Genomic DNA, 87,639 nt, shown 5'->3' with positions numbered 1-87,639 from the left:
GATCGTAAAAAAATAGATTTAGGTGTAATGGTATTTATACGTGTATCTATTGATAGCCATAGTGAAAAAGAAGCTAAAAAATTTGAGGAAGAAGTGACAGCTTTAGATTATGTCGTTGCATGTTACAGCATTGGAGGTGATGCAGACTTCTTACTTCAAGTTGTATCCCCAAATCTTGATACTTATGCTGAGTTCTCTATGTCAACAATTAGAAGATTGCCTGGAATAAAAGAAATGCAGAGTATGTTTGTTCTAAAAGAAATAAAACCATTCATAGGTTTTCCAGTTAAAACTTCGCAATAATATTTTTAGGTCAAGATTTCCTAAAATTAACATAATACAGCTTATACGAAACTCGATTGTAATAATCATTGAATATCAATTTTTTATATTAAAATAGAACCCAAGAAACAGCAAAAAACCGGCTTGGAAACAAGTCGGCTTTTTTTAAACAATTTTGATATATTCCGCCAATATAATTGATCGTTTTTTAATCAAATTGAAACTTTTCTCAATGTTACCGGTCTTCCCAGGGCAGAAAATATCCCCAATTTCTGCGGATAAAAAGAGGACAATTTTTAGCCATATGTAAGCATATACTTACGTCAATTTAGCGATTTTCCGAATAGAAGACTCCATTGTTTTTTCATATGATCAAGGCATAAGAACAGGATGTTCCGGAACAAAAAACAATAATGATAAGTTCTCATTAATTGGATGTTGGATATCGCACAAGTTGAACAGTATGGTCTAAATAAAAAACCCCGACAGGATGTCGGGGTTTTTTATTGCCTATATCTTTTAGATCAGGCTTGGAATTACACCTAGAGTACGAATTAAAGTCATTCACCAATTACAACAAATCACACGCCATAAATTATTTAATGATATGATATACATCAATGGTATCTATCTTATTAGGAGATAAAAAATGGAAGTTGCTAAAGTTTTTCAAACAGGTCGAAGTCAAGCGGTTAGGTTGCCTAAAGCATTTCGTTTTAATGGTACTGAAGTAGCGATTAAAAGTTTTGGTCGTGGTGTGCTGTTAATGCCTATCGAAAACCCTTGGGACATCATGTTAGAAGCAATTAACGAGTTTGAAGTAGGTTTTCAAATGGAACGAGCTGATCAAGGTGAGCAATTGCGTGAGGACCTAAAATGATTTACCTCTTAGACACAAATATTTGTATCTACGTGATCAATCATAAACCACAACAAGTCTTTGAACGTTTCAAGCAATATCAGCTTGGGCAGCTCGCGATTTCAAGCATAACTGCATCAGAGTTAGCTTTTGGTATCGAAAAGTCTGGATCTGAGCGTAATAAGCAGACATTGAATAAGTTTTTATCACCCTTAGATATTTTACCTTACGATGAGAAAGCGATCTGGTATTACGCCAAACTACGTCAAGATCTACAGTCAAAAGGTACAATCATTGGTAGTTTGGATATGTTAATTGCAGCGCATGCCCTTGCTTTAGATATTGTATTAGTCACGAACAACACAAAAGAATTTGAACAGATTGATGGTCTAAAGCTAGAGAATTGGGTCTAATCACTATGTCTAGCCCTATGTAGGGCTAGTGTAAGCCCTAAATAGAAGTGTCCGGTTTCTCCAAAGTAAAAATGTTCCCTTTTAGAATATGCACTTTTGCAATTTCCTTAGCGGACGGTTTGATATGTTGGTGTCTATGTCTGATAAAGAAATTCAACGTCTTACTGTGTTGCAAGACGTTCGAGATCATCGTATTACCCAGGTCCGTGCTGCTGAAATCCTGAATCTTTCCACCCGTCAAATTACCCGGTTATTACAGAAGCTCAATCAAGACGGTGTTTCAAGTATGGCACATGCCAGTCGTGGTAAACCTGGCCATCGTCGCCATGATGAGTTATTAAAATCAAAATGTCTTTCCATTATTTCTGAACATCTGCTGGGCTTTGGACCCACCTTAGCGCATGAGAAGCTCAGCAGCATATTTGACCTGAATATCCCGGTAGAAACACTTCGGCGCTGGATAACGGCCAATGAGCTGTGGATTCCGTGATCCAAACGCCTAAAACGCCCATATCAGCCTCGATATAACCGTGATTGCTTTTGTGAGGCTGAAACGACCTTTGACTATATGCCTTTCAACCCGAGCCTACATTGAGCAATATGGCAAGCCTTTGGCCTTTTATAGCGATAAACACTCGGTATTCCGAGTGAATCAGAAATCGAGCCAAGACAGCAAGATCACACAATTTGGGCGGATTATGAATGAGTTAAACATTGATATTATCTTCGCCAACCCCCCATAGGCCAAGGGTCGCGTAGAACCCTTCAGGATCGTCTGAGCGTCTGAAAGGCATCTGTTCGATTGCAGAAGCAAATGCCTGGTTGCCCCTGCTTTATTGAGCAGTTCAATCAGAAGTTCGCCAAATGTGCGAGGAACTCAAAGAACTTGCATCGGCCGCTAACTGAGTCTGATGCTGAACTGGATGATATTTTTACCTGGCAGGAACCGCGTAAGGTCACCAAGAATCTGACCCTGACGTATGACAAATGTATTTATCTGCTTGAACCTACTGAATTGAACCAGAAATTAGTTGGACAATACATTTCATTTCTGGAGTATCCGGATGGGACTGTGGACCTGATGTATGAGGGACGAAAGCTGAGCTAACGAATAGATAAATATTGCACGCCTCTTGCGGAGCAGTGCTCCTCATGTGATGAATCACACTTTCAGGCATATCACGACTATAAATCGCTTGTTTAAGCACATCCAGAACCATATTCGTATTCATCCGTGTCTATACTTTCCCGCCTACAATCGCTCGTGAAAATACAGCGATAACAAATGCAGTATAGACCCAGCCAAAATGGCACTGTTGCAAATAGAGATTTGAGTCGATGATGTTCCCTTTAAAATTGCTTAGAGACCGAAAACCCTGTTGATTAGACACACTTCACCCTGAGGTTGACCATAATAAAATGACGAAGCTTGTCCTTTATGTAGTGCACACATGACTTCAATACCTTTAATTGTGGCATAAGCCGTCTTCATAGATTTGAATCCTAACGTGGCCCTGATGATCCGCTTTAGCTTGCCATGATCACATTCAATTAAATTGTTCTTATATTTAATTTGTCGATGTTCAAGGTCGATTGGGCATTTTCCTTCTCGCTTTAAACGTGATAAAGCGTNGGCACTGTTGCAAATAGAGATTTGAGTCGATGATGTTCCCTTTAAAATTGCTTAGAGACCGAAAACCCTGTTGATTAGACACACTTCACCCTGAGGTTGACCATAATAAAATGACGAAGCTTGTCCTTTATGTAGTGCACACATGACTTCAATACCTTTAATTGTGGCATAAGCCGTCTTCATAGATTTGAATCCTAACGTGGCCCTGATGATCCGCTTTAGCTTGCCATGATCACATTCAATTAAATTGTTCTTATATTTAATTTGTCGATGTTCAAGGTCGATTGGGCATTTTCCTTCTCGCTTTAAACGTGATAAAGCGTGGCCAGAGGTCGCTGTTTTATCTGTATTGATAACACATGGAATCTGCCATTTTTTCACCGTATTGAAAATCTTTCCTAGAAAACAATAGGCTGATTGGGTATTACCTCTAGAAGAAAGGTAAAAATCAAGGGTATGACCACGTTGATCAACTGCACGATACAGGTAAGACCATCGCCCATTTACTTTGATATAAGTTTAATCCATATGCCATGAATGTAAATCTGTAGGATTACGCCAATACCAGCGTGACCGTTTTTCCATTTCTGGAGCATAATGCTGAACCCAACGATAAATTGTGGTGTGATCAACATTCACACCTCGTTCAGCAAGCATTTCTTGAAGTTCACGATAACTAATACCGTATTTACAGTACCAACGTACAGCCCAAAGAATGATTTAGCCACGAAAATGCCGACCATGAAATGGATTCATCAACTGTATCTCTGACAAACAAGATATTTAGCTTAGCATGTCAGGCTATTTGCAACAGTGCCCAGGAGAGTAATCATTTTATTTATGACAGCTTTTATGGGGTATGTTTGATCAAGTGCTTATTTAGCCCAATTGCTTAAAAAGAAACCAACAACTATATTTGCTGAACACCCAATTGAGGGAAAAATTTTCATGCAGAAAACTTTTCAATTTACTCCAAGAAGGCTATAAAAAAACGTGGAGACTAAATCCGCGCTTTTATGAGGCTAATAGAACAAATTTTAGGATAATTTTTATTTTTCAAGGCAGTGTAAAAAAGCACTCTTTCTTATATTAAAGGCATTTTTATGAGTCCACTTTCCCAACATATAGATAAATCTAAAATTTTAGTCAAAGCTTCATGGAAAGCTGCTGAACATCTTGGACTGAAGCCAGAGCAATTTATAAAAATTCTGCATCTTGAATCGGTTGATGTGAATTTATCTGAAGCTACCCTAATGCTAGATCCTAATTCTAAACAAGAAGAAATAGCATTAATCCTCATTCGAATTTACAAGGCTATATACACTCTGAATGGTGGTGATATCGAGTGGATACACCATTTTCTCAACTCGCCTAATCTATTGACCGGAGGAATTCCTATGGAACAACTGAAAAGTATGGATGGGCTACTTTCTGTACTGAATACAGTAGAATCTCTTCAGCAAAATGTTTTGATATCTCAATTTCTATAAAGCTAGCGGTTCATAATAATATATCGAGGAGTTACTTTTGAACAAAAAAAATTATAGCTATAAAGTGATGTGGTCCGAAGACACCCTCAAATATGTGGGTTATTGCCTTGAGTACCCCTCCCTTTCATATGTCGACTCAGATCCAGTGGAGACATTAAAAGGAATTATAAAAGTCGTGAACAGCTATGAGCCTAAAACCTCAAAGTTTCTTTCAGAAACGGCTTTATTACAGGATTTGAATCTTTCTAATGCACATTCAGAGCTACTTAGTTTTCAGCTAACTGACAAAGAATTAGGTCAATAAATTTATAAATCTCCCAGAATTTATACTTTTATTCATGATTTTTCCTCAGTTATAGACACCTTTTTAGGTGTCTATAACCTCGATGGCTATTCAACTCACGGTTCAGACTTTATTCTTTAGAGCGTGACTACAATCTTTTAACATATCATTTTTCGATTCAATTACTTGAGTTTTAATATCCAGTAGGCTTAATAAACTCGGAAAAAGATTGTCATGACTCAAGATTTGCTTTGATTGAGTATTTAAACAGGCGACTTGTTCTGCATTCTTTAACTGCCATGTCTCTGAAAACCACATCAGCATAGGGATATGGGTTTGTTGAGTCGGTGCCATAGAATAAGGTGCGCCATGTAAATATAAACCATGTTCTCCAGTCGATTCACCATGATCAGATAAATACCAGAAGCCAGTTTGGTAGTCAGTATTCTGTTTTAAGGTCTGAATGATTTGACTCAATACATGGTCTGTATAAACAATCGAGTTGTCATAACTATTGTGTAATTCAGTGGTGCTGCATCCCTGAATGGCATTGCTATTACACATAGGTTGAAACGGTTGATAAGGGGCTTTGGAACGTTTGAAGTATGCCGGCCCATGGCTACCCATTTGGTGCAAAACAATTAAATGAGATGCGGTATCATTTTTTTGCAGATTTTTTAAATAGTCTCGCAGACTATCCACTAAAATTTCGTCCAGACATTCACCGCTGGCATCGCACCATTTTTGTTTTAATGCTTGGGGAATTTGATATTGTTCAACTCGATCACACGTACCTTTACAGCCAGAATTATTATCAATCCATGTGACTTTATAGCCTGCACGTTGTGCAATATCCAGTAAACCTTCACGATGGTTGGCTAATTTTTCATCATAGTCTTTACGTATCATTCCTGAAAACATACACGGAAGGGATACTGCCGTTGCAGTACCGCAAGAACTTACTTGACTAAAGTTGATGATATTTAGTTTTGATAATTCTGGATTAGTATTTTTTGCATAGCCATTCAAGGAAAAACTTTCAGCCCGGGCTGTTTCCCCTACCACTAAAACCATCAATTTAGGCTGCTTAGACGGTTGGGCAGGTTGTACTACATGAGCATCTTCACCATAGGAAATAAGAGGTAATTTTTCTTTAGGACTTTTTTTCTTATAATAAGACAGAGTAGAGGCGATTGTATTTTGGGGTGAGATCATGCTTTTTAGATCACGATGTTCACGGAATATCGCTGCATAATCAACGTAAAAGCAAAATAATAAAGTCACTATGAAGAGGATAGAAACTGAACTCATAACAGCTTTTTTTAATATTTGTTTCTGTAGGGACTCTTTCTCAATTTTTAATGTGGCCATAACAGCCAGGGGGGAAATAACAAAAATGAGCGTCCAAATGATTAGACGTATAGACCATAAATCTTTCGCTTCCCTGACATCTGTTTGGAGTAAATTTTGTATTTGATCGGGGGTAATGATGACGCCCAAACTATTCACAAAATAGGCACTCAATCCACCAGTAATAACCAATAGACTTGCAAAAAATTTAGCACCCCATTTCCAACTGATTAATTGTAATAGCAGGTTATAGGTTGCAACTATGACAATTACTGTTGCCCCCAAAAATAACATCGATTTTATGCCTTGATAGGGCGTAAGTTGATTAATTTTTTCAAAAAAAGCAAAATTTAAAACCAGACCCAACCAAATCGCCAGAATCAAATTAAACTGCATGAGAGTAATGGTTTTTTGTAATTTTTTGAGTTTTAAGAACGAAGTAGGCATCAGTAACCAATTATTAATTATTAAAATTATATTCTAGATACTAAACTTTAAAATTAAGTTAGACAATATAATAGTTATCTATAATTTAAAAATAAAATCAATTGTTTAGGTGAATTAAATAATAAGGACTTGCTCTTTTTGGGTAAGTTTATAGGACTAAAATTTTAGGATTTGGAGGTAGGCTTGATAAGTGAATTAAGTTAATACCTACTTTATTTACTTCGAGCCATAAGAATAAAAAACATTATTTAATCTTAAGATTAGATTAATGAGTTTGTTTTAAATTATCAGAAAAGACTTTGAAGGAGTCAGGCTGATGAATCAACAAGAACCAAGCATTACGACTCACCTTTCTAAAGTTCCTCAAATAACTGCAATTTTCTGGATCACTAAAGTTTTTGCCACAACTTTTGGTGAAACTGGGGGAGATGCACTGTCTATGTCGCTCAATTTAGGCTACTTGGTAAGTACCTTTATTTTTGCTGCATTTTTTATAGTATTACTGGTTTTTCAAATCAGGGCTAAATCTTACCGCCCTTATTTGTATTGGTTTACCATTATTGCCAGTACGACCGTGGGTACGACATTAGCAGATTTTGTCGATCGCTCATTGGGTATTGGATATGTCGGCGGAAGTAGTCTGTTATTTGGCTTGGTCTGCTTATCTTTATTCAGCTGGTATAAAGTTGAAGGCAGTATTTCACCCCATACGGTAAATTATCCACGGGCAGAAATTTTCTATTGGATCACCATTACCTTTTCCCAAACACTAGGTACAGCTTTAGGCGATTGGTCAGCTGATACGATGGGACTGGGTTATAGCGGTGGAATTGTACTTTTTGTCGGTCTTATTCTCATGATTTTGATCTTGTACAAATTTACTCGTATTTCACGGACTTTATTATTCTGGAGTGCATTTGTTTTAACTCGTCCATTAGGTGCAGTGGTGGGTGATTTTCTGGATAAACCGATCGCTTCGGGTGGTCTGGACTTAAGCCGCTTCACCGCTTCAGCTGTCATATTGATTGCTATTTTATTATGTATTCATTTTAGTCATAAATCTGGTGTAAGAGAAGCTTAGATATAGATCGTATTAGGCATTAGTATTATTGCTGTCTTAAGTAATGAAACTCACAAAAAATTGCTCCAAAAGGATAATAATTTACGCATGACTCCCTCGAATCAACAATTATTCCTCTTAAGTATCATAACTTTATTAGTAGTTATTCTTTTATGGGTTCTGCAGTATTTAATTACTCATTATGGCAGACAAACGTTTGCTGGATTTATGCAATATGGGATGAGACTTAAAGCGTTTTTTTTGAAAAACAAACTGTTCATTCTATTAAAAAATACTTATCCAGGTTTTTTTTATTTTTTGTCGAGAAGATTTCAACAACAAAATTTTTATGGTTTATCTCTCACTCTTTTAATTTTAGTCATCGGCTATATTTTAGCTTTGTTTAGCGGACTGGTTGAAGATGTAGTTACTTCAGATTCAATCGTGACAGTTGATCATTTTGTTTCACAGCAGATGAATCTGCTGCGTGAACCCGGTGTGGTGAATTTTTTTATTCTGATCACCAGTTTTGGTTCTACAGCAATTTCTTGTTTGGTGGTGATTTTAGTCGCTGCCCTATGCTGGGTCATTCGCCAACCCTATATATTAATTGGGTTGCTTGTATCCACTCTAGGAAGTTCTATATTTACCCAAATAAGTAAACTATTATTTCATCGCATGCGACCAGAAGATGTTTTACTGTTTGAGTCCTCATACTCCTTCCCTAGTGGCCATGCCACTATTGCCATTGCCTTATATGGGTTTATGGCTTACCTGGCTATTCGTTTTAGCCAAAACTTTATCCGGCAAGTTCATATATTTTTGACTACCCTCTTCTTTGCTGGACTGTTGGGATTAAGCAGAATTGTATTGAATGAGCATTATTTAAGTGATGTGCTGGGGGGCTTTCTAGTAGGAACATTATGGCTCATTGTAGCGATTAGTCTGACAGAAAGGTTAACTGCCCATGGAAAGATTTCATGGCGAATCCGTTGGTCAGCTCTGCAGATTTATATGGTGTGGTTGAGTGTTATTTTCGTCCTGATCGCCACGCTGATATATGCTGAAGTCTATCAATTTCCGTTCTTATTAAAGTGGAATCAAATTTTAAGACCGTCTTAATTCATTTACTGCTGCAGATGTGAATATTATTTTTGTGTCGTAATAAGCTTGTTTCACTGCGAAAAAGAAATTTATATAAAAGCTGGCTATATATTTATAAGTTTAGTGGCTGTTAAACGCTTATATTGTTAAATTATTTTATCTATAGAATTAAGTAGTTATATAAAATAAAGGTGGATATTTTTAAAAATAGTTACAGTATTAATAGACTCAATTCTAGCGATAATCTCAAACAGAGCATAGACAAAAAATCAGGCATTGAATAGCCCGCGATTTTGTAGAGATCTTTTAGCGAAGGTAAAAGAGTTACTGCGATAAGTCACATTATTAGCTCAATGACAAAATCTAAAACTTTGCATGAAATAGCTTTTTGAAACAGAGGAAATAGCCATTTTTTTCTATTTCCTTTTTCTCTTACCCATGAGAAGAAAAAATCCATGATGATAGGATTGCTCTCAAGACGAAAACTAGCCTGAATGATGGAGATATTATTGTATTACAGGCATTTTTATCAGTAGAGTTTCATATTTTTCCAGTTGATCGGGTGTGGAGTACAAAACAGCTCATCAAAGAAAAATAGCCTGAAGGTTTAGTCCCTATTTTCTCATCGCTATCATGTTGTAATTAAGGACTGAGATCCAACCATGTTTACTGCATTTATTTTCGATCAACAGCGTTTCATCTTCACATTCTGTTCACGACACCCTGTCTAAAGTAGCAAAATAAGATTTAAAATGGACAGAATCATGAAACATGCTAAAAAAATTATAGCAGCCGCCCTTACGCTGCCATTGCTGTATATATCAGGCTGCAAAAGTATTCCCAGCTATTCCTCAGATTACAGTCAGGCTCGCAACAGTATTCAAGGTGTAAAACTCGATAATGCTCAAGCATTAGAGATTGGGACTCGATTTACTTCAACCTTTAACACTCTGGGTACACCCGAATTTGTAGAAAAAGCCAGTTCCTTATATGCAGACCAGCTGTATATTAATGATACTTTGTCACAATTTTCATCGCGTAGTGACTTGGTTGAGCACTTCAAAGGTATGAATAAACGTGTTAGCAATGTCACCGTGAAACTATTAAATACCTCTTACTATAATGATTCTGCCTATGTGCATTGGCATATGGCCTATGATTTTAAAATGTTTGGTAGCACACGCTCTATGGCCTCTTATGGCATTAGTGAAATAAAGGTAGATGACAGCAATAAGATTATCTTCCAGCAAGATTTCTGGGATCCGGCAAATGGCCTGTATCGTGCATTACCTTATGTGGGAGGTGTCTATTCATGGGTACTGCCATTCAAAAAATCACCTTAAGTTTTAGCGTATTAATGGCATGTGCTATCAGTCCACCGGCATCTGCCAATAAACTGCTGAAATGTAGTACAGGCGAATTACTGGTCGGACAAAAGCAGGTCGGCACAGCCAACTATTATGCGGAAAACTGTGCCCAAACATGGCAAGGCCAAAGCATGCAAATGGATTTTGCCTATAGTCACAATATTCCGGAATGGGCCTTTAAACGTGCAGCAACACATTTTCTAAAAAAGAACATCAATGGCTACACTGAAAGCTCGGCTTTGCACCAGGTGACGGCATTATATCGCCCAGTCAAAAAAGGTGATTTTTATCGTCTCAATTATGTGCATTCCAGCAAAACACTGGTCCTTTCCCTGAATCAGCGAGTGCTTGGACAGGTTCAAGATGCTCAAGCCCAGCAATATTTTAATATTTGGCTCGGCAAAGTCCCATTTAGTGCTAAATTGAAGCAACAACTGTTAAATTAATTTCAGAACCCAAGGTTATGTCTAAACATTTTGTTCTCATGGTTGAAGATCACTATGAACTTGCCTCTACCTTGTGCGAGTTCCTGGAAGAGCATGACTTCGTAGTCGATCATGCCCGGAATTTAGATGCTGCGCGTCATTTACTTAAGCAGCGTCCCTATCATGTACTACTTCTGGACATTAATCTGCCAGATGGCTCGGGTTACGAGCTGTGCGAGTGGCTACGTAACCAGCAAGGTATGGACATTCCCGTCCTGATGCTGACCGCACGCGATACGCTGGATGATAAACTCAAAGGCTTTAAATCAGGCACAGATGATTATCTGGTCAAGCCTTTTGACTTTAATGAATTGGTGATGCGCGTCCAGGCCTTGATTAAACGCTCACTTGGCGAAGTATCAAATAGTCAGATCAAAATTCATGATTTGGTTTTAGATCCGGCCCGTCAGCATTTAAGCCGTTCCGGTCAGACCATTGAATTGCCGCCCATCCAGTTTAAATTACTCAAACTTCTCATGCGCAACTCTCCGAAGGTCATGACCAAACAGGAAATCATGATGGAGCTTTGGGGCGATGAAGAGCCTGAAAGTGATGCGCTGCGCAGTCATATTTATAACTTGCGCAAAACAGTCGACAAACCGTTTGCACAAAAACTCATTCATACAGTTTCGGGGGTCGGCCTCAAAGTTTCATTAGAGCCTTAGTCGACCTAGTTCAAATAGACGACCACAATTAAGCCTGTGGTCGAACTTAAATTCACATCCTGATGTGTGCTGATATAGTACTGACGGTCAAATAACTCCACACGCCAGCCCAATTGCATACAGAGCTTTTGCACCAATTGCAGGCCAATACCATGCCCCTTCACCTGCAGTTGTAACTGACGATTTGAGAGCTCTTGCACTTTGGCATCGTTGGGTAAATGAATCCCGATACCATTGTCCGCAATGAGGACCTTATTTTTTTGTAAAACCACATCAATTTCTGAACCCTGAGAATAGTTCAACGCATTACGTAAAATATTACTAAATACCATTTTGGTCATGGATGGATAGATTTTACGGGTTTGCTCATCCAGGTCTTTTTGCAAATCAATCTGTATCCCTTTGGCATGGCTGACAGGATTTAAATCTTGCACCAGTTCATCCAGCAAATCCGACAACATGGTATTTTCAGCGGTTAAGGTATTGGTGGTGTTACGTGCGATCGCCAATAAAGTATCGACCAAAAGCTGCATGTCTTCGATGGTGTTTTGCAAGCGGGTAAAGGATTTATTGTCACCATAACGGGTCTGACACAGCTGTACATTGCCTTTTAAGATGGTTAATGGCGTTCTGAGCTCATGGCTGACATCACCGGTAAACTCACGTTCACGGTTAATAAATCCACTCAACACCTGATGATATTTTTCCAACGCCTGTTTGAGATACTCCGCTTCCATATTGGCCTCGGTACTAATGTCCTGAAATGGCGAAGCTTCTTTGTTTTGATGTTCCCAGTCAATATTTTCCAGTGCATTGGCCAGACGGGTAATGGGAGAAAAATAGCGCCGCGCACGACGGTTCCACCACCACAGCAGGCTATATAAGACAAATAGACTCACCATTAAGGGGGCAAGTCCAAACAGCCAGATCAGTTTATTGACATTACTCTCACCAAAAACCAGAAACACATGCTGTCCATTGCGTTCACCATAGACCGTCATACGTTCTTTGCCATCTATAAAATGACGACTGACACCTTGGTGCAGTTGCATATTTTGCAATTTAGCCGGTACTTCGGTGTTCCAGCGATAGCCATACAGGTTCTTGGTATCTGGCAGGTCTGCATTGGGATTTCGCTCTAAACGCTCCCAATAATGTGACATTTCCTGTTCGAGTGCAGTTTTCAGTAAAGTGCCCTTGATCACCCAGGCACTGCAGCCAATGCCGATGACCACTGACATGGCGATTAGGCCGATTTGCAACCAATAATAACGATTAAATACCTCACCTAAGGGATGAGCACGTTTGTCTCGAAACAGCTTAAACATAAACTCATCTCTTTTACTTGATCTTTAATTTAAACGCGATGAAAGTATCATAGGACTTTCTTGTTAAACAAGAAATGTCCAATTACCCACTCTTGGCCTTTTTCATGGCCAAATAATTCAGCACACGCCATAAAGAAAATGCGCCAACGTTGCCACCAGGCAGCCGCATCTTTGCCATAGGTTTTTTCAAATACAGGTTTCAGTATAGTGGCGCTACGGTCCATATTTTCAAGCCATGCATTTGCGGTACGCTCATAAGCGGTGCCCGGCCATTGCCAATGCTGGATCACTTGTAAATGATCTTGAAAATGCAAGAATGTCGATACGGCCGGCATTAATCCGCCACTGAAGAAATACTTCGACATCCAGTCAAACTCATTTTTGACTTCGAATGGATAATGCAGGAAACGATGACAGAAAATATGACACCAGAGTAAGCCATCGGGCTTGAGCCAAGTGCTAATTTTCTCAAACAGCTTCTGATAGTTACGCACATGCTCGAACATTTCAACAGAAACCACACGGTCAAAAGATTCTGCAGCCAATTCAAGGACATTCACATCACAGGTGATCACACTCAGATGATCAAAGTGTTTTAACCGTGCCTGTTCCTGAATGTATAAGCGTTGTGTGGCCGAATTAGACACCACAGTAATCTTTGCGTTTGGATAGTGCTCTGCCATCCACAGACTCAAGGAGCCCCAGCCACAACCAATTTCAAGAATATCCTGCCCATCTTGTAATTGGGCCCGTTCACAATAGCTTGCCAGCGCCAATTCTTCAGCTTGATCAAGCGTGGTTTTATGAGTGTTGAATAAACTGGCGCTATATTTTAACCGCTGACCGAGTACCGCCTGAAAGAATTCGGTCGGCAGCTCGTAGTGCTGCTCATTGGCTTTGTCCGTTTCAATGGCAATGTCACTGTGTTGAAGCATCTGCAACACATCCATATAGCGCTGTGCCGCCAGAGCTGGATCAAACCGCCCTTCTTGTGCCAAACGTTTTTTACTTAAATGACGGATTGCTGCACGAATTGCCTGATCTGGCACTTTGCCACTTTCAATCAGTTTTAGGGTATTTTTAATCATAAAATCCATGTGTTTAGCTACTCTTTGGGTTGCCACGGAATAAACAATGAAGTTCGTCTTTGATAATCTTTGTAATTGTCGCCACGGTGTGCCAGGGCTTGTTTTTCGCTAAAGGGGATACCGGTGATGTAGTACAAAAATAGCCACATCAAAATCGGATAAAGCCAAAGTCCATACACGCCTGCAGCCAAGCCTAATAGCGGATAGGCAAACCAGTGCAGCCATTCAAAAAAATAATTGGGATGGCGTGAATACTTCCATAAGCCTTGATCCATGGTTTTGCCTTGATTATCTGGATTAAGCTTAAAGCGATACAACTGCTGATCAGCAACAGTCTCACCGATCAGTGCTACCAGCATGATCACTGCAGCCAGAATAACGGCAGCGACTGTCCATCCATTCCACTGCTGTGCTGGAATGCTCAGCAGTTCCAGCATTGGATAGGAAAACAGCAGCACTAAACCTGCCTGAAAGATGAAAAATGCCAAAAACCCCAAATGTTGATAATCTCCCATCGCTCGGCGCATATTGGCATAACGGGTATCTTCTTTGGTTTCATTGGCATAACGACGCAGCAGATGCCAGCTCAATCTTAAAAACCATATCCCACTGGCCAGTCCCAGAAACATGCGTACCAGCACAGGGGCATCTTCTACTACCCAAGCCGCTACAATCACATTCAGGGCAATACTAAAGCTCCAGCTAATGTCGACCAGTCCCGCACGCTTGTTATAGGTGACCAGTATCCAGCTGCAGAACATAATAAAAATATTGACTAAAAATAAATGAAGCAACATCTCAGTCTCCCCTCTTGTATTGCTACTCAGTAAGCACTGGCTTCAAACAGCAGGTGTACATCACTGATGACACCTTCTCTAAAGCCACCTTCGCAATAACACAGGTAAAAATCCCACATGCGCATAAACTTTTCATCGAAGCCAAGTTGCAATACTTGATCGCGCTGTGCCAGAAAACGCTGACGCCAACAGTTCAGGGTTTCTGCATAGCTTTGCCCAATATCGTCAAGCTGCTTTAGACGCAGTTTTTGTGCTGATGCCACTTGAGTCATCACACTGACACACGGAATAAAGCTTCCCGGGAAAATATAACGCTTAATATAATCGATGGTATTTAGGGCTTTTTCATAACGTGCATCTTCAATAGTGATGGCCTGAATCAGTGCCAAACCATTCGGCTTCAACAGCTGACGGCATTTATTAAAATAGGTCGGTAAATACTGTTCACCCACGGCTTCAATCATTTCAATCGACACCAGTTTGTCGTATTTACCTTCCAGCAAGCGATAATCTTTCAGCTGCACATCGACCCGATGCGCCAGTCCCGCTGCTCTCACTCGGTCCACAGCCTCTTCATACTGGGCCTTGGATATGGTAATGGTGGTGACTTTACAGCCATAATGCTGGGCGGCATAAATGGCAAAACCACCCCAGCCACTGCCGATTTCAACCAGATGATCCATCGGCTTAAGCTGCAGTTTCTGGCAGATCAGCTCTTTTTTATAGTCTGAGGCTTGTTCCAGGCTCATGCTCGGCTCTTTAAACACCGCACTTGAATACATCATGCTGGAATCGAGGAACAGTTTAAAAAATTCATTGCTCAGGTCATAATGCTCGGCAATATTTTTACGGCTGCCATCAATCGAGTTTTTACGTGATTTATACCAAGTCTTTAAAAAGAACTGGCTGGCCTTAACCACAGCATTCTGATTCATCCGGTCCAGCACATCACGGTTGCGGGCCAAAATTTGAATCACCTTGACCAGATCCTCACTGCTCCAGTAACCCAGAATAAAGCCTTCCGCTGCACCCAGAACCCCATTTTTGAACAGTAAATCCATGAGACGTGTGTCGTGTACCTGAATCACTGCATGCAAGTCACTGTTTTCCCCAACAATTCCGTTCCAGACCCCTTTGAAGATCAGCTGACCATGCTGCAATTTCAGTAAATGGCGCAGTACCACAGGTAATGTGCTGAGTTCTCCCATTAACAATGTTTTCATAGCAATGTATTTCCTTTGTCTTTTTTAGGATTCGGGTAAAACGGAATTTTTTTCTTCCATAAACGAAAGGCGTTTAGGTAGATCCCCATGACCATCTTGAAGGGTTCGAATACCTTAGAGACAGCATAACGATGCTGCTGTGAAGGATTTGTGATGCTCTGCAGGCTAAAATTCATGGTGGCATCAAATTGCAGGACATTGTGTTCAAACAACTGCATATGGATCACATTCTGCTGATCGGAAAAGCTGAAGCGCCAGCGGTAATCCAATGCCATTGGCATAAACGGTGACACATGAAAGGCTTTTTGAAAGTCGAACTGATGCGACTGATACGGTGCATGTTCAACTGCATTTTTTCTGCAATCATGGATATAGACTTTACGTTCATTCCACGGCGTATTGGTAATTTCACTGAGCACAAACACGGGTTGCTCGGTCGCATCAAAGACCAGGTAAAACACCACCGAATTAAAACGAAAACCGAGTGTGCGCGGTAAAGCCAATACCCTGATGGCATCGGTATGGGTTAATCGATAGTTTTCTTGTTTGATCAGCAGGCGGGAAATTTTCTGCCGAATCGAGCCATATTCCATGTTCAGAAAATCACGCTCATCCAGCGTCAGAAAATTCCAGCGGCGAGAAGACCAGAGCCATGATTTTTGGCTAAAGGTTTCAATTTGATCGGGATCAAAGCATAAGTAAGTGAGTTGTGCGCTAAATGCATGCGATTTGGGCAAATAACGGCGATGGCGAATCTGTGCAGAGGCAACAGCCAGTGGATACATGCGCATATGACTCTCCTAAGCGGCCTGCCCAGTCTGGGTTAGCAACTGATCCACAACCCATGAGGCACTGCGAGCCCCATCTTCATGAAAGCCCCAGCCCCAGTAAGCGCCGCAGTAGAAAGTACGATTTTGACCATTCACCTCAGCCCAGCGTCTTTGTGCATCAATGGCTTTAGCATCAAATACCGGATGACGGTAATGTCGTTCTACCCATATCTTTTTAGGATCAATGGCAAAATTTGGATTGAGGGTGGCCAAGATTTGAGTGTTGCAGTTGAGGTTTTGCAGTTTGTTCATCCAGTAACTAAAGCCATAGTGAACATCACTGTTCTGGAACGGTGTTTGCTCTGATGCCCGACTCGGGGTGACGTGGACATGCCAGCTCGCCCACTGATGCATGGATTTCGGCATAATACTGATATCCGAGTGCACCACCATACGGTTGGCCTGATAACGAAAATTACCTAATACAGCCTGTTCCCGTTCGGAAGGATCCTTAAGTAACTTCAGGCTGTCATCGGCATGGCTGGCAAATACCACCCAGTCAAAGCGTTCCGTGCCCTGCTGGGTTTTAATCAAGACCTCATTTTCAGTACGTGATACCTGTTCAGCCCCGACCTTGCGGAAGTGAATGTTCTGTCCCTGCGCCTGAATCGCACGGACATAGCGTGCTGAACCCCCTTTCACGGTTTGCCATAATGGCCGGTCTTTGAGTTGCAGCATGCGGTGATGCTGAAAAAAACTCACCACAAATTTATACGGAATCTGCCCTGCCTGCTCGACCGGACAAGACCACAGCGCGCCGCACATCGGGTATAGATGCTCCTGACGAAAGGCCTGCGAATAAGCATGTTGATTTAAATACTCATCAATACTGAGCCCTGCGTCGATATCTTCAACATTCAGATCTTTATTGGCTGCATAGAACCTGAACAGATCGGATAGCATCGCGCGAAAATCAGATTTCAAGAAGTTTTGTGGTCGACGCAATAAAGAGAATTTTTTCGAAGGATTGTATTGCAGTCCTGTGACCTGATTGTTGACGGAAAAGCCCATGTCACTGCTTTGTGAGGCTATGCCGAGCTCTTCCAGCATGGCACAAAACAATGGATAGTTATGTTGATTAAAGACAATAAAACCACTGTCTACCGCAACGTGTTCCCCGTCTATATTGAGCTGATGGGTATCGGTATGCCCACCAAAATAATTGTTCTTTTCAAATACGGTCACTTCATGTACTTTGCCCAGTTTCCACGCGGCATACAGCCCGGAAATACCTGAGCCAATAATGGCAATTTTCATCATGATTCCCCAGATTGAATATTTTGAGCGCCTTTCTTTGCAGCTTTTTTCAGTTTTCTGGCTTGCGCAATTTTGCTGAACTCATACACACGTGCTGGAATCGGTTTCAAACCCCAGACCAGTCCGAACCAAGACATGATTTTTAAAATATAATAGGTCACATCAATTTGCCACCAGTAAAACCCTTGGCGGGTACTGCCGGCATAATAGTGATGATTGTTGTGCCAACCTTCACCTAAGGTAATGATCGACAAAAATAAATTATTGCGGCTTTGATCGTCTGTATCGAAGTCACGGCTGCCAGAGTGATGTGCCAGTGAATTAATACATAAGGTGGCATGGGTCAGTAAAACCGTAGAGATCACAAATCCCCATACCAGCAGCTGTAAACCCGACGTGCCCAATTGAGGATAGCTCAGGGCCAGCCATTCTCCCAGCGCATAAATTCCACTGGCAGTGAGCAGCACCACAATCAGACTAAAACGGTCCAGCCAGATCAGTTCAGGGTATTTGAGCCAATCTTTAATCACTTCTTTACGTGGAGCAAAGTTATATTCATTCAGAAACCAGCCCACATGACTGTACCAAAACCCATGTGTGGATGAATGTGGGTCTTGCAGGGTGTCGGTATAACGGTGATGATAACGGTGATGTGCTGACCACCACAGCGGACCACGCTGTGCACTCATGGTGCCAAGTAATACAAAAATAAATTGCATCACACGTGAAGTCTGAAAGGTCTTATGCGACAAGTAGCGATGAAAAAATGCAGTAATTGAAAACATGCGAATCAGGTAAAAGACCAGCATAAAAGCAATTGCAAACCAGGATACCTCGACCCAAAACGCCGCAAGGCAAGCGAGGTGCAACAGAATAAAGGGCAAGATGCGAAGCCACTGGATTTGAGTATTTTCAGCCGTAATCGTTTCTGCCTGTGCAGGCATGGACCAACTATCAACCCATCGCATCAGACTTTTCAACATGGACTTATCCTAATGGCAAAATATTCTATTTTCTTTCAAGCAGTTTAATCGTATTGATATCAATTTTATGTGAAGCAGAATAAAAAAAGCCGAACTGGGAAGGGAGATGTTGGCAGCTCGGCAAAGGGCTTGAAGATTAATGCGGCATTTTGACCAGCTTGCTGACGTCATAGCCATACTGTTGTGCTGTTTGCAAATAAGATTGATAAGTCGCCTCTTCTATCTGAGGCTCACGAGACAAGATCCATAAGTATTTATCGCTTGGCCCACCCACCAGTGCAACCTTATAGTCAGGGTCGATGCGTAATACCCAATAATGACCTTTAGTCAATGGCAACCATCTTAAGCCCTTAGGCAAAAAGCTCACCTTAAGTTTGCTATTCCCTTCATTCTGCGGATAGGCAACCCCTTCGGAACTGATCATTTCACCGCTTGCAATACGGCAGCTATTTAATACGCCCATCGTTTTATCAGCGTTTACACTGTATTTGGCTGTAATATCGGCAACACACTTACGTTGAAAATACATCGGTAGATGGGCAATTTCATACCACTTACCGGCATACTGTTGAATGTCGACTTTGTCCACCGCTTGGGGTACAGTCGTTTCCGCTTGAGCGTTAACAGATAAGTTTAAACCGATAATCGCCAGTGCCGTACCCGCAATTGACTTTAATAGAGTATTCATTTTCCAGCCTTATTTAATCCTGTAGTTAAGATAACGCAAGGAGATGTGAACAAAGCGTGAAGAGAAGCCCATGAAATTCAGTATCTAGAATTAAAACAGCTTAAGGTTTTGGCACATGTTATAGATATAGATACTTTGCAAAAAAGACTAATACAAATTTCCCTAATTCGAAGCCATGCTTTGCTATCATTTGCCCTAGGTGCTTCATTCAGCAGATGCATGAATATGGTACAAGCGAGGCTGCCCTGGAATGGAATCTTTGCTCACTGAGCAAACTTGAAAACTGAGCATCATTCATTTCATTTTCATCGATTTGAATGCCATTGGCATAGTATTCAGCCTTAAATGCCATCATCGCTTACAATATAGGTTGAAAATTGTTCTGCTCGGTTAACTCAGAATTTATGACGCTGGATGCGCTGTTTTTACAGACATGTAAAGGGGTTGAGTCAATCTATAAATATAGATTGTGCAGACCTTTCATCAAAGGGCACTGTTGCAAATAGAGATTTGATTCGAGGGTGCTTCCTTTAAAAAGGACTTAGAGACCGAAAACTCTATTTACTAAATACACTTCACCCTGAGACTGACCCTAAGAAAATGACCAAGCTTAGTCTTTACGTGGTGCACGCATGACTTCAATACCTTTAATTGCGGCATAAGTTGTCTTCATGGATTTAAATCCTAAGGCGGCTCTGATGATCCGCTTTAGCTTGCCATGATCACATTCCATCACGTTATTTTTGTATTTAATCTGCCGGTGCTTCAGGTCTGCTGGACATTTTTCTTCCCAGTTTATCCGTATTGATCACTTGGGGAATTTGCCACTTCTTCACATGATTTAAAGTTTTTCCAAGAAGATACTATGCTGAATTCCCACCACGTTCAGCAAGCATTGCCTCAAGTTCACGATAGCTAATGCCATAGTGACAATACCAGCGCACAGCCCAAGTACTTACACAAAATTTAGATCAGTCCGCATCCTCGAATCAGATCCCTATTTGCAACAGTGCTTTACTGCTCAAGTGCGCGATCTGCGACATTATATGATCCAAACACTTCTTGGATCGAACGCGTATCGGGTAACACATAGACGATTCCATTTGTTCCAGTGAATGCTGGACTTACCACTTGGTCATAAAACTTGACGGGAACGTTAATACAGCCATACGAAATTCGACGTTCTAAAGGGTTTTGGGATTCTAAGCGCTGCAAGCGACGTTCTTTAGGAGACGAGGTAACAACGCGATGTAATGAGATTGCCGCATCATAATCTACCCATAAAATTTCTTTATTCTGTATGTTCTTACCCAAGGCTGCGACGAATCGACCAGCAGGCGTAGTACGTTGTTCTGGTTTAATATTCACTAAGGCCATGTTACCAATATTAGGGATTGAATTATCGCCTAATGCTAAGCCAAGAAGTGCGGGAGCTGTACCCGTTAATTGCCCCAATGCATCAAACACATAAACCTTGGCTGCCTTTTTATCCACAATCACAAAAGGCATCTGCTGATTATCGCCTGAATCAAGCACCCAATCTGCTAAATATACAGAAGCTAGGGTGCCAGTTTCCTGTTTAAAGTTAGCGCGTTTGGGGCTGAGCTTGGCTATTGGTGAGCCAACAGGCACTGCATGAATTGGAGATTGACTAGAGTGATTGGCCACCACTGGAATGACCGGTATTCCCGCTTCCTGAGTCCCGGCAGCATATCCTGGACTCGTCATACAGCCCAACATCACACCTAGGCTCAGCCGCAGACTTTTCATAATTGCTGCCGATTGTATGATTCTGCTAAATATAATTCCTGACAACAATTTTTTAGCACCTACTAGCCTTATTTTTATAAAATTTTTCATTGAATTACCTTATTACTCAAAAGTAATTCCTGCCGATTAGATTTTATCGACAGGCTTTGCACGGTGTTTCGCTACCCTCTAACTTCATACGGTCCATGACCGATCTAAAATCAGACTTAAAAAAGCCTTAGTTGCGATCCTGCTTAGGTAGATAAACGGGCGGCACGTAGATTACAGGCGGTTGCTTGATGACTACGGTTTTGGGTGGAACAGCCACAGGAGGTACTGATACTTCTACAGATGGCAATTCGGCTGGTGGTAACACTGTAAGCAATGGAGGTAGCACGATGACGGGTGGCAATTTCCCTGGTGGAGTCGGTTGAATGACCGGCGCAATAACAACTGGCGGGACACCCCCGGGTGGATTTACCGGAGGAGTGACAACTGGCGGTACGACCACAGGCGGAGTTACTGGAGGAGTGACAACTGGTGGTACGACTACAGGCGGAGTTACTGGAGGAACGACTACTGGTGGTACACCGCCAGCTGATATCGTTCCAGTGGTTGTGCGTACACCAGTACAACAATCAGCAGCCAAGGCAAAATCACCCGCATTTGAACCACTCAGGCTATAGCCATCAAAGGTAATGGTTTTATCTGTTCCTACAGCAGCATCACTAAATGTAGCTGTGCTATTTGGACCTGCAACTAAACTTAGGCCTGAAGGGTTACCGATAAGACCCGAAAGTGTGGTTTTATTTGAACCATCAAATGCTTTGTCACCACCGGTTGCATAGACCAACATATGTTGTGTCAGTTTAGCGTCAGTGAGTACGAAGTTCGTAGAGTAATCGGTAGGTGCTGTATAAGAGACTGGATTATAGTTAATGGTAACGGGTGCATTTGGACCAGTCACGGTGATCGGTGGCGCAAGTGGCGCAAAAATCACTGTGCCGCCATCAATACCCGGTTTGTTCGCCCCATAACCCGCACTAAGCACTAAGCCCAAAGGAAGGCCAAGGCTTTGATCTGGGATGGTTGTACCTCGGGTCAAGGTAATTTTTTCATTTATATTAATATCTTCTTCTGCACAGAAGGTAATGTTGCCATCAGTCGTCGTGGTTGCGGCATTCATGTTTATATTACGGCCAGCAGCCAGTAAAACACTGCCATTGACTGTGGTAATCGGTGCATTGACGTTGATGTCGCGTCCACAGCACACTTCAAAATTACCATTGGTTGCAGTAACAGCTTGGTTAATGTTGACATCGCGCTCAGCACGTAAGGTCAGGGTTGTGGGACTGGAACTGGCTGACCAACTGACTGCCTCTTTGATGTTGATGTCACCATTAACCACTATTGCGGTATTCTGATTTGTCAGTGGAGGTGTACCAGCCTGAGTAGTATTAAGTCCTGTTAAGGTACTAATAATGACACTATTGGTCACTAACAAAGCTGACAGGGTAGCCCCTGAAATATTATCTGTTGAGTCACCACCGACATTGAAGTCTTGCGGGTCAATTAACCAGGTTCCTGTCTGGCCTAAAGGTGCCGAGGTGGTAATCTTGGCAGTATCGCTAATGCGCACTTTTGCCGCTGAGGTTTCGATGAAACCACCCGAACCACCTGTCAGCGCACTCGCGTCAATTGTTCCTGCAACGAGCGTGCTACCATTTTGCATGCCGGCTAGCAGTTTAATCGTGCCTTTAACATTTTGAATGGTTTGTGCTTGAATCACCCCAGTATTGTTGACTGCATTGCCAAGTAGACTTCCTGCAGTTTGAGTGGTCATGAGCACTTGACCACCATTGGCTTGAATCAGCCCACCATTTTCAACCAGTGCATTGACCACGTCTTGGTTGACCACGATATTCAGTAACTTGTCGCCCGCAACATCCAGCGTCATGGCTTTACCTGCTGCCAGAGCAACTGTGCCAAGTTTGGCTGCAATCACGCCTTGATTACTGACATTGGCACCTAATAATGCGACAAAGCCACCATCGGTAGTATTAATGCTACCCTGATTCAGCACCATACCAGTTTCCGTGCCAGAAAATTTATAGTTATTTGCCATAAAATCAGCATCGCTGATATTAAGCGTAGACGCCACAAGTCCGCCCACATTGACGGATGCAGTCTTGCCAAATAACACACCATTGGGATTGATCAGGAATACTTTACCGTTCGCTGACAGGTTGCCCATAATGCTGGATGCATCTGAACCCAGAACGCGGTTCAATGCGATAGAATTGCTATTGGGTTGCACAAAATTAACTGACTCGCCGCGATTGATGTTGAAACTTTGCCAGTTAATCGCCACATTCTGTGAGGTTTGCTGGATCGTCATATTGCCCGGCAAAGTGCTAATGTTAGCGTTTCCTGCCGATACCACACCACCTACGGGTTGTGCATACGCCAGACTGGTACCGCATATCACCAATAGTGATACGGCTAAGGTTTTTAAGGCGAAATCTACACTGCTATTGCTCATCGTATTACATAACGATGACTTTTTGCCTGCGCTACGCGCGTTCTCGGACACGGCTATAAATGTGCCAGTCCTTAGGTTGCAAATCGATCTATATATGCGATTCATGCTGTCGTTCCTTTATTCTTTAATTTATGAATTCAATGCCGTTTTCTTTTTTATGAGCAAGAACTTAGAAGTATTTGACCAGCTGAACCCAGAAACGACCGCTTTTGTCAGGCGCAGATATTGCCTTTTCACTGCCCAACTTGTGCGCGTAAGCAAATTTCATCACAAAATTATTGTAATCCATCCAGTTTATGCCAACGCCTGCCCCACTCAGCGTTCTAGTGTTATCGCCAGTTGTCCAAGTGGTTTCATCAATATTGATGCGGCCAGTATCAACAAAGCCTACCAATTGCATTTGACCGGGTATTTGCTCAGAAAATTGGGGTAAATCTTTTCTGACTTCCACTGTCAGTACATAGCCCTGATCACCATAGGCTTCGCCTTCAGGATAAGCCCGCACCGCATTCATGCCGCCCAATCCCATTTTTTCTGAGTTATCAAGATTCTTTGATGCCAACTGACCATTCAACCCAGCATAGAGCGAGACAGTATTGGTCACGCGTTGCAGACGATTGACGCTGAGTGCCAATTTATTATAATGACCATCACTACGTGCAGTAGATTCGTCAACTGCGTAGGCAGCCGGGGTTTGGATATTAAGATCACCAAAAGTCGCAGCTATTGAATAGCTATTTAATCCACCACCACCCAAATTATCTATATGGTTACCACGTAAAGCAGCAGTCAGTGCATTGACCTTTTTATCGGTCACCATAGAGATAGCATCGATTCGATCCTGTAGGATTTTATTTTCATACAGAATATCGGCATACAGATTAGTATTGCGTGAACGCATTAATGGGTAGCTGCCATAGATGCTGGCAATTTTTGCATTCCCATGGGCATCTAAAGTTTTAAACTCTTTGCCAAGTTCGTACTCTAACCAGCTATAAGCTACACCCGCGGTGGCTTTAGCGAACTGCATTTGATAGGCGGCTCTGGCATAATTTAAGCCTTTGCCCGAGGTGAGTACACGTAATGAGGCAATGTCACCCTGTCCGGCTAAATTGTTCACATTTACTGTCGCGCCAATCCGATTTTCACCGGTGTAACGATTGCCTGCGTTATCTGCATCAATACTGCCATTGATCCGTGGTGCCGGGCTTACATCTACAATTAAATCTGACGTTCCTGCCGTTGCACCCGGTGCCAAGGTTGAACTGACATTTACACCGGCAATATCAGAAAGCAAGAGCAGGCGACTTTCAAGTGGGGCATGGGTAATCGTATCCCCACTATTAATGCCTTTAAGCTGACTCGCCACTAAGCCATTTGATAGATTGGTCTGATTACGCACAATAACTTTGCCGTATTCACCTTCGATCACGGCTAGAGTGACGATGCCATTTTCAATATCTTGGGCGGGTAAATAAGCTTGTGCTACAAAATACCCATTATTATGGTAGTAGTTCGCAATGCTGGCTGCCATTGCGCGCAGATCCGACAGGCTGAGTTCGCTATTGGGTTTAAAGTGGGTGAGTTTCAGTAATTCAGCTTCAGAGTAAGCCTGCATTCCAGTAATTTGAAGGCTTTTAACATTAATTTTGACATTGTCAGTTTGGGGCGTTGCTGCTGTTTCACTCGGTACAAGGCTAATTATGGGTTGTTGTTTTTGTGGAATAGGTGAAGCTGGAATTTGTTGCAACTGGCTGCCAGCACTGGGTGGCTGGGCAGCTAATACACTTTGGCTCAATGCCAGTATTGCGAGCGGCCATACTTTTTGATTTAACATAATTTCCCTGGGCGAATAACCCAAATGGCTAAATTTTTTAAAAAAATCTTAAGCTTAAAAGAATTTTAAGCTTAACTAATGAATTCTATCTTGAGTGCTTGGATAGCATCTATGTATGCGTTACAGCACCTAGCAGCTGCATGGCAAGTGACTGATTCAAGAAGAGTATTATCTGGAGTGAAAAGTTATGGGTAGAAGTGATAAGAAGCTTGAGAAAAGTTTTATGATCTGCCTTGGTATAATCAGTATTAGGAGACAGGGGCTTAAGCAGAATTTGGCTTATTTAGATAATTTTAAAAATTTTTCCACTTAAGGTACTTTGAAAATACATTTCAAAACTCGGACGAATATCTTCACCCTCAACTGTAATATGTTTCACATTAGAATAAGATTGCGTATTCGCAAAATGGTGATCCACTGTCGCTTGAATAGAGTGTTTAATCCCAAACTGATCTTTTACGCTGATACTTTGTTTAAGCATGAATATACCTTGAATAATATTATGATTATGATGAAGCGATGATGTTAAATTAAATGTTTCATATCTATCTAATTTTATTCAAATAACTTTATGATTTAACTTAAAAAGCTGATGTAAAGAAGTATAAAATGAACGACCATCTAAATTTAAATCAACCTCAACCCCAGACTGAAGCAGAACCTTTTTCCCTACTTCAATTTTTTTAAAACCCTGACGTGTATTTTGCATTTTATTTAAGGGAATTAAAGACACTATAATTTCGGTACCATTTTTAGATTTAGCAATTAAATCATTTATTTTTAACAATTTATATCCTGTTTTTAATACTTTTTCCAATACGGAAAACAACTTTAAAATTAAATTTTGAACCATAAAAAAGCACATCTAAGTGCTTTTTTAATCTTTATTCTTACTTATACAGCAACAATATTTACAGCATTTGGGCCTTTTTGACCTTGAGTAACACTGAATTCAACTTGCTGACCTTCCATTAAGGTTTTGAAGCCTGAACTGGCGATTTCGCTAAAGTGAGCGAAAACATCTGGACCTGATTCTGGCTGGATAAAACCGAAACCTTTAGTTTCGTTGAACCACTTTACAGTACCTTTAACAACATTTGAATTAGACATAATAAACCCTACTGATTTTTAATAATTTTTAGCCATTTTATTGACTGAATATAACTTTGAAAATAATAAAGAATGAAACTTAAAATCTGAAAAAACGAAGGATTATGACTAAAACTGCGATACTTAAAGAAGATTTACCGAAACAAGACTTTTTTCTAGTTAAATTAACTATACACTAAAAACATAAAATATCAAGTTTTCTTATATATATATTTATTTTATTTATAAAAAGATGTGGTTTAGTAAAAATTTAGTTATTTCAATAAGATTAGCTATATATTGTAAATGTAACAAGATAAGGTTACCCTGGTGATCTAGTAAATATGATAAGTAATGAATGCGTTTATATAGCTCTGTAATAACAATATTGGCTTTTTTAATTTCGGGAATGATGGTTTTTTCCCATATGCAAAGAATCAATCCACCTCCAAATTTAACCACTTTATTTATTGCTCAATAGTTAAGTCGAATAGAAAAAAACCGCATAACAGGCGGTTTTTTTCTATTGAGTTATATTGATAAAATAATAAACAATATTTCTTTTCATCTAATATAAAGTCTCTTGTACCAAGTAAAAAATGGAGGCTATCATCCCCTATTTCTATTAAAAATTTCAACTATCTAAGCACTTCTCTGACAAAAGAATGAATAGCCACCAAAATTCTAGACACATCTAACCATCATATTCAAGATATCTAATCTTGCTTCAGCTCTTGATGTATATATTTTCTTCTTAATCCTCTCTCGCTTTATTTAGTATCTGAAAAGAAGCTCTCAGATACAACATTATCATGACATGAGCAGTGTACTGCGTAAGTGACGACTCATACTACTTTCAAGATTATGATGTTTGAGAAATGTCTACCATTCATAACTAGTGTATTGGCTGCCCTGGTCAGGGTGGATCAGAACTTTATTCTGTGGTTTTCTCTGCTATATGACCATTAATAGTGTTTCTAGAACTAGATCTGTTGTGATTCTTGACTTCATAGACCAACCCACAACTAGACGTGAAAACAGGTCAATCACAACTGCAAGATACAACCATCCTTCATGAGTACGAATATAGGTAATATGGCACTGTGAGTGCGGAGAGTCCACATTGCAAACTATCCATTGCGGTACGGCTGGCTGCAGCAATTACAATTTTTTTCATGTTGTATCTCATTATTTCATCAGTATAAATACAATCAAAGCAGCCGAAGCTGCTTTGATCCATGCATGAGTTCTACATTTATGCAGCATCTCGTGGATTGGTAATCAGCTCGACGCCTGTAGCAGCTTTGATCTGCGCTAAAGTGACATTTTTAGCAAGTTCGACCAGTTTGACGCCTTCAACGCTAATATCGAGCACACCCAAGTCACTGATAATACGATGTACAACACCTTTACCGGTCAAAGGCAGTGCACACTGATTCACGATTTTCGGGCTGCCATCTTTGGCATTGTGTTCCATCAGCACCACGACTTTTTGTACCCCAGCAACCAGGTCCATGGCACCGCCCATGCCTTTGACTTTTTTACCTGGAATCATCCAGTTGGCCAGATCACCCGTTTCAGATACTTCCATGGCACCTAAAATCGCAATATTGACATGACCGCCACGGATCATGGCAAAGGATTCTGAACTGGAAAAAAATGCAGCACCGGGACGAGCCGTGACCGTTTGCTTGCCGGCATTAATCAGGTCGGCATCGACTGTATCTTGAGTTGGAAATTCACCAATACCGAGTAGGCCATTTTCTGACTGTAACCAGACATTGATGCCTTCAGGAATATAGTTGGCAACCAAAGTGGGCAAGCCAATGCCTAAATTCACGTAGAAGCCATCTTCAAGCTCGAGCGCAGCGCGCTGTGCCATTTCGTTGCGTGTCCAAGCCATGATTTAAGCCTCCCCCTTTAAGGTCATTTGTTCAATGCGCTTTTCAGGCGTTGCATTGATAACGATACGGTTGACGTAAATACCGGGCAGATGGATATCATCCGGATCGATCTCGCCAATTTCCACCAGCTGTTCAACTTCAACCACAGTGAACTTGCCCGCAACCGCACATTCAGGGTTAAAGTTGCGTGCTGTTTTACGGAACACCAAATTGCCGGCTTTATCTGCTTTATAAGCTTTCACCAAAGCCACATCGGCAGTCAGGGTGTTTTCCAAAATATATTCTTTGCCATCAAAAAAACGGCTTTCTTTTCCTTCGGCAATCAGGGTTCCGACCCCCGTTTGCGTATAGAAAGCCGGGATGCCTGCACCGCCAGAACGTAATTTTTCAGCCAGGGTACCTTGAGGCGTCAATTCCACTTCAAGTTCACCATTTAAATACTGACGTTCAAACTCCTTGTTTTCACCGACATAGGATGAAATCATTTTTTTGATTTGCTTGCTTTGCAGCAATTTACCCAAACCAAAATCATCCACACCGGCATTGTTGGAAATGCAGGTTAAACCTGTCACCCCCGTTTCTTTTAATGCATCAATCAATGCTTCAGGAATGCCACATAAGCCAAAACCGCCTACGGCTAAAGTTTGATTATCAGCAACAATCCCCTCTAAAGCTTGTGCTGCACTCACAACCAATTTATTCACATTTTAATCCTTTAACTCAGTGATCAAGTTTTGCGGTAGCTGAATTGTTTTCTAATTCTTCGGCATGCAAGAAATGGGTGTGGTGTGGGGCACGTTTATTCTTACTCCACTGTTCCAGCATGTCGTATTTCATTTCTTCGGTAATCATGGCGATTTTTGCCGGTGCTTTTTCATCGTCATAAGCCAATTCCAAACGGTGACCATTTGGATCGAAAAAGTAGATAGAATGGAAAATACCGTGATTGGTGATGCCCAATACATTATTGCCATTGGCTTCCAGATGTTCTTTCGCTTCAAGCAGCGCTGCACGGTCTTTTACTTTTAATGCAATGTGCTGTACCCATTTTGGCGTGTTTTCATCACGGCCCATTTCCGGTTGGGTCGGCAATTCAAAGAAGGCCAAAACGTTGCCATTACCGGCATCTAAAAATAAATGCATGTAGGGGTCAAAAGCTTTGGTTGAAGGAACATAGTCTTCAGCAAAGGCCAAAATAAAATCCATATTGAGATTTTTTTTGTACCACTGCACGGTTTCCTTGGCATCTTTACAGCGGTAAGCCACGTGGTGAATTTTTTCAATTTGAATCGCCATATCAATATCCTTATTTAAAATTTAAGCTGCATCGGCTTGCGCTTCAGGCGCGGCGTTCTGGAATGCAGGGAGCGTATTGCAGTGCTGGTAAATCGCGGCAATTTTTGGGTAAGCTGCTAAATAAATATTGAAACGTAATGCGTTATACACTTGTGGCACCAAGCAACAATCTGCAAAAGTGGCTGTTTCGCCAAAGCAGAATTTGCCATTTGAATTTTTAAGCTGGGCTTCTAATCCGGAAAAACAGGTTTCAACCCAATGCCTGTACCAAGCTGATTTTTGCTCATCCGATACTGCTAAAGTGCCGGATAAATATTGCAAGACCCGTAAGTTATTCAGTGGATGAATATCGCAGGCAATACTTTGGCTAAAGGCACGAATCAAGGCGCGTTGTTCAATGTCCTGAGGCAATAAGGCTGTTTCTGGGTGCTTTTCTTCTAAGTATTCCAAGATGCTTAAAGATTGGGTCAGGGTGAAACCACCTTCATTTGCATCTTCAACCCAAGCAGGGACAAGTTCACTTTGATTAATCAGACGGTATTCAGCGCTGTGCTGCTCACCGCCATTTTTAAGCAAATACACAGGGATCACTTCGGCTTGCAGACTTTTTAAGTTCAAGGCAATGCGTACACGGTATGCCGCAGAACTTCGAAAGTAGCTATACAGTTTCACTGAGTTGCTCCTCGGCAGGATCGGTAGCGAAGTCAAATTCAACCGCAGGCAGCACGGTGCCAGACACTTCACCAAAACCGATGCGTAAGCCATCTTTTTCACAGTAGCCTTTCATGGTCAGTGTGTCGCCATCTTGGATAAAGCTGCGCTGTTCGCCATTGGAAAGGGTCAGCGGCTGAGTCGCATTCCAGCTAATTTCCAGTAAAGAACCATAAGAGTCAGGTGTAGGGCCAGAAATCGTACCTGAACCCATCAAGTCACCGACTTGGACGTTACAGCCGGCAATGGTGTGATGGGTTAACTGTTGAGACATCGACCAGTACATATATTTGAAGTTGGTTTGACTGATCACGTCTGCTTGTTCTGCACCTTCTGCCTGAATTTCAACAGATAGGTTAATGTCATAACTGTTGCTGGAATGGTCTTCGCGCAAGTAGGCCAGAGGTTGTGGTTCTTGCACAGGTGAGCTGGTTTTAAATGGCTCAAGTGCTTCCATGGTCACAATCCATGGCGAGATTGACGATGCAAAGGTTTTTGCATTGAAAGGACCCAGCGGTACATATTCCCACTGTTGCAAATCGCGTGCCGACCAGTCATTGAACAGCACCATGCCGAAGATGTGCTCCCAGGCATTTTCAATTGAGATCGGTTCACCCAATTGATTTGCTTTGCCTACGATAAAACCCGTTTCAAGTTCGAAATCGAGTTTGCGACAAGCCGAGAATACAGGGCGTTCACTATTTGCAAGTTTAATCTGGCCGGATGGACGTACCACATTGGTACCACTCACAATTACCGAGCTGGCACGACCGTTATAGCCGACTGGAAGTTCTGACCAGTTGGGTAAAAGTGCATTTTTAGGATCACGGAACATGCAGCCCACATTGGTCGCGTGTTCTTTCGATGAATAGAAATCGGTGTAGCCTGGAACATGCACCGGCAAATGCAGCGTGACTTCTGCCTGTTTAAAGAAAGCATGCTGACGTAAGCTTTGATTGTCACGCAGGATTGAATTATCTGCAGATAAAATATCTTGCAGTTCGGCACGCACTTTAGACCAATTGGCTTTGCCGGATTCAATGAACTTATTCAATGTCGGTTGATTGAAGTAAGTTTCACCTGAATTGATTTTTAAGAAGCCATTGGCTTCAAGAGCAGCAAGATCGACCACCCATTCGCCCAATGCGACACCTACACGACGCTCGCCTTCAGCTGATGCACTAAAGACACCAAAAGGTAAGTTCTGGATGGGGAAATCCGAATCTTGTGCGACCTCAATAAATGATTCTAATTTTTTTTTCATCTGACTCTTCCTATTTGATCATTACTAATTTTAATAAGTAATCTAATTATGCATAACGTAATTTATTACTTCGGGTTAATATCTATTTTCTTTGCAAGAATATATTTTCAACCTTACAAGTTTGTCTGTTGATTTCATTCAATACATAAAAAACAAGTAAATTCTAAGAAAAGACTTAGGAATTTTAGTCTTCAAAAACTTTTGCCTGATTGATTAATTGAGCAAATACAGCGCCATCTTTAATTTGATTGGCGCTGAGTAAAGCCAGTTTCACTAAAAACAATTCACGCTTGGACTGTGGAATAGCATCAATGCTTTCCGCCAGTTGGTCATATACTTTTTCTAAATCATTAATCGAAATTGAGTTCATGCTGCTACTCCTTCTGCGCCCTGGGTAAACTGATCTAAGGTTTCAGTAATCGCATTTTCACGATAACTCAGCCAACGACCATTAATATGGTGACCTGGACGAACCAAATAAATTGCACCTGCATCGGCAAAGAAACGTTCTTTGGCAATTTCTGGATTAATGGCGAATGTCACATCTGCATCAATCACCGCTTGACCATCCATCGCCAGTGCAATCACTTGTGCAGGAATGCGCTGTTGTTTCAATGCAGTCATTTCAGCAATTAAACCCGCAGGCACTTGACCATTTTTGGTCAGTACCACAGCCGAAAATTTGCCGCTGATTGAATCATATAAGAATGAGCCATCTGCAAATTTCACGTTGGGAATAAGCGCACCGTTTTCAGTCAATTCATTCATGAGAGCATTGTCATCATTGCGACTGTTCAAGGGTGAATGGGTGTAAGCATGTGGACGTGAAGTACGCCAGTGATATAAGGGACGAACAAATTCATGTTCAAGTGACAATGACAGTACGGCATTACGCAGTAAACGGAAGCCATCGGTTGGTGGCGCCATAAAGCGTGTTGATTTACCTGCTTCAGCAATAATTTCACGTGCCGCACCGACACGGTCAAAAGTATAGCTTTCAAGTAATTTTTCAGGCGCCCAGCCTTTAACCACGGCAGCCAGTTTCCATGACAAGTCTTGCGCATCTTGGAAACCGGTATTTGCACCCCGTACACCAAAAATTGGCAGTAAATGCGCGGCATCACCCACAAACATAATGCGGTTATGCACGTAATTATCTAACGTTAAGGCACGTGCCGAATATACCGTACTCCAGTCCATTTCCCAGTCAAGATGATCCTGGCCAATCATTTTTAATTGATCATTTACCGCTTTATGCAAGTTTTCAGGTTTCAGTGCTTCTTCAGGAGAAATATTAGGATCTAACTGATAATCAAAACGCCAGATATCATCTGGTTCACGGTGCATTAAAATGGTATTGCCCGGATTCCAGTCTGGCGAAAAAAATGCAAGACGCTCTGTTGGATAATCCAGTTTGATACGAATATCTGCAATCACAAAACGACCTTCGTAGCTTGCACCTTCCATCCACAGCTTCATGCTTTCACGAATGGGGGAACGACCACCATCTGCAGCCACGACCCAATTTGAAATGTGTTTGTACTCCCCTTCAGGGGTATGCACAGTCAAGGTCACGCTGTCATGATCTTGTTCATGTGCAACGACTTTGTTACCCCAGCGCACTTCAATATTGTCTTGTTCTTGAATGGTGTCGAGCAAAAAACTCTCCAGCCAGTTTTGTTGCAAGTTATTCAGGGGTGCAAATTGATCATGTTCATTAGTAGGCGATGCCATGCGGAATGCCACTTGTCCCTTATAAATTGAATTACCATGCGTCCAAGGTAAAGCTTTGCTCATAATACGTTCAGCAGCACCGGCTGCCTGTAAAATTTCCATAGAACGCTTGGTATAGACTAATGCACGACTGCCTTCAGACAGCTGTTGTTCTGAAGACAGTAAAATAACGTTGACCCCCTGTTTTGCCAATAACAACGCATTTGCCATCCCAATCGGACCTGCACCGACAACAGTGACCGTATCCGCATCCGCTACAGTGTCTTCATGACTATGAAAATAGGGATAAACCTCATAGCGATAGTAGAGAGATTTTCTAGCTTGAGTTTCCGGAAAATGCATGTCGAACTCCTTGTAATTTTTTCAAAAGATTATTGAGTTAAAGCGAATAAGTTTTTAACTTATCTTTCCATTTATGATCTTGGACTTAAAGATATCAACCTAAAGAATAATACAATATTAAAAACCAAACAACTGGTTGATAGATATTAAATAGCATAATAAAATAGGGCTTAAAGTGCTTGGTCAGCAAATGAATTTTCATTTGTTCAAGTTCATTAGAGAAAATTTATAAATCTATAAACTAATTTTATTTTTAATTAAAAATGACTTAGACATGTTTAGGTAGCCTAAAAAAATGAATCAAACTTCCACCAATAACTCATATACACTCGGATGGGTATTTTTACTGACCTTGCTTACTGCATTTAGTGCCTTATCAACTGATATGTACTTGCCTGCATTACCTATGATGGCTGAGGAATATCAGGTCAGTACCCAAATGATTGCCAATACCTTGGGCGCTTATTTTCTTGGCTTGGCATTTGGCCAGTTGATTTATGGCCCTCTCAGTGATCGATATGGACGAAAACCTCCTCTTTACTTCGGTTTAACGGTTTATATTGTTGCCAGCCTTTGCTGTGCCATAGCACCCAATGACACTATTCTACTCATTTTTAGAGTACTTCAAGCTTTCGGTGGTTGTGCAGGTGTAGTGATTGTAAGAGCGGCCATTCGTGATCGACTCAACATGAAAGAATCGGCACAAGTCTTTTCCACCATGCTGCTTGCGATGGGCTTAGCACCCATATTCGCTCCAGCTTTGGGTGCTTTATTAATTCAGTACTTCCATTGGTCAAGTATTTTTTATCTCCTGACTGCAATTGGGGTGGTGACATTGGTTCTGGTACATTTTTATTTTAACGAAACACTCCTCCAGTCAAATCGGCAGAATATTTCAGCCAGACAAATATTCAGAAATTATTTAAGTTTATTTAAAGATCATACTTTCGCAGTGCCCATGTTTGCAGGCGCAATGTTATATGGAGCGTTATATTGTTATATTGGTGCTTCTTCAAATTTATTTATTAATTTTCTTAAAGTACCTGAACAGCAATTTGCCTATCTATTTGGCCTGAATGCCTTGGGTCTGATGCTGTTTGCTTTCATCAATAAACGTTTAATTCCTTATTTTTCAGTGAGCCATTTATTTATACTGGGAGCCTTTATACAAATATCCGGTATCTTCATTATTAGTATAAATGCATGGTCTGATCTCATTAATCCCTATCTGATCTGTTCAGGCTTATTTCTATTGGTGGGCGGTATAGGACTTACCGGACCCAACTCACTGGCCATTGTTATGCAAAATCAAGTGAAACAAGCCGGCTTAGCAAGCGCACTTATGGGAGGCGTACAATTTTTCTGTGGTTTTATCATGACTATACTCTTATCCGTGCTTCCTTTTAACATATTACAAAACATGAGTATTATCATGCTGGTCACCGGGCTGCCGAGTATGTATTTTGCAATTTATAACCATCAATTTTTTGTAGAATTAAAATAACCCTAAACATTTTTGCATAAAAGACAGGCAAAATCATAAGTTCGGTTTTTGCAATAAATTTGTTGAGTTATGACTTAGGTGATTGCCTATTTTATGCCACATGATCCATAAAAAATGGATTGCTCTAGAAGACATTTTTTTTAATAAGCTTCTTTAACTGAAATTAACCTGATGATTTATTTATTTTTTTCTGATATTCCCCGACCAGATAAATATAAACATGAGGTAAATAATAATGAACACTCGTGCTTGTCGCTCTTCCTTTTGGTTGGAAATGATTCATTTAACTCTTTGGATAACTGATTCCCACACTCAAGTTTTAAACAGCTTGATCCATTAAATCCAGTAGGGGATAAACAGCCCTTATAATTTATCTTTATATTATTCATAAAATGAAATTTCTGATATTAAAACTATCGATAAGATTATCAAATGAGTACTACCCCCAACAGGGCCAGAATCTGTTATTAATAAGTCAAAAAAAAAACCAGCGATTTTCATCACTGGTTTTTTATCTGGCTAGCGCTGAGATTTATCTATCCGAATCTAAACATTCGCTTTCTGTAAATCCATTGTTTCTATTTTCTTACTTTTTTTCATCAAGCGAGTGATTAAGAACATTGAGATTGCAGCTAAGAATGCAGGAATCGTTAATAAATTCACAATTTGTTCACCTGATAAGCCAGATACCATGAGCCAACCTACCGCGCCAGAACCAATAAATGACCCTAAACGACCTGCTCCACCCGCCCAACTTACGCCTGTAGAACGACAATGTGTTGGATAGTAGCTTGAACAGAACACATGTATTCCAATGTGCGAGCCACTGATACCTGCACCAATCCCGAATATTCCAAGTACGATAAGCAGTGTATTTAAATTTGCTACACCCGCACTCAATGCCAATACACAGATCGCCCCAATTACATAAGATATGGTTAAGGTACGGCTATGACCTAATTTATCCATAAAGTAGGCAATGATTAATGCACCTACTGTACCCCCAATTTGGAATGCCGAAGTGATCCATGAGGCACTTTGCATATTAAAGCCTTCATTTTTCAGAATCGTTGGCATCCAACTTGAGATCATGTAAATGATAATTGAACCCATGGTAAACGCACACCAAAATAATAACGTACCCGCAATGTAATCTTTACTAAATAGTTCACGGACGCTGACATTTTGTTTTTCGGTTACTGCTGCCACCAACTCTGGAATAGGTTGCCCCTTAGGCGCCATTTTTTGGATAACAGCATCAATTTTCTCTTTAGAAAATTTATTTAACACCATGAAACGCAATGATTCTGGCATAAAATAATAGATAAACGGCAATGCTATTAAAGGAGCAATACCACCAATCATTAAAATACCTTGCCAACCGATTAATTGAATAAGCTGACCTGCCAATAAGCCCCCCATCGCTGCCCCAATGGTATAGCCACAGAACATTACAGTTACCAGAGTAGAACGTCGTTTGGTGGGACAATATTCTGAGGTAATGGTAACCGCATTTGGCATAGCACCCCCCAAACCTAAACCAGTAAGAAAACGTAATACAATTAATACGGTTAAATTTGGAGAAAATGCAGAGATTAAGGTACCAATACTAAATATTATGACACTGCAGATGATAATTTTTTTACGGCCAAATTTGTCAGCTAACGGTCCAAATACAAAAGAACCCAGCATAAGACCAAAGACGCCTGATAAAAATAGTGGGGCTAAATCGGCTGGTGTCAGTGACCACTGTGCAATTAATGCAGGAGCAATAAACCCGACTGCTGCAATATCAAAACCATCCAGTGCGGCAACAACAAAACATAATATAATGATTATCTTTTGCAGCTTAGAGACGGGTACGCTATCGATAAAATCTTGAACTTCCATTCGTCCATTTGTATGTTGAGTCATCCTGCTTCTCACTTAATTTTAGATTTTTTATGACTGAAATCACATCCTTGTTCTTCAGCTTGCTTTACTTAGAGCAACTCCAAAGAAAATTATAAATATTGAATTTTCCTTAAAGTCATTGCCTGTTTTTACATCTATACCTGTTGCGCAACTGTATTAATAATTAAATGCGCTCTTTCGTCGAAGCTATACCCCAACTCATTCAAGATATCTTGAGTATTTGCTGCCACCGGATTTACCGGATTGCAATGCCCAACTGTGGTCTTGCTAAACTTAGGTGCAGGACTGGGCTGAACAATATTATTGACAACTGTATAAGTACCTCGGCTTTGATTATGGGGATGCTTTGGCGCTTCAGCCAAACTTAAAACAGGTGCAAAACATGCATCTGTACCTTCAAAAATCGCACACCATTGATCACGGGTTTTGGTGAGAAAAATATCGGTCAAGCGCTGTTTCAATGCTGGCCATTTTTTCGCATTCCATTGTTGCTTGAATTCAAGATCATCTGTTAATTCCAATTTTTCCAGCAACAGTGCATAAAACTGCGGTTCCATGGGACCAATTGAAATGTATTTATCATCTGAACATTGATAACTGTCATAAAAATGAGCACCACCGTCCCCATTATTGGTTCCAGCTTGATCATTCCATAAACCCACAGAATGCCAACCCTGAATTAAAGCGGTTAATAATGCCGAACCATCGGTGATTGCAGCATCCACCACCTGCCCTTCACCGGTTTGTTTAGCATGTAAAGCTGCCGCTAAAACGCCATATACCAGTAACATTCCACCACCACCAAAATCACCAATTAAACCTGGCGTGGGTGTAGGCTGGCCCTGAGCACGTGCTGTTGAATGCAAAGCACCGGTCAAAGCAATATAATTAATATCGTGTCCAGCTGCCTGGGCCAATGGTCCGGTTTGCCCCCATCCTGTTACCCGTCCATAAACCAATTTTGGATTACGGGCGTGGCAAATTTCTGGGCCTAAACCTAAGGATTCCATCACACCAGGACGAAAACCTTCAATTAGAATATCAGCGCTTTCAATCAGCTTTAATGCGATTTCAATGGCTTGAGGTTTTTTTAAATCCAGTGCAATTGACTCACGTCCACGGGCCAATACATCACTATCCCGTGCTGTTAGAGACGCCATGCCATCTTGTTTAGAAGGCTTGATCAGGCGATCAATACGAATCACCCGAGCCCCTTGATCTGCAAGTAACATTGCTGCAAAAGGTGCAGGTCCAAGACCTGCAAACTCAATTACCGTTAAGTGTGACAGTGGTCCTGAACGCGTCATTAAGCAGCCACCTCACTACCGACTTCCACAGCACGACCTTCTACACCTACAGTCTTATTGCTGATGAGGAATGCTTCATTTAATTCAATGCCATAACCCGGACCTTCATTCGGATAACACATGCCATTTTCAAACTTCGGAATGTTGAGTGCGATATCTGTACCGACTTTAATGTTTTTACTTTCCATCGTACCGTGAATCAATAACGGGCCAATGGATTCATTCAGACCTTGAGATGCCCATTCATTTGCAACCCAAAGATGTGCCGCTGGACTATGTTCTAGGCCAGAACCGATCATACAACCACAATGAACAGGTAAACCTGCCAAACGCGCCATGGTTAACCAACGCTGAGCTTTTACCAATCCGCCTACTTTTTGAAGTTTGATGAATAGGCCATCAGCTGCACGACGATCAATAATTTCTTTAAGGTTATAAAGTTCTTGAGCAGATTCATCGGCATAAATTGGGGTTTTGACCTGTGCACGCAAACGCGCCATACCTTCAATATCCCAATGTGCTAGCGGCTGTTCAATTAAGTCGAGGCCAGCAGAATCGATACGACGAATCACATGAAGTGCTTTTTCATAACTCCAGAAGCCGTTTGCATCAATTGTTAATACTGCATCTTGACCTACGGTGTCACGTACCGCATGAACCATATCAATATCGTCTTGTAATGTACCGTGACCGATTTTCATTTTAAACAATTCAAAACCCAGCGCTTTAGCTTTCTGTGCTTCAGCCGCAACATCTTCAGGTTTACCCGCAGACAATACCCAACCTTGACGTGAGCCTTCAGTGGTACGTCCACCCAGCAAGTCATATACAGGTACGCCGTATAGTTTTCCTTTCAAATCATGTAATGCGAAGTCGACCGTTGCTTTAGCTTGATTGTTATCGCGCACCAACAGATCCATTTTTGCCACAATTTTTTCGATGTTACGAGGATCTTCACCAATTAAAATACGCGGTGCAATGACACGGGTAATCATCGCAATAATTGATTCTTGTAATTCACCACGGTACCAAGAAGAGGTATCACCGGAATCTGAAAAACCTACCGTACCGTCATCTGCAGTAATTTTTAAAACCACACTATCAATAGAGGTAATGCGCGTATTTGGCATAATCACAGGTTTTTTTAATGGGGTAGAAACTGGGAAACATTCTACTTTTACGATTTTTGGCATGATTAAATCCCTTTCCTTTTGAAAATTTCTGCGTGTCAAAACGCAAATTTTAGTGTCTATTCGCTTAGACCTACTTGCTTATATCCAGCTTTGAAAGACTGATATAAGATCCATTTTTAAAAACAACTCAGCGCAAAATAATGTTCTTCACTGATAAAAAATCTTTTTAACAATTTGGTCATTTTTGAGATTTCATTCATTAGAAATATAAAACTTCAGACCTGTCCTGCAGTAATGTAATTTCGATTTTCCTAAAAGTCAACCAACAAGTTGGTTGAATAAATAATAAATCAACCAACCTGTTGGTTGACAAAGTTGTAATATTTGTTAAAACTAGGTTTTATCAGAACAAGTGTTTGGCTCAGAGTACGTTTTAGCAGGCTGAGTCATTCAATATTTAGCTAATTTAATGTGAAATAAAAAAGGATTGCCCCATGATTTATGGATATCGCTCGCCATGGATGACAGAAGAACTGGACCAGTTACGTGTTACCGCACGTCGTTTTTTTGAACAAGAAGTTGCACCACATGCTGAAAAATTTCGTAAACAGCATTTTATTGATCGTGAAATTTGGGAAAAAGCAGGAGAACTCGGTTTACTGTGTATGAGTGTTCCCGAAGAATATGGTGGCTTGGGTGCATCCTTTGCCCATGAAGTCATTATGATGGAAGAACAAGCGCGTATCTGTGATACCACGTTTGGTTTTATTCCAGGTTCATTGAACAGCCCGGGTTTCTTTTTGGGCACAGCTACACACGAACAACTGTTAAAGTGGATGCCAGGTATTGCTACAGGTAAAAAAATGATTGCTGTTGCGATTACCGAGCCTGATGCAGGAACGGACGTAAAGGCACTCAGAACTACTGCACGTCGTGATGGTGATGAATATGTTCTGAACGGTTCTAAAACGTTCTGTACGCTTGGCGATCAAGCGGATTATATTCTGGTTGCTGCACGTACCGGCGATTCGGGCTCAGGTGCGCGTGGAATTTCTTTATTCATGGTCGAAAAAGATAAATGTCCAGGCTTTAAAGTAAATAACATCATTGATAAAATTGGGCAAAATGCCTTAAATACTGCTGAAATTTTCCTAGATGATGCACGTGTTCCGGTCGAAAATTTAATTGGTGGTGAAGAAGGAAAAGGCTTCTTTCAGTTAATGGATGTATTCACCCGTGAACGTTTATCAATTGGTATCGTGGGCATTGCGTGTGCAGAACGTGCCATTGAGATGACAGTTGAACATGCTAAAAACCGTAAAATGTTAGGGAAAACCCTATGGGATTTCCAAAACACTAAATTTGAATTGGCGGAATGTTTAACCGAAGCACGTGTGGGTCGAGTATTTATTGACACGATTATCAATGATTTAGTTGAAGATAAAGAACTACAGCCAAATGATGCCATGATGGCAAAATGGTGGGGCTCACAAAAACAATGTGAAATTATCGACCGTTGTTTACAGCTGTTTGGTGGCTATGGTTACTGTACAGAATATCCAATTGCACAATTGTATATGGATGCACGAGTAGCAAAAATTTACGGTGGCTCTAATGAGACCTTAAAAGATGTGATTGCACGTTCAATGTAAAAAATAGCAGATATAAAAAAAGAGGCATCTATTGCCTCTTTTTTTATTTAACAATTTAATTGATTTAATCCGTATTAAAATATTAATTCTTTATTTTAAAAGCTCTTAAGCTTATTTTCAGCAAGACCAGACTGGATCAGACAGTCTTCAACATGAGGTACAATTCGTGAGGCTGTTGGCTCTGAAACCCCATAACTCGTAGCAAGGTGAAATAAAGTTCGGTATTCACGCCAATAGATTATGCACAGAAGAACCTGATTCTCTACGCTTCACTGGGGTGGTCTGCCTTTAGCTGGAACCTGCTTGCTCCATTGCTCAACCTACATAGAAGGTTGATCATGAGATGCCCGTATATCGCTTAAACTGTGTTGCAGAAAGCTTCTTTGCATCGATGTATTTCATCCGCAGATTATGCACAAATGCCAAGAAGGTTAGAGTACAAATATCAACCAAAAAGAGGGTCGTTTTTTGATTTATGAAAGAAATCTCATGAAGAAAAATTAACGTTAAATTATACGAAACACAAAAGCTTAAAATCTTGGAATTTTTTACACTTTATTAAAGCAATACATGTTTAGTTCACTAAAAATGAATAGCGCTTTGCAAATGAATAAAATGTCTTATTTTAAGCTTCTGTTAAAGGACTGTCGGTTTATGGTGTGGTGTAGAGATTAAGCTTTAAGACCATTAATCATGGTATTCATGAAAGTATCTGTAATTTCAGAAATCGTGATTTTTGAGTCCTCTTTATACCATCTTGGTACCCAGTTTAATGCCCCGAATAACATTGAAGAAATAATACGAGGCGAACACGGCTTAATTTTACCATCAGCAATGCCTTCTTCAATCAGTGCACGCACCGTTAAATCTAAACGTCGTTGGAATTTTCTAATTTCATCACTCGAATAAACATCTAACGGACGCGCACCGACAAGCAACATACAGCGACCAAATACATTATTTTGTGCCATCGCCAAACTTGAAGCAAATTTTATCAGGCGATCAAATACACACACCTCTTTGTTGTTCATTTCTTCAATCAGTAAATCTAAATCTTTAAAGGACAACTGTAAGCATTCAAATAAAATACTCTCTTTATTTGAAATATAATGATAAAGCGTCGCTTTATGAATACCGACATGCTCAGCAATTAAATCCAAAGAGGTTGCCTCATACCCTAAGGTTGAGAACAACTCTGCAGCAGTCGTTAAAATTAATAAGCGTTTGTCTTCATGACGTGCATCTGTACTTGGACGACGTTTGCGTGGTTGACGTGTTTTCGCAACCAAGCCACTCGCGCTTAAATCTTTCGTCATTTCAATTTTTTCTGTTTCTAATTCAGACATTTAGTAATCCTAAAAATAAAATCATGATCAAGCTGGCTCAAACAAACTGTATGAATGAGTGCATTTAAATAAAAGTAGGCAGATGAAAGCAAACAATAAATATTTAAAACCCATCAGAGAACATTTTAAATATTTATTCCATCAGCAGTTTACCACTTAAATATCAATCAACTATTTGGTAGTATTATAAATAAATTGCATTTTTTTAATAGTACTTATTTTATAAAGCCTAGAACACTTAATTTTCTCATAAAAAGCCATAATCCACCGGAGTGGATTATGGCTATAAATCAATACATCATTGCAAATTATTTATTCAAAAAAGATTTACGCTGCATATAAAATCCCATTTTCAAGTAACTGCGCAATACGTTGGTTATCCCACCCCATTTCATTCAAAATTTCCCGAGTATGTTCACCGAGTTTAGGCGCACGAACACGCACCTCTCCTGGGGTAAGTGACATTTTTACAGGAATGCCCGGTACTGCTGTTGGGGTTGCCGTTCCAGGGTGATCCACTAGAGGCAACATATTCCGTGCAGCAAAATGCTCATCATTGAAAATGTCTTCACCAGTATAAATCGGACTAAATGGAACACGACCACCAAAAAGTTCCTTTAACTCTAACTTGGTTTTCAGTACGGTGTATTTTTCAATTTCCGCATTGAGTTCCAGATGATTTGTCCAACGCAAGCCTTCATTTAAATATTTGGCTTCAGTTTTTAATTCAGGACAACCGAGTAAATCGCACAATAAATGAAATTGTGGATCGTGCGGTGCAGCAATCGCAATCACACCATCTTTCACTTTAATGGTGCCAAAAGGTGCCAACCCCGGAATCCCGTTACCGACGGGCTTTGCAGAAACCCCTAAGTATGAAAACTGACTGACAACAATTTCAGACAGTGCCAAAATACTGTCGGTCATCGCCACATCTACATATTGACCTAAGCCTGTATTTTTCGCATGCAATAAAGCAGAAACTGTTCCAAATGCTGCGAATAATCCAGAGACCGTATCACCAGCGCCACCGCCCACTTTGACAGGATGATCCGCATCCATACCGGTTACGCCCATCCAGCCACCCATGGCTTGAGCGACGATATCGAATGCAGGCCAGTTTTTATATGGGCTTTCTCCGCCAACACGGTCACCAAAACCGCGAATAGAGGTATAAACAAGACGTGGGTTGATTTCTTTTAGTACCTCATAACCCAAACCCATTTTTTCGAGTACGCCAGCACGATAGTTTTCAACTAGACCATCAGCATTTTTAACCAGCTCAAGCAATGCTTCACGCCCTAATTCAGTCTTCAGGTTTAATGAAATAGAACGCTTATTGCGGTTACAGGACTGAAATAGCCCACCAAAGAATTTGTCTTGATCATCAGCACGGAATGGTCCCATTTTACGGAAAAAATCACCTTCTAATGGTTCGACTTTAATTACATCCGCGCCATGATCGGCTAGCATTTGTGAACAAAATGGACCAGCCAAGGCATGCGTTAGATCAAGAATACGTAATCCTTTTAAAGATCCCTGATGATTACTTTCCATAAACACTCCGTTGTTATTTTTTAAATCAACCAAATAGTTGGTTAATTGATTATCAGCTAATTCGGCATCACTGTAAAACAGTTTTTACAAATTTTAGACTAAAGTTAAGAAAAAAATATTTATAAAAAAAGCAGAATGAATAAGCATTTTCTACCTATTTATTCTGCCCGTTTAAGCGATTATATTTAAGCAGTTTTAGGCTTAGTCTGTAGCGTTACCCAATGCGTACGGGTAAATTCTTCAATAATCCAGTGCCCATTAAAGCGACCTAAACCAGAGTTTTTCTCACCACCAAAAGGTGCATGTGACTGATCATCGACAGTAATGTCATTAATATGCGTCATCCCTGCTTCAATCCCGAGCGCAAAATTCACTCCACGCTCATGATTGGTGGTGCATACTGCACTGGATAAACCATATTCCGTATCATTGGCCAACTCTAAAGCGTGTGCTTCATCACGCGCTTTAATCACCGGTAAGATTGGACCAAAGCTTTCTTCACGTGCCAATGCCGATTGCGGGTCGACATCAATAAAGACATGGGGCGGAATGACTTGACCTTGTGTCTCTCCCCCTATAATCATTTGAGCATTTGAAGCTTTCGCTTGCGCAATAATTCGTTCAATATTTCGAACTTGGCTTTGATTAATGATGGGTCCAATGAGGGTACCCATATCATCTGGATCACCTATCACCAATTCTTTTACTTTATGTCCAAGCAGGGCCACAAAATCATCATAGATTTTTGCATCGACAATGACCCGGTTGGTACTCATGCAGATCTGGCCTTGATGCAGAAACCGGCCAAGCACTGTCAGTTCAACTGCTTGTTCTAAATTGGCATCATCAAGCACCACCATAGGTGCATTTCCACCCAGTTCAAGTGCAATTCGTTTAAGGTATTTTCCACCCACAGCCAGTTGGCCGACTCGCTTGCCAATCTCGGTTGAACCGGTAAATGAAATTAAACTTGGTACTGCATGCTCGACAAAGTAATCACCGATTTCACTTCCCGCACCCACAACGACATTGAGTACCCCTGCAGGAAAACCAGCTTCTTCAAAAATTTTGGCTAACAGTGTCCCACCCGTAACCGGGGTATCACTTGCTGGCTTGAGGACAACCGTATTTCCTAGTGCCACGGCAGTAATGACAGAACGCATACTCAGGTGAAATGGAAAATTCCACGGGCTAATCACCCCAATAACACCCAATGCTTTTCGATAAATCCGGCTTTGCTGATGTGGCACACTGGTCGGCAAAATTTCGCCATTCACCCGTAATGGAAAAGTTTTTGCTTCAGCGGTGATGCCTTGTGCCGCAGCTAATTCGATTGATGCTTTTAAGCGGGTACTTCCTGACTCACGAATAATCCAGTCAATAATTTCTTCACCCCGCGCTTTTAGAATCTCTTCTACACGTTGAATCAGCGCAATTCGTTCTGCAGGTGAGGTTTTCTCCCATGCAGATTGCGCGGATTTTGCTGCTGTATATGCAGCATCTAAATCCGCTGTATTTGCCAATTGAAATTGGTGAATGAGCTCTTGATTATAGGGATTAATATTATCGGCTTGGCGTGTCGATGATCCATTGATCCATTGACCGTGAATATATTGATGATTTAGTTCGGTATAAATGTTAGAAGAACCCATAAAATAAATCCTTGTATCTCTACTCTGTTTATTGTCAACGATTGCTGACAATAAACATAAGTTAAATAAATCGAAAAAGCAATCAACTATTTGGTTGGTTAATTAACCAAAAAAATATTTAAAATTTCAGCTATTAAAACTTATAAGTATAGTTGGTATAAAAACGGTGCTCATCCAGTTTAATACCACTATTTTCAAAGTCAGTTTTAATTAACATATATTGAAAGCCTAATCCCTTGAATAATCCTTCTTTAATTCCATAGTTGACAACGATATTAAATTCGCTTTCTTTGACATCATCAATGGTGGGATGCTTGATATGATCCGCCATGATATAACGTGTCATAAAATACAAACCATCTATGCCCATAGCTGCAAAATCATAGTCATAACGGAACTGAACGGAGCGCTCTTTTGCTTTATAGAAACTGATGCTGCCCCATTGGGTTAAAAATGGTGCGGGCGTCCAACCACTGAGTAAAGGAAATGCCGTTTCACCCGACATCTGTTGATAACCTAAACCAAATTTGTGCGGACCATAACTGAGCATACTCATAAAGTTATATGCCTGATTATCAATTTCACCCTGTAAGCTACTCCCTGCATCCTGGGTATCAAAGACACGAAAATCAGTGATTAAGCGAGTCGTGTCATTAAATTTATGCTGATGTTTTAAGCCGACATAATGTTGGTTATAAATATCTTCCAGTCCCCCATAGAAATATGAGGCATCCAAGTTTGGATTCACTTTGTAATCCAGCCCAAAAACATTTAAACCGTCTGAAAATTCACCTGTTTTATTGACGTCTAAGCTCAGTTTTTTATAATCATCTCTATCACGTGCTTGAATCCGGGTAATTCGACCGGCAGTAATCTTGGTATTTTCAATATCATTCGATTCAAGCATGAGACCTTTAAAAGTTGTCGGCAAATTTCGACTGTGGTCAATATGAACCACCGGAAGCTTAGGCATCAATTGCCCGTAACGCACTTCGGTTTTAGCTATTTTGGCTTTTAAAGTTAATCCCAATTGGGTCTGGTCTTGTTCTTGCTTTCCAGTCACAGGATCATTCGGCATGGTTCCATCACGCACCAATTCATTGTCATTTTTGATTATACGCTCTGCATGCATAACCGTTCCATCCAGACCAAAAGCAACTGGACCGATTGGCTCTGCATAACCCGACTTAATACTTAATGATGCACTTTGAGACCAATGCTCGAACTCTGGTACAGGTTGGGTATCAGGAATACGGTGCATATAAAAGTTACGGAAATCTAACTGTACCTGTGCATCTTTGACCACATCTGCCTGTACCATTCCTGAAGAACAGATGAGACACCCCAACGATAAAAGTTTTAGTTTAAACATGTTAGCAATCCTCTTTGCTTGATTTTCAACTTTCCATAGTTGCAATGGTGGATCTATCCAAATTCATCCTCAGGATGTTAGATACACCGTTTCTGATTTTGTTTTTAGGACAATATCCATTGCATTATTAATATTTCGTTATTCATTTCCTTGAACAACACTTCCGTGATCCTACGAAATTCCTTCTTATATTCTGTTTCAATCCTATGAAAATCAGAACTATAAGAAGCTAAACAACATCCCTGTCGTAAAGCCCACCTGTTATGCGACTTTGACTGTAATGCCTGTCAGGCCATCCACATCAGCTCGCATTTCATCTCCCGGTAATACTGCGCCCACACCTTCAGGTGTTCCTGTAAAAATCAAATCGCCTTGTTTCAATTCAAATAAAGTTGATAAATTGGCAATTGTTTCAGCAACATTCCAAATCAAATGGCTGATATCACTACGCTGTTGGGTTTCACCATTCACGGTAAGGTGAATATCAGCGGCATTTAATTCACCCACATCGGCCAAACGATGGATTGGGCCCACGGGTGCCGAGTAGTCAAATGCCTTACCGACTTCCCATGGACGACCCTTTTCACGTTGTGCGATTTGTAAGTCACGACGGGTCATATCCAAGCCCACTGCATAGCCATAGATATATTCAGCAGCTTGCTCGACTGAAATATTTTTCCCATCTTTACCAATGGCTACGACCAATTCGATTTCATAATGGTAATTCGACGTTAAAGGCGGATAGGGAATAGTGACTGTTTCGCCCGCAGGTACAGGTACAATAGACTCTGCATCATTCGGCTTACAAAAGAAAAAAGGCGGCTCACGGTCTGGATCAAAACCCATTTCACGGGCATGTGCAGCATAGTTACGGCCAACACAATAGATACGACGTACTGGAAATAATATATCGCTATCTTTTATCGGTATGCCGACCACTGGCATTGGCTTAAATACAAAACTCATCATCTACTTCCTTGATTTTATTGGTTGCTCTATGCTTTAAACGGCATCTGGTTGATTATGTGGGGCTGCCGCCTGAAATTCAGGCAAAGCCATACATGTGTTGTAAATCTTTTGAATAATTGGGTATTGACTTAAATTAACCTGAAATCGTTTTGAGGATTCAACCTGTGGAACCAGATACGCATCTGCCAAAGTAGGGGTATTTCCAACACAGAAATCCCCTCGCCCACGGTCTCTATCCAGTAACTGTTCTAAAGCATCAAAACCTTCTTCAATCCAATGCTGGCACCATGTGAGTACTTGCTGTTCATCTAATTGCAACGGCCCACGCAAGTATTCCAAAACACGTTTATTGTTAATCGGATGAATATCGCAGCCCACCAACGCAGCTATTGCACGTACTTTGGCACGTTCCAATTCATCTTTAGGCAATAAGACAGGCTCCGGATATTCAGCCTCTAACCATTCAATAATGGCTGGACTCTGAATCATCAACTGATCATTGACTTGCAATACAGGAACAAAGCCTTGCGGGTTAATGTCCTGAAAACCCAGCTGCTTATGTTCGTTTTTCATCAAAGACACAGGCAATAATTCATAATCAATCTTCTTAAGATTCATTACGATCCGGGTACGATGCGAGGTTCCGCTTCGGAAAAAGCCATACATTTTCATGCTGCTGATCCCGTGTAATGTTTTGCTGCATCTAAACAGTTTTCAACATTCCAGCCATACAGCCATTCCATCGCATCATAAAACCGTTCATTGGGACGCCCACGCCATAAATCATTGCGCACCATGCGCTGAACACCTTTGGCATGGTAAATCTTGCCCATTTCTCGAGAGGACAAAACAATACGTGCGGTACGCGCAACACGTGCACATTGGTAAATTTGAAAGGCTTGTTGAATATTATTGTTGCTGATACGCAGGGCTTCACCCAAAGTCACTGCATCTTCCATCGCCATACAGGCACCTTGTGCCATATATTGTGTGGTTGGATGTGCTGCATCTCCCAGTAAAGTTATACGTCCATAACTCCATTGATCGATAGGCTCACGGTCTGCTGTTGCCCAACGTTTCCATGATTTGGGTAACTCAATCAATTTGCGGGCTTTCGGACAGATGCCCTGGAAATAAGAAAGTACTTCTTCTTTTGAGCCGTCTTTTACGCCCCATTCTTCTTGTTCACGGCTATGGAAGGTCACCACGACGTTATATTCTTCGCCGCCTCGTAATGGATAATGAACCAAGTGACAATTTGGTCCTACCCAGATACTGGCCGCATTCCACTGCAACTCTTCAGGAAATTCACTCTTTGGAACCACGGCACGGTAAACCACATGCCCTGTTACTAAAGCTGGATCACCCACATATTTTTCACGGACAACTGACTTAACCCCATCGGCACCTATAAGTGCTTGCCCAGTATAAATTTTTCCATTTTGATCTGTAATGGTGACACCAGTATCGTCTTGTTCCACATCAGTGATACGACAATTGGTGATGATTTCAATTTCACCGCGTTCTTGTGCACCTTCCACCAGAGAGCTATGAATATCTGCACGGTGGATCACTGCATACGGATTACCAAAGCGCTTTAAAAATGCATCACCTGTATCAATACGTCCAACTTGATATTCATCAATTGCATCATGCATGACCATATAATCTGTATAGACAGCCCTCCCTCGAGCTCGGTCACCAATTCCCAACGCATCAAATGCATTAAAGGCATTTGGCCCGAGCTGAATGCCTGCACCAATTTCTCCAATTTCTGCTGCCTGTTCAAAAACCTGAACTTTAAAACCTTGTTTGGCCACTGCGAGGGCAGCTGCAAAACCGCCTATGCCACCGCCTGCAATCAAAATTGGACTTTGCTGATTTGTCATGTTTTCATCCTTTAAAAACAGATTTAATTACGTTCACGCACTGAATAAAGGTCGAGTTTCTTTTGAATCGGTGCCTCATCGGCAATAAAAATGAAACATGGCTCACTAGAGTTATTGATTAAATCGACCTGTGCAAAACATGGAGCACATGCGGTATCGGCTTTTTCTAGATTGAAAGTGTCAGTACCAATTTGCAGTTCTACCTGTCCCTCAATAACATGAAAAACTTGTGCTGCCGAACATGGACTCATTTGAATGGTTTCATTTGCTCGCACCATAACTGCTGAGTAGCCAATAATTTTTTGGCAGTCGTCCCCTGTTTCCGGATTGACATATGCCACTTGAATGGGGCCTTGTGATTGGGCTTCAGCTAAATCATTAAGTAATTGTTTGGCTTCCGCCCAGGGATAACGAAGCATTGGATAATTATTTTTTGCCCGAATGTGATGTTGAGTCGGAACTAAACCTTTGCCATAACGTGATTTTGTGCCGGTATTCGTTACTGGTTGGCATTCCCCACCTTCTACATAAGACGCTTCCATGTAGTAGACCAAAGGTAAATCAAGTACATCTAGCCAAATGACAGGTTCATCTCCATCATGACCATGTTCATGCCACAGACCCGATGGCGTAAGGATCAAATCGCCATGCGACATTGGGCATTTTTCACCTTCGACCGTGGTATAGGCTTTTTCACCTTCTACTATAAGACGCACTGCATTCGGTGTATGGCGGTGTGCGGGTGCCCATTCTTTTGGCAATAGCAATTGCATCCCAAGATAAATGACCGAAGTCGCGCGCATATTTTCTAAACCATGACCAGGATTGGCTAAAACCAGTACGCGGCGTTCGGCTTTCTCGATCGGCGTTAATTCTCCAGCTTCAATCAGCAATGGCTTGATGTCTTTAAATTTCCAGGAAATCGCCTGAGTATGGGGAATCGGTTTTAATGGGGGTAATACATTGCGAAGACTTGGCCACAATGGAACCAGATTCTTCTGTGTCAGGTCTGCAACATAACGTGTTGGCAGATCCTCTAATCTAGCAAGTTGTTCCATTTTCATCCCTAATATAATAATACCAACCAATCAGTTGGTTGTTTTATTTATTATAATAATTTTTATTATTAAATCCAGAGATTCTGACAATATTTTTATACGCTTCAGGATGTTAAAATAAATTGTTTAAATTCAATATTTTAATTACATATAGATCTTTCAAAAATTATTTTAAGCAGCTCCAAGTTATAAATTCCTGCGATTAAATGAAAGCAGAAACCTCATTTCTTGCTTCCATTTCGATCAGTTAAGACTCTAAATAACTTTAAATCACCAAAAATATCTTTTACACATATAGCTGTTTTATTGATTTTTAGGATTATATGTCTTAACTCAATTATGGATAATGTCCCCTTTAACAAAGGGAAAAGGCTTCAGGAGTTGTTCGCTATGCAGAGCATTACATCCATATGCCATGAGCTCAGATAGGATTAGGCCAATCCCAGCCTAAGCGTTTTTCTATATCAGGCGCATCACGTTGAACCCCACGATAAATCGTAGTGTGATCAACATTTACACCACATTCGGCAAGCATTTCCTCAAGTTCACCATAGCTAATGCCATAGTTACAATACAGCGCACAGCCCAAAGCATGGTCTCAGCCTGAAAATACCGACCATGGACGGGTTCATATGCTGAACCTTGAGCTAAAAACTATTCAGCTTACTCGGAGTGGTTATTTGCAACAGTGCTGGAAATATCTCAATTTGGTTTGATCCCACTCCTCAATTTGGAAAAAGTGGTCTGGGCATCAACGCCGAAGCTTGTTGGAAACAAAGATACATTGCATCAAATTATTAGGAGATAAACTCAGTGCCAGCAACTTTCCGATTCAGGTGAATGAGATTCATGCAGGTGTAGCTGTGTTAAATAAATTCACCGAATTAGCTCGACTTTACCCCCAAGTTCTGTCTTAAATTTCATTTTCTTAGGGTGATTTTAATTTTTAAATTTTTGTGCAACAAAGCCTCAATTAAGTGAGATGCGAGTGTTAAAAATCATGCAGACACTTTAGACGTGTATTGCAGTAACAATTTATCTTAGGCTGATTGTGCCAGTTTCGGAGAGATTGAATAGTTAACTGCGATTACGCAGCTACTTTTTTAAAATGAGTAAATAATAAAATCTAACTATAGATGAAATAAATTTATTACAATCACCCTGATAACAAGAAGGATATACCTTGTGCGCCACTCTTATCATCTTGAAAAACATTACATCGAACGTGCGGGATGGTTGCGTGCAGCTGTGCTGGGGGCAAATGACGGGATTATTTCAGTCACCAGTCTCGTAGTGGGAATAGCAGCCAGTGGAGCATCCACTCACACTTTACTGGTGACCTGTGTCGCCGGATTAATATCGGGGGCTGCATCGATGGCGGCGGGTGAATATATTTCCGTTAAATCACAACAAGACATTGAAAAGAATGATCTACAGATGGAAGAGCGTGAACTGCAACGCCATCCTGAACATGAATTAAATGAGCTAAAAAATATTTATATACAGCGTGGATTACAACCCGCTTTAGCGCAAGAAGTCGCGCAACAACTCACTGCACACAATGCTTTAGATGCACATGCGCGTGATGAAATTGGGATTTCAGATCATAACTCTGCCCAACCCTTTCGTGCTGCATTCTCTTCAGCCATTGCATTTACTATAGGCTCATTATTTCCTTTAATTTCAATTATGTTGCTGCCTGAGCAATACTTAGAGAAAGGCGTCATGCTGATTGGGGTATTAAGTCTTGGAATTATGGGGGCTTTGGCCAGTTATGCGGGTGGTGCAAGTATTTTGAGAGGTTCGATTCGGGTCATGCTTTGGGGAATTATCGCCATGTTATTCAGTGCTTGGATCGGATCCTTATTTAATGTTGCGGTGGCTTAAGATACCTTTTTATATGACCCGAATACGTCCAATCCCATACGAGGTATAGATAATAGGTCTATAAAAATATTTGACATGCTTTATATCGATAAAGCATGTCGTTCTGGGTGAACCATATGCCTATTTTTTAGGGTTATAGATTTAAATCATTTCATTTTTTTAAAAAACATACTTTTTAATACATTATCTTTAAAAATAAAATGGTGGATTAATGCAGCACAGGCATGTAAACCTATGACTGTAATAAAGAAGTTACCTAAAAATTGATGTATCTGACCAATATATTTAACTTCTCTAACACTGCTCAAAAGTGGCAAGTTTAAAGATAAAACTTTGAAATTATCAGTGAAACTCGATAATGCAAGCCAGCCCGCTATCGGAACGCCACATAAACTTAAGTAAAGCGTAAATCTGACAATTTTAAATAATTTTATTTGATACGCATTAATGATCTCATTTTGAGGAATACTTCTTTTATAGAGAAAAATAAAACTCAACCTCACGAAAAATAGAATAAATATTGAAATTCCACCTATCACATGAATCTGGCCCTGCAAGCCTGTTCTTGTTGGATCTCCACTCGTCAAATATACAATCACAACTAAAACAAAGGTAATCCAATGCATTATTATCATAGGTTTTGGATAGTTATTGTTCATGATTTTTCCTGATTTCTAAATATTTATATAAAACTGAACCGATAAGTGGACAACAATATACTCCAGAATTTAAAAATGAAGCTGATAAATTGAGATTGAACCTGGATATTCTGTCACTGAGCTTGCAAAATGTTTAGGTGTATCACAGCATTTATAAATGGTTAAAGGTAGTACAGCCTTTGAATGGGTTTTTAAGGTATTGATCATATTTCACCCTATTCATCAGCTAAACTTAATTGAGTCACCCATTTTTATTCAGTCAATTTTCGGCTTTTAAATAGCGATATCCTGCTTGGCGACTAATCTCAAATGCCGGAGCTAATGCTATAGTCATCATTTCAATGACTTTGTCTTTAAAACTTTTGAATATCCCCTGCTTCTCTTGTTCTATATTTTTTAGTCTTTGGCTCTATATTTAAACCTGGCTCAAACGGTATTGAATTTCAGCACACAGTTCAGCCACAAGCAGATGAAACTGTGGTCATTAAAAATCACATCAACACGTTATTCAATACGAATCTCAAAGAAATTTTAGATACCAATGGAAGTGACTGAGTTAGTCGTGATTGGTGCTATGAGCCATATATAGGTTAACGCTGCTGTTGGTGCTGCTTCTGATTTTGGTTATAAAGTAAAAGTTATTCATGATGCTTGTGCAACGCTAGACCTAGAATTTAATGGCATCAAAGTACCTGCTGGCCATGTCCATGCAACTTTAAGTAAACAGAATCGGACTTTATTATTTCTGTACTATCTCTGAGTTGATGGATTCTATCCTTTTTAAAGCTGAAATCCTTGCACTATTAGCAATAATCAGTTTTTTAAGTGCACTCGTGCACAAATTTTACTCATTCATACTAGTTCTGCTAAGATTGGATTTACAAGAATTAAAATTTTCAAAAAATCTAATAAAATTAATGGTTATATTTATGAATAAACATACTGCTTTAGAAATTACCCAAAAGTTACGCTCTATTTATGTTCATCAAGTCAGAGTGGCTGAGCTATTCTTAAAAATAGGCGAAGTCACTAATCTTACCCCTCTCATCCTCACAGGAAATAAAACCGTTTTTTCTTTTAAAGAAACCGGGAGATCTCTCACTAAAGTTAAAAAGGACATTTCTGCTGTCAGAAGTACTTCACAAGCAGATGCAGTGTTGGCAGAGATCATTTCCGAGCTGGTCTAGATTTAAGGTCTTGCAACTGACCCTGCAGCGACTTTAATTCGTAGTTTTGATACAGATCTATCTCTGATTTAAAAATCGAGGCAATAAAAAAAACCTATCTTGATCTGTCCCTCAGAAGTCAGACAGTAAGTAATGAAAAAAGCTGAATTTCCTTATAGAAAATTCAGCTTTTTTACTTGTTAGTGAGGTTAACCCTCACTATTACTTCTGTTTTTTAAGCTGCTTTTTGAACTTATTTAACTTATTTTTGTGTTTTGAAATCTTTTCAAGACGTGCTTTGATCTTCTTTTTCAAGATTTTAACTTGCTTCGACATGATGTGACTCCTTGGTATGAATATCCGCTGACTGGTTTTTTTTCATAAAACTACGGATAAATTTTCTTAATTCTCTAGCGGCACTGGTGTCCATAGCTTCACACAATTGAATGAACTCATCACGTTCAGTGCTGTTAATGCGAATTAAGAGTTGCCCATCTTTTTTGTTGGCCTTTATTTTTTTGGGTTGATCAGTCATAAGATATTTATTCCCAAAGGCACTAATACAATAAAATGTATATACACTATATATACATTATAAAAGTTAAGCAACTATTTAATATATTGTTTTTTATTAAAAATATTTGTGATTACGAAATTATTTTTGCAAATTTTAAAAATACCGTCTGGGGGCTGCAGTAATATTTTTTTAGTATGTAAAAATCTCGGTATTCTTGATCGAATGGCAAATCGGACATTTCTATTCAGGGTTTGCAACTTTAATGAATATCTTAAGGTAACTTTACAGCCCCCCCAAAAGTAACGTTATGACAGCTTTAATCCTAGCTGTAAAATCAATACTTTAGAAGCTGTGGAACATTACCTTCGCAAAGGTCAAAGCAAGTCTTAGATTTATACGTGACATAAAAAAGTTTTACCCTACAAAATTTGGGGCTATTAGTCCAAGTCCAGATTGATGATTTGTAAATTTAAATAATATGTGATTTTAGTAATACTAACTTACAATTCAATGATCGGATTCTCATTTTATGCGATGAATATTTGATCAATAGGTGGTTTAATCAGGATCAGAATAACAATAAATAAATATAAAGAAACAACGGTAACAGAACTTTAACTCTCTAATTCTTTGTTATAAAAACACGCTCAAAGAAGCAAATAAAGAATTAGAGGGTTATGCTTTCCTTGTTCAATTTAATGCACTTTCCATCGTATAAATCATATGAAGCATGGCTACAGATCCACATTTTTTTGTGTTATTCCCAAGTAGAAATGTCCGCTTTTAGCATGTGCTCTTCTAGCGTTATGTTTGCAACTTTTAGTACCTTTGTGCATACCTAAGTTGGAAGATCTCCCAAACCTGAAGTAAGCCAACACCACGCGCCACACAAATTCGCAGTGGATCGTTTTATATTCAATATACTGCATGAAATAAAAACTTCTCTCCTGCTCAGTACTCAACTTTTTAAAGTAAACACTTGTCAGATTAGAATATTATTTGCAAAAATAATCATGAGCGTGCTTTTTTACAGATTATTGATACTGAGCCTTAAGTTTTTAATTTTTTCTTCCTAGCTGACATTACCTAGAAGAGTTGCTCTGCAAAGTAGTTTATTCTCCTCAATCCTGTTTCCCTCGCTCCGCCTGAGTTAGTTCCCTTGTACTAATGATTCGTACGATTTCACAGTCGTCTTTAGCAAAGATGGTGTGAGTCACTAAGCACTGAATAGCCATTTTTATGAGGAATAATTTGGACTGCTACCAATTTACTGTCATTTTATTCATCGCTATACATGATTTAACCGATAACTGCTGAATAGATTAAATACACAGCCACCCCAAACACGGTTGTGGCAAAAATTTGCTGTACCTTATTGCTTTCAATCCGGTGGATTAGACTTCGCCCAATGAACATCCCCCCAATACAGGCCAGAACAAAAGTCAGCGTGACCGAAACAGGATATTGAAAGCCATCCAACATATGTGCAGAAATACTGACACCACCAATCATGAAAATAATCATCAGGGATGTCGCAACAATAGTGCGCATATCCAGATTGGTGAATTTACGCAGTGCTGGGACAATCACAAAACCCCCACCCACCCCGAGCAAGCCAGTCAGCAAACCTACCACTACGCCAATACCCGCAAGGAACGATGCAGTTTTCACATTCCAAATTAAACGACCGGTTATTTGATTGACCTTGCACGGTGCATTTTCATGATCATGGACTTTATTAAAAAATATCCGATAAGCCACAATCAGCATGACTAGACTAAACGCCAGTGTCAGCCAGACCGGAGAGACAATACCGGCCAGATGCACGCCATAACGTGCTGCAGGAATACTGATCAGCGCAATCCAGAGCGCAGCGCGATAACGCACAATACGCTTGAATAAACCCTCGAACGTTCCAACCAAGGCGGACAAAGTAACTGCAAGCAAGCCCACAGGTGCAGCCTATGCTACCGTCCAACCCTGATTCGCCATCAGTGCCGGTACAGCTAGAATACCGCCACCCGCACCGGTCAAGCCTAACAGTCCACCGATCACCAGCCCTTCGAGTATCAATAGCCACATGGCTCCTCTCCATTTTGTACAAAAGTGATTAAATAAAAATCGAACTTTTTTGTTTAATCTCTAAGCAAACTTATTTGAAATAGTTGAGAGGAAGTTTTAAATAAGAAACTCCATTTTGTTCTGGCTCAGGAAACTGCCCTGCTTTCATGTTGATCTGAATCGCCGGTAGAATCAGTTTAGGCATGTTGAGTCCGGAATCGCGCTGGTTTCGCATCTGGGCAAACTCAGCCTTGCGAATGCCTTCGTGAATATGGATATTCTGGGTTTTCTGAGTCTGGATATCAGTTTCACAGACATATGCTGCACGTGTCTCAGGCAAATAGTCATGACATAAAAAGACCCGGGTAGCTTCTGGTAGCTGATATAGGCTTTGTACTGAATCAAAAAGCTTTTCTGCACTGCCCCGCGGAAAATCACAGCGTGCTGTACCATAATCTGGCATAAACAGCGTATCACCCACAAGAACCGTATCCCCAATGACATAGCTTAGACAGGCTGGTGTATGACCTGGCGTTGGAATGTTATAGGCTTTCAGGGTTCCGATCTGGAACGACTCATGATCCTCAAATAAATAATCAAACAGCTGCTGAGCATTCCATTGTTTGATATCCAGATTGTAAATAGCACCAAAAGTTTCTTGTACGATTCCAATTTTCTGACTCATGGCAATCTTGCCACCTAACTCAGCTTTAAGATACTGCGCTGCAGTCAAGTGATCAGCATGAACATGTGTTTCCAAAATCCACTCGACTGTTAAATCTTGTTCTTTGATATAGGCAATAATTTTATCGGCATGAAGGGTTGAAGTACTTGCTGATGCTGCATCGTAATCTAAAACGCTGTCAATAATGGCACAGGCTTGGGTCGCCGGATCACGTACGACATAACTAAAAGTATTGGTATCTGGGTGAAAAAAATCTTTTACTATAGGTAAATTTGACATCTTTAAGCTCCTGCCCATTTACGGTGAATCAACACGCCTACCAGCATTGCAACTACAAAATATAGTATTTGATAATGACCCAGACCGATCAGGGTAAAACTGGGTGCTGGACATACGCCGGCAATACCCCAGCCAATACCAAACAACAAACTGCCAGAGATCAGTTTAGGATCAATTTTCTGGTGACGGGGTAAATCAATGGGTTCAGCAAAAATAGTTTTAGGTGCTGGACTTCGTAGCGCTTTTTGAAAAGGAATGAATGCAACAACGATTGCACCCAGCATGACAAAGCCAAGACTGGCATCCCAGTCACCAAACAAATCAAGGAAATCCAGCACTTTTTCTGGATTGGACATGCCCGAAAGCATGAGTCCGACAGAAAAAAGAGCACCAAAAATAAAAGCTAACATTTTTTTCATTTTAAAATGCTCCAATGATGTGACGAATAACATATACAGTAACAAAACCTGCAAACATAAAGACTGCCGTTGCGGCAATGGAACGTTTGGATAAACGACTGAGCCCGCAAATACCATGCCCACTGGTACAACCTGAACCCAATCGAGTACCGAAACCCACCAGCAGACCTGCAATGATCATCATGACTGGGCTTGCATCCAGCTCAATTTCAGGCTGAACAAATAGACCATAAATAAATGGCGTGATAACAAGACCCAGCAAAAACCAGATTGCCGGCGTTTTAAACACCGTCTGCGGATTCAATACTTGTCCGATCATTCCACTGATTCCTGCAATGCGACCATGCACATACAGATACCCCACGACCGAGACACCGAGCATCAAGCCGCCTAAAAAAGCAATCAGAAAATCATGCATAGTGAGTCTACTCATTTACAATATATTTATTTATAATATATATTATAAAATATTATTCAAGCAATTTGTGATATTATTCTGTAATCACTTCTTAAGCATGCAGGATTGAAGGATAGTGTAATGAATAGTGTAATTAACCAGGCTAAAATTGATTTTTCAGAAGTGGGTATCGTCACAGATTGCTTAAAAGTCTTGTCAAACCCTGATCGGCTCAAAATTCTTTGTGTTTTGGTCGATGGTGAACTCAATGTGCAACAAATTGAGGATTGTACGGATATTCACCAACCGACGCTTTCCCAGCAACTGACGGTATTGCGTAAAAACCATATGGTGAGTACCCGTCGTGAAGGTAAACAGATTTACTATCAGATTTATGATCCTAAAGTGCTTGTACTGATGCAAACCTTATATCAGCTATATTGTGCTGCTTAAGCCCATTTTTTCACTTCAGCCTGTATTATCGAGTGATTTTATAAACTCATTATTGCTCAAAATTTAACCGCAATATTCATAATCAAATCGGGTAAGACAGGGAAAAGTGGTGGAGTTAGAGTAATCTATTACAACCGCTTAGCTAACGGACAAATATGGTTACTGACCATTTATGGAAAGTCTGCTGTTGATCAACTTGATAAAAAAGTACTACGTGCTTTAGTGAAGAAGCTAAATGAATCACTTAAATGATACTGAAAGCCGTGATACCGGACGAAATATTGGCGCTGAGTTACTTATGGCTGTAGATGAAATTCTTGCCAATAGCGCAGTCAAAACGTATAGCATTACTCAGACAGATGTCGCCTTAGCGCGCCAAAAATCAGAGTTAAGCCAACGTCAATTTGCCGATACTTTAGGTGTATCGGTACGTACTTTAGAAAGTTGGGAACAAGGTGTACGTAAACCATCTAAAGCAGCACAATCCTTAATTAAGCTATTTATCAAAGATCCTTCCTTTATTAGAGAAGCTCTTAGATAATTATAATATATGGTGAAAATGGGAGTCTTAAGCTCTCATTTTTTTACTTCATATAACGAGTATTATGTTAATTTCAAAAATACTTAATAATCACTGAAATGTAGCAAGCATTAACTTAGCTTCGGTATGTCCACTATTTGATGCCTTTTTTAGCCAATTCAATGCTTGTCCTCGATTCTTTGGTAATCCATTATCACCATTTAAATATTTCTTCCCAATATTGAATTGTGCCATTGCATTACCATTATTAGCCGCCTTTAAATACCATTTATTTGATAGTGCTGTACTTTGTGCTATTCCGTGACCATTGGCATACATTGATCCAAGATTATATTGCGCACTTGCATGTTCTTGAGCTGCTGCCTTACTAAACCATTCAAAGGCTTTGGCATAATTTTGGCTTACACCCTGTCCATAGACATATATTGATCCAAGATTATATTGCGCACTTGCATGTTCTTGAGCTGCTGCCTTGTTATACCATTCAAAAGCTTTGAGATCACTTTTAGTTATGCCCTTACCATTGTCATACATCCTACCAAGATTATATTGCGCCAATGCCTCTCCTTGAGCCGCTGCCTTGCTATACCATTCAAAAGCTTTGACATCACTTTTAGTTACGCCCTGACCTGCTTCATACATCGACGCAAGATTATTTTGTGAAGGCACATACCCCTGAGTCGCTGCTTTGCTATACCATTCAAAAGCTTTGACATCACTTTTAGTTACGCCCTGACCTTTTTCATACCTTACCCCCAAGTTATGTTGCGAAAGTGCATATCCTTGATTGGCTGCCTTGCTATACCATTCAAAAGCTTTGACATCATTTTTAGTTATACCCTCACCATAGGCATACATCATCCCAAGCTCATGCTGTGCTAATGCAAATCCTTGAGCAGCAGCTTTGCCAAACCATTCAAAAGCTTTGGCATAATTTTGACTTACGCCATCACCATAGCTATACATTAATCCAAGGCTATATTGCGCAGGTGCAAGCCCTTGAATTGCTGCCTTGTTATACCATTCAAAAGCTTTAGTATAATTTTGACCTGTGCCCTCACCATTGGCATACATTACCCCAAGGCTATATTGCGCAGGTGCAAGCCCTCGAGCCGCCGCCTTACTAAACCATTCAAAAGCCCTGACATAATTTTGGGTTACACTCTCACCATCATAGTACGCATCTCCTAGCTTATTTTGAGCAGATACATCTCCTTTCTGGGCCATTTCCTGTAGTTTTTGAAAATTCTCTGTATCCGCAAATGTAGGTTTCATAAATAAGAATACCGTGAGCAGTAATAATATTTTTTTAGTGAATTCCATTATCAAATTTCTATTTTATTTAAAGTGATAGAATTTTAGTATAGCTTTAAATCTTTTCCAGAATAACATTACTGAATTAATCAAATCTCTATTCATTTAACATAATGGTGCTTATGCGAAATTTAGTTGTAAGCCCCAAGTAGAAATGTCCTAGATAAATAGATGAGCTAATTAACCAATATATTCGGCTCATTACTTGAGTTGAATATGTGCTATATTCAACTCATCTTAGATTTTTAGAGAGAGATTGAAAATGCAGAAATGGATTTGGCAAATACAAAACTGGACAAATTTCATATGGCAAGATTCAATTATCTTACCTAAAACCAGACAGATACATCAAAAAATAGGGATTCTTCTTGGACAAAGTCAGTATGATTTAGAAAAAGAACAATTCACTCTAGATACTCTACTTGCCAATCTTGTTGCTTCATCAGCAATTGAAAATGAAACCATCAATGTTTTTTCATTGCGATCATCTCTAGCTCAACGCTTGGGTGTCACGCTTGAACAGCCTTATCCAAGCTCAGATCGATCAGAAGGTTTAGCCAATATCATGCTAGATGCACTTAACGATGTTAAGCAACCACTGACTGTTGAGCGTCTCATGCAATGGCATCGTTGGCTTTTCAATGATCCAGACTGGACAATGCAACGTTTACGCATTGGTCAACTCCGAGGATCAGAGCCTATGCAGGTCGTTTCAGGTCGATTGGATTACCCTAAAGTACATTTTGAAGCACCTCCAAGAGAAGGCTTAGAAGATCGCTTAAATGCCTTCATAGCGTGGTTTAATCAGAGTTTGAATGATTCATTGCTTGATCCATTATTACGCGCAGGCATTACCCATTTATGGTTTGTTACTCTGCATCCTTTTGATGATGGTAATGGCCGTATTACACGTACACTTACAGACCTTGCTCTCGCTCAAATGGATGAACAGAGCATCCGTTTGTATGCAATGTCTACTGGAATATTAAACAAACGTAAAAGTTACTATGAAGTATTAGAACAAACCCAAAAAAATGATTCTGATATCACAAATTGGCTGATTTGGTTTCTAGACACATTGAATGATAGTCTGGAAAAAACCTTAGCGCAGATCAGTCGAACATTGTTTAAAAGTCAGTTTTGGCATAAACATTCAAATTCAACCTTGGGTGAAGAACAACGTAAAGTTCTAAATCGTTTATTAGACGGTGGAGAAAATGGCTTTGAACATGGTATTAGTGCTTCACAATATCAAAAGGTTACTAAAGTCAGTAAGGCAACAGCTACTCGCCATTTATCAGACTTACTTGAGAAAGAATGTATCGTCAAATTGGAAGGTGGTGGACGTAATACACGCTATCAGATCAATACTCAGTTATAGATAAGCAATAAAAAACCCCGGCATCCTGCCGGGGTTTTTCGTATTTGATGCTTAGATCTAACTCCTGTCGGATCTCACATTCCTTGTTCTGTACTTTGTTCTTTTTATTTGGAGCATCCTGCTCTCTATGTCCCCATCATATGAAATTACAGCGGAGTGGTATAGCCGCAAAGGGCCGAGATTGATGTGAGCAAATGCGTACAAGGCCGGCTAAAAACTGTCCCCTTTTTATCCGCAGAAATTGGGGATATTTTCTGCCCTGGGAAGGCTGCCAACATTGATAAAACTTCAATTTGATTAAATAGTGATCAATTTTATTGGCAGAATATATCAAAACAGTTCAAAAAAAAGACGACTTGTTTCCAAGCCGGGATTCTGCTGATCTTTCAACTTTTTCTTTTATCTTAACTAATTGATATTTCAGTATTATTACAATTGCGTTTCGTATAAGCGCAATTATGTTAAATGGGGGCAGTTAGTGGGATCTGTGTAGCAGCTTTAAGCCTGTTGCTATGCATCCAAATACAGACTGTACCTCATATTAAATTTATAAGAGTTTTAGGTTTTAGACAGCACTCTTTAATCAAGTGTTTGTACACCACCACCATTTACAAATAAAGTTTGTCCAGAAATCCATGATGAAATAGGGGAGGCAAAGAATAATACAGCTCTCGCGATATCTTCGGGTTCACCTAATCGTTGTAATGGTGTATGGGAGAGCATTCTTTTTTCAATCTCAGGCTTCAGTACTTTTTCTAGTGCTGCGGTACGAATCGCTCCAGGTCCTACAGCATTAATACGTATATTCGGACCAAAATCATGTGCCAAATTAGCGACCATATGGTTTAAAGCTGCTTTTGATGATGCATATCCGCTCATAGCAGGGCTTTTGTTAATTGAACTCATAGAACTGATATTTATTATTGAGCCGTACCCCGCTTTATTCATATGCGGTGCGACGAGTTGACACAATCGCCAAGCAGCAAACACATTAAGCTGAAAATCACGTTCTATAGTATCTACGCTAATTTGATCAGGAGATTCACGGCCAGCACCACCTCCTCCAGCATTGTTAACTAAGATGTGAATATTACCAAAGGTTTCGATTGTTTTATTCACTGCATTGACCAATTGATCCTCTTGCAGAATATTGCATGCAACATATGCTATGTTGCATCCAGTTAGCTTCTTGATTTCTTCAGCTGTATCTTTAGCTGCTTCTAAATTTAAATCGGCAATCATAACGTCCGAGCCTGCTTGTGCAAGAATGAGAGCACTGGCTTTCCCAATACCTGCAGCACCGCCTGTTACAAGTGCTATTTTATTCGTTAGTGATAATAAACTTTGTGGCATCATTTTGATTTATTTCCATTTGTAGATTAAAACTCGAAATATTTAATTTTTATACTGCATAAGATTTATTTTCAGTTCAAAATCCCAAATCTACCGTATCATTTTGAATTGCAGGTAGTTACAGTTTTCCCTTGTTCAACTGAATTGATAAAGCTTCCAATCAGGAATTCACTTTGTCTTAAAGAGTCACGATGATCTCCATTCTTGACTGGGTGAAAGGAAATAGGTTTTTGCTTCTTACATACTTGCTGATAGTAAGCATAAGTACCACGGTAATCTACAAGCTGATCTTTATCACCTTGTACAATTAGAGTCGGCACAGTAGGTGTCATATTATCAATAGACTGTTTTTTTAAATAATTTGTCAATGGTTTCAAATTTACATTTGGTTTAAATACTGTTTTAGGTGCTACCTTTAGATCAGATTGTAATTCTGACAAACAGCGCTTACGTGCATAATTAAGAATTTCCCTCATGTCTGAGCTAACTAAATTGGCTGGAGCTAGGCTAGGATCTTCTGCTTCTGCTCCGAGAAGAACGATTGGAAAAAATGCGGCAACATCGGTCGTGATGTGCGGGTTACTGGCAACATATTCAGCAATTCCCTCATATTGATACCCGCCTGGTGCGAGTGCAATTGCCCCCCGTAAATTAAATTCAGATGCATCTTTCTGGCCATCTGCTGCAACTTTCAAAGATGCTGCGCCTCCTTGACTATGCCCCATTACATACCAGTTTTTACTAAATTTATAGGGTTGTAAATGGTGGGTTGCCCGGACAGCATCAACGACAGTGTGCAACTGACTCTGTGCATTCATATATGGATGGCCACCTAGGGTACCTAAACCCTGATAATCAGGTGCGACGATTGCATATCCGCGAGCAAGCCAGGCATCTAGTGCTTTAGCAGCAATTTGTTGATAGACATGGACTGGTCCACCGGCATAATCTCCAGAAGGTGCACAAGTATCTGCTACACCAGTTGTACCATGAGCCCAAGCAAGAACAGGCCAACCCCCTTGGGGTACTTTACCTTTAGGCAGTAAGAGATATCCTGAAGTCACAATTGGTTCAGATTGTACTCCGCGACTACGATAAGTGATTAAGAACCGCTGTGAAGCATTCGTAAACAGATCAATCTTTTCTTCTTGTATAGATAGGATTGATCCTGGCGTTTTGCTAGAGATATTAGATGTTTGGACTTTACCATTCTTGGGGAAAATAGGAGAGGCTATTGCATATGTTGAATTTAAGCAAAGGCAGCTTACGACCAATTTTAGAATGGGAGGTTTAATTTTCATAGTTGGTATCATCTTTCTTTTTATAATATCATTTTTAATGTATCAGTTTTATTTAGCTTTCTAAGCAAAGTAGTAAAAATTTGGTATGAACCTAAGTTTCATAGTGATGATTGAAAGCTTCGTTTAGTATGTTACTTTCATCAAGATTATAAAATTTTTCTAAAATCAACCTAATACGAATTGAAAAATGGGAGCTTAGGGCTCCCTTTTTCTCTGATTTTTATTAAATTTCTAAACGTAAATTTAATCTTTAATAGCCCTATCAAAGCTTGGGTTTACATCACCTGGAAGTGCTTTATAAAGACTTTCTCCACCTAAACCTGGGTCTTTTGCTAATGGGGTCATTCCTTTAGCTTTAGCGATATTTCCTCAAGCTTTTGCAATAAATGCTGTATCACCATTAGATTCTTCGATACAAACTTGTAGCTAAGCTTGCATGTATTCTTCTGTTTTAAGATCTTCAGCACTATCCCATTTACGAAGTTTAATAGCCATTTATAACTCCTCTTCTAAATCTTGTGCGAATTGAAGGGCGAGTTTTATGTCTTTGCTTTGTGTAAACTTCCCTCCGCCGGCTAAGAGTATAATTGGCACTATTTGCAACAGTGCCAGTTTTTGCATATCAAGTTAGGTTTAACTTTGCAAGAGCTGGCAAAGATTACCAAGCCCCCCTAGACTTTACAGAAATTAGAATAGCAAGATAAAGATTCTATCCTCCTCTCTGTGTAAAGCTTTTCCATGCTTTTGATTTAATTTTATGGGTGAAATGCAATTTGTAGTTCGTTTAAGTGAAATTGATTAATACTTAGGCTATTTAATATGAACTGAATAGCTGAATATGTCATGACATTTTTAATCACGATTAAATCTGGCTTAGAAGTTAGCTGCAAATGTTATATACCCCATTTATTACTAGAGCTTCTAGATTGAGTACTGACAGATCTAGTAAATTCAGATGATGTAAATAGATTTATCATTTCTCAATTTTTTGGCATTTCTTTTTGGAACTTCTACTTCATCCCTATTCTTTTTTATAATATTCAAGTTGAAATATTTCACAGAAATAAACCAATTAAAATTTAGTGATTATTTCTTCTTATAATAACTGATGAGAGCTGTACCCACACTCAACCTACGTATGCCAGATGAAATATCTAGGATGAAAATGTTTGGGTTTTAATCTTAAATTACGAGGTGATTTAAGAAGCTAATGAACTGAATGAATAAAATGCAAAAGCTAAAATTTTAGTATGAAGTGAATGTGTCTCAATGAGGAGAGTTCAATAAATTAAGGGTTTTAAAAAGTCTCAAAGCTAAACGAGTCAATTTTCCATTTTATAATGTTCCTCGTTGAAAAGGTCGCTCTTAAACTGAAATAGCTTTAGCGAATGCAGTATTAAACTTGAACCTAAAATAGACAACATTAAAAAAGTCGTCTAAGTAATCAACTTCTGTTTTTTGTTCTTACTTTTTTATTCATAGATATTTCAGCGTCTATTTACTTATTTTTCTTCACAAGAATAATGCTGATATTTATCCGCCCAGTATTTCCCCTTCATTTGCGCTTTAACGTACTGTTCTATATTTTAAGCTTTTTCTGTGTAAGTTATGAAAATTGGTCTCTCTGGAGATAACAGAAGCAATATACAGCCCACTTATACACAACTTTTTATTTTCAATCACCTTCTTATCTATCTTGAATAACAATAAAAACTTTAAATTTGGTGGCATACCTAAATGATCAAAGTAGATTAAAAATTATAGAACCTGCGATTTTTTCTAGCGATAATATTTTTCGATTATAGTGTACTTCAATCGCTATCGTCGAAATTACCCTACGGGTTTTAGCTTAAAACAAGTGTAGCAAATTGCTACACTTGTTTTTTAGCTTGGATCAATATTTTTTTCAGCAGACTTTCCAGTTCTTGTAAGTTTTGATCATCAAATTCACTCGTTTTTAATGAAACTTTTAAAGTGTTGTGATCAAATTTGATATTACCCGCAACCTTTCCATCATATTCAATTTTATGCACAATTGAGGTTTTAATCGGCTCTTTGGTTTCTGTCGACTTTAGAATTTTTTCAGCCAATAAAGCCAATTTGGTTTGTTCTACTTCTTTCTTCAGTAGTTTGGCCCAAGCTTCTAACAAAGCTTTTTTAGCATTGTGGTAATTATTTTCATAGTCAGATAAAAACTTTTTTACAGCTGTGGCTGCGGTGCGTGCCAACAAGGTCGGTTGTTGCTCTAAATCTGCAATTAGTTCTTGAGGTAATTTTTCGAAAGATAAATATTTATACATATCCTCACGGTTCATGCCTAAGGACTTTGCCAGTTTTTGCTTATTCTTTTTCAATTTTTCATTCAGAGAGCTCAAACCGACATAGATTTCGTAATCAGTTAAGTCTTCTCGTTTTAAATTTTCAGCTAAAGTTAACAGTGCAACTTCTTCATCTGATGCATCTATAACGATCACTTCAATGGTGTTTTTATTGAGAACCTGGTGTGCTTTCAAGCGTCGTTCACCCGCGATCAACTCATATTTATCCTGTACACGCCGAACTGCTATCGGTTGTAGTAAGCCAATTTCGTCGATCGATGCTGCCAAGTCTTCAATATCTTGTTGATTAAACATTTTTCGCGGTTGATTAGGACTAGGCTGAATATCTGTAATTTGTACATTACGACGTAATTCTTTCACATCATTGACGTGCTCTTTCTGAGCTTGTTGATGTTTTTGAGTATTTTGCTGAAGACGTTGTGCCAACAGCTCTTTAGTACTTACCATAATATTCTCAGAGTGCTTTTATTCAACACGATTGATAATTTCTTTTGCTAGTTCTTGAAAAGCTTTACGAACTTTAGCATTTTTATCTACCGCCAATAAGGGTTGTTGCAAAATTGCGGCTTGATTCACTTTGGTACTCATCGGAATTGTTGTTTTGAGCAACTCGCCGACCTGACTTAATGCTTCATCCCGGATAAGTTTACAAACATTTTGACGTTCATCATGTTTAATTAATAAAGCGCCTAAAAGTTTTAACTCAGGATTGACCCGTCTTATTTTAGTTAAATGGTTAATTAAATCGGTTACACCATATAAGCCATATTGTGAACCTGATTCAATCGGTACCATGACATGTGTAGATGCAGCCAATGCATTACTGGTGAGAAGTTTTAGGCTTGGAGGACAGTCTATCAGGATGTAATCATATAATCCTTTTAACAATTCTAATTTGTTTGCCAGTTCTTCAGACGGTCTTGGAGAATCATCTTTAAGTAGGTCTTCAGTTTTACCTAAAGTAAGTGAACCATAAATTAAAGAAACATTTTTGAAATTTGTTTCCTCTTCTAAAGCTTCAGACAATAGACTTAAATCACCTACCAGTAATTCAGCAGACGTGGTTTCAACTTCACTTGGATGTCTTGATCCGATATGGAGACTTGCGTTGGCTTGGGGATCTAAATCAATCACCAATACTTTGTTGCCCAAGTCTGCCAGCTCTGATGCCAGATGAACGACAGTGGTTGTCTTTCCACAACCACCTTTATGATTTGCCACAGCAATGATTTTAGTCGACTTACTTGTCATAATAGACCTCGCTTGAGTTATTGTAATATAAAGAACTTTGTAGCAACTTGCTACACCTTCTTTATGCTACGTTGAAGTTATAATCTGAACTTGAATAAAAAACAAACAGATTCTTTTTTTTATTCAATATAGCTAGCTAATTATAATTAGTATTAATTTATATAATTAGTTAATTATAATTAGAACACTTTTTTATCTTTATAAATCAATATTTTATGATTTTAAAAGTGGAAGGTTTGTCACTGAAAAGTGGAAGGTTTGTCACTGAAAGGTGGAAGGTTTGTCATTGAAAGGTGGAAGGCTTGTCACTGAAAGGTGGAAGGCTTGTCACTGAAAAGTGGAAGACTTGTCATTATGGTGGAAGACTTGTCACCGTGTTTAAATAAAACGTGAATTTAAACTATAATTTTTTTTAAAAACAAGTTGTTAATCTGTTGATAAGTGAGTTTATTTGGCTTTAAAGGTGGAAGACTTGTCATTTTAATATTTTTATTCTGTGGATAACCTGTTTGTTCGTAATTTCATCAAGGATAGTGTCGGTTTTTATTTCAGAGTCTGCTAAAAGTGGAAGGTTTGTCACTGTTAAGGTGGATTTTTAATTATCCTTTCCACTTTAACCAGTGGTTTGGCACACTTTTTGGCTTTTCACCTACTTTCAAATTGAGCAAAAAATACTAAAAGTGGAAGCTTTGTCACTAAAAAGTGCATATTTTGTTTTATTTTCCACTTTAAGTTTAAAAAGTGTTTTAAATAGCAAAACAAAGTGACATGGCTTCCACTCTTAGCCTTTGCTTAAATTATTTGTTGTTCATTTCTGTATAGCGTCGAATCAAAAGGGTGGATAATTTGCATAGGCTTCCACTTTTGTGTATAACATATAGAAAAGTACTTTTATTTTCCACTTATGAATAAGCTGAACGAAAAAGAAGAAATAGAATATTTACCTTATTGTATTGGGAATATTCGCCATAATGGCGTGGTCAGTACCAGCAATCGCCTGATACGACCGATTGAACTGTCATCCAATGAGTACAAGGCATTGCTTTATGCGATGGCTGTTGCGAATTATGGTGAGAAAAATAATCAGGATCGAGAAATTACCGAGCAAACCTATATTTATTTACATAAAGATGATTTAGGCGAGTTACTGGGTTTAGATAAAAAAAATTCAATCAATGTCGCAATAGACCGGATCTATAAAGAGCTGTCCTCCCGGGTTGCCCATTTTGTCATTGAGGAACCTTTGGATGACAGCAAACGGAAAGTAAAAAAAGTACATTCTGTGGTGCCTATTATTCGAGAACTGCGTTGGGAAGATGATGCCAAAAATGCATTACAGATTCGCTTTACCAGTGAAGTGCTGCCTTACTTTACCCGTCTGGCAAGTGGAAATTTCACCACCTATCAATTAAAAGATTTATTTGCTTTAGACTCGGTGACCAGCATGAGTCTGTATTCCTACTTTATTAAAAATGAATTCAAGTATGCCAATCAGGATTCATACGAAGTTGAACTGTCACTGGAAAACATCAAAGCGCTAACCGATATCGGCGAGAAAAAATATGATCGTTGGGTTGATTTCAGACGGTATGTATTAGATAAAATTGTTGAAGAAATTAATGATAGAACCAGTCTGAAGCTGGAATATGAAACCATTAAGAAAGGACGACCTATTGTGGGTGTCCGGTTTAAAATTACCAGTGGACATATTGAGGCGGTTATTGCTCAAAGTAATGAAAATACTCAAATCTATTTAGATGTGGATTTTGATGATAACGCCATCGTGAAAGAGCTGGGTGCAAAATTCGATATGACGGTACGATCTTGGTATATTCACGCCAATGATCCGAATTATAAACAGTTCAGCAAGTGGTTTAAAGCTGAAGGCTGTTTAACCGATTCTCAAGCTAACCTGATTGTGAACGATATCATGTTTCAGATGGAGTTTGCAGTGGCCGGTGTATCCATGAATGATTTTAAAAAAGAGATGAAATATAAGCTAAAAAATGATCCTCACTTTGTTCAAGGAAATCGAGGGCGTCTGAATGAAATTTTCGGCAAAGAGATTATTTAACAGGTGTAGCAACTTACTACACATTGTTGATCAATCGATCCCACTCAAGTTCGGTTAGATATCCAATCACCGGAATTGACACGAGGCATCAGGCCAGCGGGTGAAAAAGGCTATTCATAGCTACACTACTTCAGGATTAAAATAAGTGTAGGTAGTTGAAATGACCCAGAAAGCATTAGCACAGCGACGTAAATCGCTTTGGAATATTGTCCATACTTTACACGGTATAATGAGAAGCAAATGAATTTTGGCGGAATTGGTTAATTTTTACAATGAATTAGTGGCGCGGGAAGACGTCAGTTTTTGTTGAACAAAAGATACTGGTCACATGCCTGATAGCGAATAAATTAACAGGAATGCTGTTTTTTAGTTATTAAATAGCCTAAGTATTTTTTTTAATTTTCACTGTATCAGCCTGGCTTAGAAATAGACTTAAGCAGAAAGAAAGCTCGAAAATGGCATTCCTTTTTAATAAGCTGTTAATTTTTTAATCCCAAGGACGCTGGGCATATCCGGAATGGGAGCTACAGTTAGGAATAATCACTCTTATAATAACTTAAAGTAATAGCACTGTTTCTGCAGAAGAAAGTGGGTTTTGTCCAGTCACGGGCCATCTATCCCTTCAGCATGCATTTGCCCCTCATCTTCGTGGGATTAGTTATGCCATTTCCCTTAAGAATATCTTCAATTAGAAAAGCCACGCTTTCAATCAGATTAACTTGGGTTTCTTTGGTATCACACAACCTGTGACTAGAAGGCTTGCCCTTTCTTAATGACTGGTTCCAGCAAAACAATTTGATCTTTATCTTTTGCTCAATCTCCAAATAAAGGACCATATTTTTTCTAAAATTTTTTATAGACTAAGTGAAAAGCGCAGCTTTGTTAGGGTTAAGGCAGGAGAAAATGTTGAATCTTAATCAATTAAGTTCGTAAAAATTTATTTAAAAGTAAAACAACAAAAATCAGCTTAACGATGATTTGTCAGTATTAAAAAACAATGCTCACCTATAAAAGCGAGAACACAAAGGGTATGGTAGCTATACCGGCCAAATTTTTTCATCGGTGCTGAAAGTCGAATCGATTTATCTATAAGAGGATGGATGTAGAGGCGGTGGCTAGACTTTATCAAAGAGATAGAGAATTTTACCTGCAGGCCATTGCTTGGGCAGAAAGATCAAGCTCTAAGAATCACTGTCCTAGGGCTGGAAAATGTAAGTTAAAAATTGATAAGGAGTTATAAAATGGGAAACAATAAGCAAGAAGTGAATCTAAGCGAGATAGATATTGGAATCTCTAAAGAGAATCGTGCTCAAATTGTCAAAGATCTTTCACGCTTACTTGCAGATAGTTATACCTTATATCTAATGACACATAATTTTCATTGGAATGTGACAGGTCCTCAGTTTAACAGTCTACACACCATGTTTATGACGCAATATACGGAACAATGGAATGCATTAGATATTATTGCGGAGAGAATTCGTGCATTAGGATTTCCTGCTCCAGGCACCTATAAAGAATTTGCATCTTTAACCGCAATTAAAGAAGTGGAGGGTGTACCTAGAGCCCAAGAAATGGTCAAGCTTCTCGTCAATGCACATGAAACTGTCGCACGCACCGCCAGAGGAATTTTTTCAATTGTGGAAAAAGCAAATGATCAGCCGACTGCAGACATGTTAACTCAGCGACTTGATGTGCATGAAAAGACAGCTTGGATGCTAAGAAGTCTTTTAGAAGAGTAGAAACTTAGCGTTAGTCTGCCCATTATTTATAACTATGAGCAGACGCTCATGCCTGCTTTAATAACAATGTTTAGCGTTTATTCGTTTATTGTTATCTCATAGCCGAGATGGATAGGAAAAGGGCAGTTTAGTCTCACACATAGGGTAAATGAGCTGGATTTATCCACTTAAGCTTATTTACGCCCTATTTTTTATTCACTGATAAAATCACTTGTGAATTGCTATCACGCTTATAAATATCAAATCGTCAGCAAATAGAGCTAAGCTAGACGTTGGTCAGATGGGATTGGTTATTTTGCATCCCATCGACAATACGTAAAAATGAGATTGGAAATGACAACTGCGAATTTGGCTCAAAAACACCCTTTATATATTCCTTATGCGGGTAATACCCTGTTAGAACTGCCTCTGTTAAACAAAGGTTCTGCATTTACTGAACAAGAACGTAGTCACTTTAATTTGTATGGCCTCATTCCCCATGTAATTGAAAGCATTGAGGAGCAGAGCCAGCGTTCCTATCAACAGTATTGTGCTTTTAATGATGATATTAATAAGCACATTTATCTGCGTAATATTCAAGACACCAATGAAACCCTGTTTTATCACTTAATTGAACATCATTTAAGTGAAATGATGCCGATTATTTATACACCTACAGTAGGGGAAGCCTGTCAGCGTTTTTCTGATATTTATCGCCGCCATCGCGGGATTTTTATCTCTTATCCGGATCGCGCACATATTGATGACATTTTACAGAATGTGCATAAAAAGAATGTCAAAGTCATTGTGATTACTGACGGTGAACGCATTTTAGGTTTGGGTGACCAAGGTATTGGCGGAATGGGCATTCCGATTGGAAAATTGTCTTTATATACCGCTTGTGGAGGAATAAGCCCCGCATATACCTTGCCGATTACTTTAGATGTCGGAACCAATAATCAGCAGTTACTGAATGACCCTATTTATATGGGCTGGAAGCAACCGCGTATCAGTGGCGATGAATATTATAAATTTGTCGACCAGGTGATTGCAGCCATTCAGCGCCGCTGGCCAAAAGCCCTGATTCAGTTTGAAGATTTTGCCCAAAAAAATGCCATGCCTTTGTTAAGTAAATATCGTGATCAAATCTGTTGTTTTAATGATGACATTCAAGGTACGGCTGCCGTGTCTGTAGGCAGTTTGATTGCAGCGTCGCATGCCGCAGGAAAACAACTCAAAGATCAGACCATTGCTTTCTTGGGGGCAGGATCAGCTGGTTGTGGAATCGCGGAACAAATCGTGGCGCAAATGGTCACAGAAGGCTTAACCGATGCACAGGCGCGTGCTCGGGTTTATATGGTTGACCGTTTTGGATTGATCACTGAAAATCAGCCGAATTTACTTGATTTCCAACGTAGGCTGGCGCAAAAACCTGAAAATTTGGCACATTGGGGTAATGCTGATGAAATCATTTCTTTATTGGATGTGGTCCAAAATGCCAAACCAACAGTGTTGATCGGTGTATCTGGTCAATCGGGTTTATTTACTGAAGAGATCATTAAGAGGCTCGCTGCCAATTGTGAACGTCCGATTGTCTTGCCCCTATCGAATCCGACTTCACAAGTTGAAGCCGTGCCAGCAGATATTTTGCAATGGACCGAAGGCAGGGCACTCATTGCGACCGGCAGTCCATTTGCACCTGTAAATTATCAGGGCAAGATTTACAACATCTCGCAATGTAATAACTCTTATATTTTTCCTGGCATTGGTTTGGGAGTAATTGCTTCAGGCGCAACTCGAATAACCGACGCTATGCTGATCGCATCGAGTAATACCTTGGCAGCATGCTCACCGATGTTACACAATCCAGAAGCAGATTTATTGCCTGATTTGAATGAAATACAACAGGTTTCTAAAATTATTGCGTTCAAAGTGGCTAAGGCAGCGATGGACGATGGTGTGGCACCTGTAATTTCTGATGAGTTGTTAACTCAAGCAATCGAGGCAAATTTCTGGAAGCCTAGCTACCGTACTTATAAGCGGGTGACATTCTGATTTAATGTAAGTAAAGCTTTAGATTACTCTACATAGATCGTTTTTAACATTAAACCGAGTTATAAAAATAGCTCGGTTTTTAAATAAATAGTAATTCATTGAGTTAAGGATTGAAGGGGAAATAAGAGGGGAATCTAAATATCGTGATATGTAAATTGAATTGAAATGAAGGATTAAGATTTAAACATTTAAAGCAAATCAAACACGCTCTGTTTAAATATCTTAATAAATAGTTTCATCTTTTTGTGATTAAAAACATAAATAATCCAGTTTATTACAAATGAGTTTATTAACTCATTTTACAAATATGTTATAAAGTGTAAACATGGACACAATAATACGAGATTGAGTTTTTGAAACAGATTCTCCTAGCCCTTAAATTAAATCTGCGTAAACTGATCCTGATTTCGACTATTGTCAGTGTTTCGTGCTTATTTATTGTGTCTATATTTATTCTCAATTATGTAATAAAAGAGCAACTGATTCAGAACTCACTTTCAGTCAATGAAAAATATGCCTCAAAGGTTGCCATTAGTGCAGGTGAGCATTTCGATGATATGCTGAGAGAACTAAAATATAGCGCTAATCTGTTGGGACAGGATTTTTCTAATCGCCAATTAACACAAGAAGAAGCCAAGCGGCTTAAAAATCAATCCAATAAATTTAATAGTCTGTTAATTGTTGACAAGCAAAGGAGAGTCGTCTCTTTTGAACCACAGAGCTTGAATCTAAGTACCCATATTTTATATAACACCGTAGGTATTACTGAATCCTTAAAGCAGAAAATGACTTATATTTCTCCTCCTTATTGGTCAGCTAAACATAATCTCGTTGTAATTCTATCTCAACCTATTTATGACCAAAATAAAAATTATCAGGGCATGATTGGCGGCACGATTTATTTACAAAAAAATAATCTAATTCAGAAAATACTGTCCACTGAGTATGACTTTAAAAAAAGTTATATGTATGTTATTGATGAAAATAATCGAATAATTTTTCATCCTGACCCCACCCGAATTGGGGAAAAAATTATTCATAATAATGGTCTGGATTATATGGTGCGTAAACGGATGGGGAATATCCGGTTAATCAATAGTCGTGGGGTCGAAAATCTGGCAGGTTTTGCATATATTCCGAGTGTGAACTGGATTGTAGTTTCACAACAGCCGACAGAAGAGTTGTTAAAACAGGCCAATATTATTCTTTTGAAAGTTTCAGTCGGAATTTTTATTTTTTATATTTTTATATTTTTTATTGTCTGGAGATTGTCACGCTTTATTTCTTCACCTTTAAACAGTTTGGCTAAAATGGCCAGCATGCTTAATCAGCCTGATATTCAGGACAAAATCAGACAAGTTGATCCTTGGTATTTTGAAGTATTAAAGTTTAGAACATCTTTGCTGCTCAGTTCACACACATTCAGTGAAAAGATTAATGAATTGCGTCAACATGTAAATACGGATCCACTGACGGGTTTATATAATCGACGCGGTATGAATATTTTCTTAAAAGAGTTGGTCAATGTAAAAAGATCTTTTGCTGTTCTTGCTATTGATATTGATTTTTTTAAAAACGTCAATGATAGTTATGGTCATGCTCAGGGCGATGAGATTTTAAAGACACTGGCAATTTTTATGAAAAGTAATTTCAGGGATGAAGATATTTGTTGTCGTTTTGGTGGAGAAGAGTTTATTGTATTAATGACGACTTCCGATCCTAATGTGGCCTATAACGCGGCTGAGCGCTTACGAAACACCATGGAATCAAGCAATATTAATTCTATCGGTCCCATTACGCTATCTATTGGAATTGCATTCTGGCCTAAACACTCACACGATGTAAACGAAGTTTTTAAAATGGCTGATAATAAGCTTTATCAAGCTAAAAATAGTGGCCGAAACCGTATTTGTTATTAGAGCGTGGCACTGTATTTGTTTTCAGCATAATTCAAGCTATTCATAACTCAGCCTGAGCTCAGTAAGGGGAGCAGGTTTAGCAAAATAGTAGCCCTGAAAATGGTCACATTGATATTCTCTGAGAAACTGAGCTTGAGCTGGCGTTTCTATGCCTTCAGCAATCACTTGTAACCCTAGTTTATGGGCCATCACAATAATTGCCGCAACAATAGCTCCATCCTTATCGTTTTCAGGTAAATGTTCAATAAAACTCCGATCAAGTTTTATCTCATCAATAGGTAAAGTTCGTAGATAACTCAGACTTGAGTATCCCGTTCCAAAGTCATCCACTGAAACTCTTACCCCCAGTTCTCGGACTGTTTTCAAAATTTCTAATGAGCGATCAGCACCTGCAATTAACATGGTTTCAGTAACTTCAACTTTTAGTAAACTCGCTGCTAACTGGGTTTCTGCGAGCGTTTGCTGGAGTTCTTGCAAAAAACCTGTGCGTCTAAATTGCAAGGGGGAAAGATTGACTGCTACATTGAGATGAGTCCCATGCTTGTTATTCCAAGCGACGATATCCAGACAAGCCTGCTGTAAAACCCATTGACCGATCGCTACAATTTGACCAGTTCTTTCGGCAAAAGGAATAAAGTCTGCAGGAGAAATAAGCCCTTTCTCAGGATGCTGCCAACGAATTAATGCTTCTACACTTTCAAGCTGCCCTGTACTGGCATTAACAATCGGTTGATAAACCAGTCTAAACTGTTTTTCCTCTAACGCGACCATTAATTCATGACGCATTAGCACGTAATCAATTTTAGGGCTAAGGATCGAGGTAAACGCATACCAATGCCAAGTATTTCCACCTTCTTTTTTTGCTTCGCTCATGGCATGAATAGCTTGATGAAGCAATTGTTTAGATTTATCAACCTGAGGGTCATCGTCTGCAATGCCAATACTGGCACTAATATGGACTTTGTGGCCTTGAATATCAAAAGGCACAGATAAGCCTTTTAATATTTTTTCGGCAATCAGGATAACTTGTTTTAGGTCTGCACATTTATTCAGCAGGATAGCAAACTCATCGCCTGAAAAATGAGCGACTAAATCATCTTCTGGAATAAGATGCCGCAAACGATTGGCGACAGCAATCAGCAGTTCATCACCTACTACATGACCCAAGCTCTGATTTAAAGGTTGGAAATCATCCAGATCCACATACATAATAATCAAAGATTGAGCATGGTCATGTTGTATGCAAAAAGCCTGTTCCAGTGCTTTTTCAAAAGCATGATGGTTCATTAATCCGGTTAGACTGTCGTGGGTTTGTTGATGCGCTATATATTCTATATTGGCTCGTTGCTGGGTAATATCTTGCTGAATTCCAATAAAATGCTTGCAACGTTGTTGTTCATCGAAAACGGGAGCCAGTACCAGCTGATTCCAAAACCAGCTGCCATCTTTGCGGTAATTTTTGATAGTGACCTGAATTTCTTGCTGATGCCGAATCGCATCTCGAATTTTATTTAGCGTTTCAGGATCGGTATCAGCACCTTGCAGAAAACGACAATTTTGACCCATAATTTCTTCTTTTTTATAACCGGTCAGACTTTCAAAAGCAGGATTAATATACTCAATAGCCTGATCGCCGGAAGCTCCGGTTAATATTATTCCATGAGGATTAGCATCCACGCTACGTTTAAGAAGATGCAGCAACTCTTCGCTTTCTCGCCGAGCGGTAATATCACGTGCGATACTAAATATGCCAACCACCTGTTGAGCTTGTTTAATCGGTAAATAAGTCAGATCTACCCAATAGTTCTGTCCTAAACTATTAACCGCCTGTATTTCAAGATGTTGCCCTTCGCCTTGTACAGCTTGCTGAAAAGCACTTTGCGTTATCGCCAGATATTCAGGACAAGTCAGCTGGGAATAATGTAAGCCCTTACTTTGTTCAAGATCAAATTTGGTTAACTCTTTAGAGGCCGGATTATTATCAATAATAATCCCATTTAAATCATGTTCAAAAATGGTATCAGGATGATAATTAAAGAAAGAACGATATTTATCATTCAATGCGAGAGTATGTTGACGTTCTTGATGTAAATCTATACTTAAGGCAATGAGCGATGCAGCATGATGAAGTAATTTAATTTCAATCTTGGTCGGGATTTTAGGGGAGGGATAATAAGTTCCAAAAGTACCATAGAGTTTGCCGTTTGCATTAATAATAGGCGTCGACAAACATGCATTTAGTTGATCTTGCTGCATAAATTGTAAAAAATAAAACCAGTTTGGGTGAGTAGCCAAATTTTCACAAATAATTAATTTTCGATAAAAAGCTGCAGCACCACAGGCACCGACCTTGGGCCCTATTTTTAGGTCCTTCATCGCTTCTTTATAACGATCAGAAAAATGTTGTTTACCAGTAATCAGATTTAAAGTTTGTTCGGCTTCTGAGTACAACATAATGGATACCATTGACTCTGGTATCCGTGCTTCTAACCATTGACTGACCGTATCAAAGATGACGGCTAAGTCGGCATGCTGCCCGATTAAATTAAAAATAGATTGAGTATCCAAATAATTCACTGTCTGACTCATCTAGCATCCCATCCTTGAGTTGTATTACTCATATTTGATAGATTCTCAACTGAAATTCTTTAAATTAAATCCAAATATTGAATACTCATCTCTGTTAAATAATATAGCAAAATTGTGATAATACTCATATCTAATTATCTGTATGTTTGTATAGAAACCAATATAAGTGATAAAAATCATCGTAGTCGGGGCATGTTTAGGGGTGAATAGCGACAATTTTTTAGAGACTGGTTCTTTATTAAATGAAATCAATCAGAGATTTTGATCACTGAATTTCTGTCTTGTTAAGTTCAAGGACTTTAACAACAATGTGTCAAAACAGACTACAGCCTCAAAAGAATGTTATGGCAGCTAAAATCTGAACCTTCAATCAATATTTAGAAGCTGTAAAACATCATTTTAGCAATAGTTATTCTTTCTATGTGACACTAAAATGCCAGTCGATTGGTCCGGAATTTTTAATTTAAAGAATAGAATCTATTCACTCACCAACATTACCTTGCTATAAGGTCTTCCATTGTTTTCTCGCATCTTCTACATTTTTTGTCGGCAAAGACTTAAGTCACTTAGTAATCAAGTATCTAAAATTTTAGCTAATTTACAAAAATTAAAACAGAATACTTCTATTTAAACAGCACATAAAAATTATAGAAATTTTCTAATTATCGGGACGTAAATCGTTCTTGTTCATCACGTGCTAGTGTTCTTGTCCACCAGAGCGGCTGCCGCGATCATCGTCGTCGTCATCATGACTGTGACCAGGATCAGCTGAATTATTATCATTTATATGGCTGCGGGGATCTGCTTCACGTGCTTCTTCTGAAGTGAACTCGGGAGCATATTCACTTTCATACGCGGCTTAGCGGATAAAGGCCGTCAGGGATTTATAATATTTACGCAAACAGTTTAGTTCCGCTGAAAGCAAAATAGGTTGTAAATTAGATCCCCCCGCTTAAAAAATACAATCGAGAAATCAATAGAACAAGAATAGGTAGGGAGCATTTTTTTGCTGGACTGAAGATCTTTAAAATACTTGCAGAGCGTTATCGAAATAGAGGTAAAAGACTCGGATTAAGATTCAATTTAATTGCTGGAATTTACCACATGGAATTGAGTAAAAAATGAGTTATGAAAGACGTCTATTCATTTAAATATTAAATGCTCAGTAATTTTATAGATGATCAAAAATATTCAAAAAAGTTTTCTTGGAAACAAGTTAGCTTTTTTAACCAGAACTGAAATATTTTGCCAATAATATTGATCAATATTTAATCAAAATAAAGCATTTTACAGTGTTTTCGCTATTTTCAGGGCAAAAACTATCCCCAATTTCTGCGGATAACTCTGGGATAAAATTGACTTAATCCTGGCAAGATTTACATATAATAATTTTCACTATTGGCCCCCTCACTGCAATTTTTCCAATGAAAACATGGAGAAAAGTATAGTTTGAATCGTCAGATTGACGACGACTGGCATGCATCAGACCTGAAACACCCGCTGGATTGAGCTTCTGCAATAGCCGGGAAATTTGACGGCTTGAAAGATTCAGGATTTCTGCAGCCTCGGCATGGGTCATACCTTGATCTTGAAGCTCTTAGAGCACTGCATTTGACAATGCGCCGATTGAAAGTTTCTGGGGCATATTAAATAATGAATCGATTCATCCTCATAACTATAAAACGAGGCAAGAAGCTAAAGCAGATATTACACAATACATAGAGTTATTTTCAGATCAGAATTCAAAAAGGATTAGATTTTAAGACACCAAATCAAATGGCAGAGGACTCTTACAAGTTGATTGCCTAGAAGATACCAAGTGGAAGTTTCCTGTAATTTCAGCACACCTCATCCCATCCCTATTTACAGTGATAGTAATCATTTTTATCGCATGATTTAATTGATAAGTTAATTAAATCAATAAATTTATCGCTTATTTGTCAGATATTTTTTTATTTTTTTTCAATACATAACTAGCAATGTGCACATAATTGATTCTTGTAATGAGCTATATCAAGGAAAAAAGTATGCCATCAGAGCCTTGATAGTTAAGCATTGAAAATATTATTTTGGAGAAAATAATGAATCATGTTTACCGCATTATATGGAATGAGACTTTAGGAACATGGGTCGCAGTTGCTGAAAATGTAAAAAGAAAAGGGAAGCGGTCTGGTAAAGCTTTGAAAATGGTAACACTGGTTGTGACTGGTGCTGTAAGTGGCAATCTATATGCGTCGTCGGCTCAGTGTGTGCCAGCAGGTAATTGCGTAGCTACAGATAGCGGTTTTACACAGACAATTAAGCTGACAAATAATGTAAGTACAGCTATTGGTGCAAAAATTTCAGGAAGCGATGGAGGAAATGGTAGAGCAGGCGCTTTATTTGTTCCACCTAAAGCAGGAGGGAATGGAGAAACAATTGAAGGTGTAAGCTATATACAATGGGGGGATGCTGAGTATGACCCTGTAACAACTACAACTACAATTAAATATATAAAAACCAATGCAAACTCAAAAGCTCCTGCTGAATATAAAGTAATTACATTCACACCAAAGAATGACAAAACAAGTGCTGAAGAAGGCTATGACTCTCTTTTTGGTGATACGCCACCAATGATGAATGTAACGACCACGACTTATACGCTAAATGCTTCAGCTTCATACGATAAAAGCAATCCTATTACCAGTCACATTGTGGCAGATGTATCTATTAATGAAAAAACTGGTGACGTCAAAATTACTCCACAGGGCTATAACTTTACGATTACAGATAATCTTTACACATCGGGTAGTGGAAGTGCAGAAAGTGGAACAGCACTGCAGGTTCAGGATGCAAGTGGTCAACCCATCCCTTTTAAAACCATTGTTAAAGGTGAAAATAAGACAGTCACTTTAAAAGATAGTGGAGTGGGTGTCTATTCGATTACAGAAGGTGGGGACGGCGGAAATGGCGGTTCTTATTATTTGGGTGGGAAAGGTAAGGCAGGCGGAAAAGGCGGAGATGCTTCTGATACACAACTGGATGTTTCAGATTTAAACATAGTCATTCATGCAGCTATGCCGAATGATGCTCAGGGAAGTGTCGGCATTTTGGTTAAATCACAGGGAGGTGATGGCGGTAATGGTGGTGGTTCTTACACCATTTCTGCAAATGGTGGCAGTGGAAGTCTTGGCGGAATAGCTAAAGATGCTACCGCAAATGTCTTTAATACAGATATTAACATTCAGGATGATTATTCTTCGGGTATTGCTGCGATAAGTGTTGCTGGTGATGGTGGTAATGGTGGTAAAGCAGGAGGAATTGTTTCATCTGGTGGTAAGGGGAATAGTGCAGGTCAGGCAGGATCAGTATCTATAACCACGGACAGTAAGACAATCATTGCTGTAAATGGCAAATATTCAAGTGGGATCCTGGCTCAGTCAATTGGTGGAGCAGGTGGTAAATCGGGTAACAGCATTGGATTGGTGGGCCTTGGTGGGCAAGGTGGTCATGGTGGTAACGCAGGTAAGTCAACTGTAAATAACTATGCTCAAATTAACATGACAGGTGAATTATCCAATGCCATTACCGCACAATCTTTAGGTGGTGGTGGTGGAAATGGTGGTTTTTCTGCTGCATTGGTTGCTTTAGGGGCTAAGGGAGGTGCAGGTGGCAATGGTGATAAAGTTGCTGTGACCAATGGAGGAAAACTGACTACAAATGGTTATAGATCTGCCGGTATTTTAGCTCAGTCAATTGGAGGCGGTGGAGGGAACGCGAGCTTAACTGTTGGGCTGGTAAGTATTGGAGGCGATGGCAGTGGGGGGGGAACAGGAGGTAGTGTTGAAGTTAGCACTACAAAAGACAGCAATATCATCACTCAAGGAGATGAGTCAGTTGGTATTCATGCTCAGTCAATTGGCGGCGGTGGAGGCAATGGTGGACTTACTGTAGGTGCTATAGCTATAGGTGCTGATGGTGGTTCAGGAAATAGTGCATCAGAAGTTACGGTAACGAATAAGGGTGATATTACAACTGAAGGAAATAAAGGTTCATCTGCAATATTAGCTCAGTCGATTGGCGGCGGTGGCGGTAACGGCAGTATGAGTGTTGCAGCCGGTGGATTGGTCAGTGTTGCTATTGGTGGTAAAGGTGCAAATGGCGGTGAAGGTGGTTCCGTTGCAGTTACTTCTTCAAGTAATGATATTAAAACAAAAGGTGAAGATTCTTCTGCAATTGTTGCTCAGTCGATCGGTGGCGGTGGCGGTAATGGTGGAATGGCAATTGCTGCAAATGCAAGTATAACCTCACCCGTTACAGCTAGTGTTTCACTGGGTGGAAAAGGAGGTACTGGTGCAGGAAGTAACAATGTAACTGTTAAAAATGATTCAAATTTAACTACGATAGGTCATCGTTCCACAGGTATTACTGCACAGTCGATTGGTGGTGGTGGTGGTAATGGCGGTATTGCTGTAGCAGCAAGTGCCGGGGTCAGTTTGGTTAGTGTAAATGTGGCAATTGGTGGCAGTGGTGGCGACGGTGGTCAGGCTAAAAATGCGACCGTAAATAATAGTGGCGTGATTTCAACACAGGGTATTGCTTCAACAGGTATTCTTGCGCAGTCCATTGGTGGCGGTGGGGGGAATGGCGGTATCACCGTCAGTGGCAGTTTAGGGGCATCGGCAATTTCGGCAAACATTGCTTTAGGTGGTGCTGGAGGTAAAGGTAACATTGCTTCTGAGGCCTCAGCTACCAACAAAGGGAATATTACTACGAAGGGTGCCAGTTCATCCGCTATTGTCAGTCAGTCCATCGGTGGTGCAGGCGGTAATGCAGGAGGAGCTATTGCGGCTTCTGTCGGTAGTGCGAATGCTGTAAATTTGGCTATTGGCGGTAGTGGTGGAGAGGGCGGAAAAGCTGGCTTAGCCAAAGTTGAAAATGAAGCTGAATACATTGGAACAGCAGGTGATAACTCAAGTGCCATTATTGCTCAATCGATTGGCGGTGATGGCGGTAATGGTGGCTTTGCTGGGGCAGCGGATATCTTTGGCGGTAACTCAGTTGGCTTAAGCTTTGGTGGCGTTGCTTCAAAAGGTGCTGAAGCAAATAAGGCGATTGTGAACAGCACGGGTTCGATTGGAACTAAAGGGAACAATTCGTCGGCTATTGTTGCGCAGTCGATAGGCGGCACGGGTGGTAATGGCGGTTTGGCACTTGCTGTTAAGGCTGGAGGTGGCGGTCAATTGGCTGCGAATATTGCACTCGGTGGTGCCGGCGGTGCTGGCGGTCAGTCCAAAGAAGTCATAGTTACGGCAAATAAATCAGTTGAAAATGCAACAACTCTGTCAACAGAAGGAAGTAATGCAGCAGGTATTTTAGCCCAATCCATCGCAGGTTCAGGTGGCAATGGCGGTTTTTCTGCAGCGGGAACGGCTCTGACCGGCGGTGGCATGTCTGTAGGTGTATCACTTGGCGGCAATGCTGGTAAAGGAGCTGCGGCCAAAAAAGTTCAAGTGATGACAGACCATAATATTGTTACGATTGGAGATTCATCAGCTGCCATTGTGGCGCAATCCGTTGGCGGTGACGGAGGTAATGGCGGTTTTGCAGTTTCAGCAGGCGCAGATATTAAGGCTGTGACTGCAAATGTTGCTTTAGGCGGCTCAGGCGGCTCAGGCGGCTCAGCTGGTGAAGTCGAAGTTAATTCCTCAGGTACCATTAGTACACTGGGTGAGGCTTCTGGAGGTGTCATTGCGCAGTCACTCGGCGGTGGTGGCGGTAATGCTGGGTTTACCGTAGCTGCCGGCGCTTCTACATTTGCAAGTGCTTCGGTCGCATTAGGCGGTACTGGCGGTACTGGTGGTACAAGTCAAAGTGTACTGGTCAACTTAAAATCAACAGACATAAAATCACCAAGTAAAATTTATACTGAAGGGAATAATTCAACGGGTGCTTTAGCACAATCTATTGGCGGTTCAGGCGGAAATGGCGGTTTTTCTGTTGCTGCAGGTTTGAATGCTAATCTATACGGCGGTGTAACGGCAGGGGTAGCTTTAGGGGGCTCTGGCGGTAAAGGAGGAACATCTGGCAGTGCAGTCATAAAATCTGATCAAATTATTACAACGAAGGGTGACTTTTCATCTGCACTGCAGGCGCAATCAATTGGCGGTTCTGGTGGTAACGGTGGTTTTGCAGTTGCGGCAGCGCTTGCAGGCAGTATAAAGCTACCATCAGCTGCATTCAGTGTGGCATTGGGCGGTAAAGGCGGTAAAGGCGGTACAGCGGGAGCAACTTCTGTAACAAGTACTGAATTTATTGAAACCTTTGGTGACTTCTCAAATGGCGTGATAGCACAATCTCTAGGTGGCAGTGGTGGTACAGGCGGTTTTGCTGGTGCATTAACTGGCAGTTTCTCACCCAAAGGTGCCGTATCTGCGAGTGTTGCTGTAGGTGGAAATGGCGGTACAGGCGGTAAAGCAGGTACTGCAACAGTCGACGTTGAAAATGATATTGCGACATATGGCAACTCTTCATCAGGTATTGTAGCGCAGTCTATAGGCGGTTCAGGCGGTGCCGGTGGTTTAGCGGCATCAGGTGCATTTACTGTAACGGCAACAGGCCCAGCCATTGCATTAGGCTCAAGCGTTGGTGGTGCAGGGGGCTTAGGCGCTCAAGCCAAACTTGTAACGGTAAATAATGCTGGAAATATTAGTACAGAAGGCGATTATGCCTACGGTATTTTGGCACAATCTATTAATGGTAATGGTGGCTCTGGTGGTATAGCGGCGAACTTAAGTGGCGCATTTTCACAAGGTACAGCCATAGGTGCATCCGTCACGATTGGGGGTAAAGGTGGCGGTGTCAGCTATGCAAATGCTCAGGACATTAAAGATGACAAGGGAGCCATTATCGGCAACATTGATGAGTTTGGCACACTTGTTTATGAGAGGGTGACACGTGATGCCGATGGTTACCGGATGAATGAAAATGGTCAGCGAGTCAATAGTGATGTTTTGACGATTTTAGCAGTGACTTCAGCAAATTCCAGTATCGTGACAGGTTTTGGCACAGGGCTGGATGAATATGGTTATCGGGTTGATGAAAATGGTCGTTATCTTCTGGATTTCAATGGCGAGAAAATTTTAGCTGTTGGTTATCAGGTCAATGCAAATGGTCATTTTTCAATTAAAGGTTCCACAACTGTATTTGTTGATAGTAATGGCTATCAGCGGGATAGTGATGGCAACTTCAAAGCAATAGACTCAAAGGACAAACTGGTTTCTGTAAATAGTGAGGGTTATCTTGTTTCAGATACAGATAGAAAAGGCACTCAATTTACATTGCTTAAAAATGAAAATGCCCAGCTGGTCTTAACCAAAATTGATGGCATGTACAGCACATCTGAGCAAAAAACATGGAATGATTTCTTAGCTAAAATCAATTATACGGATGCAGTCAGAGCTAAAAATAATGTCATCGTAAAAAATATTAGCAAGGATGGAAAACCAAAATCTATTACTACTGAAGGTTATGGCGCTGACGGCATACTGGCACAATCTATTGGTGGCAATGGTGGTGCTGGCGGTTTGAGTATCTCGGGAGCGATAGCAGGCTCAACTGACGGGGCAGCTATCAATGCATCAGTTGCAGTGGGTGGCTCAGGAGGTAAAGGTGGCATATCTGGTGATGTGACTGTAGAAAACACAGATTATGCCATTGGAACAACAGGGGACTCTGCCAGTGCAATTCGTGCCCAATCAATTGGCGGTTCTGGCGGTAAAGGCGGTTTATCTATTGCTGCCGGTGTTTCAGGATCTGCACAAACAGCAGCTTCACTTACGGCCAG

General features: G+C 40.0%; 68 protein-coding genes and 13 pseudogenes (1 of these 81 cut by a window edge). 26 read left to right on the top strand and 55 right to left on the bottom strand.

Annotated elements, in window-relative coordinates; all coding sequences use genetic code 11:
• From AY606_RS14165 to AY606_RS15960, 4 genes and pseudogenes are all read left to right on the top strand, one after another.
• The coding region (locus AY606_RS14165) for an Lrp/AsnC family transcriptional regulator (RefSeq protein WP_171255423.1) at window positions 1-303 on the top strand (303 nt) is incomplete at its 5' end.
• A gap of 628 nt (window positions 304-931) precedes the next feature.
• Window positions 932-1,162 carry an antitoxin gene (locus tag AY606_RS14160; protein WP_067870052.1) on the top strand — a complete coding sequence of 77 codons (231 nt, stop codon included), beginning with the start codon at window positions 932-934 and terminating at the stop codon, window positions 1,160-1,162.
• Complete coding sequence (vapC, locus tag AY606_RS14155; protein ID WP_067870051.1) at window positions 1,159-1,554, top strand: type II toxin-antitoxin system tRNA(fMet)-specific endonuclease VapC; 396 nt, start codon at window positions 1,159-1,161, stop codon at window positions 1,552-1,554. Before AY606_RS14160 ends, vapC begins: the two co-directional genes overlap by 4 nt.
• 124 nt (window positions 1,555-1,678) lie before the next feature.
• A pseudogene (locus AY606_RS15960) lies at window positions 1,679-2,659 on the top strand (helix-turn-helix domain-containing protein); the annotation flags it as partial.
• Window positions 2,660-2,661: 2 nt separating this feature from the next.
• Here AY606_RS15960 and AY606_RS15955 read toward each other — a convergent pair.
• The 3 pseudogenes from AY606_RS15955 to AY606_RS14135 form a co-directional block, all read right to left on the bottom strand.
• Window positions 2,662-2,870 (bottom strand): annotated as a pseudogene (locus AY606_RS15955) (DDE-type integrase/transposase/recombinase); the annotation flags it as partial.
• Window positions 2,871-2,914: 44 nt separating this feature from the next.
• Window positions 2,915-3,186: pseudogene (locus tag AY606_RS14140) on the bottom strand (DDE-type integrase/transposase/recombinase); the annotation flags it as partial.
• Window positions 3,187-3,238: 52 nt separating this feature from the next.
• A pseudogene (locus AY606_RS14135) lies at window positions 3,239-3,907 on the bottom strand (IS6 family transposase).
• 383 nt (window positions 3,908-4,290) lie between these two features.
• On the opposite strand from AY606_RS14135, the gene AY606_RS14130 reads away from it, so the two are divergent.
• On the top strand, window positions 4,291-4,677 hold the full coding sequence (locus AY606_RS14130; RefSeq protein WP_067870044.1) for a hypothetical protein: 387 nt from the start codon (window positions 4,291-4,293) through the stop codon (window positions 4,675-4,677).
• 37 nt (window positions 4,678-4,714) lie between these two features.
• On the top strand, window positions 4,715-4,981 hold the full coding sequence (locus AY606_RS14125) for a hypothetical protein (protein ID WP_067870042.1): 267 nt from the start codon (window positions 4,715-4,717) through the stop codon (window positions 4,979-4,981).
• A 102-nt stretch (window positions 4,982-5,083) separates the two neighbouring features.
• Here the strand turns inward: AY606_RS14125 and AY606_RS14120 are convergent, their stop codons facing one another.
• Complete coding sequence (locus AY606_RS14120; protein WP_067870040.1) at window positions 5,084-6,757, bottom strand: phosphoethanolamine transferase; 1,674 nt, start codon at window positions 6,755-6,757, stop codon at window positions 5,084-5,086.
• Between the two features lie 316 nt (window positions 6,758-7,073).
• Between AY606_RS14120 and AY606_RS14115 the strand changes: the two genes are divergently transcribed.
• From AY606_RS14115 to AY606_RS14095, 5 genes are all read left to right on the top strand, one after another.
• On the top strand, window positions 7,074-7,838 hold the full coding sequence (locus AY606_RS14115; RefSeq protein WP_067870037.1) for a COG4705 family protein: 765 nt from the start codon (window positions 7,074-7,076) through the stop codon (window positions 7,836-7,838).
• Window positions 7,839-7,925: 87 nt separating this feature from the next.
• Window positions 7,926-8,939 carry a phosphatase PAP2 family protein gene (locus tag AY606_RS14110; protein WP_067870034.1) on the top strand — a complete coding sequence of 338 codons (1,014 nt, stop codon included), beginning with the start codon at window positions 7,926-7,928 and terminating at the stop codon, window positions 8,937-8,939.
• A 746-nt stretch (window positions 8,940-9,685) separates the two neighbouring features.
• Window positions 9,686-10,264 carry a nuclear transport factor 2 family protein gene (locus AY606_RS14105; protein WP_067870031.1) on the top strand — a complete coding sequence of 193 codons (579 nt, stop codon included), beginning with the start codon at window positions 9,686-9,688 and terminating at the stop codon, window positions 10,262-10,264.
• The gene (locus AY606_RS14100) at window positions 10,234-10,734 is read left to right on the top strand and encodes a chalcone isomerase family protein (protein ID WP_067870028.1); all 501 of its coding nucleotides are present in this window, start codon (window positions 10,234-10,236) and stop codon (window positions 10,732-10,734) included. Before AY606_RS14105 ends, AY606_RS14100 begins: the two co-directional genes overlap by 31 nt.
• Window positions 10,735-10,751: 17 nt before the next feature.
• Window positions 10,752-11,438, top strand: a complete 687-nt coding sequence (locus AY606_RS14095) for a response regulator transcription factor (protein WP_067870025.1) — start codon at window positions 10,752-10,754, stop codon at window positions 11,436-11,438.
• A gap of 5 nt (window positions 11,439-11,443) precedes the next feature.
• Here AY606_RS14095 and AY606_RS14090 read toward each other — a convergent pair whose 3' ends face one another.
• The 23 genes and pseudogenes from AY606_RS14090 to AY606_RS13990 all read right to left on the bottom strand — a co-directional run bounded on the left by AY606_RS14090 (window position 11,444) and on the right by AY606_RS13990 (window position 34,100).
• Entirely contained in the window at window positions 11,444-12,766 is a 1,323-nt protein-coding gene (locus AY606_RS14090) for a sensor histidine kinase (RefSeq protein ID WP_067870022.1), read from the bottom strand.
• Window positions 12,767-12,813: 47 nt separating this feature from the next.
• Window positions 12,814-13,863, bottom strand: coding sequence for an SAM-dependent methyltransferase (locus AY606_RS14085; protein ID WP_067870019.1), 1,050 nt, complete (start codon window positions 13,861-13,863; stop codon window positions 12,814-12,816).
• Between the two features lie 8 nt (window positions 13,864-13,871).
• Window positions 13,872-14,651, bottom strand: a complete 780-nt coding sequence (locus AY606_RS14080) for a DUF1295 domain-containing protein (protein ID WP_067870016.1) — start codon at window positions 14,649-14,651, stop codon at window positions 13,872-13,874.
• A gap of 26 nt (window positions 14,652-14,677) precedes the next feature.
• Complete coding sequence (locus AY606_RS14075) at window positions 14,678-15,874, bottom strand: SAM-dependent methyltransferase (protein ID WP_067870013.1); 1,197 nt, start codon at window positions 15,872-15,874, stop codon at window positions 14,678-14,680.
• Window positions 15,871-16,665 (bottom strand): DUF1365 domain-containing protein, encoded by a 795-nt coding sequence (locus tag AY606_RS14070; RefSeq protein ID WP_067870010.1) that lies wholly within the window; start codon window positions 16,663-16,665, stop codon window positions 15,871-15,873. Before AY606_RS14070 ends, AY606_RS14075 begins: the two co-directional genes overlap by 4 nt.
• Before the next feature lie 9 nt (window positions 16,666-16,674).
• Window positions 16,675-17,961 carry an NAD(P)/FAD-dependent oxidoreductase gene (locus tag AY606_RS14065; RefSeq protein ID WP_067870007.1) on the bottom strand — a complete coding sequence of 429 codons (1,287 nt, stop codon included), beginning with the start codon at window positions 17,959-17,961 and terminating at the stop codon, window positions 16,675-16,677.
• Entirely contained in the window at window positions 17,961-18,944 is a 984-nt protein-coding gene (locus AY606_RS14060; RefSeq protein ID WP_067870004.1) for an acyl-CoA desaturase, read from the bottom strand. Before AY606_RS14060 ends, AY606_RS14065 begins: the two co-directional genes overlap by 1 nt.
• A 136-nt stretch (window positions 18,945-19,080) precedes the next feature.
• The gene (locus tag AY606_RS14055; protein ID WP_067870001.1) at window positions 19,081-19,632 is read right to left on the bottom strand and encodes a lipocalin family protein; all 552 of its coding nucleotides are present in this window, start codon (window positions 19,630-19,632) and stop codon (window positions 19,081-19,083) included.
• A gap of 592 nt (window positions 19,633-20,224) precedes the next feature.
• Window positions 20,225-20,576 (bottom strand): annotated as a pseudogene (locus AY606_RS15950) (DDE-type integrase/transposase/recombinase).
• A 70-nt stretch (window positions 20,577-20,646) separates the two neighbouring features.
• On the bottom strand, window positions 20,647-21,402 hold the full coding sequence (locus AY606_RS14050) for a hypothetical protein (protein ID WP_249409261.1): 756 nt from the start codon (window positions 21,400-21,402) through the stop codon (window positions 20,647-20,649).
• A 217-nt stretch (window positions 21,403-21,619) separates the two neighbouring features.
• Window positions 21,620-24,028: a two-partner secretion domain-containing protein gene (locus AY606_RS14045; protein ID WP_067869996.1), complete on the bottom strand. Its 2,409-nt coding sequence runs from the start codon at window positions 24,026-24,028 to the stop codon at window positions 21,620-21,622.
• A gap of 64 nt (window positions 24,029-24,092) precedes the next feature.
• Complete coding sequence (locus AY606_RS14040) at window positions 24,093-25,760, bottom strand: ShlB/FhaC/HecB family hemolysin secretion/activation protein (protein ID WP_067869993.1); 1,668 nt, start codon at window positions 25,758-25,760, stop codon at window positions 24,093-24,095.
• Window positions 25,761-26,043: 283 nt separating this feature from the next.
• On the bottom strand, window positions 26,044-26,241 hold the full coding sequence (locus AY606_RS14035; RefSeq protein ID WP_067869990.1) for a hypothetical protein: 198 nt from the start codon (window positions 26,239-26,241) through the stop codon (window positions 26,044-26,046).
• 78 nt (window positions 26,242-26,319) lie between these two features.
• The gene (locus AY606_RS14030) at window positions 26,320-26,547 is read right to left on the bottom strand and encodes a hypothetical protein (RefSeq protein ID WP_067870083.1); all 228 of its coding nucleotides are present in this window, start codon (window positions 26,545-26,547) and stop codon (window positions 26,320-26,322) included.
• A gap of 107 nt (window positions 26,548-26,654) precedes the next feature.
• Window positions 26,655-26,870 (bottom strand): cold-shock protein, encoded by a 216-nt coding sequence (locus tag AY606_RS14025; protein ID WP_067869987.1) that lies wholly within the window; start codon window positions 26,868-26,870, stop codon window positions 26,655-26,657.
• Window positions 26,871-27,554: 684 nt separating this feature from the next.
• Window positions 27,555-27,944: pseudogene (locus tag AY606_RS16705) on the bottom strand (DDE-type integrase/transposase/recombinase); the annotation flags it as partial.
• Between the two features lie 160 nt (window positions 27,945-28,104).
• Entirely contained in the window at window positions 28,105-28,752 is a 648-nt protein-coding gene (locus tag AY606_RS14020; RefSeq protein ID WP_067869984.1) for a CoA transferase subunit B, read from the bottom strand.
• A gap of 3 nt (window positions 28,753-28,755) precedes the next feature.
• Window positions 28,756-29,457, bottom strand: coding sequence for a CoA transferase subunit A (locus AY606_RS14015; protein WP_067869981.1), 702 nt, complete (start codon window positions 29,455-29,457; stop codon window positions 28,756-28,758).
• Window positions 29,458-29,473: 16 nt separating this feature from the next.
• Window positions 29,474-30,049: a VOC family protein gene (locus AY606_RS14010; protein WP_067869978.1), complete on the bottom strand. Its 576-nt coding sequence runs from the start codon at window positions 30,047-30,049 to the stop codon at window positions 29,474-29,476.
• Window positions 30,050-30,070: 21 nt separating this feature from the next.
• Window positions 30,071-30,721 carry a maleylacetoacetate isomerase gene (gene maiA, locus AY606_RS14005; protein WP_067869974.1) on the bottom strand — a complete coding sequence of 217 codons (651 nt, stop codon included), beginning with the start codon at window positions 30,719-30,721 and terminating at the stop codon, window positions 30,071-30,073.
• A complete protein-coding gene (fahA, locus tag AY606_RS14000) occupies window positions 30,708-32,024 on the bottom strand; it encodes a fumarylacetoacetase (protein WP_067869971.1) in 1,317 nt (438 codons plus the stop codon). The genes maiA (AY606_RS14005) and fahA overlap by 14 nt, the downstream gene beginning before the upstream one ends.
• Before the next feature lie 184 nt (window positions 32,025-32,208).
• The gene (locus tag AY606_RS13995; RefSeq protein ID WP_067869968.1) at window positions 32,209-32,394 is read right to left on the bottom strand and encodes a hypothetical protein; all 186 of its coding nucleotides are present in this window, start codon (window positions 32,392-32,394) and stop codon (window positions 32,209-32,211) included.
• Complete coding sequence (locus tag AY606_RS13990) at window positions 32,391-34,100, bottom strand: FAD-dependent monooxygenase (RefSeq protein WP_067869964.1); 1,710 nt, start codon at window positions 34,098-34,100, stop codon at window positions 32,391-32,393. The genes AY606_RS13995 and AY606_RS13990 overlap by 4 nt, the downstream gene beginning before the upstream one ends.
• A 295-nt stretch (window positions 34,101-34,395) precedes the next feature.
• Here AY606_RS13990 and AY606_RS13985 point away from each other — a divergent pair, with 295 nt between their 5' ends.
• Window positions 34,396-35,604 carry a multidrug effflux MFS transporter gene (locus AY606_RS13985; RefSeq protein WP_067869961.1) on the top strand — a complete coding sequence of 403 codons (1,209 nt, stop codon included), beginning with the start codon at window positions 34,396-34,398 and terminating at the stop codon, window positions 35,602-35,604.
• A gap of 546 nt (window positions 35,605-36,150) precedes the next feature.
• On the opposite strand, the gene AY606_RS13980 is transcribed toward AY606_RS13985, so the two are convergent.
• From AY606_RS13980 to AY606_RS13970, 3 genes are all read right to left on the bottom strand, one after another.
• Entirely contained in the window at window positions 36,151-37,518 is a 1,368-nt protein-coding gene (locus AY606_RS13980) for an MFS transporter (protein ID WP_067869958.1), read from the bottom strand.
• Between the two features lie 134 nt (window positions 37,519-37,652).
• Window positions 37,653-38,825, bottom strand: coding sequence for a CaiB/BaiF CoA transferase family protein (locus AY606_RS13975; protein WP_067869955.1), 1,173 nt, complete (start codon window positions 38,823-38,825; stop codon window positions 37,653-37,655).
• Window positions 38,825-40,018: a mandelate racemase/muconate lactonizing enzyme family protein gene (locus AY606_RS13970; RefSeq protein WP_067869952.1), complete on the bottom strand. Its 1,194-nt coding sequence runs from the start codon at window positions 40,016-40,018 to the stop codon at window positions 38,825-38,827. The genes AY606_RS13975 and AY606_RS13970 overlap by 1 nt, the downstream gene beginning before the upstream one ends.
• 434 nt (window positions 40,019-40,452) lie before the next feature.
• Between AY606_RS13970 and AY606_RS13965 the strand changes: the two genes are divergently transcribed.
• Window positions 40,453-41,610, top strand: a complete 1,158-nt coding sequence (locus AY606_RS13965) for an acyl-CoA dehydrogenase family protein (protein ID WP_067869949.1) — start codon at window positions 40,453-40,455, stop codon at window positions 41,608-41,610.
• Between the two features lie 95 nt (window positions 41,611-41,705).
• Here AY606_RS13965 and AY606_RS16945 read toward each other — a convergent pair.
• The 10 genes and pseudogenes from AY606_RS16945 to AY606_RS16210 form a co-directional block, all read right to left on the bottom strand.
• Window positions 41,706-41,867: pseudogene (locus tag AY606_RS16945) on the bottom strand (helix-turn-helix domain-containing protein); the annotation flags it as partial.
• A gap of 414 nt (window positions 41,868-42,281) precedes the next feature.
• Window positions 42,282-42,956 carry a TetR/AcrR family transcriptional regulator gene (locus tag AY606_RS13960; RefSeq protein ID WP_067869945.1) on the bottom strand — a complete coding sequence of 225 codons (675 nt, stop codon included), beginning with the start codon at window positions 42,954-42,956 and terminating at the stop codon, window positions 42,282-42,284.
• Between the two features lie 327 nt (window positions 42,957-43,283).
• A complete protein-coding gene (locus tag AY606_RS13955) occupies window positions 43,284-44,513 on the bottom strand; it encodes a CaiB/BaiF CoA transferase family protein (protein WP_067869942.1) in 1,230 nt (409 codons plus the stop codon).
• A gap of 185 nt (window positions 44,514-44,698) precedes the next feature.
• A complete protein-coding gene (locus AY606_RS13950) occupies window positions 44,699-46,165 on the bottom strand; it encodes an aldehyde dehydrogenase family protein (RefSeq protein WP_067869939.1) in 1,467 nt (488 codons plus the stop codon).
• Window positions 46,166-46,298: 133 nt separating this feature from the next.
• Entirely contained in the window at window positions 46,299-47,537 is a 1,239-nt protein-coding gene (locus AY606_RS13945) for an OprD family outer membrane porin (protein WP_067869936.1), read from the bottom strand.
• A gap of 261 nt (window positions 47,538-47,798) precedes the next feature.
• Window positions 47,799-48,503: a fumarylacetoacetate hydrolase family protein gene (locus AY606_RS13940; protein WP_067869933.1), complete on the bottom strand. Its 705-nt coding sequence runs from the start codon at window positions 48,501-48,503 to the stop codon at window positions 47,799-47,801.
• 36 nt (window positions 48,504-48,539) lie between these two features.
• A complete protein-coding gene (gene maiA, locus AY606_RS13935; RefSeq protein ID WP_067869930.1) occupies window positions 48,540-49,178 on the bottom strand; it encodes a maleylacetoacetate isomerase in 639 nt (212 codons plus the stop codon).
• On the bottom strand, window positions 49,175-50,395 hold the full coding sequence (locus AY606_RS13930) for a 3-hydroxybenzoate 6-monooxygenase (protein WP_067869927.1): 1,221 nt from the start codon (window positions 50,393-50,395) through the stop codon (window positions 49,175-49,177). Before AY606_RS13930 ends, maiA (AY606_RS13935) begins: the two co-directional genes overlap by 4 nt.
• A 23-nt stretch (window positions 50,396-50,418) precedes the next feature.
• A complete protein-coding gene (locus tag AY606_RS13925; protein ID WP_067869924.1) occupies window positions 50,419-51,453 on the bottom strand; it encodes a cupin domain-containing protein in 1,035 nt (344 codons plus the stop codon).
• Between the two features lie 404 nt (window positions 51,454-51,857).
• Window positions 51,858-52,047: pseudogene (locus AY606_RS16210) on the bottom strand (IS6 family transposase); the annotation flags it as partial.
• 131 nt (window positions 52,048-52,178) lie between these two features.
• Here AY606_RS16210 and AY606_RS15935 point away from each other — a divergent pair.
• Window positions 52,179-52,370 (top strand): annotated as a pseudogene (locus AY606_RS15935) (IS5/IS1182 family transposase); the annotation flags it as partial.
• A gap of 268 nt (window positions 52,371-52,638) precedes the next feature.
• Window positions 52,639-53,340, top strand: coding sequence for a VIT1/CCC1 transporter family protein (locus AY606_RS13920; protein ID WP_067869921.1), 702 nt, complete (start codon window positions 52,639-52,641; stop codon window positions 53,338-53,340).
• A 146-nt stretch (window positions 53,341-53,486) separates the two neighbouring features.
• Here AY606_RS13920 and AY606_RS13915 read toward each other — a convergent pair whose 3' ends face one another.
• Window positions 53,487-53,999: a cytochrome b gene (locus AY606_RS13915; protein ID WP_067869918.1), complete on the bottom strand. Its 513-nt coding sequence runs from the start codon at window positions 53,997-53,999 to the stop codon at window positions 53,487-53,489.
• Window positions 54,000-54,928: 929 nt separating this feature from the next.
• On the opposite strand from AY606_RS13915, the gene AY606_RS16200 reads away from it, so the two are divergent.
• Entirely contained in the window at window positions 54,929-55,186 is a 258-nt protein-coding gene (locus tag AY606_RS16200; protein WP_155858221.1) for a hypothetical protein, read from the top strand.
• Window positions 55,187-55,484: 298 nt separating this feature from the next.
• Here the strand turns inward: AY606_RS16200 and AY606_RS13905 are convergent, their stop codons facing one another.
• From AY606_RS13905 to AY606_RS13885, 5 genes and pseudogenes are all read right to left on the bottom strand, one after another.
• The gene (locus AY606_RS13905) at window positions 55,485-55,700 is read right to left on the bottom strand and encodes a hypothetical protein (RefSeq protein ID WP_067869913.1); all 216 of its coding nucleotides are present in this window, start codon (window positions 55,698-55,700) and stop codon (window positions 55,485-55,487) included.
• A 1,281-nt stretch (window positions 55,701-56,981) separates the two neighbouring features.
• A pseudogene (locus tag AY606_RS13900) lies at window positions 56,982-57,764 on the bottom strand (sulfite exporter TauE/SafE family protein).
• Window positions 57,765-57,834: 70 nt separating this feature from the next.
• On the bottom strand, window positions 57,835-58,707 hold the full coding sequence (locus tag AY606_RS13895) for an MBL fold metallo-hydrolase (RefSeq protein WP_067869911.1): 873 nt from the start codon (window positions 58,705-58,707) through the stop codon (window positions 57,835-57,837).
• A 2-nt stretch (window positions 58,708-58,709) separates the two neighbouring features.
• On the bottom strand, window positions 58,710-59,126 hold the full coding sequence (locus tag AY606_RS13890; RefSeq protein WP_067869908.1) for a DUF6691 family protein: 417 nt from the start codon (window positions 59,124-59,126) through the stop codon (window positions 58,710-58,712).
• 1 nt (window position 59,127) lies between these two features.
• On the bottom strand, window positions 59,128-59,544 hold the full coding sequence (locus tag AY606_RS13885; RefSeq protein ID WP_067869906.1) for a YeeE/YedE family protein: 417 nt from the start codon (window positions 59,542-59,544) through the stop codon (window positions 59,128-59,130).
• A gap of 120 nt (window positions 59,545-59,664) precedes the next feature.
• Between AY606_RS13885 and AY606_RS13880 the strand changes: the two genes are divergently transcribed.
• Both AY606_RS13880 and AY606_RS13875 read left to right on the top strand, forming a co-directional pair.
• A complete protein-coding gene (locus AY606_RS13880) occupies window positions 59,665-59,976 on the top strand; it encodes an ArsR/SmtB family transcription factor (protein ID WP_067869903.1) in 312 nt (103 codons plus the stop codon).
• A 235-nt stretch (window positions 59,977-60,211) separates the two neighbouring features.
• Window positions 60,212-60,517 carry a helix-turn-helix domain-containing protein gene (locus AY606_RS13875; RefSeq protein WP_067869901.1) on the top strand — a complete coding sequence of 102 codons (306 nt, stop codon included), beginning with the start codon at window positions 60,212-60,214 and terminating at the stop codon, window positions 60,515-60,517.
• Window positions 60,518-60,607: 90 nt separating this feature from the next.
• Here AY606_RS13875 and AY606_RS13870 read toward each other — a convergent pair whose 3' ends face one another.
• Window positions 60,608-61,840 carry an SEL1-like repeat protein gene (locus AY606_RS13870; RefSeq protein ID WP_067869898.1) on the bottom strand — a complete coding sequence of 411 codons (1,233 nt, stop codon included), beginning with the start codon at window positions 61,838-61,840 and terminating at the stop codon, window positions 60,608-60,610.
• A gap of 253 nt (window positions 61,841-62,093) precedes the next feature.
• Here AY606_RS13870 and AY606_RS13865 point away from each other — a divergent pair, with 253 nt between their 5' ends.
• Window positions 62,094-63,212: a Fic family protein gene (locus AY606_RS13865; protein ID WP_067869895.1), complete on the top strand. Its 1,119-nt coding sequence runs from the start codon at window positions 62,094-62,096 to the stop codon at window positions 63,210-63,212.
• 579 nt (window positions 63,213-63,791) lie between these two features.
• Here the strand turns inward: AY606_RS13865 and AY606_RS13860 are convergent.
• The 6 genes and pseudogenes from AY606_RS13860 to AY606_RS13845 form a co-directional block, all read right to left on the bottom strand.
• Window positions 63,792-64,565 (bottom strand): glucose 1-dehydrogenase, encoded by a 774-nt coding sequence (locus AY606_RS13860; RefSeq protein ID WP_067870081.1) that lies wholly within the window; start codon window positions 64,563-64,565, stop codon window positions 63,792-63,794.
• Between the two features lie 98 nt (window positions 64,566-64,663).
• A complete protein-coding gene (locus AY606_RS13855) occupies window positions 64,664-65,878 on the bottom strand; it encodes an alpha/beta hydrolase family protein (protein ID WP_502692131.1) in 1,215 nt (404 codons plus the stop codon).
• A 231-nt stretch (window positions 65,879-66,109) separates the two neighbouring features.
• Entirely contained in the window at window positions 66,110-66,229 is a 120-nt protein-coding gene (locus AY606_RS16940; protein ID WP_502692132.1) for a helix-turn-helix domain-containing protein, read from the bottom strand.
• A 132-nt stretch (window positions 66,230-66,361) separates the two neighbouring features.
• A pseudogene (locus tag AY606_RS16690) lies at window positions 66,362-66,454 on the bottom strand (type II toxin-antitoxin system RelE/ParE family toxin); the annotation flags it as partial.
• Between the two features lie 1,283 nt (window positions 66,455-67,737).
• Complete coding sequence (locus AY606_RS13850) at window positions 67,738-68,652, bottom strand: ParB/RepB/Spo0J family partition protein (RefSeq protein ID WP_067869890.1); 915 nt, start codon at window positions 68,650-68,652, stop codon at window positions 67,738-67,740.
• Between the two features lie 18 nt (window positions 68,653-68,670).
• Window positions 68,671-69,456 (bottom strand): ParA family protein, encoded by a 786-nt coding sequence (locus tag AY606_RS13845; RefSeq protein ID WP_067869887.1) that lies wholly within the window; start codon window positions 69,454-69,456, stop codon window positions 68,671-68,673.
• Window positions 69,457-70,360: 904 nt separating this feature from the next.
• On the opposite strand from AY606_RS13845, the gene AY606_RS13840 reads away from it, so the two are divergent.
• The 4 genes from AY606_RS13840 to AY606_RS13820 all read left to right on the top strand — a co-directional run bounded on the left by AY606_RS13840 (window position 70,361) and on the right by AY606_RS13820 (window position 77,225).
• Complete coding sequence (locus AY606_RS13840; RefSeq protein ID WP_067869884.1) at window positions 70,361-71,530, top strand: replication initiation protein; 1,170 nt, start codon at window positions 70,361-70,363, stop codon at window positions 71,528-71,530.
• Between the two features lie 1,241 nt (window positions 71,531-72,771).
• Window positions 72,772-73,272, top strand: coding sequence for a Dps family protein (locus tag AY606_RS13830; protein WP_067869878.1), 501 nt, complete (start codon window positions 72,772-72,774; stop codon window positions 73,270-73,272).
• 333 nt (window positions 73,273-73,605) lie between these two features.
• Window positions 73,606-75,306, top strand: coding sequence for an NAD-dependent malic enzyme (locus tag AY606_RS13825; RefSeq protein ID WP_067869874.1), 1,701 nt, complete (start codon window positions 73,606-73,608; stop codon window positions 75,304-75,306).
• Between the two features lie 353 nt (window positions 75,307-75,659).
• The gene (locus tag AY606_RS13820; RefSeq protein ID WP_067869871.1) at window positions 75,660-77,225 is read left to right on the top strand and encodes a sensor domain-containing diguanylate cyclase; all 1,566 of its coding nucleotides are present in this window, start codon (window positions 75,660-75,662) and stop codon (window positions 77,223-77,225) included.
• Window positions 77,226-77,261: 36 nt separating this feature from the next.
• On the opposite strand, the gene AY606_RS13815 is transcribed toward AY606_RS13820, so the two are convergent.
• The gene (locus AY606_RS13815) at window positions 77,262-79,814 is read right to left on the bottom strand and encodes a bifunctional diguanylate cyclase/phosphodiesterase (RefSeq protein ID WP_067869868.1); all 2,553 of its coding nucleotides are present in this window, start codon (window positions 79,812-79,814) and stop codon (window positions 77,262-77,264) included.
• Window positions 79,815-80,828: 1,014 nt separating this feature from the next.
• Between AY606_RS13815 and AY606_RS16935 the strand changes: the two are divergent.
• Window positions 80,829-80,939, top strand: a pseudogene (locus AY606_RS16935) (IS5/IS1182 family transposase); the annotation flags it as partial.
• Window positions 80,940-81,174: 235 nt separating this feature from the next.
• Here AY606_RS16935 and AY606_RS16930 read toward each other — a convergent pair.
• A complete protein-coding gene (locus AY606_RS16930) occupies window positions 81,175-81,393 on the bottom strand; it encodes a helix-turn-helix domain-containing protein (protein ID WP_155858219.1) in 219 nt (72 codons plus the stop codon).
• A 31-nt stretch (window positions 81,394-81,424) separates the two neighbouring features.
• On the opposite strand from AY606_RS16930, the pseudogene AY606_RS15900 reads away from it, so the two are divergent.
• Window positions 81,425-81,623: pseudogene (locus tag AY606_RS15900) on the top strand (IS3 family transposase); the annotation flags it as partial.
• Window positions 81,624-81,895: 272 nt separating this feature from the next.
• A protein-coding gene (locus tag AY606_RS13810; RefSeq protein WP_067869866.1) for an ESPR-type extended signal peptide-containing protein crosses the window boundary here: on the top strand, window positions 81,896-87,639 show its start. The gene runs 5,755 nt beyond the window's last position; the window shows 5,744 of its 11,499 coding nt (coding positions 1-5,744); it begins with the start codon at window positions 81,896-81,898; its stop codon lies beyond the right edge, outside the window.

It is taken from the genome of Acinetobacter sp. SFB (genome assembly GCF_001647545.1).
In the GTDB taxonomy this organism is placed as follows: domain Bacteria; phylum Pseudomonadota; class Gammaproteobacteria; order Pseudomonadales; family Moraxellaceae; genus Acinetobacter.
This window is presented reverse-complemented; position numbering and strand designations above follow the sequence as displayed.

Excerpts from the sequence above, each read along its gene's own strand:
- AY606_RS14160 (WP_067870052.1), top strand. The coding sequence starts at position 932 with ATGGAAGTTGCTAAAGTTTTTCAAACAGGTCGAAGTCAAGCGGTTAGG.
- vapC (WP_067870051.1), top strand. The coding sequence starts at position 1,159 with ATGATTTACCTCTTAGACACAAATATTTGTATCTACGTGATCAATCAT.
- AY606_RS14130 (WP_067870044.1), top strand. The coding sequence starts at position 4,291 with ATGAGTCCACTTTCCCAACATATAGATAAATCTAAAATTTTAGTCAAA.
- AY606_RS14120 (WP_067870040.1), bottom strand. The coding sequence starts at position 6,757 with ATGCCTACTTCGTTCTTAAAACTCAAAAAATTACAAAAAACCATTACT.
- AY606_RS14115 (WP_067870037.1), top strand. The coding sequence starts at position 7,074 with ATGAATCAACAAGAACCAAGCATTACGACTCACCTTTCTAAAGTTCCT.
- AY606_RS14110 (WP_067870034.1), top strand. The coding sequence starts at position 7,926 with ATGACTCCCTCGAATCAACAATTATTCCTCTTAAGTATCATAACTTTA.
- AY606_RS14105 (WP_067870031.1), top strand. The coding sequence starts at position 9,686 with ATGAAACATGCTAAAAAAATTATAGCAGCCGCCCTTACGCTGCCATTG.
- AY606_RS14100 (WP_067870028.1), top strand. The coding sequence starts at position 10,234 with ATGGGTACTGCCATTCAAAAAATCACCTTAAGTTTTAGCGTATTAATG.
- AY606_RS14095 (WP_067870025.1), top strand. The coding sequence starts at position 10,752 with ATGTCTAAACATTTTGTTCTCATGGTTGAAGATCACTATGAACTTGCC.
- AY606_RS14090 (WP_067870022.1), bottom strand. The coding sequence starts at position 12,766 with ATGTTTAAGCTGTTTCGAGACAAACGTGCTCATCCCTTAGGTGAGGTA.
- AY606_RS14085 (WP_067870019.1), bottom strand. The coding sequence starts at position 13,863 with ATGGATTTTATGATTAAAAATACCCTAAAACTGATTGAAAGTGGCAAA.
- AY606_RS14080 (WP_067870016.1), bottom strand. The coding sequence starts at position 14,651 with ATGTTGCTTCATTTATTTTTAGTCAATATTTTTATTATGTTCTGCAGC.
- AY606_RS14075 (WP_067870013.1), bottom strand. The coding sequence starts at position 15,874 with ATGAAAACATTGTTAATGGGAGAACTCAGCACATTACCTGTGGTACTG.
- AY606_RS14070 (WP_067870010.1), bottom strand. The coding sequence starts at position 16,665 with ATGCGCATGTATCCACTGGCTGTTGCCTCTGCACAGATTCGCCATCGC.
- AY606_RS14065 (WP_067870007.1), bottom strand. The coding sequence starts at position 17,961 with ATGAAAATTGCCATTATTGGCTCAGGTATTTCCGGGCTGTATGCCGCG.
- AY606_RS14060 (WP_067870004.1), bottom strand. The coding sequence starts at position 18,944 with ATGTTGAAAAGTCTGATGCGATGGGTTGATAGTTGGTCCATGCCTGCA.
- AY606_RS14055 (WP_067870001.1), bottom strand. The coding sequence starts at position 19,632 with ATGAATACTCTATTAAAGTCAATTGCGGGTACGGCACTGGCGATTATC.
- AY606_RS14050 (WP_249409261.1), bottom strand. The coding sequence starts at position 21,402 with ATGAAAAGTCTGCGGCTGAGCCTAGGTGTGATGTTGGGCTGTATGACG.
- AY606_RS14045 (WP_067869996.1), bottom strand. The coding sequence starts at position 24,028 with ATGAATCGCATATATAGATCGATTTGCAACCTAAGGACTGGCACATTT.
- AY606_RS14040 (WP_067869993.1), bottom strand. The coding sequence starts at position 25,760 with ATGTTAAATCAAAAAGTATGGCCGCTCGCAATACTGGCATTGAGCCAA.
- AY606_RS14035 (WP_067869990.1), bottom strand. The coding sequence starts at position 26,241 with ATGCTTAAACAAAGTATCAGCGTAAAAGATCAGTTTGGGATTAAACAC.
- AY606_RS14025 (WP_067869987.1), bottom strand. The coding sequence starts at position 26,870 with ATGTCTAATTCAAATGTTGTTAAAGGTACTGTAAAGTGGTTCAACGAA.
- AY606_RS14020 (WP_067869984.1), bottom strand. The coding sequence starts at position 28,752 with ATGGCTTGGACACGCAACGAAATGGCACAGCGCGCTGCGCTCGAGCTT.
- AY606_RS14010 (WP_067869978.1), bottom strand. The coding sequence starts at position 30,049 with ATGGCGATTCAAATTGAAAAAATTCACCACGTGGCTTACCGCTGTAAA.
- fahA (WP_067869971.1), bottom strand. The coding sequence starts at position 32,024 with ATGAAAAAAAAATTAGAATCATTTATTGAGGTCGCACAAGATTCGGAT.
- AY606_RS13995 (WP_067869968.1), bottom strand. The coding sequence starts at position 32,394 with ATGAACTCAATTTCGATTAATGATTTAGAAAAAGTATATGACCAACTG.
- AY606_RS13990 (WP_067869964.1), bottom strand. The coding sequence starts at position 34,100 with ATGCATTTTCCGGAAACTCAAGCTAGAAAATCTCTCTACTATCGCTAT.
- AY606_RS13985 (WP_067869961.1), top strand. The coding sequence starts at position 34,396 with ATGAATCAAACTTCCACCAATAACTCATATACACTCGGATGGGTATTT.
- AY606_RS13980 (WP_067869958.1), bottom strand. The coding sequence starts at position 37,518 with ATGACTCAACATACAAATGGACGAATGGAAGTTCAAGATTTTATCGAT.
- AY606_RS13975 (WP_067869955.1), bottom strand. The coding sequence starts at position 38,825 with ATGACGCGTTCAGGACCACTGTCACACTTAACGGTAATTGAGTTTGCA.
- AY606_RS13970 (WP_067869952.1), bottom strand. The coding sequence starts at position 40,018 with ATGCCAAAAATCGTAAAAGTAGAATGTTTCCCAGTTTCTACCCCATTA.
- AY606_RS13965 (WP_067869949.1), top strand. The coding sequence starts at position 40,453 with ATGATTTATGGATATCGCTCGCCATGGATGACAGAAGAACTGGACCAG.
- AY606_RS13960 (WP_067869945.1), bottom strand. The coding sequence starts at position 42,956 with ATGTCTGAATTAGAAACAGAAAAAATTGAAATGACGAAAGATTTAAGC.
- AY606_RS13955 (WP_067869942.1), bottom strand. The coding sequence starts at position 44,513 with ATGGAAAGTAATCATCAGGGATCTTTAAAAGGATTACGTATTCTTGAT.
- AY606_RS13950 (WP_067869939.1), bottom strand. The coding sequence starts at position 46,165 with ATGGGTTCTTCTAACATTTATACCGAACTAAATCATCAATATATTCAC.
- AY606_RS13945 (WP_067869936.1), bottom strand. The coding sequence starts at position 47,537 with ATGTTTAAACTAAAACTTTTATCGTTGGGGTGTCTCATCTGTTCTTCA.
- AY606_RS13940 (WP_067869933.1), bottom strand. The coding sequence starts at position 48,503 with ATGAGTTTTGTATTTAAGCCAATGCCAGTGGTCGGCATACCGATAAAA.
- maiA (WP_067869930.1), bottom strand. The coding sequence starts at position 49,178 with ATGAAAATGTATGGCTTTTTCCGAAGCGGAACCTCGCATCGTACCCGG.
- AY606_RS13930 (WP_067869927.1), bottom strand. The coding sequence starts at position 50,395 with ATGACAAATCAGCAAAGTCCAATTTTGATTGCAGGCGGTGGCATAGGC.
- AY606_RS13925 (WP_067869924.1), bottom strand. The coding sequence starts at position 51,453 with ATGGAACAACTTGCTAGATTAGAGGATCTGCCAACACGTTATGTTGCA.
- AY606_RS13915 (WP_067869918.1), bottom strand. The coding sequence starts at position 53,999 with ATGAACAATAACTATCCAAAACCTATGATAATAATGCATTGGATTACC.
- AY606_RS16200 (WP_155858221.1), top strand. The coding sequence starts at position 54,929 with ATGAATAAACATACTGCTTTAGAAATTACCCAAAAGTTACGCTCTATT.
- AY606_RS13905 (WP_067869913.1), bottom strand. The coding sequence starts at position 55,700 with ATGACTGATCAACCCAAAAAAATAAAGGCCAACAAAAAAGATGGGCAA.
- AY606_RS13895 (WP_067869911.1), bottom strand. The coding sequence starts at position 58,707 with ATGTCAAATTTACCTATAGTAAAAGATTTTTTTCACCCAGATACCAAT.
- AY606_RS13890 (WP_067869908.1), bottom strand. The coding sequence starts at position 59,126 with ATGAAAAAAATGTTAGCTTTTATTTTTGGTGCTCTTTTTTCTGTCGGA.
- AY606_RS13885 (WP_067869906.1), bottom strand. The coding sequence starts at position 59,544 with ATGCATGATTTTCTGATTGCTTTTTTAGGCGGCTTGATGCTCGGTGTC.
- AY606_RS13880 (WP_067869903.1), top strand. The coding sequence starts at position 59,665 with ATGAATAGTGTAATTAACCAGGCTAAAATTGATTTTTCAGAAGTGGGT.
- AY606_RS13875 (WP_067869901.1), top strand. The coding sequence starts at position 60,212 with ATGAATCACTTAAATGATACTGAAAGCCGTGATACCGGACGAAATATT.
- AY606_RS13870 (WP_067869898.1), bottom strand. The coding sequence starts at position 61,840 with ATGGAATTCACTAAAAAAATATTATTACTGCTCACGGTATTCTTATTT.
- AY606_RS13865 (WP_067869895.1), top strand. The coding sequence starts at position 62,094 with ATGCAGAAATGGATTTGGCAAATACAAAACTGGACAAATTTCATATGG.
- AY606_RS13860 (WP_067870081.1), bottom strand. The coding sequence starts at position 64,565 with ATGCCACAAAGTTTATTATCACTAACGAATAAAATAGCACTTGTAACA.
- AY606_RS13855 (WP_502692131.1), bottom strand. The coding sequence starts at position 65,878 with ATGATACCAACTATGAAAATTAAACCTCCCATTCTAAAATTGGTCGTA.
- AY606_RS13850 (WP_067869890.1), bottom strand. The coding sequence starts at position 68,652 with ATGGTAAGTACTAAAGAGCTGTTGGCACAACGTCTTCAGCAAAATACT.
- AY606_RS13845 (WP_067869887.1), bottom strand. The coding sequence starts at position 69,456 with ATGACAAGTAAGTCGACTAAAATCATTGCTGTGGCAAATCATAAAGGT.
- AY606_RS13840 (WP_067869884.1), top strand. The coding sequence starts at position 70,361 with ATGAATAAGCTGAACGAAAAAGAAGAAATAGAATATTTACCTTATTGT.
- AY606_RS13830 (WP_067869878.1), top strand. The coding sequence starts at position 72,772 with ATGGGAAACAATAAGCAAGAAGTGAATCTAAGCGAGATAGATATTGGA.
- AY606_RS13825 (WP_067869874.1), top strand. The coding sequence starts at position 73,606 with ATGACAACTGCGAATTTGGCTCAAAAACACCCTTTATATATTCCTTAT.
- AY606_RS13815 (WP_067869868.1), bottom strand. The coding sequence starts at position 79,814 with ATGAGTCAGACAGTGAATTATTTGGATACTCAATCTATTTTTAATTTA.
- AY606_RS16930 (WP_155858219.1), bottom strand. The coding sequence starts at position 81,393 with ATGACCCATGCCGAGGCTGCAGAAATCCTGAATCTTTCAAGCCGTCAA.